Source organism: Mammaliicoccus sp. P-M58, from assembly GCF_022386165.1.
Taxonomy (GTDB): Bacteria; Bacillota; Bacilli; order Staphylococcales; family Staphylococcaceae; genus Mammaliicoccus; species Mammaliicoccus sciuri.
The window spans coordinates 1-115,343 of record NZ_JAJNJI010000006.1 but is presented as its reverse complement, the minus strand read 5'-3'; the positions used below and the strand labels follow the sequence as shown (position 1 = coordinate 115,343).

Sequence of the window (115,343 nt, the reverse complement as noted above, 5' to 3'; positions counted from 1 at the left end):
GATTATCTTGGACAGGTTCAGTTGAAACAATTCCAACAGCACAACCTAAAGTTAAAAAGAATAATATAATGGTACTTAGCAACGGAATCCTGAACCTAGTATCTCTAATCGCTTTAACAACCGTCGTGCCTAACATCACAATAAAAGCTATTAATACTACAACTCCTATAACGCTAAATATAAAACTTTCCATTTTCATTACTCCCTTGATTTATTCACTATCATATTTGTACATATTAGAACATCTCAACTAATATTTCATCTATTTTGTTTCAGTTTTCGAAATAAATCAATATTATGCTAAATTATGAAAGCGTTAACCCAGTTGCTATATAAAGGATAGGGAAGTATTAAATTTTTTTATTGAAAAGTCACTGTTATTCTTTAAAATCAATATCTTCCAACACTTTTTCCACCATCTCGTTTAAACTTATATGTTCTGTTATTATTTTTTCATTTTCTAAACCTAAGTAATCATGAGCAACAAACCACTTGCTCATTTCTTCCTTACCAAATTCAGCATTTTCTTTATTCTTATGTCTTCTTAACGTTTCTTCAAAAGAGATATCATAGTAATACGTAAATACATTTTTCTTGCCTGCAAAATGTTTTCTCAGCATATCACCATACCTATGCTCTTTAAGAATACCTTCAATAATCATATAATCACAATTTTCCAATCCATATCTGATTAAATAATCGATAAGTTCAACTGTCTTATTACCAGGTTTATCATATAACATTTCTCTTCTAATCGTATCTTGAGAAATTAACAAAGTTTGAAATCCTATTCTGTTTTGTAATTCCTTTGCTAAAGATGACTTCCCACTTCCTGAATTCCCTCTAATTATAATAACTTTTGTCATTTTCCACCGCTTCTTCTTGTAATTATTAGTAATATTGGTCTCTTGCTATAATTGATTGATATTAAATTCAGATTTTAGAATACCCATATGAATATCGTTATAGTATTCACCTTTTATAAATGCACTATCACGTTCTTCTCCCTCAATTATAAATCCTACTTTTTCATATGCCTTAATTGCACGAGCATTATATTTCAATACTCTTAAGTAAATTTTATGTAATTTTAAATATTCAAACCCATAATTTACTACAGCAGCTGAAACTTTAGTTCCAATTCCCATAGACCAATATTCCGGATTAAATATCCCTATTGCAAATTTTGCTTTGTTATTTATATCATCAATAACTAATCTAACTTGTCCTATAAATTTATCTTGATATACAATTGCCCATTCGTAGGGTTCATTCTGAATTTCTTTAATTAATAAAGCTGCTTTTTCCTTTGATTTTGAAGTTCTATAATCCATTGTTGATCCATACATCATTAATAGTTCTTTATTAAAAGGAACTGAAAGATAATCATCTATATCTTTTGTTTCTGCATTTCTTAATATTAAATCTTGATTTATATATATTTTATCCATATAATACTCCCTTATTTCCTAAATAGGTATTCACTTAATTTTTGTTTTTTCCCTTCTTTATTCCATTGTTGATATTGTTTGATCATCTTATGAATGTTGCCTTCATAGTAGTTTTCAACTAAATCAACTATTGCTAAAAAGCTTTTCCAGTAATGAAACATGACATATGCATTATCATTACTTTTATAAATTTCATATTTGAATGATTCTAAATTATTTTCATCATATTTTGATTTGTAATAATTAAATAATTCTGTTTCATACTGTACGATTTCTTTAAATTCTTTGTCATTATATAAATAATACCTTGGTAAGAAAGTAACCAATCCTTCTTCAAACCATAAGTCATCTGATGATATGTCAAGATCATCAAATTCTGTTAAAAAGAAGTCGCAATGGTGCGTAATTTCATGACCTAATATGCACAATATTTCTTTTTCTAAATAGTTATTAAATATGTTTTGAGTCGTTTCAGACATGTCACTTTTGATTTGACCATTTAAAAAGGTCTTCCAGCTTTCTTTTTCAATATTCATAAATATACCTTTTTCATTTGTAAACGCTGGTACATTCTTCTTAAATACGTGTGTCATTACATAATCACTTGTCCATATGACGTGTTCTGGCATGTCATTTAATTCGTAATCTTTTTTCAGAATATCAATATAATTTTCAATTTTATCTATAAAATACTTTGCTGTTTTTTGAGTTTCTTCCATATCATTTTGTTCATCCATCATAAAAATAGATTTCATGTGTCTATCCCCTTACAAATATCAATAAATATAGTATTAGTATTCATATTATAACAATATTCATCATCTTTTTATTCAATTGAATTAATTTCTACTTCATACTATGATTTATATTAAGTGATTTACAGGAGGTTATGATGTCTTACTTGAAATCTTTTTTAGAGGATAAACAAATTTATATATATCTTTTATTTATTACGATGGGCGTGAGTTTCGGTCTATTGTTTGACCGTGCTAGCCTTACTTTTGAACCTTTTATCTCTATTTTAATTGCGATTCTATTGTTTAGTATGTTTGCGCAAATTCCTTTTTTATCTTTACGTCAAAAGGTATCAAATTTCAAATTTCTTGTGGCACTTATTATTTCTAATTTTATATTTATTCCTATTCTTGTTTTTCTAATTGTCACAGCATTTCATATTACATCTACACCGCTTCTAATCGGAATTTACTTAGTATTACTGACACCTTGTATTGATTATGTGATTGTTTTTACGAAGTTAGGTCATGGAAATGAAAGCTTTATGTTGATTGCTACACCTATTTTATTTATTCTACAAATCATTTTATTACCGATATATTTTCTAATATTTTTAAACCAGGATTTCTCGGAATACATAGACTTTATACCTTTTATAAAGACTTTTGTATATCTTATTCTAGTACCTTTAATCATAGCTATTTTTATACAAGTTTTAAGTAAAAAGTCCGCTACTATGTCGAACATTTTATCTTTATCAGAATGGTTGCCTGTTCCTTTTATGGGACTCGTATTAATGACGGTTATAGGCTCTCAAATTTCAAAAATATTTAATGATTCACACGTCGTATGGATAGTTGTTCCTGTTTACATTTGTTTTATGATTATTGCGCCTTTTATTGGTTATCTTTCTGGTAAAATCTTTGCTTTACCTTCAGACTTAAAACGCACGATTGCTTTTAGTTCTAGCACAAGAAACGCATTAGTTGTCTTGCCATTAGCTTTATCTCTACCAGACAAATGGTCAACAATTGTAACAACTGTTATCATCACACAAACACTTGTCGAGCTTATTGGTGAACTATTCTATATTAAATTGATACCTAAATTTAAATAAAGAAACACCTCTAAAGTTACAGTAACGCTTGCACTTTAGAGGTGTTTTTAATTATTTCAGTTTCAATACTTGTCCTACACTTATATCATTTGAACTTAAATTATTTAATGATTTAAGTTTAGCTACACTTACGCCGCTTCTTTGAGATATATTATACAACGTATCTCCAGAAACAACAGTATGTGTATCGCCTGTTATATTATCACTTGTTTCATTTAAATCATTATAATGCTTTTGAACGAGACTATAAAATTGATTCATATCGTAGCCCCACTGACTAAAGTAATTGATTGGATCTGTATGATCTGTTCCGCCATAATATTGACTAATGGCATTGTGACTAATAACTGTACCTGTTCCCTCATTATTATCGGCTAATGATGGTTTCAGTCCATTTTGGTGTAACATTTTCGCAGTTAAATATGCTTGATTATTGACCGATTTCGCAAACTGGTCAAATGTACTTGATTGAGCCAATTCTATTTGATAGAAATATGGATTGGCTTTTGCGCCTGCACCCCAAGCTAAATAATCACTAGATGCTGTTTGAACAATTTTACTACTACTTGCATAAGCATGAACAAACGCGCTTTCATAATTGTTATACATGTAATTGATTTCTTCATCTATTGTGCTATCAGGATTAGCTGTTTCATGTATAATCACACCGATAAACTTATCTGATTTATAGTCATACTGCGGTAAGCTATCCATTCTAGAATCTTGTGTAATTGCAGACGGCTTAATATTATTTTTAGCAATATAATTATTAACATCTTGATAAGCTTCATTTGTATGTTGATTGGATTCTGTTTCTGCAGAATTTTCTTCTGCATCTTTATTATGTAATTTGAGATCTTCATCCGTTAGCAAGCCTGTTAATTCTTTCGGGTTCATCTTTTGTGCTTGTTCAAAACTAATCGATTTGCTTGTGTTCTCTGTTTGTTCACTTTGATGTTCTTCTGCATTTACATATCCAACAGATTGAGAAAATAATACACTTGTCGTCAAAATTATTGCTGTTCCAAACTTGTACTTCATAATAATCCCCCTTATATTTTATTTTTATATTGTATTACAAACTATAATTAATTAATATGCCTGAAGAATATTTCGTTATATTAAATATTTATTACAAATTAAAAAAGAACGAGATAAATTGGTTATCTCGTTCTCATTTTATTCTATAACGTTTAAAGCTTTCTTTGGTATTTCACTTTTATCAACTTCTTCAAATGAATCTACATGTGTCCCTTTATGCTTAATTTTTAAATAGTGATTTGTTTTAAGCTCATCTGATGATATAAATTCCACTTTCGTACGTTTTCCATCTTCGTCTACAATATCTTGCTTATATCTTCTAATATTATGTTCTTCAACAGCATCAGGTAGCTTTGTCTTTACATAAGCGTATTTCTCTTTCATAAATGGATTTAATTGATCTGATACACCTTTAATTTCACTTGAGCCAGATGTACTAAATATAACGATTAATAAACAACAACATAAAATAACAAATATAATTAGAAAAACAATACCTTTTAATAAACCTTTCAATGTTATCTCTCCTTTCAAGTAAAATGATAGCATCATATCACTTGAAATAGTCCTAACATTGTTGTCACAACAGGCTTCTAAGCTTACAATTTTGTAAGATTAAGTCTCTCTTATTAAAACACACCTAATATATTTCCAATTAACCCTGCTACTGTTATTAATACACCTACACCCGTTAGAACAGATGTAATAACCGCTTTTCTATTTTTCTTATTGGTTTCATTAATACTTCTTTCAAGGTTGTTCATTGAAATTGTTATTTTGTCTTGAATGATATTTGGCAAATGATCAATCTTATTGTTCAAAGTATCGAAGCGTTCATCAACACGCTTTTCATATTGTTCAAATTCATTTCTTGTAACATATTCTGACATAATGAGCACCTCTCTTTTTATATTTTATAATTAGTAAATTTAGCTTCTAAAAAATGTATTTATCAATTTTAATCTTTCAATTCAACTTTCTTTAAACGAATATACTTATTATTTACATATTTATAAATATAAATCTCATTAACTTGAAATGGTTTAAATATATCTTTCTCATTCAATTCTTTTTCCATGTTCAACAAATTATTTATATTATTTCCAGTACTAATGTCATCTCCATAACTTTGTTTACCAACAGTTAAATGTGGTACATATAAATCTCCTTCAAAATACTTTTGTTGCATTTCCTTTGTAACATTTAATAATTCCACTATTTGTTTATGTAAATCATGAATTTCTAATGAATCAAATGGCACGTATAATACTTCTTTACCAAAATAATCTGTTTGTTTTGGTTTTACAGTAAATTTAGAAGTATGATAAATCAAATTAGTAATATCTTCTATCCAATTTTCATCCATTGTTAAACTACTTTGAGCTTTTAAAGTAATATGTGGTTCTACACCTATTCTATCCATATATTGATGTTGTAAGTTAAGTACCGTACTGTACATAGGTTCAGGTGGTACAATTCCAATAAAATATTTACTCATCATATCCCTCTTTTGTTAGTAAGTTAAAGTATCTATTAATACTAACTTAAATCAGAGCAATTGTTCAAATTCATTTCTCGTAACATATTCTGACATAATGAGCACCTCTCTTTTTATATTTTATAATTTATAAATATAATTGTCAAAAACTGTATTTTAAAATTATGAGCTGAAAAGTAACCATTTTTTATTAGATTATATTGATTGGATACATATTCTTAATAATTCATATAGCTTATTTTCAAAACTGTAAACTTCAAAGAAATATATTTTTTCCAATTTGCATGATAAAATAATTTTAATTATTTTATATAGAAGAGAGGGATAACATGGTTGAAAATCGTGAATTATATATTAGACCTATTAAATTAGAAGATTTAAAGAGTATATGGCAGATGGCTTTTAAGTACTCAAATCCTGAATGGAAGTTATGGGATGCGCCTTATTTTCCTTATCATGCTATGTCGTATGATGATTTTTTGCTCCAAAAGGATGATTGGATCAATGTTCCGAATAGATGGGCTGTAATTTACAACGACAAAGTTATTGGTACAGTTTCTTATTATTGGGAACATGAACCTTCTAAGTGGCTAGAGATGGGTATTTCAATCTATCAATCTGATAATTGGGGTAAAGGCATTGGCACAAATGTCATGCGTATGTGGATTGATCATTTATTCAATACTTTAGATATTGTTCGCGTCGGTTATACGACTTGGTCAGGGAACAAAGGCATGATTAAAATTGGAGAACGTCTTGGTATGACTATGGAAGCTAGAATTAGAAAAGTAAGATATTATAACGGGACTTATTACGACTCTATTAGAATGGGTCTTTTACGGGAAGAATGGCAAGATTTAAAGTCTTAATCTAGTACATAACAATCATAAAATGATAACATATTGTGCTTTTATACAAGTTTATACTTTACAAAATAGAACATATGTTCTTATAATGAAAGTACAATATGACTAGGGTGATTTTTATGTATGACTACAGTTATTGTCTAAATCGGGATATTTTATGTGTGGATTTAAAGAGTTTCTTTGCATCTGTCTCATGTATTGAGAAAGGTTTGAACCCGTTAACGACTAAGCTTGCTGTTGTGGCTGATACGAAGCGTAAAGGTTCTGTTGTCCTGGCAGCTACACCACCTTTAAAAGAAATTGGCATTAAAACAGGTTCTCGTTTATTTGAAATACCTCAACGTAAAGATATCTATGTTATTAATCCGTCTATGAAGAACTATATACAATTATCAACACAAATTAGCAAAATTGCTTTGGATTATGTTGCACCTGAAGATTTTCATCAATATAGTATTGATGAATTCTTTATGGATGTATCAGAGTCTTATCATTTATTTGCACATTCTCCCTTTTCATTAGCGATGCAACTTCAAGAGCGTATATTTAATTATACTCAAATTCGTAGCACGATTGGTATTGGCTCTAATTTATTACTTGCTAAGCTTTCAATGGATATTGACGCTAAGTATACAAGTCTTGGGATATCAGAATGGCGCTATGAAGATGTGCCGTCTAAAGTTTGGACCATTCAACCTTTACGAGACATGTGGGGAATCAATCGACGTACAGAAACTAAGCTTAATAAGAAAGGTATATTTACGATTGGACACTTAGCTAACTATCCTGTGGAATATTTGAAGCGGGACTTTGGCGTTATTGGTGTTGATCTTCATTTGCATGCTAATGGTATTGATGAAAGTGTCATTAGAAATCCTCATCGTATATATGATAAATCTTTAGGTAAGTCGCAAATACTGATGCGTGATTACAGTATGAATGAACTTAAGACCGTATTAAATGAACAAGTAGATGAAGTTTACTTTCGTTCTAGAAAACTCAATTTATACCCTACACGTATTAGCGTGAGTATCGGTTATGCAGACGTTGGAGGTGTGCGGAAACAATTTACAAACAAAACGGGATTTATGAATACTTATGTTATCACACAATTATTATGGGATTATTTATCCCAACGGTTAGAGCCGGACAGACTTTATAGAACAATGGCTATATCATTTGGTAAATTTATTCCGAACCAAATTAAGCAACTATCTTTATTCGATGATCCGTATCAAATTAAGACAGAGACACTCGAAAATCATTTAGATTTTATACGTATGAAATATGGTAAGGATGTTGTTATGCGCGGTTCAAGCTTATTAAATAGTGGTACATTATTAGAAAGAAAAGACTTAATCGCAGGTCATAAAGCTTAATATTTATGGAGTGTACAGTTATGAAACAACTTAATATAAACTGGGAAGCAGATTTTATTGAATATCAAACTTTATTATATAGTGGTGTCGATCCAGAATGGTTCTATGCTTGTATTAGAAATGATGTATTAGTACCAGCATATACAGGACAAGGCAAACAATATTTTTGGACTAAAGATATCCTTCAAGCTCATAAAATAATACCAATATTTTAAAAAACCAACTATTTACTACAATTATTGTTTAATTTTACCAATTTATTTTTAAATAAGTGTTTAACGTATCTTCACTTTGGATATATATATAGAAGTGGAAAAATAGGAGGTAATTATATATGGGCTTTATATTAATGTTAATCGTCGGCGGTTTAATCGGCTGGCTAGCAGGCGTTATTTTAGGTAAAGATATTCCAGGCGGTATTATTGGTAACATTATCGCAGGTATTATCGGTTCAGCAATTGGTGGTAAATTATTAGGAGACATGGGACCAGTAATAGGTGGAATTGCAATTATTCCAGCATTAATCGGTTCAATCATCTTAATCTTAGTACTTTCATTCATTTTAAAAGCAATTAAAAAATAGAAAGTACAATAAATAGAAAGAAGCATATCACTTAATTAATTTCATGATATGCTTCTTTTTTAATACAGATATTTCTAACAAATAAAAGCACCACACAAATTTGTGCAGTGCTTATGTCATATACGAATAAATATTTTCAAAACCACTCTAGGTAAATAGCTTTGTAATTATAAAATACCCGGGGTATACATACTCTAAACATTATTTTAATAATAATCTAAAGAAATTCATGATTCTTTAACGTTTATTAGAACCTTTACTAAACAGCTTTCTTATAAGTCTCATAATTAAAACTGTACCAACATATCTTAAAATACGTTTTACAACGTTTCCCATCCTTATCAGCTCCTCTTACAATATATCATTTACTATTACTTCTTCACTACTTTACCCAATTAAGACTTTCATTACACATATAACAAAAAGATTTCGTAGTCCCAACTCGGCAAAGATGACTAGAGTTGAAAAGCTTAGTACAAGCGTATTTCAATTCAGTCATCTACTGCCAAGATACTACAAGAGACTGAGACATTACATTATGTCCCAGTCTTTTTTATATGGAAAAATCAATATAAACGTGAGGTTCTATGTTGCTTGTTTAATGTGTCTTGCAACATACGGAGGCGCCTATTTATCTTGTTTCGCATGTCTTGATAAATACAGGGTCCTCAACATTGCTTGTCACCCTTCACTTGCAATATTTAGCCCTTATTTCTAAAATATGAAAAAGAGTCTAGAACATTTCTGTCCCAGACTCTTTAATATAAATTATGATTTTGTACTTTCGTTATGCCACCATAATGAATCTTTCGGATTTTCTACAGCATGAACAAATTCTTTTTTCGATGCTACAGTTGGATAAGATCCTTTTAATGATTTTTTAGAAGTATCTTCAAATAATGTTAAGACAACGATAAGGCCAATGACACTCACACCTAGTAAGTAGAATGCAGGTGCTAAATTATTACCTGTCACGTGTACTAACCATGAAGCTACTAATGGTGTTGTACCACCAAATAACGAAACTGAAATATTAAATGTCCATGATAATGTTCTATAACGAATATCTGTATGGAACAATGTTGGTAATGAACCTGGCATTGTACCTTCGTAGACTGACAATACGATACCTAACAATAGTAATCCAAGGAATAAGAAACCAAGTCCACCAATATTTAAGAATTGGAATGAAATGACAGATACTAATATACCTAAGATTAAACCGAAAGATATCACTTTCTTATTACCTATTTTATCACCAAGTCTACCAAATGTAAGTGCGAACGGTACCATAATCAGTAATACAACCGCTGTTATCGGCGTACTAATACGATCACTAATACCAACCGTTTCATCTAAATATGAAGGCATGTAACCTAATAATACATAGTTTGTAATGTTGAAGAAGGCTACAAACACAATACATAATAAGATATCTTTTTTATATTGTTTTATAATTTCAATAACGCTCAGTTGATCTTTTTGATCAGCGATATCATTTTCAAAAATTGGCGTTTCTTCTAAATGCGTTCTCAAGTAAAGACCAATCAATCCAATTGGTGCACTTAAGAAGAATGGAATTCTCCAACCCCAAGAATTCATTTGAGCGTCCGATAGTGTCCAGAATAATACTGTAACAAGGATAGATGCCACAATATAACCAGATAAAGTACCGATTTCTAAACCACTACCTAATCTAATTCTTTTATTATCCGGTGAAGACTCTGCGATATAAACCATCGCACCAGCATATTCCCCACCTACTGAGAAACCTTGTAAAATACGAGCTAGCAATAATAAAATTGGTGCCCAAATTCCGATTTGATCATATGTAGGTAATAGTCCAATAATCAAAGTAGAAATTGCCATCATAATAATTGTAAATGTTAAGACAACTTTTCTACCTAGCTTGTCACCTATTTTACCAAAGACAATGCCGCCCACTGGTCTAAGTAAGAATGCTATCGCAAATGTTGCAAAAGTGAAAATTAATTTTAATTCATCATTTTGAACTGGACTGAAGAAATTCTTACTAATGATAACTGCAAGGTAAGAATATAGAGCAAAGTCAAACCATTCCATTGCATTACCAATACCAGTAGCAAACACACTTTTCTTTGCCATACCGATATCTACGACGTTGATTTTCTTTTTATTAAACTTCAAACGTATACAGCTCCTTTTCATGTTTAAAGAGTATACGCTCACTTTTTTATAGTGTCAACTTAATATTTAAATATAATAATATACACTTTTCATCTAATGGTATACAAATAAAAAATGTCCGCGCTTACATCATAGTAAGCATGGACATTATAAATTTAAACGATTTTTACTTAAGTAAATAGTATATATGACAAATAAATAACAATTGAAACTGTGATTGAGCTTAATAATGTAGAGAATAATACAATATGAGCATGTAGTTCTGGCTCCACATCATATTCAAAAGCAATCGTTGATGTATTTCTTGAAGTTGGAAAGGCACTAGCTATAAATAAAGATTGTGCAATAACGCCATCAATATGGAATAAATAAATTAAACTAAGTGCAATAAGAGGTCCAATTATCAACCTACCAATCAACGATCCCATAATCGCTCTATGCAATAATTTCAATTTAATATGCGCTAATTGAGCACCTAATAAAATTAAAGCAATTGGCGCAAAACTATCTGAAATTTGGTGGATAGGAATTAGAAACACTTGAGATAATTTAATATGCCCTACTTGAAATATAATACCTAAAATCAGTGCATGAAAAACAGGTAACTTCAAAAAAGAAATGACAATATCTTTTAAACTTTTAGTAGTGGAAAGTAAATTATACATGCCATAAGAATAAGTAAGTAGATTTTGGAAAATAAGCACGAAGATTTGTACCGCAACACCAATAGGATTTTGACTAAAGATTAATTGACTGACCGGCAAACCATAGTTCCCAGAATTCATCAAAGAGATACTATTCTTTAAAGCAGCACTTTCACCTTTTTGAAGGTTCAATACTTTAGCAAATAAATTACCAATTAAGATCATAACTAAACTATAAGCTACAATATAGTAAAAAACCTTTAACAGCAAATCCATTTGAATCGTAATATCATAAATATTCGCAAAAACTGCAACAGGCATTAAACAATAAGTAATAAGTGTAGAAAAATGTTTTAAATTAAATGCAAACTTTCTCTGTAATAAAAAACCAACAAAAATTAAAATAAGAAGCGGCAATAACACTTCCGTTAAAATGAAAACAAACATAATATCCTCTTTCTTTCTATATTTCCTTTATATTCAAACTATCATAATTGAATCATAATAAATATGACAAATTTAGTATTTAGAATGATAAGTTTAAGTTATGAATATAGAAATATAGATAACTAAAGCTTAGATGTATTTATTTAAATTTTTCCATTCTATAAATACCTTCATCATCTTGAAATTTGATACCATTCTTGAAATCATAACCATACTTTCTATAGAATTCTACGGCTGTAACAGAGGCTGGAATTTCTATACGTTGTGCGCGTTTATAATAATAGTCATTTTCAAGCGTTTCTATTATGAGCTTACCAATACCTCTTCCTTGATGATCTGGTGATACGAAGATAGTAAACAAGCTACTTTCAGTTTGACTATCCCAATACGGTCCTATTGCACCAGTTGCTATTATTTGATTATTTTCTTCAAATATATAAAAATTTGTAAAACTTGCTCTTTTAATTATTGCTTCAGGTGTCATGCTACTCACAACTTTTTCTATTTCTTCAACTGGTTCGTCTTTTACATTGGTTGTTCTCAATGTGTGAATAATCATTTCACTAACTGCTTTAGCATCTTTTGAATCGAACATTCTAATTTTCATACAATCACCCTTTATATCTCACCAATTTTCTTATATTGAGACAAGTGGTTCACTTGGTTACATTCTAATATTTCTACTTTATCGTCTGATATTTTTAATGATGTAATACCACCGTTTGTAAGTTTAATTTTTCCTGTCCCTGTTTCTCCATTTGAATAATGATATAATATGGCATTGATAAAGGCGCCATGCGATACGACTACTACATTTTGATTTGGATATTTATCATGTATTTCAGCCAATCCTGTTAAAAATCTACGCTCGATACTAGTCCCATCTTCACTATTAGGATATATGCGATCTGGGAAACGTTCGAGTTTTTCAGCAAGCGTCATACCTTCAGCGTCACCAAAAGATAATTCAATAAACGCTTCACTTTCAATCAAATCTACATTCAATTGTTCTTGTACAATTTCAGCAGTTTTTTTAGCTCTTATTAAAGGACTCGTAATAATCAAATCAATTTCTTTATCTTTTAAAGCATCACCACTTTCCTTTGCTTGTAATTCACCATTACGATTCAATGGAATATCTGTTCTACCCTGAGTTCTACCTTCCAAATTCCAATCCGTTTCACCATGTCTTAAAAAATATACATTTGTCATCATTCAAACCTCACATTAAATAATTTAAAACCTATTGTATCACTTATAACGGTACATAACACACTAAATTTCAGTATATATACATTTATAATTGAAAAGAAAGCTTTCGAATTGGACTTAACATTATTGTATAATATTTCCATATATTACAAACATGGTAGCTTCCATCATGGTCAACACCAAACCCCCTTTTTTCGTGAAAATAAGGGGGTTTTTTAGTGTGGTTAATTATCTATTATTTCTAATTCTAATGGATACCGTTTCAACAACAATACTAATTAAAATCATTACGATTAATAGTACAACTAAACTCCAAACATATCCTAATTCCAAATAATTAGTTAAAGTGGTACATCCCCAAATAGCTAAGAAATAGATTAATAACCTTAAGATAAAAAATATAATGTTATTATTCATAATGATCTCCTTTAACTAAGATACATAAAATAAATTTAATTTGCTTCACATGCAAAGTTATCTTTATCTCTATCTAGTTTAGCATTGTATGCTGGATGTGTGCTTGGTACGCCATTTGGATATACTTTTCTAAGTGCAGTACAGTTTGGATAATATTCTGACCCTGCATTTTGAGAAGTATTATTTGGTGTTTGTGTTGTAGCACTTCCTGCTCCATTTGAACTTTGCGTATTACTTGATGATGGTTGTTCAGTTGTAGGTTGTTGTGTACTTGCTTGATTATCTTCAAATGCACTTCCTAAACTCCATATACCTAATTTTTCTTCTTTGGCTTTTTCTTGTGCACTTTCTAATTGATCTAAGTATCTTGTATTAGGTGGATATACATATGCTACTTTAGCTAATCCTTCTCTGACCAATATTTCATTAAGCATTTTACCATCGACATATATGTATGCTAAATAACGTTGATATTTATCTGTTTGTCCACCTACATCAAACTCTACTTCGATTTTATTTGCATTTGTTAACAACTCTTTCGTTCTATCTGATGCTTCTTGACCAAATGGTTGCTTACCTAATCTTGGATGTTTCGTTTCAGGTGTGTCAATTAGTAAAAATCTAAATGATTGTTGACTGCCGTTATAAATAAATTTCGCAGTATCTCCATCAACTGTACCCGCTAACTCAACTGGAATTCTGTCTGTCGTACCTGGTTTGTATGTTTTTTCTTGAGTATCATTTTGACTAGATTTCTCATTATTATTTGAATGTTTCTCGGAATTCTCTACTTTTTCCTTCAGCTTTTTATTTGTCTCTTCTAATTCTTTTTGTTTACTTTTTAATGCCTTATTCTCTTGTTTTACTTTTTCTTTTTCACTACTATCAGTACTTCCACTACTACAACCACTTGCAATGGTTGCTAAAAATAAAATACTTACACATAACAATATAAACTTTTTCATAACACTTACTCCTACTTAAATATTCATTTTACTTATTATACCAAATTCCGAAGATTTTATAATAATATTTTGAAATTTCGCTCGATTTAATTAATTTACCTTAAAATATCAAGGTTATTATATGTATTAACAAGGAATATACAATGGCTATAATCTCAAAAAAATAAAAAACACCTTTACGATGTTTTTAGTCAAATAATCGAAATATGATTCTAAATATCCAGCCTATAGCTCTTGGAATTGTCACGAATATTGCTCTGATAAAATCTCCTATATAAAAGAAGCCTTCTAAAAAATCTCCAAAAGATAATTTGTCAGCTTTATGTTTTTTATTTTCTTTACCCATATGACGCCTCCTATCTTAATTTATAAATGTACTGAAACAAATTCAACTAGATAATTGATACCTTTTATAAATATATAAAATGCATAAGCCATAGTGCCTAAAATAAATAAAGCAGACATTATTTTAATTTTTTCTCCCTTTTCTCTATAAACAATATGGACGATAATAAACATTGTCATTAAAGAAAGATAAGCAAATGCCACTGCTGTTAACGTACCTAACGCATTCCTTTTAGTAGGAAAGTGACTCGTAATCCATGTATCATAAAATGCATCTCTAATCCCGATATGTTCAGTATAAAGATCAAAGCCTATTCCTAGTAATATCAGTAAACCTTCAAAAATAAATGCCATCAACAAAATGAATGCTTTCATTTAATCACCTTTAGTATTTTAATTAATTCTACAATTAATAAATAACATTAGTTATGGATAATAGTAATATACTTATGAAATAAGGGCAACATGCCGAAACACATTGCCCTTTGAATATTTGTATTAATTTTTAGATAAGAATTGATATGTAAAATAAAGTAAGGATTTCACATTAATATCTTAACAGTTTATGATAAAATAATGATATTCAAAAAACATTCATTCTGTTGAATCAGACGGAGGCACAATGTACTTAATATGTGGCATTACACTAATACTTATAAGCATTATCATATTTATCTGGGAAGGCAAAAGTTTCTTCAATATATTTATATTTGCTTTAGGGATTTTATTAACTTTAGGTTCTTTGTTAAACCTCCTTTTAAATTTAATATAAAAAACTAGTCATATGATCATAACAAGTTTTACGTACAAATATAAATCTTCTTCAATAGCACCGCTTCTATATCCACCAATATTCATATAAATACTCTCCTAAGATATCCTTTAAATTCAGCGAAAAATACCACTTAATTATAAAATAGTATAGTTATTTTAATATTTCTTTGTTATATTATTTAAAATAAAACATAACTAAGAGGTGTTGCATATATGGATAATTGGTTAAGTTTCGTAGTTATTACATTAATGATTATTATTATTCCGGGACCAGATTTCTTCATTGTATTAAATAATACTTTAAAAGGAAATGCTAAAAATGGCATTATGGCAGGTTTGGGTATATCAAGTGCCCATGTTTTTTATTCATCTTTAGCAGCATTTGGATTAATTTTCATATTAACTACATCATATTATGTATTTAGTGCTATCAAAATATTAGGTTCTGTTTATATTGCCTATTTAGGTGTAAAGACCATTTTAAATGCTAAAAAGACTTTTAACATTACAACTGAACCAACAGTTCAGTCTAATATTAGTCTGACATCATCATATAAACAAGGATTTTTAAGTACAATTTTTAATCCGAAAGCAATACTATTTTATGTGAGTATATTACCCCAATTTATTACAAAACAAGACGGATCAATGACAATAATCATTCTATCCTCTTTATTTATCATTACAGTATTTGTGTGGTTCTTTATCTGTAGCTTTCTATTTAACTACATAAGACAATTATTTAATAACCATAAATTTAAATCCATCCTCGATTATGCAATAGGCACCGTCTTAATCGGCTTAGCCATTAGTATATTTAAATTGGAGAAATAATTAAAGTCCTGGCTAATTAAGTTAGCTAGGACTTTTTGTTAGACGTAAATATTCATTTTATTATTCAATTACAATAGTATCTAGAGTTGAGGAAGCACTTATAATATTATGTTATTTTCTTTTCATAAGCTTCAATTTTCTGGCGACTCTCGTCTTCTTTATCTAAAGTAATATGTAATTCAAATGTTTTATTCGTTTGTTCATCTATAGAAAGATAAGTCTTTACATCGACCCCTGCAAAAACTTTTCTATACGCATCAATAATCTCCTGATCTGCATCTGTTACTGGCACATTCAGTATCTCAGAATAAGGATAATAAGGTTCGCTATTGAAATAATCTTTTACTAAATCATGTAATACGCTATTACAATAACTTGGTTGGTTACTTTGGAATTCAATATATTGTTCTTTTGGGTCAAATAGTAAATCATATATTTTTTTGCCTTTTAATATGTGATACAATTCATATAAACAATGATTAGTATTGTTTTTTATTTTCTTTACCCGTTCTTCTGACTTCTCTTTATTAACTCCAAAAAAACTAGTATGCTCTCCATCATTTCGAATCATACAAAAATATGGATGAAATTCTTTTCTAAAATCTCCATATAAGCCTGATCCGAAGTTTACTTCATATTCATACAAGTCATAAAACATACAATACCAATCAATATAAAATTCAATATATGCTTTATTTTTCAAAAGTAGCACCTCCTATAGATTACCTCATAATGAGCTATTAATTTATTTCAAACTCGGTCAAAATTAGTAATGATTATTTTTTATGTTTTTTGCGAAATCCTGTTATTCATTATCAGCTGAATCATATTCATATCCATATTTTTCAGCGTCTCGTTTCATAATTTCTTCCTTTTGAGCTTCGGTTGCATTATTCCATTCGTCCTGTCCATTAACCCATTCTTCATGTGCAGCTTGTTCTTCAGCAGTTCTGTATACACCATTATTCTCATAATCGTAAGTTTCTTCTTCATCTTCATTAGCTTGTTCATCATAAATAGATTTTTCTTGTCCACTTTCAACTCTTAACGAACTTTCATATGCAGCTTGTGCTGGCCCTTCGAGTACATTTCCTTGAGGGATAACACCATTTGAAACTGCACTATTGTAAGCAATAATTTTCTGCTCTTCAGTATAATTACCATTCAAAATTTGAACTAATGAATTTCTATCAGTTATATTGTTGTAATCAATTGAGCTAGTTAACTCTTGTTCGTTTGAAGATTCTTGTTCATTAGATGTATTTTCCTCAGTAGACTCTTCTTCTGTTTTAGGTTCTGATTCCTTAGTTGTTTCTTTATCTTTCGAATCGTTCTTTTCTTTATCTTCTTTTGGTCCAGGATCGAATATTGATTCTTCTTTTTTCTCTCCACATGCGCCTAATACTAGTAATGATGATAATAATAAAACAATTAGCTTTTTCATATTTCTCCCCCTAATATAAGTAAAATATCATTAACTTGATTATAATCTAATTACACTTGATTAGTATATATTTTTTATATTTAATTTTGAGCGTAAATATTCTATTTATTCTCCTACACCTTCAACCTATCATTTGAAATAGACAACATAAATGAAATATGTTAATTTATATATAGAAAAGGGTGACACACTTATTGTGTATCACCCAAGAGAGCCCGTTAAAAAGACGGTGGCTGATTTAATAGTGCTAAAATAACCATTAAACTCGTCCAAAGTTAGTGATGGTTATTTTTTATGGTTTTCTTTAATCATGACTAAAGCAATGACAGTAAAGACTATCATTAAAATCTCATAGTCAGACATGTTATTCCTTTCTAGGAGTAACAACTATAACCATAGGCATCACCCCTTTATAAGAGATTAGCCACCATCTATCTAACTTGCTCACTTTTTTATTTTATAAAATTAGCATAATATTGTCTATAAATAAATGCTGCATTAAGCTGTAATCTAGGTACCATAATCAACTACATTTTCAAATACAGTTATAGCTTTTAAAATGTCCTAACTAATCAAATTAGCTAGGACTTTTTTATTAATCATACAAATTCAATTTATTCTTCTACACCATCTTCATCATATTTAGTGACAATGCCATCTTCATCTACTATATATGAACCAGCTAGTTCACCATCTTTAGTGTAAAATGCGAATCCCCAACTTCCGTCATCTCTCTTTTCAGGTTCTCTATACGTATAAGTATCAGTATCTAATGTACTTCCTTCATAGTCTTCTACTATGTCCATTACATTACTACGTGTGACAATATCATATTCATCGTCAGTATCTTCATCATCTGAATCTTCATCTGATATATGATTTTCAATATTATCTATAGCATATTGTGCTTCTTCTTGTGTATATTTATCACCCGCATCAGAAGTTAATTGATCAAATAACTCTTTGTCAGACATAGGCATTATTTCTTGATAGCTTTCAGCACTTTTTAATGCATTTTCTTTATAGTCCGCCTCTAAATTATCAATAGCGTACTGAGCAGCATCTTCAGGATATTGATCACCCGCACTTGAAGTTAGTTGATCATACAAACCAGCTTTTGACATAGGCATTACTTCTTGATAATCTTGTGCGCTTTTTAATGCATTTTTAAATTCTCTACTCACACCGTCATCACTATTATCATTACTTGATGAATCAGATTCATTATCATTATTGTCATTGTTTGATGAATTAGATTCATTATCGTTGTTACTATCTGATAAATCATCATTAGAGTCATTATTATTTTCATCTACAACTTCTGACTTTTTAGAAGTCGTATTCGTATTATTCCCAGTACTTTCAAAATCAACATTACTGAACATCATTGAGCATGCTCCAAAAATTATTGCTAAAATAATGAAAATACCTAAGAAACCGCCACAACCCCATAACCATCTCTTTTTATTTTTCCCTTTATTTTTCTTGTAATTTTGGAATTCTTCCCATTCCCTTTTTTGCATTTCATCCATTCCGCTTTCCTCCATGTATTATATTTTTATATTGAAGAACTAAAAAGCAGTATTCTTTCCCGTTACATATTTCTTTAATAGTTTCATATTATCTATAATAATAACCTATCTTCTCAAAAATGAAAGTACTAAATTTAATTTTTAAATTTTAATATGATTACTCAGTATAAATACATCAGTAATTAAATAACTTACAAGTTTTCTATTCATTTTAATCTTTAATTATTGAAAGTTTATAAAGTGGTTTACAAAATCAAAGAGCTAAGTCAACATGTTAAGTTCTCACAATGGGAAAAATATGACCATAACCATAAAATAGTACGCTTCGCTACAAGTTGGTCAACAACTGAAAATGATATAGCTACATTAATAGAGTACATTTAAATAAAGAGAATCCACAAAAAATTAAATTCCCTATATATTTGCTAATGATTATAATCATTAGTTAAACTAGAAATAGAAAAATATAGGAGTGTTAATATGAAACTTAGAGCACTAGAAGTTAGTGATTTACCATTTGTCCATAAATTGAACAATGAATATTCAATCATGTCTTATTGGTTTGAAGAGCCTTATGAATCTTTAACAGAACTTCAATATTTATTTGATAAGCATTTATTAGACGAATCTGAAAGACGTTTTATCGTAGAAGATGAGAATCAAGTTGTGGGAATAGTAGAATTAGTCGAAATTAATTATATTCATCGTAATTGTGAAATTCAAATAATTATTAAACCAGAATTTAATGGTAAAGGATATGCTAAATTTGCTTTTGAAAAAGCAACAAGCTATGCATTTGATATATTAAACATGCATAAGATCTATTTATATGTTGATACAGATAATGAAAAAGCAGTTCATATATACGAATCTCAAGGTTTCAATATAGAAGGATTACTTAAAGAACAATTTTATACAAAAGGTAAATACAAAGATGCATATATCATGGCATTGTTAAAACATGAATATATTTCGTAGCAATATATGTTTCGTTATAGATAATCATAATGAACAATATGTATAGTAGAAAATTAAAATTTATAATTCTTTTTATCGAAATATTTGTGTTAAATATAATTGTTTGGCCAGAGCCCTCTCAACCATTGCGGTTGAGAGGTTTTTTACTATAGTAAATTTAACTGTAAATTCATCATACTTTAAATAGTTTATAAATATCTACATCTAACATATCTATATTTATTATTGACATAAATGTAAATAAAAGATACTATTTATACTAATCCTTAGTAAACAGATAGGATTAATATAATTAATGATTAACTGGAGGCTATTACATGAATAAAATTATTATATTTGCTTTAGCTGGATTTTTAGCAGAATTAGTAGATGGTTCCCTTGGAATGGGATATGGGGCTTCATCTGCATCAGTGTTACTTACATTTGGAGTTGCTCCTGCTATAGCATCAGCAACAGTCCATTTTGCCGAAATTCTTACGACTGCCGCAGCTGGAACATCACATTTAAAGTTTAAAAATGTCCACAAGCCATCAGTCTTGAAACTTGCTATCCCTGGTTCAATTGCTGCATTTATAGGTGCATTCTTTTTAAGTAATATTAATGGTGATTTCATCAAACCATTTATCTCAATTTTCTTATTATCTTTAGGTATTTATATCATTTACCAATTTCTATTTAAAAATAAACCAGATGAACCAAAAATTACTGGTGTAAAAAAGATATCTAATTTTGTTTTAGTACCACAAGCTGCAGTAGCTGGATTACTTGATTCAATTGGAGGTGGTGGCTGGGGACCCGTAAACACGCCTATGTTATTATCAAGTAAAAAAATAGAACCAAGGTACGTTGTTGGTACAGTTTCAGCAAGTGAATTTTTTGTAACTGTTGCTTCTTCGATAGGTTTTTTAATATTTTTAGATTGGTCATCAATCAATTGGATTTTAGTATTATCCTTAAGCTTAGGTGGCGTAGTAGCTGCTCCTATATCTGCTTGGTTAGTAAAATCTTTACCAGTTAGTGTCCTTGCAATCGGAGTTGGAGGTCTTATAATATTTACAAATGTAAGTTCATTGGCTAGCTTATATATTAATAATTCACATATTATTTGGTCTATTAAAATACTGATTATTCTATCTTGGTTATCATTAGTATTGGTAACATTTTATAAAAGTAAATTTAAAAAATTAAACACAAGTACATAAAAATAAGACAAAAACCCCCTCTCAACCATTGCGGATGAGAGGGGGTTACTGTGGCAATACTATGGCAACAAAAATAAAAAGCCCATAACCACAAGGGTTATAGGCTATATAATGGAGAGGGCGGGAGTTCATTATAACGATAATTAAAATATTTCAAATACGCTTCAAGCATTGATATGACAATGTTTTGATTTCATTACTGATTGTGCTTGACATGTATAAATTGAGAAAAAACATAAAATTTGTGCACTCTAATTTACCAACTACTATCCAATTAATTCATCGAATTCAAGTTTATCTTCAACACATTTATAGAAAACTTCTTCTTCTTCGAGTAATGTTGATTTATATAACTCATATAAAGTATATTCATCCTTCACTTTGGGATTAGCTCCAGAAATCAGTCTAGAATTCTCACTAAATTTATTTAATGTAGCTAAAATTTGATCTCTATTTTTATTCCAAAACCCTTTTGGACGATTATTATCATCTAAATAATAAATTAGATTTTTAATAGTTTTATGAGTTTTAAAAAGTTTTTCTTGATTACGAGTAAGCGTAGGTTTTTTAGCCACTTTTTTTTCTAAATAAACTTTTTCCATTTCTTCAAATATAAATTCATTATCAGGAACTTTCTTTATTTGTTCCTTAAATTTAAAAGGTGTTAAAGTTTTCAAACTATCAATTTTCTTATTCATATTTGGTACAATCATGATAGTCTCATTTTGCAAATTATCACTTATATATAGCTTTGTTTCCTTTGATAAATTATTAATTATTTCTTCTATACAGGCTTGTCTATATATTGTTATATATAAATTTAAATTACTTTTCTTATCCTCCACATCAATGATCGAATAGGTTTCTTCTTTAATCTTTAACAATTCAAAATATCTAGATTGTATAATTGTTTCTTTCATCATTTCATTACTTTGAATCATTTGATTCTTTTGTTCTTCTTGTACTTCCTTTGTTCCTTTGAGTTCTTCTCTTGTCATCTCTAATTCTTTTCTAGTCAGTTTCAAATCTTTATTTTGAAGATATGATGTATAGATCAGCATAGTAAATGCAGCTAATGAAACTACACTTTCATCAAGTAGAGTTTCACCACTTTTATATAAATTATAACCAATACTACCTATTATAACTAAAACTAAAGATACAGCTATAAAACCTAAAAACGATTTTTCATTTACAAAAAATAGTTTAATCTTTTTAAATATATTCATGAATGAACCTTCTTTCAAAAATATTATACTTCAAAAACTGTCACAAAGGCATATTTACTTAAAACAAAGGAAGAATTTACTATACAAGGTCTCGATTCTGTATAAAGTTAATGCTACACTCATCCAAGTCAGTGATGGAGTTAACTTTATTTATTTTTAAGAATGATTATATAGTATTTGAAATGTTCTTTAAGTTATTCAGTGAATAATTATTCATACACATTTAAAAGACACAAACACGTATTATTCAAACAATTTTGACGCTAAAATAATGTTAATAGATCAAAAATTAGACCATGCTTATACAACATAAGTAATAAATAGATACAGGTTTTATATCCAAGTACACCTCATAAATAGTATAATATTTCTGAGGTGAAAATAATTATGTCTATAATTTATGCTATACCAGTTATAACTTCTCTTATTTTAGGAATAACGTATATTATTATTACAACTTCTAGAGATCGATTTTTAAAATACACTGAAGTAAATCTTTATTTTGCTATAGGTAAGCTATTGAATTTTTTTATATATTTAATATTCACATCAATGATTGTTTTCTTAATTTCCATAGAACTTTCTGATCATTATAAAATTGACTTAGATAAAGTTTTAGCAGATAAAACTCAAAGGTATTATTATATTAGCCTAATTTCCATTATTATAGTTATGTTATCAATGGCTTACTTTGCTATCTCAACTATGGATTTAAAAGGAAAATCAGTCTACTATATAAAAAATTACAATAAACAAAATCAAACGTTATATATATTGCAACAACATAATGGTAAATACATATGCACTTTTGATAAAATATCTAATGATCAACGTATAATAATTGATAATTCAAAACTAGATGATTTAGAAATGAATGTTTATTCTGAGAGTACAATTAAAAACCTAGATTTTAGTAATGTATTAAATATATATTCTAAGAAAATAGGTGCATCACTCTTTATATTCTTTATGCTTTTCTTATTTATCATATGTATACTAATAATCGGAGCACTGTTTTTAATTAATTATTCTTTAGAATTTGGTTCTAATACATTGTTATTAATCTCTATTGCAGCTTCAATATTTATAGTTGTATTTTTATTAATGATTTATATCACTAACTTCAAGAAAATCAAATCAAAAACCTCCAGCAATAAAAATTAAATATTAATATGAACACTATCTAATTCAAGATAGTGTTTATTATATTTTGTATACTCAAACATAAAAAAAATAATAAACTAGATTATTTTGGAACTAATATCGGATGAAAAATAGCCCACCTATTTTAGTTGGGACTTTGCATATTCATATAACTTAACAGTCTTGTCAAAGATTAAATTCTCTATTTTTCTTTCATCTCTCCATATAAGTCTAATAGATATTGCGTCACCACCAGTAACTTTTTCTGTTTTTTGTCACACTTATATCTGATTCTATTTATTTTCTAACTATTTTTATAATGATAAATTTTAGTGAACTGTTCATCCATTTATATAAACAATAAATATATAGCTTTGGCTAATGGAAGTATGCCAATTGCATCATTAAAAATGTTCTAATTCTTATTTTGGTTATATTTGTCATTTTTATCAACTCGATTTATAATAAAATGGAAGGGATTAAATCCCAACCAATGTGTTATTATTGAAGCAATGGTTGCAACTCCTAAGCAGTAATTTCGGAAGGTTCTGCTTTTAGTTTCTGCAATCTTTGCTTCTTTTTCTTTCCGTTTTAAACGATTTATATTTTCCCACTTCATTACTACACTTCACATTACAAATGACATTCGTCCTTTATATAAATATTTTAATCTATTTTATTTAAAGTATACATAAAAAACACCCCTATCTAGTCTCACTAGGTAGGGGTATAAATTAACTTAATAACCTATTCACTTCTTTTTGAATCACATTAGGATTATGCCTAAATTTTTAATGTTTATCAACTTATGTTTCACCAGTATGCACTTATCAGCTATAACTTGATATATTACCAGTGGAATTTATTGGTTTAACTACAATGCGAGCATAAAAAAACAAGTATCAAAAAAGTGTCAAGAGAATTATTCTCTTGACACTTTTTTGATACCTGTTAGGTCAAAACCCCGTCATATATGGGGTGGAATATGGAGACGGCGGGAGTTCATTAAAACGATAATTAAAATATTTAAAATACGCTATAATTATTGATATAACAACGTTTTGATTGCATTACTGATTGTGCTTGAAATGTATAAATTGAGAAAAAACATAATATTTGGGGCAACACTTTATTATTTCATTATGACCATTCTTTCACGTCAAAAAACACAGAATATTACTACTTACAAAATAATCCCATCACATAAAGTGACGGGATCAAAAACATCATATTAAGATTTAATTTGTATATGTGGAAAGAGAATCAAATCTATAAATCAAGTCTAACATATTAAATTTTCCATGTAAATCAACTATATAATCTAATAATTAATTGTGATAAATAGCACTTTTAAAACCCTATTATATCAACGTTTCTATTTTTAAAAACATCCATTTACACACACTTTTTCATCTCATTATGACCAAATTATGACCAATAGCCAACTTTCACATTCCCTCTCAATTGTACAAGTTAAGATATTTTATATTTTATAATAATAATTAATAAAACTGTTGATATCTCGAACATCTTTAAAAGTAAATTTCTCCCATGTATTTCTAACTTTATGTATATTTTTAAAAATAATTTCTGTATTTATATCACTTTTTTTATACATTGAATTTAATTTTTCCATATCCACACTTACATTCTTTTCACTACCAGATATGTTTGCTATTACAAATCTCCCATTGTCCTGTTCTTCAAAACGTATATAATTTTGATCACTAAATTCAACTACCGTATCAACTTCTTTTAAACCAATCGATTTTCCTACTAAACTAAATGTTTTATCGTATTCATTTTGCACTATTTTCAATAACGAATCTAAATACACTTTTAAGTTTTCATAATCAAACATGATAAGTGAAAACACTCCTTTTTGTTTTCCACTTTTTATAATCGATTCAAGATTATTTTTTAATCTTGTTAATTTGTTATAAAATACTATTAATGAGTCTATATCTTGCAAATTATTCATTTCAATAATTTCTTTTAAATCATTTGCGATAATAAAATTAAAATCATTTAAAATATCTTTATTGAACTCTAAGTTATTCATTACGCTACTAATTATACGTTCTTTTTTAGCTATTTGAGATGCATTTTCCCCTGATATCTTCGCACCTAAATACGCCCCACCAAATGTAGCAAATATACCAACAAATGATATTGCTAATGTGTATGCCTCTAATTTATTATCTGGATCAATGTTACTTAAAAAAAAACCAAAGAATAGTATAAATGCCACAATACCTAATAATGCAATTATTACAAACTGTATTTTATCTTTCATTCTCTCACCTTTTTATCTTAATAATACAATAATGTCCCGAACAATGCATATACATGGCTTCACTCAAAGCGATTTCTAGGCAAGTTAGCCTATAACTATCCACATAAAAGTATTAACTGTTGTCAGAATCACAATGAGTAAAGAGTTATTTATGATCTAATGTCGTGATTCACGACTATCTTATAAATAATTTCATTAGTAGTGGCATCATATATCTGTATATACATATTTCTAAAATAGGAATGTGTATAATACAATACTATTTTGATGGTGTAATAATTTGCTACTCCATCATCAAACGCACAGAATTTGGGGCGTCCTTTTATAAAGGGATCTGTATTATGACGACACCTTATTATCTGTGGTACTCATTTAGTACTTTAGTTTCTTGACCTGCGTACCCAATATGACAACGCAGGTATAATAAAATGTAACAATTGGTAATGATAGCTTGTTAATAAGTCCATACATGAAAGTAACACGTAGACTATTTAAACTATTCATTGTTATCAAATACTATTAAATGTAACATTGAGTATGGATTGTATTGTAGGAATAGAGTAGAATGATGATTAACATTATTATAAAGGGAGTTCATTATGTTAAACATTTTACAAGCGATTGGTTCAATTGGTACGTTTATTATGGCAATTTTATATTTCATTTCAGTAATGATACAAATAAGACAAATTAAAATTTCTTTTATACCATTTTTGGCTTTTGATCAAATTATTATTGAAAAAACAAATCATTTAAAACTGAAAAATTTAACTGAATCTGATTCTGACTATGTAAACACAGCTTTTAAACTACAAAATTTAGGCGGTGGAACTGCTAAAAATATAGATATAACAGTTTATTTAAATGAAAATGAAGTATTACAAGAAAAACACATTAATGTTTTACCTAGTAATAAATTTTATCTAATGCCTATTAATAAAAAAGCATTTGAAGAATTTGAAGATACAATAGAAAATAATGGTTATACAACTAATATGTATATAAATATAAGATATTATAGCCAAATATCTAAAAAACAAAATAGTATCACTTATAGAGTAAATATTGAAGAGTTTGTTAATTTAGATGATAAAGACTTGTATGAAATGACATTTGAAACTATTAATTCATAAAATTTTTAGAATTATATAAACTTCCAAATTTTTTATTATCAAAGAGGAGAATAAAAGTGATATTTAAATTAGATAAAAAAGACAAAGACACCCTAAATAAACTAGGAGCAATCTGGTTGAATTCCAATATAACCACTCATAATTTTATTGATGCCCAATATTGGCATAATAATTACGAAGATGTCCTTAATGCATTCGAAGAGGCGGAAATAGTTGTATATACGAAAAATGGAAATATTTTAGGTTTTTGTGGTTTAGTTGATAATTATATAGCAGGTATGTTTGTTGATGAGAATGAAAGAAATCAAAATATAGGAACAAACCTATTACAATATCTTCAAAAAGAAAAAGAATACCTATCTCTAAAAGTATATAAAGAGAACAAAAAAGCAGTTAATTTTTATAAGAAAAACCACTTTAAAATTGAAGAGTTAAGTGAAGATGAAACTGGAAACGATGAATATACAATGTATTGGAAAAATAAAAATAAATTCGCTAAGCAAAGATAATTTTAACAATAATAAACAAAATACAAATAAAAAGATTACCGAGTAACATAGTTGGTTATATGTTCTTAAGACCTCTTTCGTCTAATGAAATTATAGTATAAAAAATAGCCACCAATTATTGTAGAATTTACTTATTCGTATAGATGTTTTTTACAAATTTTCTAGTTCTTTTGAAAACTATTCTTGACTTTTTTACAGTTTGATAGCACTTAAGTAAGACTAGATAATCCAATATATAGCTTCCATTAAAAGAGAGAGAAATTCAATCATATGAATTTCTCCCTCAATTTGTAGTTAGCACATTAGTCAAAGAGTATTATTAATTTATTTATTGAATATCAATTATTTTAGATTTTTTGTTAATAGAATTTAGTTTGGGAACTGATACATGTAGTACACCATTCTCAAAATCTGCTTTAATATTGTCCTCATCTCCATTTGGTAAATGATAATACCTACTTATTTGTGATTTTGATCTTTCTGTAAACACAGTGTTCCCATTATTATCTTTTTGTTCATTTTCATTACTTTGTATAACACTTAAGTACAGTGTATTCTCTTCATAAGTTAAATTAATATTTTCTTTATTGATACCAGGTAAATCAATATCAACAATATACTCGCTATTTGTTTCCCTTAAATCCGTTTTTGGAATAGCTGTATTAAAATATTTAAATAGCGAATTAAAATGATCATCAAATATTCTTGATGGTGAAAAGTCAAAAATATTTTTATTAAATGGTGTTAAGTTTGACATATAACTTCACTCCTTATTTAAATTTGTTTTATCATTTTGATAAACTTTAGAAAAATCTAAAAAAGGTAGTTTGTCATTTTCGACGTTTTTAAATATATCATTAGTTTTAATTTTACCATCTTTATATTGATTTATAGTTTCAACAATATCTTTTAAAAACAAGGTCAATCACCACTTATTATCAGTAATCTAATTGACTTAACGCAGTTAACAAATCTTTATCATTTTTTAATGCTTCATTATCAATTGTTCCATCTATTTGTATATATGGTATCAGTTGGTTTATTATAGATACTTTTTCATAATCTTTATGAATATTCTCTATAGCCTTTTGATAATCTTTAGTGATTTTAAGGTTTTTAGCTTTTTGTTTTGCATATGCCTTTTCTAATAAATTATATCGGTGAGATGAAACATGATTTTCTGAATCTGTAACTTCCAACACTGTTGGTGTTATTTGATTACCTAGAGCTTGGTGTCTTGAAAACTCCGTTGGAGACATATGACAAGACTTAGCTATTTGTTTGATTTTTTCATATTCCTTAGTTGTTATTTTAAATGTAATTGCCTTTTGATCGCTTCTAGTCATATACTACTCCACTTCTTAACTTATAATATCGAACAACCACGGAATATGTTTAGAAAAATTAGTGTCATTAATTTTCACACCACCTCCTAAAGTTGTTTGAGTTATCAAATGATAATTATTTGAATTATTTTTTCTCAATATTTTTCGATATATCTATAGCTTTTTTGTATGAATCCCACGTAAGTGGCGAAGAAAATTCAATAAATTTATTATTATTGGATTCTCTAGACAATAAATCAATGCTTTTTAACTCAGTAATTCGAGGTGAATAGTTAATGTAATAAGAAGTTTTTGGTTTATCTTTTAACATAATATCTACCTCCAGTTACTTAAAATTATCATTTGATAACTTTCAATTATTTTATAACATATTTTTTATTGTAATGCAACCATTTTCTAAAACTTTTTTTTAGTTATTCAAATTTTATCATCGCTATATATAACCTTCATATTATCAATGTGCTCACGATTAAATCAGTAATCAAAAACATGCGCATTCGGTATAAATAAAAACTTGATATTTATGGCTTATTAAAAGACTACTTTAATGCAATAAAAACCCCATCACACAAAATGACAGGGCAAGTAATAGATGTTTTAATATGAAAATTAAGCACAATATAAGCGCATATATAGTAATTCTACACTATTGATATTAAAACGAATAAAAACATCCCACTAATGTGAGGTGTGATAGAAACTTTTTTTACAATTGAATTAAATCGGGAGAAGTAACCAAATCTGAAATGGTTATAGTATATTTTTTAAAAATCCATAAGACTTACATTCAAAGCCATTAGATATATAAAACTTATGTGCATTTTCTCTATCTGATCTAATTCCACTATTCAATGTCATTGATTTACAGTTTAACTTATCAGCCAATCTTTCGGATTCTTTTAACAATAATGAACCCGACCCATTATTTCTAAAATTTGAATTGATAACAAAAGCCAATATACGCATGTATTCTCCACTGTTTTCATAGAACATCATCTTACACAAACCACTAAAACCAATAATTTTCTCATCTTCAAACAGTAATACCATATAATAATCTTTGTGATTATAAATCTTGGTTAATCGATGAATAAGTTCTTTACGTGTCGTTGGATACCCCAACTCATTAAATAATTGCAATAAATCATCGATTTGGTTAAAGTCTTTTTCTTCAAATAATCTTGTATATATTGTCATAATGCACCTACTTATTTGTAAAATACCATATGTGGTTTCGTATCTTTATAATAATTCATTCTATTTTCTAGTGTGCCAGTGTGTAACTCTAACTTATGTCCGTCAGGATCAATAAAGTAAATTGATTTTTTATCTCTTACATCTCTAGTACGTCCTTCTAATATATTCACGTTATTTATCTTGAGCCATCGATACCAACTATTATATTCGCTTTCATCTATAGTAAACGCAGTATGTGTGTATGAATATTGAATTTCATTTCGAGGAATGTCTTTTTCTTCATTTAATGCCACCCATAAACCTCCAATATCAAAATATGCAGTTGTTTCCCCACTTAGTAATAAGTCACCGCATAAAATGTCTTTATAAAAATATATAGATTCATTTAAATTACTAACGGAATAACATATATGATTGATAGATCTTATCATAATAATCCTCCTGAATTTTAGAATATTGAATTAGTTGATTATTAAATTTACGACATACTTGAACTCCTATTAAATAATATAACTTAAAGACACCCACAACCTAGTTTCCGAGTATATAGGGTTCTAAAATTTTATATATTAAGAACGACTTATACACATATACAAATTTACATCACAAAATTTTGTATTATTTCTTTAATTTATCCATACCTTTATCAATATACTTTGAATAGTCTTTACCACTTTTCTTTTTATACATATCGTTTGCTTTGTGTAATCCTTTTTCAAGTTGACCGTTTTTAACTAATTTATTAAAAGTGTTTTTAATTTTATTTTTCACAGGTATCTCCTCATGTTTTCTATAAGATTATATCAGTTCGAAATATACCCTATTACACATAAGAATAAACAATTGTGATTAGTATCTCAAATTATAATATATGTCACTCAAAATTCTAACATCTATAGAAATTTTTCTTTGTTAACATTATCACTCCTTATAAGAAAACCTCACGTAGTGTGAGGTAGGTTAGTTATTGTCCGTATTGTTGTTCGTAGTATTCTATTGCTTCTAGCACTTCTTCTTCGTCAGGACCTTCATATGTTCCATTTAAAATTTGTTGTTTCAATTGCATTTCTCCAGATGATAACCCAGTTCCTGTATTATTTCTCCAATCTTGTCCTTCTTGAATGTATGAATTATCACTAGGTATATCTTGTTGTTCTTGTGCCTCTGGGCTTACGCAACCACCTACAGTACAGAATGAGCCGTCTGGTTTGTAGTAACCCATTGCATCTCCTCCACCTTGTGCTTGAACATATTCATTACCTTCATTATCAACTAGACCATTTACATCTTCGCCATTTTTAAATTTTTGAGCCATTTCTTCTTTTGTTGGCGCTTGTTCTTGTGTAGTTTGTTCTGTTGAGTTCACTTCTTCGGTAGTCTGTTGTTCATTAGTTGTTACTTCTTCAGTAGATTGTTCTTCTGTTTTTGGTTCAGATTTTTTAGCAGACTCTTTTTTAGTTTTATCTTTGTCTGATTCTTTCTTTGGTTTATCTTTCTTAACTTCTTTTTTCGTTTCTTTAGTGTCATCCTTAGATGAACTTTCTTCTATTTTCTCTCCACACGCTGATAAAACTAATAAACTTGCGAATAATAAAACTAATAACTTTTTCATTCCACATTCCCCTTTAAATTTTTCAATAAAATATCAATTCTTATATATAATAATAAACCATTGTAAATAATTTTAAAGTGCTAAATTTAGTTTTCGCAAGTTTATATTATTATTAGTTTAAATACATAGCACATTTGTTCCCTGTACTTTTTGAATTGAACACATTCCAAGATTTCAGTTTTAGGATTTTGGTTGTAAAAGTGAATTGGTTGATTAATTCTGATTTCTTTAATGAACGTAGTTAAGAAAATTACCCCTTTAAATTTTATTTTTGATAATCGCTCTACTTTAATATATAACCACAATTGATTACTTTGTCACCTTATTCTAATTGAACTAATTTCTTATCATGTTCTATAAACATGTCAATTACATTACTAATTCTTTTGTACAAAGTTTCACCAGATATTTTCATCGTTTTAAAAATATATTTGTTAGTTTTATTTTCTAATTTTAGAATAATTATCCAATAGTCTTTTAAATCCTCAATCAGTTCGATATGTTCATCAATATAGCTGACTTTTTGTTTCATCTTTTTTAATTCATTTCCTTTATCCAGAGTTATCATATTAAGGAATGAATTACCTTGTACTTGTTTAGATAACAATTCATCTTGCTTAATTGTTTCTTTCATCCAGCTATAATCATTAATCATTTGAAATATTTCATGATGTTCATACATAATAACTCTCCTATCTATACAGTTTGTGCTAATCCCAGCTTAGTAGATCTATTATAATTCAAATTACATGAAACTAATTCCCCATTTTTCACACATACAACTTCCCATAAAGCATTACGAATAGCCTTAAACTGTGCTTTATTCATAGAACTTTTATCCCCAGTTATTTGTGCATTTATAAGCATGTATTGGTATTTAGTTGGAACTTTGTTTAATGCCATTTGTAAGTCTTTGCAATGCATATATGCCTCAATTTTAAGTCTTTCTAGCCTTTCTTTTCTTTCTATAATACTAATTGTTAAATCTTCAATTCTATATGATCCAATTCTTAATTGTCCGATCGTTTCATCTACATATGTTGTCGGCATCGTTAATGTGTACATATCATTTATTTCATCTTCAATTTCATTAATCAATTTTTGATAATAATATGGATTATATTTAGTAAATAACATATTATTTGAAATAAAACACTCCTTCATATTAAACACCATCTCTCATTTAATATTTTAAAATTATAGCACCCACATTTGTAGGTGCTATATTTGAATCTATACCTTTTTAATATCAGACCATGTTATCAAATCTTTTTCTTCTAAATATTCTACAACTTCAAACACTTCAACATCGTAATCCACATTTAATAATAGATTTCCTTTAAAATACGTTCCACCTAATGTAACTGAAAATTTTTCTATACCAGTAAATTGATTACGTCCACCACCTATTAATTTTCCAGCGATACTATTTTTGGCTGCTTCTTCAACTCTCTTTAACACCTCTTGTTCATCAATTTCATGAATAGGGTAATAATAATTCAAATTAAAACAAATATCAGATGTCTCTTTATTTATATATTTATTTGCTTCATCAAAAGCCCGTTGACCATATTCTGAAATAGGAAATACTCTACATTTATAAGTTGTTCTTATTTGTTTACGTTCTTTTTCTGCTTTTATTTTTTCGAATTTATTCATTATTTTTCCCCTCTCCAAATATAACTTTTCCAGTTGGTTTTTTAATACGCTGTGCTGCAAGATAAAAGGATAATTCAGGTTCTAACCAGACAGATTCATCCCAGTCTTTAGGAGCAAATTTAATAAAGAACTTTTTGCCATCTAATATTTCAGGAATATACTGAACGTATAAAACATTATTTGAAACCTTGTTTAATTCATTTTTCTTGTTTACCAATTCTTGATTTAACGTGTTAATTTTTTCTTTTATATTTTTTATATCATCTAATAATTCTGTTTTATACTCTTTTGCATACCTTAATTCTTTTTCATAATTTTCTCTTACTGTTTCCTTCAGCTCATCAGGTATTTCAACATATGCATATTCTTTAACTCGTATAATCTTTTCTAATTCAGATTTTCTTTTTATAAGTTGATCATATTCATCTGACTCTGGACTTTCCAATCTTTCTTCAACTAATTTTAATTCTTCGTATGGAGTTAAAGCAGTTATTAAATCAGTTTCCTGTTTAAATAATAATTCCATCACTTTATTAGTTTGAGTAAAAAATTCTGTTTCTTTATAAACCTTTTCGTCTTCTTTTTTCGTTCTTTTAAAAATATTGATATTCATATTATTACTCCCTTTTCTTTTTAATTTTTTTGTTAAACAATTATATATCCCCCCTAACGTATAGTTTTTATACCTATTTCTTGCCACAGAACACCCAATCACCGTTTTCCGAGAGAAAATTCTGACCCGTTTTGTGAAGGCGGGGGGATAAATTTTATTTTTTATTTTTAGAAAATTCTTTTATAATTTGTTTCACTTGTTCATAATCTTCCAAGGTTTTTGTTCTTTTTTTTATCACATGAGTTAGATATTTCGAACTAACATTATTTATATCTGTTGGAATACTTTTTAATATGTTGTGAGCAATCGTATATTGATAAGTTCGATACTTAGCCATAATTCACACCAAAATATAAGTATTAGATTTGTGATGTCTTATTGGTCTTACATATAATTCATGATCATATCTATCTATGTTCAACATACGATTTTTATTTCTATATTTCACCCAGCATGTACTATCTTCTAGAAGTTTATTCAACTCATTGATAAGGTAACCTATTATAATATCATCACCTCGAAGTTGTATTGTCATGTTGCCTACACTGTTATAGTTTGTCTTAATGTTGTAACCTCTTAACCACATGAATGTAGACTCCATATTTAAACGTGCTTGCAGCTTAGCCTGTCCTACTTTCGAAATACACCAATCACATGTGATGAAGTCAACCTCTAGATACTTATACTTCCCTTGTGTCATTGTGATGTGTACCATAGGTTTGTTGGTACGTTTTAAGACGTTATACTCTACATCATTTATCTTATGCTTCACTAGGCTAAATACCTTAGTGTTTGGTGATGTGTTACTACTATAGTTATGCGTTGATTGTGTCATTGTTATTATCCCCCTTAAGTGTTATCTATCTTTTATCCAATAATAGTCGGTGAAGTGAATTCTTTCTTTTTATCGTCATACTTATATACTTGTCTGTTGTCTATAACTCTGATGTTACCTATATCGTCTGAAACACAATAACGAGCTGTACCATCATTTAAAAGTGCTATACACACAATAGGTGCATATGTCGTTCTAGATATACTACCTAAATATCTAGCATATAAATTTGAAGGTGCGGGCATGATCTGTACAAAACTTCCTTCATCCATATTGTTATTAATTAAATTTGTATTTGTATTCATCTTTAATCCCTCCATTTTTTCATAAAGGTACACACTTTCATTTTGCATTGTGTACTGCGTACACAGTGAGTGTGTACCGTTCTATCCTTACTGCCACGTGCTTTTAAGTGCTATGGTACACAGAGTACACACTAATTTTTAAAAGGTATATATACTATATTGTTATCATGTGAATTCAAGTAACTTTTATACATATATATCATTTATAAAAAACTGTGTACTTTGTGTACTATTTTCTATAAACATTGATATGACGCTACTTATACGGTACACAATTTTGATTTTTTACTGTGTACCTGTTGTGTACTTTGTGTACCTTTTTACGATTCATCATAATATTCATTGTGTGACCGACTAAAATCAAAACCTAATTCTTTAATAATATTTTCATTGATTGCGTAGACCATATACCTTTGCTTTTTGTACTTAACCTGTTTTTGAAGTCTGTCACCATTGTTTATTAAATAATTACGACTATCCCATTCTTTAACGGTTGATGTTAATTCATGTCCTAGTATATTTTTTAGCGTTTCACTTTGAATACCTAACATTGATTTTTTATAAATTCCTTTGAGTTCACCTTTACAATAGTTGTCGTAATCATCACCGATAATATTATTTGTATTAGCTTGCATGTACTCTAATACATCAATTAATAGCTGCTTAGGTTTATCTATACTTTTATTATTTTCTTTCATGCTCTCATATGCTATATTCACTATTTTGTATGGATCGTGTTCAAAGTATTCGATATCGTTTAATATTTCGCCTGCAGTTTGCAATAAAGCAAAGGCACGTCCTAAACGTTGCATAACTTCATTATCTTGTGCTTTTTCAACAAATAGTTTTTCATGACTTCTAAATATTTTTTTATAATTATCTTTATATTTGTTATATTGTTCAATAAATGCCAAACCTAATTGACCATAATTATTTTCTATACCGTCATATATAACTCTTAAATTCACATCTTCATTAAACGGATTTTCTTGTAACGTAATCACTCTAGCACTTATGCCTGCTTTTTCTTGACCATACTCAACGATTGATGTTTCCCCCGTTGAAATTAAAATATTTTGCCATGTCTTTTCTACATCGATACTGTGGATATTCCCACGTCCTTTAGATCGTCCACCACTAAATTGATATACAATATCTGCTAACTGATAATGAGGTGCTTTTCTTGTATCGTCATAAATCAATGGAAAACTATTCATGATTCCAGCTTTACGCTCTAAATTTACTTTTGTTGTATTCCATTCACTAATAAGGTTTTTGGTACCCCATACGCTACTAGCAACCTTTATTGCAGTTGTCTTGCCTGTACTGGTCTTACTTGCCATATCCACTATAAAAGGCTCTACATTAAAATCATGTAGTAGTATCGAGCCTAATGAAGCATATACAAACATCATAGCCATTGGACTGTTCCTGATCTCATTGAAAACAGTATTTGAATATTCTTTTAAAGTACCTTTAGTTTTAAAGGCTTCAGCAAGTCTTTTATAACCTTCTTCATGTATGATAAGTTCCACATCATTATTAATTAAAGGGTGTATAAAATGACCTTTAACATGTCCTAGCCTACTGACAGTTTTATTAGTTGGTAGATTATTTAATCTCATATACATACTGATGAATTGCACTAATTCAGAACGATTATTTGAATCTACATCTAAACCTTTACTTGCTAAATTTATAATGTTTTTAGCATCTGCGATTTCTAACGCCTGCACAGGAAATTTAGTCACTTCATTTGATTTTAAATAACTCATTTCATAACTCACAATTAAACTTTCAATATCTTTAAAACATTTAGAAATGAAAGGTGGCGTAGATGTTATAAGGATTGGTACAATTTGCTTATCATCACCACGTCCTTTTTCTACCATTTTGTATAGCCAACTATTTTCACCAATTTTATAGTTATCTGGTATTTTTCTGCTTTCTTCTTCATTCAATATGATGTCAAAATCGGCGTTAGCACTTTTATATTTTGGATCATATACATTTTTACAATCAGCTATTGCTTTTTCTATACTCATTTGACCGTACGTTTTAGCACCTCTTAACTCGTCCCACTTCTCACGCATTAAGTCTGATGTTCTAAATATTCTATCCATCTGAAAAGCGTTATTTTGTGTGTAAAAAGCCAAATCATTTAGTAATGATAAATCAGCCTGTGATTGTGACTCGAATAAATCTTGCCACCCACCACTCATTAATTTACTTAATCTTTCAGCACCTTTACTTCTGGCCATTAATTGTATTACTTCGTTATCATCAAGATTAGCTGGTGTTATATCATAATTTATGACGTCATTAGTAATGACCTCACGTTTAAAATATCGTTCTACTAATGAATTGATATATGATTGATCGCTTGAAATTTCTCTTGTGATACCGTCATTCACGCCAGTAAAAGTCATGAATCTACCACGATCATAAATTTCTATACTCTCAATTTCGTTTTTATTACCAGATTCATCTGGCAACTTACCTTTAAAATAAGCATGTACACCTGTTCCAGATGGTGATACTTCCCACCATGTCTTTTCCATTACTTCTTTAGCGATATCCGTCAATGGCTCGTATGTTTCACTATCTATGTGGACGTTATCCAAATCTACTACGGTATAATCATCGTCTTTAGTTAGGACGAAGCCCACGCCATCATATTTATCGTATTCATCGAGTTCTTGAATAGACTTATCAAAATTAGACCATGTGTGTGATTTAACTGATGATGCTTTTAATCCAATTAATTGATATGGCACTTTTCCATATTCATCTTTATCTTTTAATTTTTCTGCCCTCCACATAACCCATTGTTCTAGGTGAGCCATTTCTGTTGGTACATTCTCGGTATTTACTTTTAAAATCTTTTCCTTTGTTGTGATTGCCACTATGACACCACCTCACTTCTATGTTAAAATTAGAATACATATAAATTTTTAATTATTTGTTGCCTTTTGTTGATTGCCGTCAACATTAGGCTTTTTTAATTCTTGAACAGTTATATACAGATAAAAAAGCATAGAACCGAAAAGAATGGCGAAGTATATCGCATCAAGTGTGTTTACTCCTTTAACAATCAGTAGCATTCCACTAATAATTATGAACAACATTAGAAAAAATTCTCTCATTTACTCCACCTCTTTCAGCTTATTTATTTCTGAATCTAACTCTGCGATTAAATCATCCATTTCCTTTTTGTAAGTCTGTAGTAAAGTAACTGATTGATTAAGTTTGATACGTTGCTCTAAATAACCACACCCATGTTTCATAACATCAGCTTTTGTTTTTAGTTCTTCAACTTCGAAGTAATCTTCTAATAACCAATAATTCGATTGAATTAAATCTTCCATTTTATTTTGTAGCACGTCCATATGACATTTTAAGTTTTTAATTTCCCACAAGTTATTATTCATTTTATTCAGCCTCCATCTCAATATTTCCAGCTATTCGATCTAATGCCCACTCAAGTATTCCAATCATCTGATCTTTGCGATTCGTTTCGTGCCTTACTTCACCGTTTATGTTAACCACACTACACTCATATAATTCTTTTTTATCTTTTAATACGTTTTTAAATGACACTGTCACATCATCTAATATTTTAAATTCTTCACTCTCACAATCTAATTCACATAAAATGTTTAATAATTTCTCTCTAAAAAGTCTTATTGCATTCTCTATAACCTGTGTTTCATTTAGTCCGGTTTCTGTAATAATGTTATAGCTTAGTGTAATATCCTCACTATGATTAATTACTTTATCGATATTTTTTAATACTTTTGATAATTGTTTTCTTTGTTTAGTTTTCATATTTAAGCCCTCCTATGACCCAATTTTAATTTCATTACTAAATAATTCATCTAGTGTCATACCATATAACTCTGATAAAATCTTGCCTTCTTCGATAGTAAACCCAGCTTTGCCCGATTCCTTCAACTGAAATCTCTGTGGAGATATCCCTAATTTTTTTGCAACAAATGCTTGTGATTGTTTTGCTTCATTTCTAACAATGTAAATATTCCAATTCTTTGTCATGTCAATTCCTCCTTCTTATTTTTTTATTAACTAAACCTTTTATGATTCAAAAGTGTATAAATTCAATTCATTTGAATCATTAAAGTCACTATAACAGATTCCAAAAAATTAAGCAAGTTTTGATTTATATTTAATTCATTTGATTCATATTAAAACTAATGCATTTGATTCGTTTAAATGTTACTATGTATACGAGGTGAAAATAATGTGTAAATTAAACCAAGAAGAAATAATTAATTTAGGCAAGTTTTTGAAAAAGTTAAGGAATAACAAAAAGAAAACAACAAGAGAAGTAGCTGAATTTATGTCATATTCACAAGGTCATATAAGTGGTATTGAGAATGGTAAAAGAGGCACTCCTTCCGAAACATATATTGAAGATGTAATTACATTTTTATCCGATACGTTCGAAGAATATAATTTTAATGTCGATCAATTAAAAGAAGTTACTAATAACAAAATTCAGCTGTTAAAAACTAATGTAAATGAGAAAAGTAAAAATAATTCTATGCTTGGCAGTTTTACTGATAATGGCGAAGCACCTAATATTATGTATATGGAGAACAATTTAGGTTTAAAAGAAAACACTTATTTTAGCATTCCAATTAATGATTTAAATTTTCATTTAAACGATATATCTAATTCCAAATATTATCGCAAACTAAAACTTACAGACATAGATAGAAAACATATAAATGACTATATAAACAACTACCTTATAAATAAAATTCGTATACAATTAGAAAATGTTCAAAGTTTATATAAGCAAAACCTTTTAGATGAAAAGACACATTCTAAATATTCTAAGGAACTTAAAGAGTTAATTAAAAAACTAGAAAATCCTAATGACCTTAAATATTAAAGAGGTGATACTTATTGAATCACGATTTAAAAATTTCACACAACATATATAAAGATGCTAAACGTGGTACTTACTACTTCCGTATCAAATACTATGATGAAACAAATACACGACAAGAAATAAGGCGAAGTGGCTTTTCGCAGCGTAAAGAGGCAGTTAAGAAGTGCAATGAACTATTAGATGAATTAGAGGGAATAGGCAATATTGACACGTTGCCATTTGATGAATTGGTACAAGAATATGCTGATTGGTATTCAGCAAGACGTAAGCAGTCTAGCTATAAGGCACTAATGACACACGTTAATAATCATCTACTACCACACTTCAAGAAAACAGACGTATATCAACTTGATACAAAAGCAATAATGAAATTTCAAAACAAGAAATTAAAAGAGGGACACTCTGGGGAATATTTAAAGAAAATGCATGTATTTCTTGTATCTATTCTTAACCATGCTATGAAGTATCACGGTCTAAAACAAAATGTAGCATCTCTTGTAGGTAATTTTGAGATAGAATCAAACAAACGATTGAACTATTGGACTGTTGAACAATTTAATGAGTTTGTGGAAGTATTACCAACTATTCAACAAAAACTTTTCTTTAAACTGTTATTTTATAGTGGGGCTAGAAAAGGCGAAATAAGGGCTATTACATGGCGTGATATTAACTTTAGTGATAACTATATCCACATAGATAAAACGGACTATCACGGCACTGTAACAACGCCTAAAACTAAAGCAGCGATACGTGATATTTATTTGCCACAACATGCCATGGACGACTTAACAGAATATCAGTCATGGTATAAGAACAATAATATTTATAAAGATGATTATGTATTATTTGGAACGTTCTTTAAGTCATTCAGTGAATCTACCATTGATAGATGGTTTACAACTGCACTTAAAGTACTAGATGACAACTTACCAGAAGAGCAAACATTCCCACGTATTGTTATCCATGAATTAAGGCATAGCCACGCATCACATTTAATTAATCATGGTGCTAATATAATGATAATAGCCCAGAGATTAGGACATGCTGATACAACTGAAGTAATGAATAGATACGGGCATTTATACCCAAGTACACAAAAAGAAATAGTGAAATATTTATGAGGTGAACTAGATGTTTGAAACCGGAAATACTATAATACAAAATTATATACCAACGTCATCATTTACGTGGATTGATTTAATATACTCTATTGGTACTCCACTTGCTACGCTTGGAATCGGTATATTTACTATATACACTACATTTAAGACTTTCAGTCGGACAATGTTAGATAATCTTGATTCAAAATCAGAGTGGAGAAAGACATTATTTTTAATAGCTGGAAAAGAAGAAATAAAAATTGGTGATGTACATCAATTACGTGCAGCTTTAAGATATACAGAAAAAGAGAATCCACAAACTTATTTTGATCGTATGAACGTCATAATGATTAAATATTGCAAGTATCTAATATTCGAATTCAATAAAAGTCAAAATATTTCTCGTTTAACTTTAAATAGTCAGGAATCTATAAGATTATTTGCTAGGTATTTATTAAAAGACCATTGGGAAAAGAATCAAAATAAAAAATTCATTTTCAAAAATAAAGATAATGAATTAAAATTATGTATTTTTACACTAGAAGAATTTAATATATTAAATAAATTCGTTGATTTAGGCAGTAACTGTAAAGAAGAAATTTATATAAAATTAAATGATGAATTAGATAAAAGATTAAAACCTTATCAAAGTAGTAACTCAACACCCTAAAATAAAGGGTGTTTTTTTATGTACTGGGGCAATACTGGGGCAATACTGGGGCAACTAAAATAAAAAGCCCATAACCACAAGGGTTATAGGCTATACAATGGAGACGGCGGGAGTTGAACCCGCGTCCAGAGATCCTGATACAAATGTTTCTACGTGTGTAGTCTAGTCGTTAAGGTTTCGCGTTGTCTCAGGGGACTGACACCCGAAGACAATGCTAGCTTGATTAATCTCTTCTCGTCAGACTTCAAACGGCAGTGACGAGCGTATCCTACTTAAGTTGAATCACGTTAACGGCACATAGGCGATGCGGTTAGGTGATGCAGAGTGCTATTACGCAGCTACTGCTAAATTATCTTGTTTGCCAGTTATTATAACTGTTGTGTTGATGACGAAGACAACCCTCCGACACGCTTCATAAGCTCGGGGACCCCTGTCGAATCCGTAACGTCCCCTCAATAAGAAATATACTTCCTTTTAACAGAAGTATATTTAATCTTAACAATTTTTGATTGATTTTTCAATACAAATTACTTAATATCGTTGTTTCATTGCTCTTTCAACGTCACGTTTTGCTTCTTTTGCTTTTAATGCATGTCGCTTATCATAGTCACGTTTACCTTTAGCTACTCCTAAAAGAACTTTGCAGTAACCATTTTTAATGTAGAGTTTAAGTGGGATTAATGCATACCCTTTTTCTCTTGTAATACCAAAGAGTTTATCGATTTCTTTTCTTTTTAAAAGTAATTTACGGTTTCTCAATGGATCATGATTAAATCGGTTACCTTCTTCATATGGCGCGATATGCATGTTATATACATACATTTCTCCATTAAATACACGCGCATATGAATCTTTTAAGTTTGCACTACCTCGGCGAATGGATTTGATTTCAGTACCTTGAAGTACAATACCCGCTTCAACCGTATCTTCTATTGTGTAATCATGGCTTGCTTTACGATTTTGTGCTAATGGTTTACTTTGAACTTTTGGCACATCCATCACCTACTTTCTATTTTTTCTTTCGTCTTGCTTTGTTTTTCACAGCTTTTGCTTTGTAATAAGGCTTTTTATCTTTCTTACCTTGTTTACCTTGATTGCCGCCTTGTTTACCTTTAGCTCTACCTTTTTTATGCTTATTAGGTTTATCTTGTTCTTTAGCTGTACCACGTTTTTTAGCTTTGATTGTTTTTTCTCTTGCTAAACGTTCTCTATTCTTTTCAGCTATTGGCATACCAACAATTTGAAAATCAATCATACGCTCATCAACGTTAACATTAATTACTTTAACTTCGACTTTGTCACCAATTCTAAATACTTTAGCTTGGCGCTCACCTATAATTGCCATATTACGCTCATCAAAGTTGTAGTAGTCATCTGTTAAGTTAGAGATATGAACCATACCTTCAATTGTGTTCTCTAGCTCTACAAACATACCAAAGTTCGCTACTGAACTGATAATACCTGTAAACACTTCTCCAACGTGTTGAATCATATACTCTGACTTCTTCAAGTCATCTGTATCACGTTCAGCGTCAATTGCTCTACGCTCACGTTTAGAAGTATGGTCAGCGATATCTGGCAACATTTCTTCCCAATGTCTAATTTGTTTACTGTTCATAGATTTTTCAATTAAATATTTACGAATTAATCTATGCACGATCAAGTCAGGATATCTTCTGATTGGCGATGTGAAATGTGTATAGTAATCCGCTGACAAACCAAAGTGACCTAAATTATCTTCGCTATATCTAGCTTGTTGCATACTTCTTAACATTAAAGTAGAAATAACCATTTCTTCTTTCTGTCCAGCAACTTCTTCTACAATTTTCTGTAATGTTGCAGGGTGTATGTCTTCACTTGAACCTTTAACAGCAAGTCCAAAGTTTGAAATAAATTCAAAGAATTGGTTTAATCTTTCTGCTTTTGGATTCTCATGGACACGATAGATAAATGGCACTTCGAGTTTACTAAAGTGTTCAGCAATTGTTTCGTTAGCAGATAACATAAAGCTTTCGATTAATCGCTCTGCATCATTTCTTTCTCTGACTTTAATGTCTGTAGGTATACCATCTTCATCTACCAATACTTGTGCTTCTTTAATATCAAAATCAATTTCCCCACGTCTTTTACGTTTAGCGATTAATTGTTTTGATAGTTGTTGTGCTAAATCAAGCATTGGTGTAATTTCTGAATACTTTTCACGAATTTCTTGATTGTCATTTTCAATAATGGCATTTACATCTGAGTAGGTCATTCTATAATCTGAGTGAATAACACTTTCAAAGATATCATGTCTAATGACTTCACCTTGTTGGTCTATTTCCATTCTACAACTCAATGTTAATCTATCTTCATGAGGATTTAATGAACAAATACCATTACTTAATCTATGCGGAATCATAGGGATTACTCTATCGACAAGATATACACTTGTAGCTCTGTCATAAGCTTCTTTGTCTAACTCACTATTTTCTGTTACATAGTAGCTGACATCAGCAATGCTAACTGTAAGTTCTGTTAAACCATTGTCTAAAGCTTTTACAGAGACAGCGTCATCTAAATCTTTCGCATCTGCACCATCTATCGTGATTGTAAGTTCGTCTCTTAAATCTCTTCTACCTTTAATTTCGTCTGGACTAATTTGATCTGGTACATTTTCAGCTTCTTGAATAACATTATCAGGAAATTCAATATTAATACCATGTTGATATATGATAGATAAAATATCGACACCTGGATCATTCTTATGACCTAGAATCGCTTTAACATGACCTTCTGGATTATGCGTACCATCAGCATATTCTGTAATTTCTACTAGTACTTTGTGACCTTCAATTGCACCAAGATTTTTACCTTTAGGAATAAAGATATCTTGTGTAATACGTTTGTCATCTGGTAATACGAAACCGAAATGTTTCGCTTCTGTATAAGTACCAACGACTTGCGTAATATTACGTGTCGTAATTGCTTTAACTCTACCTTCAATCTTACCTTTATGATCTCCACGAGATGGCACAACTTCTACTAATACTTCATCGCCATCCATCGCTTTATTAATCTGATTAGGTGGGATAAAGATGTCTTCTATTGTGTCATCTTCAGGTCTTAAAAAGGCAAATCCTTTTTTGTGCTGACTCAAAGTACCTTTTACAAGGTCTGATTTGTTATTTTTCTTCTTATATCTATCCGTTTTTGTTCTTTCTAGTTGACCCGTCTGTTCTAAATCAACTAGAACTTTAATTAATTCTTTAAATGAATCAGCATTACTAAGTCCCATTACATCTTGAAATTCACTTACTGTCATAGGACTGTATTCTTTATCATTGATGATTTCTTCAACTTCTTCTCTTAGATTCATAGTGGGCCTCCTTTCTCGTTTATATTATGTGTGTTACTCGGACCAATCTAATGATTCTAAGAATTGATATACGTCTTCAAATACTTGTTCTTTTTCTTGTCCGATTGTTATAACATGACCAGATTCTTCATACCATTTAATATTTTTGTCATCAGAAGATGATTCATTATAAATAATATTAGCTGAATCAGGGTTAATCATTTCATCTAGTTTACCTTGTACAACAAACAATGGATCAAATACTTCGTCTACTTGATTTCTCACACCTTGAATTGTTTCTTGTAAATCTTTCAAAGTATTCGTAGGATGAAAATGTTTCATTTCTTCTTCAATTTGTTCAGGTGTTTTGCCTTCATACTTTTTAAATTCTCTAGCATAATCTAATACACCTTCAAACATCGTGCCTTCAGTTTTTATATACATAGGTGAGCACATAGTTACAATACCTTTTACATCTCTGTTTAAACTTAATTTTAAACTAAAGACGCCACCTAATGATAATCCAGCTACTGCTATTTCATTATATCCTTTTTCTTCTAAAAAATCATATGCATCTAAACAGTCTTTAAACCATACATATGGACTTGATTCCAATATCTCTTCTGGTGGTCTACCATGACCTTCATAATGTGGAGCATATGATGTATACCCTTTTTTCTGTAAGTAACGTCCTAATTGTCTAACATCTGATGAATTACCTGTAAATCCATGTAAAAGTAATACTGCTCTTTTTCCTTCTTCAAAAAAGAAAGGTTTAGGTAATTGAATTCTCATGAATGACCATCCTTTAACATAATCTAGTTCTATTGTATCGTTTTTTTACTTGTATATAAATAAAAAAGTCCGACAATACAGTCGGACCACTACATTTTGAAGTAAGTAATTGCTAACATTAATAAGAAAAATAAAATTGCTAAAATAATTGTAACTCTGTGTAAAATTAAATCTATTCCACGTTGTTTTTGTTTTCCAAATAATTGTTCTGCTCCGCCACTAATTGCACCAGATAAACCAGTACTCTTACCTTCTTGAAGTAATACGACGGTAATCAATGCAATACAAACGATGATTAATAAGACGATTAAAAATGTATGCATGGACTCGGTCCTCCTGTCTATTATAACAGTAGCATTATAGCATATTTACAATATGCACTCAAGTTTTCGTTAATGATACTCAACCGATATACCTAACGATGCTAACATTTCAAAATATGTTGGGCAAGTCTTTGATACACATGAAGGATCTAATAATTTAATCCCATCAACTTTAGTACCCATTAGACTTAATGACATTGCAACACGGTGATCATCATAAGTATCTAATGTTGCTGCCTTTACATCACCCGGTGTGATAGTCCAACCATCTTGATGTTCAGTAACTTCAATACCTAATTTTGTTAAACTTTCTGTTAATGCAGTTACACGATTACATTCATGATGACGTATATGTTCTACACCTGTAATTGTAATTGGACCATCAGCAAATACAGCTAAACTACCAATTGTTAAAGCTTGGTCTGAGCAAGCATTCATATCAATTGTTAAGTTCCCTTTTAATTGTTCAGGACCAGAAATCACAACATAATCAGTACCTTTTTCAACAGTTGCACCCATTTTTTCAAGAATATCGACAACTTCTAAATCAGGTTGATAACTTTCCATATTTAAATGATTAATTTTAATCGTAGACTTATTAAGTGCTGCTAATGCCATGAAATAGCATGCTGTTGATAAGTCAGCTTCTAATGGTAGAGTAGCCGCTTCATACTCACCTTGTTCTACTTTCATATGTGTATAATCATCTGATACATCTACATGTATGCCAAATTGTTTCATCATTTCAATTGTAATATCCACATAGGCGCTTTGAACAATCTTAGTCGTAAGTTCAATTTCAGTTAGTTTGTTAAATAAAGGTGCTGCCATTAATAAACCACTTATAAATTGACTTGATTGATTACCAGCAATTGAAACTTTTCCGCCCGTTTCTGGTGCACCTTTGATTGTCACAGGTAACTGACCTTCCTTTTCAAGATACGTTAGTTTAACACCTAATTGTTTTAACGCATCGTGTAAAGTCTTATGAGGTCTACCAGCAAGTTGTTCAGTTGAAGTAATTGTGATTTCACTTTTCTCTTGAGTACCTAAAATACCTGGTAAGAATCGAGCAGTTGTACCAGCAGAACCAATAAATACTTGTTGTTTCTCAGGCAACTCTGAACGATTAATACCCGTAATATGAAGCTCGTCTCCCACAACTTCAACAGTAGCACCTAGTTGTTTAATTGTTTCCATACACCAGTATGTGTCATCACTCTTTAAGTATCCAGATAATTTAGAAGTACCCTTACTAAAACCAGCCAAAATAAAAGCACGATTTGTCACACTCTTACTACCTGGAATCATGACTTCTTTATTGAATGCTTTTTTAATAGGATGAAGAGATAATTGATCCACACCATCTAAACTAGACCAAGGTGATTTTGCACTTTTTAAATTAATCGTCATTATGATCCTCCTATAAAATTCATTGCCTCTATTATAGAACATTTTCAAATAGAATGAAATGATAAAATATTATTGATTTAAAGCGTTAAAGAATTTATTTGGTGATGTGGGAGATGGGAGGTATATAGTGTGTAGATTTAATTGTGAAGTGTAGGAACTATTGGCTTTATCGGTGAGAGGATACGATTTGGAGGATCTCTTGGCTTAAGTCAGGCGTTAAGCCAAGACTTGGGCTATCTCTTGGCTTTATTCAGGAGTTAAGCTTCGACTTGGATGATTTTTAAGTAATCAAAAGTGCTCATTCCTATATAATCATTTTAAATTTTGAAATGATGTGAGTTTACTGCCTCTTTAACTCACATCTTCAGCAACTTTTCCCAACCACTCCAACCTTCCTCTATCCATTTTCTCTATCAAACTATAACCTGCCTTACCTACCAAAATTTCTATTACAACTATAAAAAGCCCAAAAGATGTGACGACATCTTTTGGGCTTTATGTGAACCATTTTATTTATATGCTCAATTATTTTGATAAGTTATAGAAAGCTTTGATTCCTTCAAATTTACCTGTTTCGAATAATTCGTCTTCGATACGTAATAATTGGTTGTATTTAGCAATACGGTCAGTTCTTGATAATGAACCTGTTTTGATTTGGCCAGCGTTAGTTGCAACTGCGATATCAGAGATTGTAGTATCTTCTGTTTCACCTGAACGGTGTGATACAACTGCAGTGTAACCAGCTTTTTGAGCCATTTCAATTGCTTCGAATGTTTCAGTTAATGTACCGATTTGGTTAACTTTGATTAAGATTGAGTTACCGATACCTTTTTCGATACCTTCAGATAATTTTTCAGTGTTTGTTACGAATAAATCGTCACCTACTAATTGTACGCGGTCGCCGATACGGTCAGTAAGAAGTTTCCAGCCGTCCCAGTCATTTTCATCCATACCATCTTCGATAGTGATGATTGGGTATTTGTTTACTAATTCTTCAAGGAAGTCTACTTGTTCTTCAGAAGAACGTTTAGCACCATTTTCACCTTCGAATTTAGCATAATCATATACGCCGTTTTCGTAGAATTCTGATGCTGCACAGTCGAATCCTAAGAATACATCTTTACCTGGTTCTAAACCAACTGCTTTGATTGCTTCTAAAATTGTTTCAACACCGTCTTCAGTACCTTCAAATTTAGGAGCGAAACCACCTTCGTCACCTACTGCAGTTACTAAACCACGAGATTTTAAGATTTTAGCTAAGTTATGGAAGATTTCTGCTCCCCAACGTAAAGCTTCTTTGAATGATTCAGCACCTACTGGTAAAATCATGAACTCTTGGAATGCGATTGGTGCATCTGAGTGAGAGCCACCGTTAACAATGTTCATCATTGGTACTGGTAATTGAACACCGTTGAATCCACCAAGATATTTGTATAATGGTTGACCTAAGAAGTCAGCTGCAGCACGAGCTACTGCGATAGAAACACCTAAGATAGCATTAGCACCTAATTTAGCTTTGTTTGGTGTACCGTCTAAAGCGATCATTAATTTGTCGATAGAAACTTGTTCTAATACTGAGAATTCACCTTCAATGATTTCAGGTGCAATGATTTCGTTAACGTTTTCTACAGCTTTAAGAACACCTTTACCTAAGTAACGTTCTTTGTCTCCGTCACGTAATTCTACTGCTTCATATTCACCTGTTGAAGCACCTGATGGTACTAAAGCTCTACCAAAAGCACCGCTTTCAGTTAATACTTCTACTTCTACTGTTGGATTACCACGAGAGTCTAATACTTCGCGTGCATAAATATCTGTAATAATTGGCATAATTAAAACTCCTTTATAAATTTATAATTTATTATTTAATTAATGATTCACCAGTCATATCTTCTGGTTTTTCTACTCCAAGTAAATCTATAAGTGTTGGTGCTAAGTCTGCTAAGCGACCTCCACTTCTTACTTCTACCCCTTCTTTTGTCACAATAACAGGAACTGGGTTTGTTGTATGAGTTGTCATAGGTGATTCGTTATCTGTTAACACTTCATCAGAGTTACCATGGTCTGCTGTAATGATAGCTGTACCATTCATTGATAAAATTTTATCAACAACTTCACCTAAACATTCATCCACTGCTTCAATTGCTTTAATTGTTGGTTCAAGCATACCACTATGACCAACCATATCAGGGTTCGCAAAGTTTAAGATAATTAAATCTAAATCACCTTTATCTAACTCACTGATTAAAGCATCTTTTACTTCATATGCACTCATTTCAGGTTTCAAGTCGTATGTTGCGACTTTTGGTGAATCGATTAATACTCTTCTTTCACCTTTAAACTCTGCATGATTACCACCACTCATGAAATAAGTAACATGAGGGAATTTTTCTGTTTCAGCAATTCTTAATTGATTTAAATTATTTTTCTCAGCTACTTCACCGATTGTATTTTTAATATCAACTGGTTTAAAAGCAACTTCGGCAATAACATCATCACTATAGTTTGTAAAAGTAACAAAGAATAAATCATCAAGTTTACGTTTAATTTCAAAACCTTCGAATTTTTCATTTGTATATACTTGACTAAGTTGTGCTGCTCTATCTGGACGGAAGTTAAAGAATATCATAGCGTCATGGCTATTTACGCCAGTGTTTTCCACACCTTTTTCTTCGTCTTTAACGATAAATGGAACAACAAATTCATCTGTTAGACCTTCTTGATAATTAGCTTCTACACCTTCAACTGCAGTTGCATATACAGGTCCAACGCCATTAGACATTGCATCATAAGCTTTCTCTTCACGATCCCAACGTTTATCTCTATCCATAGCGTAATAACGACCAGAAATAGAAGCGAATTGACCAATACCTAGCTCTTTAAATTTATTTTCAGTTTCTTCAATATATTTAAGTGCTGATTTTTGATCAACGTCACGTCCGTCTAAGAATCCGTGAACATAAACTTTTTTAACACCTTGTTTTTTGGCTAATTCTAATAATGCAAATAGATGTTTGTAGTGACTGTGAACACCACCATCTGATAGAAGTCCCATTAAATGTAGCGTTGAATCATTTTTTACAACGTGATCCATTGCTTGTTTAAGTGCCTCAATTTCAAAGAAATCGCCATCTTCAATTGATTTATTGATTCTAGTTAAACTTTGATAAACAATTCTTCCTGCACCAATGTTTAAGTGACCTACTTCAGAGTTACCCATTTGACCTTCTGGTAGACCTACATCTAAACCACATGCTGATAATTCGTTATGTGGATATTTGTTGTAATATCTATCAAAATTTGGTTTGTTGGCTTGTTTTACCGCATTACCATGCTCTTCTTCACGATTAGCAAAACCATCAAGAATGATAAGTGCTGTTGGTTGTTTAGCCATTATTTAGCACCTTCTAATAATGCTACGAATGAATCAACTTTTAATGAAGCGCCGCCAACTAATGCGCCATCGATATCTGATTGAGCCATATATTCTTTAATATTTTCTGGTTTAACACTACCACCGTATTGTACACGTAAAGCATCAGCAGCTTCTTGAGAGAAAGCACCTGCAACAACGTTACGTACGTGTGCACACATTTGGTTAGCATCTTCAGAAGTAGAAGATTTACCAGTACCAATTGCCCAGATAGGTTCATAAGCGATTACTGTCGCTTTAACTTGATCTTCTGTGAAGCCTTTAAGTGCTGCTTCAACTTGACCACCTACTACTGATTCAGCTTTACCTGCTTCTCTTTCTTCTAATGTTTCACCAACACAAATAATTGGTGTCATATTATGAGAAAATACAGCTAATGCTTTTTTATTAACATCTTCGTCAGTTTCGTGGAAGTATTCACGACGTTCAGAATGTCCTAAAACGACATACTTAACACCTAAATCTTCAAGTGCTGCTGGAGATGTTTCACCAGTGAAAGCACCATTATCTTCAAAGTATGCATTTTGCGCACCAATTTGTAAGCCTTGTGCTACGCCTTCTTTAGTTAAGTTAACAAGTGCATCTAATTGTAAAGTTGGTGCACAAATTACTGAATCTACCTCATTAGTATCTGGTAATGCTGGAAATTCATTAACAAAGTCTTTTGCTTCTTGAACTGTTTTATTCATTTTCCAGTTACCTGCGATAATTGGTTTTCTCATGATATATAAACTCCTTTTATGATTATTTTTCAGAAATTGCTTCGATACCTGGTAATGCTTTACCTTCTAGATATTCTAGAGAAGCTCCGCCACCTGTAGAAATGTGTGTAAAATCATCAGCAAATCCTAAGTCCATCGCTGCTGCAGCTGAATCTCCACCACCGATAATTGTTGTAGCATCTTTTAAGTTAGCGATTGCTTTACATACGCCAATTGTACCTTGTGCAAAGTTACTAAATTCGAATACGCCCATTGGACCATTCCAAACAACTGTATTTGAACCTTGTAGAGCTTCACTAAATACTTCAACTGATTTAGGACCGATATCCATTGCTTCTTGATCAGTAGGAATTTCATCAGCAGAAACAACTGTAATTTCAGCGTCATTTGAAAATTCTTTAGCTACTTTACAATCAACCGGTAAAATAATTTTATCGCCAGCACGTTCAAGTAAATCTTTAGCAAAATCTACTTTGTCTTCTTCAAGAAGTGATAAGCCGATTTCTTTACCTTGTGCTTTGAAGAATGTATAAGCCATTCCTCCACCGATGATAACTTTATCAGCAATTGTTAATAAGTTTTCAATAACACCAATTTTATCAGACACTTTCGCGCCACCTAAAATTGCTACTAAAGGACGTTCAGGTTCACTTACAACGCCACCGATAAATTTGATTTCTTTATCCATTAAGAAACCTGATGCTGTTTCAATATTAGATGCAATACCTACGTTAGACGCATGTTCACGGTGTGCTGTACCGAATGCATCATTGATAAATACATCACCTAATGAAGCCCAGTATTTACCTAATTCAGGGTCATTTTTAGATTCTTTTTTACCATCAACATCTTCGAAACGTGTATTTTCAAATACTAATACATCGCCTTCAGATAATCCGTCGATTGCACTTTCTAACGCTTCACCACGAGTTTCTGGTACAAATGTTACTTCTTTATTTAATAATTCACTTAAGCGTTCTGCTACTGGTTTAAGTGACAATCCTTGTTTATCTTCTTCAGTTTTCACTTTACCTAAATGTGAGAATAAAATAACTTTACCGCCTTGTTCGATAATGTATTTTATTGTAGGAAGCGCTTGAACGATTCTGTTATCGTTTGTAATTGCACCATCTTTCATTGGTACATTAAAATCTGCTCTTACAAGTACTTTTTTACCTTTTAATTCTACGTCTTTAACATTCTTCTTTGCCATGACTTGTCTTCCTCCTCTAGATAATAGAAAATACTTTACGATTAAAAATAAGCGGAGAAGCGTTGTGCTCCCCGCTTACTCATAAGCATAACCTATTTAGTTCAATTATTTAAATTATTTGTTAGCTTGAGCTGCTAAATATTCTAAAGTACGAACTAATTGTGAAGTGTAAGACATTTCATTGTCATACCAAGATACAGTTTTAACTAATTGACGATCTCCAACTGTCATAACACGAGTTTGAGTTGCATCGAATAATGAACCGTAAGTGATACCAATGATATCAGAAGATACGATTTCGTCTTCAGTGTAACCGAATGAATCATTTGTAGCATTTTTCATTGCTGCATTGATTTCTTCAACTGAAACTTCTTTGTCTAATACAGCTGTTAATTCTGTTACTGAACCAGTTGCTACTGGAACACGTTGAGCTGATCCATCTAATTTACCTTTTAATTCTGGAATTACTAAACCGATTGCTTTAGCAGCACCAGTTGAGTTAGGTACGATGTTTTGAGCAGCTGCACGAGCACGACGGAAGTCACCTTTAGCATGTGGAGCATCTAAAGTATTTTGGTCACCAGTGTAAGCGTGAATTGTCATCATTAAACCTTCAACGATACCGAATTCATCATTTAATACTTTAGCCATTGGAGCTAAACAGTTAGTTGTACAAGATGCACCTGAAACGATTTCTTCAGATCCGTCTAATTCGTCATGGTTAACGTTATAAACGATAGTTTTTAAGTCACCTGATGCTGGAGCTGAAATTAATACTTTTTTAGCACCTGCTTCGATGTGAGCTGAAGCTTTGTCTTTGTCAGCGAAGAAACCAGTACATTCTAATACTACATCGATATCTAAATCGCCCCATGGTAATTCTTTAGGATTAGGATTTTCGAAAGTTTTGATTTCTCTACCGTTTACGCGGAATCCGCCTTCGATAACTTCTACTTCGTCTTTGAAACGACCTTGTGTTGAATCATATTTTAATAAATGAGCTAACATTGCGTCATCTGTTAAATCGTTGATTGCTACTACTTCGATATTTTCAACTTCTTGTAATCTTCTAAATGCTAAACGACCTATTCTACCAAAACCATTAATTGCTACTTTAGTTGCCATTATGATGGCCTCCTTTTTATTTTTTATTTCAAAAAGGTTAAATAACCTTTTATTCCAAATTGATTATTGCTTTTGCAGCACCTTCGTCGGTAATAAGAATTGTATTCTTAGGGGCAATCTCAAGATAAGCTTTTATCGCTTCTGCTTTAGATGTCCCACCTGCTACTGCAAAAATGTTTGTCTTTGTTGTTAAGTCTTCTAGTTGCAAACCGATTGTCTTAACACGATGTACGACCTCACCTTTGTCATTAAAATAATAACCAAAAGCTTCTCCGACAGCATGATGATGTTTCAATTGACTTAATACTGCTTCAGAAGTCTTCCTTCTTTCCGCCATCTTCAGCGCATCACCAATACCGTGAATTATAAAATCTGAACGACGTATTGCATCTAGCACCTCAATTACTGCAGGTTCTTTCAGCAAAGTTTCGTATGAACTTTCACTCACTTGGTCTGGAACATACAAGACTTTATATGACCCACCTGTACGATTTGCCATACTTGCACAAATTGTATTTGCTTGAAACACAACGTTTTCACCCAAACCACCACGCGCTGGCGTGAACAAAATGTCTTTATCTAATGGATGTAATGACTCACTTACTCTTGCCATTGTTGAACCACCAGTTACTGATACAGAAGCATGATCGTATAATGACTGTTCTAGTAATTCAGCTGTAACATTACCCATTTCTGCTTTAACCATCTCATCTAAATCCGAATTACCTCTCACTATATGAGCTTTGACACCATATCGATTGAAAATTTCTTCTTCGATATGATTAAAACTAGAATAAAGTGTTAAATAATGTGATAAAGAATCAAGCGTTTGCTCGCCTGTTTCAGTCAATTTCATACCAGTTGACCGAACGCTGATTAAATCTTGTTGTTTTAAAATTTCTATTTCAGTTCTCAATACCCGTTCAGTGACATTCATAACATCACTCAACGTTCTTCGACCTATAGGCTGCTTCTTCTCGATTGTCGATAAAATATTAAAGCGTCGATACATCTTGTCAATCAAATCAGGAACTAGTCTATGTTGTACTTTTAGTAAATCTTCCATAAACAAGTCGCCTCCTCAAAGATTAACAGATGGGCAATTTCTAACCTGGGTTAGACGTTTTTTGTCCCATGCGGGTCAAAAAAATAATATCTGTTTACAGTTTTATAATACACCCCTTATATATAGAATGCAAGTTAAAAGCGTTTCCTATTATTTCATTTGATTATATGTCTCTGTCAATGTGATGAAATCGATATTCCCTTCTTGTAAAACTTGCCCATCGTATTCAACAACAGGTATCCTTAACATATATTTTTCAAGTAATGTATCATCTTCTTCAATATTAATAGTATCTATTTTTATTTCTTGATTGAACGATTCTTTAAAAAATTCAATTTGAATCTTAGCATCTTCACATAAACCACAACTTGTCCCAACATAAAATTTAATTGCCATCCAAATCACCCTTTACATAATAAAGCCTCCCCGAGACGAATCGAACGCCCATTTCAAGAACCGGAATCTTGCGTGTTATCCGTTACACTACGGAGAGATAAGTCTTAATAAATACTTTATATCTACTTAATATATTGTCGACATAATAGAATTATCAACCATTAAGGAGTGAAGCAATATGAATACAACTCAAAGGGAGTATTTCATCAGAAAAAGATGTGACTATTTTAATATAGATGTCACACAAATTCACTGCACACAGCTCGTTGATTACGGAAACTATTATATCATTTATGCTAACATTGACAACTCATATCACAAATTCCCAGTGTATAAATCAGCTATTTAAGTTATAATATTCATCAGTAGGTCATATTTTTTGACCATGTTTGACTTTGTAGTGTATGATATGGTCATTAAGATATTCAAAGGAGGATTAACTGATGAATTTAATACCAACAGTTATTGAAACAACAAATCGCGGAGAACGCGCTTATGATATTTATTCACGTTTATTGAAAGACCGCATTATTATGTTAGGGTCAGCAATCGATGACAATGTAGCAAACTCAATCGTTTCACAATTACTATTCTTACAAGCTCAAGATTCTGAGAAAGATATTTACTTATATATCAACTCTCCAGGTGGTAGTGTAACAGCAGGATTTGCTATTTACGATACAATTCAACACATCAAACCTGATGTTCAAACTATTTGTATCGGTATGGCAGCATCTATGGGTTCATTCTTACTAGCAGCTGGTGCTAAAGGTAAACGTTATGCATTACCAAATAGTGAAGTTATGATTCACCAACCACTTGGCGGTGCACAAGGACAAGCTACTGAAATTGAAATTGCAGCTCGTCACATTTTACGTACACGTGAGAAATTAAATAAAATTTTATCTGAAAGAACTGGACAACCAATTGAAAAAATTGAAAAAGACACAGATCGTGATAACTTCTTAACAGCTGAAGAAGCTAAAGAATACGGTTTAATCGATGATGTTATGCATCCAGAAGATATTAAATAATTCAACAATAAAAGAAGCACCTGAGACAGGAATTGTCCCAGGTGCTTCTTTTATTGTTGAATTGTCTCGCCGTTTCTAATTTTATCAGCCATTTCATTTAATTTACGTAATCTATGATTAATACCTGATTTAGAAATTTTACCTGTGCTTACCATTTCACCTAATTCTTTAATTGAAACATCTTGATTATCTATTCTAAGTCTTGCAACTTCTCTTAAGCGATCTGGCAAGTTATCAATACCAATTTCTTTATCGATGAGCTGAATGCTCTCAACTTGTTTCATGGCGGCGCTCACTGTTTTGTTCAAGTTAGCCGTCTCACAATTGACTAATCGATTTACTGAATTTCTCATATCTCTAATAATTCTCACATCTTCAAACTTCAGTAGTGCTTGATAGCCACCAATCAAACTTAAGAAATCGGAAATTTTTTCAGCTTCTTTCAAATAACTGATAAAACCTTTTTTGCGCTCTAATAATTTAGCATTTAAATCATATTGATTCATGAGTGCGGTTAAATCTGCTGAATGTTCTTCATATAATGAAAAGATTTCAAGATGATATGAAGAAGTTTCTGGATTGTTGACAGAACCTCCTGCTAGAAATGCACCTCTTAAATAACTTCTTTTACAACAATCTTTTTGTAAAATATCTTTATCTATCTCATGTTTAAACATGCCATCTTGTAAAATACCAAGTTCATCTAATATTTCTTTAGCTTTTACTTTTATACGACTAATATATATATTATTTTTCTTAAGTTTCATTTTCTTTCTCACTAATAATTCAACTTCAACACCGAAGCATTTTTTTATTAATGAAAATATTCGACGTGCTATCGCTGCGTTTTCAGTTTGTACATTTATAACAAATTGCTGATTAGATATGCTTAAATTACCATTCATTCTAATCAAAGCTGAAAGTTCTGCCTTGGCGCAACAATCATCTACTTCAATTCTTGTTAATTCATTTTTCATTTCTGAAGCAAAGCTCACAGCAGATCATCCTTTCTTAGTTTATACGCACATAAAAATAATGATATGCCAAAAGACATATCATACGTTTTGTATCTATTTCATATTACATGGAATAGCCGGGCGTATCAAGTTTTTAAACTTGAACTTTTTATGTTTTACTTGAAGGTTCTTTAATAACACCAAATAAAATCATCGCCAAACCAATGATTAAAAATGTAATACCAATCTGCTGATTTGCTATTAAACCTATGAGTAAAAATATACAGCCAATAATCACCATTAATATCTGAACTCTTTTCATGACCCATCACCCCAAATTGAAAACCCTTACATTTATATTACTTGATTTCCATAAAAAAATGAAGCAAATAGGACAATCATTCATGCCACATTTGCTTCATGTAATATCATTTTTTAAGTTTGTCTGTTTTCTCTAGACGAAACGATTATTTACCTTTCTTATATTGAATTGTACTGATTTCTCTTAAGGCAATTTCGTAAATGAGTTGTGCCAACACTTTATTGTTATGTCTAATGTATTGATGAGGTGTGATACTCACTAATTCATTATCATGAATACATTGTACACCCATGTCTTTCAACTTCTCACCATCAAATTCAACTTGTTTAGCTTCTTCTTGTTCATATCTTAATAAGATATCTTTATTAAAACGCTCGTTTTGACATATAACAAAGTCAATGAATGATGCACCTACATGGTCATGAATCGCTTTAACATGGTCACTTACTGAATAACCCGTTGTTTCACCTTTTTGAGTCATGAGGTTACATACATATAGTCTTTCCGCTTCAGTATTAACAATTGCATCTTTAACTTTATTCAAAATTAAATTAGGCATAATACTTGTATATAAAGACCCAGGTCCCATAACGATTAAATCTGCTTCTTCAATCGCATCTATTGCTTCTTTCATTGGCTCAATATCTTGTGGTGTCAAAAACACTTTTTCAATTTTCTTTTCTGTCTTAGGAATATTAGATTCACCGACAATGATTTCACCATCTGACATGACTGCATTTAACACGACACTTCTCGTTGTGGATGGGATAACTTGTCCTTTAATATTCAATAACTTACTTAATTCTTTTACAGCATGTCCAAAATCATCCGTAATATTTGTCATGGCTGCTAACAATAAATTTCCGATTGAATGACTGCCAAGTTCTTCTTCTTCAAAACGATATTGGAATAACTTTTCAAGCATTGGTTCAGTATCACTAAGTGCTGCTAATACGTTTCTGATATCGCCAGGAGCAGGTATATCCATCACATCACGAATTTTACCAGTACTACCGCCATCATCTGCTACAGTTACGATGGCTGTAATATCTATTGGATAATCCTTTAACCCTCTTGCTAATACAGAAAGGCCGGTTCCTCCGCCAATTAAGACGACTTTTAATCTTTTCATGTTCTTGGCTTACTTTCAATATGTGCATCGCGATGTGATGTATACACAACATAGTCAAAGTTCTCTTTAATATCTTCCCCTAAACGTTTTGCAAGTGCTACAGATCTATGTTGACCACCTGTACAACCAATTGCAATCGTCAATTGAGATTTCCCTTCTTTCTTATAACCTGGCAACATAAACATTAACAGATCACTAAACTTTTTATAAAATGTATTCGTCTCTTTCCATTTCATAACATATTGATAAACTTCATCGTCGAGACCTGTCATAGGTCTTAACTCTTCAACATAATATGGATTTGGCAAAAATCGTACATCAAAGACTATATCTGCATCAATAGGCATACCATGTTTGAAACCAAAGCTCATCACTCTTACTTGAAATGATGTAGAAGGATCTTCTTCAAATGTTTCTACAAGTTCTTGTTTCAATTCTTTAGGCTTCATCTCAGTCGTATCAATCACAAAGTTACTGATACCTTTAATATCACTTAGTAAAGCTCTTTCTCTTTCAATTGCAGATAATAAACTACCTTCCTCACTTAAAGGATGTGTTCTTCTCGTTTCTTTATATCTAGAAATTAATTTTTTATCACTTGCTTCTAAAAAGATAATGTCTACTAAGACTCTTTTCTCACTTTGTATATAATCTAATTCATCTCTTAAATCTCCAAAGAAATCCTTACCTCTTAAATCGATACCAATTGCAACTTTTGATAAAGAAGGATTACCCTGGTCCATTAAATCAACAAATTTTTGCAATAATATAGGCGGTAAATTATCAACACAAAAATATCCTAAATCTTCTAAAGCTTGTAGTGCGACTGATTTACCCGCACCGGACATTCCTGTAACTACAAGAAGTTCATTTTTTACATTAGTTTTGTCGATAGGTTGCATAACAGTTCTCCTTTAACGATCATATATACTTTTATCTTACATGATTACACCATAAAAAACATTAAATAAATGGCCAATACAAGTGTATCTTTCCCGTAATATTATGGTAGTAATCACTTATGAAATAGAGTTGATTATATTGATGTTACGTTTTCGGGTCGGTAATTTTATTTATCGGCCTGAAAATCTCATTTCTGGACCGATAATCACAATCCGCACCCTACCATCCACATAAAAAAAGAGGCGGGACATGTGTCCTCGCCTCTTCACTACTCAAATTATATTAATTGTTCTTCGTCTTCTAATGATTCGATATATGCTTGTGCATTTTGTGCTGCGATACTTCCGTCACCTGTTGCTGTAACGATTTGACGTAAAGTTTTTTCACGAACATCGCCTGCTGCATATACACCTGGCACTTTAGTTTCCATTTCATCATTTGTTTCGATATAGCCATTTTCATTTAAAATACCTAATGATTCAAATGGTTTAGTTAATGGTTTCATACCGATATAGATGAATACACCGTCAGCTTGGTGTTCTGACTCTGATCCGTCTTCAGTTGAAACTAATGTTACTGATCCTACTTTACCATCTTTTTCATTAATTGTTTTTAATGTAGTGTTCCAAATGAAATCAATTTTATCATTTTTAAATGCACGGTCTTGAATGATTTTTTGAGCTCTTAATTCGTCTCTTCTATGAACAATTGTAACTTTGTCTGCAAATTTAGTTAAGAAAATACCTTCTTCTACAGCTGAATCTCCGCCACCGATTACGTATAAGTTTTTCCCTTTAAAGAATGCACCGTCACATACTGCACAGTAACTTACACCACGTCCGCCTAATTCTTGTTCACCTGGTACACCTATTTTTTTGTATTCTGCACCAGTTGCAATAATTATTGCACGAGCTGTTAATGTTTTGTCACCCATATTTACAACTTTATAAGAACCTTTATCTTCTATTTCTTTAATGTCACCATATTCATATTTAGCACCAAATTTTTGTGCATGTGTAAACATTTTAGTTGATAAGTCTGGACCTGTTATTAAATCAAAGCCAGGGAAGTTTTCTACATCTTCAGTGTTTGCCATTTGTCCACCTGGCATACCTCGTTCTATCATTACAGTTGATAAATTTGCTCTTGAAGCATACACTGCAGCAGTCATTCCTGCTGGTCCTGCCCCAACTATAATTACATCATAATCTACTTGTGTAGTCATTTATAAACTGCCTCCTCTTATTAATTCAGTAGAATTGTACATCATAATCATTACTAATCATAACTATATGCTCAAAATAGCATTGATCGCTTTATTCAAACGATACGTAGTAATATTAAATGTATCTTTAATCTCTTTTTTAGTTATTTTTTTATTTAACATCTTTAAATAAATATAAATGGATGCTGCAACATAATGTTCAACTTGTTCAATCGATTCATTATCTGCAATGAGCATTTCTGCATGTTCAATCCATGATACAAAAATCTCTTTTCCATATTTCTGATATATGGATTGTTCGATAAGCTTCATACCTTTATCAATAAAGCCTAACTTATTTAAGTGTAAATCTTGAAAAGTATACGTTATATATAACCTTTCATAGTCTGGTAAACTTTCTAGAACTTCCCATATTTCATGAGACATAACGAGTTCTCTATGTTTCATATGCCCTAATAAAAATATGCCATATAATCTATATCGATAGTCTTCGTCTTTTAATAAAGGTAATACATGACGATCTAACATATCTTTTAGTTCGTCAATTTTCCAAGGTGGCAATTGACTATGATATTGTACACTATCTTCAAATCTTTGCCAATGTCTTTTCGCTTCATCTAAATAACCTAAATGATAGAAGTTGTAACTTAAGGCGTGGTGTAGTTGTGGCGTAGCAGCTTGTGCTTTTTTTAGAAGAGGCACTAATAATTGATTAGAAGGTTGATGCTTTCCTAAATAGCTTAGTACAACACCCAATTTAAAAGATTCTTCATCGTTAATAGGATGTAATTTACTTAATTGATTCAGATATTGTTCATAACGTTCTATCTGTTGCGTGTTATAAAGCAATAATGTCATATGACATAAAGCGTAAATATCAGAAGGATTATCTTCCAATATCGTTTGCAATAATTCTTCCGCTTCGTCATATTGACTATTGTATAACATAGACATCGCTTTTAAATTCATAATATGCTTATCTTCTTGTAATTTAGCACGTTGTCTATCAATATATTCATTCGCTTCTTGTAACCTACCATGTGAAAATAAGTATTGAAAAATATGTTGAATAACAAATCTTTCCGCTTCTTCTTCCACAATTGTTTGATCATCATACTTTACTTCAAACATTTGAATCATTTCTTCAAAATAATCTTGGTCGTCCTCTTCTGTTACATACCTTAAACCAAATAAAAATGCTTTATTAGGTTCATTCGTCTTTATATACATTTGACTTAAATAAAAATAATAATCCGTTACAAAATTTTCTTTCACAATTTGATTGAACATCAGTTCTTCTGCTTCCGTATTTTTATTCAGCTCTACAAGACATTCAGCATAAGGCGGTATAATAACAAAATCATTAGGTGATAGTTCAAGCGCTTTTTTAAATAAAGACTCGGCATATCCGAAATCTTGTTCTCTCATTTTTTCCATTGCTTTATGATAATAGAAGTCTTTATCAAACTTTACATGTATGACATTTGAATTTTCTCCCAACGACTGACTCACCGCCTTTTTTTAAGTTCCATAGGATTGCCATATGCCATCATATCATCAGGTACATCTTTCGTCACGATTGTACCACTTGCTATAACAGCATTATCACCTATACTCACGCCTGCAAGTAAAGTGGCATTTGCACCAACTAATACATTATCTCCAATGTTTACACGGCCAATTCTATATTCTTCGACTAAATATTCATGACATAGAATGGTTGCATTATATCCTATTACACAGTTTTTACCGATAGTTATAAGTTCAGGATACATAATATCAGGCGTTGCTTTAAATGCAAAAGCTGTCTTTTGTCCAATTTTCATCTTAAGCCCTTTTCTGTATAGAAAATGTTTCCATTTAACACTCGGTAAATATCTACTAATTTCAATGATAATAACATTTTTAAATACTTTTATAAAACGTACTGTTTCATACATTTTCCATAATGGATTCTCACCATCTACTTTTTTAGTCTTTAATGCTCTCACGTAAACACTTCTTTCACATTAGTTATGATAATAACCTTTAACATCTCTGAATTTTTTCGGATTATAACGTACTCTTCTATATATAATACAAGCAATAGAAACAACAATAATTACAATAGAGATAACTTGAGCAATTCTTAAATGTTCAGTAAGCATCAAGCTATCCGTTCTTAAACCTTCTATATAGAATCTACCAATTGAATAATAAATTAAATAAGCAAAGAATGTCTCCCCAATTTTCAATTGAGGTCTAATGAGTAATAAAATGACAAAGCCGATTATATTCCAAATAGATTCATATAAGAATGTTGGTTGATAATAAATACCATCTATTTGCATATGGTTAATGATAAATTCAGGTATATGTAAATTTTCAAGGAAACTACGTGAAACAGGTCCACCGTGAGCTTCTTGATTCATAAAGTTACCCCATCTACCAATCGCTTGTGCCAAAATAATACTTGGCGCAACAATATCAACCATTTGGAAGAATGATAAATTCTTTTTACGACATATGATGAAACCTGTTAAAAAGGCACCAATCAATCCACCATGAATAGCTATACCACCATTCATAATAAGTGGTATCTCTGCTAAATGTTGACTGTAATAATCCCATTCAAACGCTACGTAATAAATACGTGCACAGATAATTGCCATTACGACACACCATATAATTAAATCTATAAGTGATTCTTCTTTTATTCCAACTTTTTTAGCAGTTCTTTGTGCGATAAGATATCCAATTAATATACCTGAAGCTATGATAATACCATACCATCTTATTGCTAGCGGCCCTAATTGTATGGCTACGGGATCAATGCCTAACACTTCCATTATTCATTCTCCTTACGTGCATTTTTCAAAATTTCTGCATTAAGACGATTATTAAACTCTTCAGCAGTATTAATACCCATATTATTTAAACGGTAGTTCATTGCAGCAACTTCAATGATGACTGCTAAGTTTCTACCAGGTCTAACAGGAATTGTCTTTTTAGTTATTTTTGAATCTAATATTTTTAAAGTTTCTTCATTCAATCCAACTCTGTCATATATTTTTTCTTTGTTCCATGTTTCTAAATTGATGTTTAACTTGATTCTTTTCTCCATCAAGATAGATCCCGCACCAAATAAAGTCATAACATTAATAATACCAAGACCTCGTATTTCAAGTAAATGTTCGATGATCTTAGGTGCTTTACCAATTAATTCATTTTTATTGATTTCTTTAATTTCAACATTATCATCAGCAACAAGTCTGTGACCTCGTTTAACAAGTTCTAATGCAGTTTCACTTTTACCGACACCACTATCACCAGTAATTAATACACCTACACCGTAAACATCTACGAGTACGCCATGTAATGATGTTTCAGGTGCTAGTTCACGTTCTAAATATCCGGTTACTTGCCCCATCAATTTAGTCGTTGAAGACTCACTTTTTAAAAGTGGTGTATTGTTTTCATTACAACTTTGAATGAGTTCTTCTGGTGCATCTAATCCTCGTGTGATAATAATAGCTGGTGTTTCAGGTCTACATAATTTAGCCATTCTACCTTTTTTCTCTTCATCAGGCAACAAATTATAAAATGACAACTCAGTTGTGCCTAACACTTGAATTCTATCTGATGAATAATGTGAAAAATACCCAGCCATTTCTAGACCAGGACGTGAAATATCTGTTTCTGTTATTTTACGATGTAAGCCATTTTTCCCAGCAATAACTTCCAAATTAAATTGCTCTATTAATTTACTACTTGATATCATAGGGTTCACCTCTAGGTTAATATATGTTAATTCTAATGAACTTTAACCTTAACTGCAATCATTATCAATATTACAACAGTTTCTTCAAATATAAAAACCCTAGAAACGTTTTATCGTTTCCAGGGCTTAAATTTAAATATCTTTATTTTGGTCATTATTTTTGTTGAAATTTCTAATGATATTTCTTAATGATTCATCTAATTGTTGAATAGGATCTTGACCTGATCCTTCATTATCCTTAAATTGCTTTTCAAATTCAGTTTTACCTGATTTGGCAGTTGTCTTAAATTTATCTAATAAGTCTTCAAATAAATTTTCTACATTTTCTTTAGATTTCTTATCAAAAGGTGATGATGATTTTTGATTATTCGATGTTGCATCAAGTAACTTCACCGCTTCATCAACAGTAATTTTCCCACCTTCAATAAGGTCTAAAATTTTTAATTGTACTTCGTTCATAAATAACCCCTCCTGGTTTATGATCGATCTCGTTCTAAAATTGGTTTTAAATATTTACCAGTATAAGATGCTTCTACTTCAACAATGTCTTCTGGTGTTCCAGTAGCAATTATTTCACCGCCACCATCTCCACCTTCTGGACCTAAATCTATAATATAGTCTGCTGTTTTAATGACATCTAAATTATGTTCAATAATGATAACAGAGTCGCCATTTTCAACGAGTCTATTTAACACACTTAATAAACGTTTAATATCATCTACGTGTAAACCTGTTGTTGGTTCATCAAGTATATATAAAGACTTACCATTAGATCGTCTATGAAGTTCTGAAGCAAGTTTCACACGTTGTGCTTCACCGCCTGATAAAGTTGTTGCAGGTTGACCTAGTTTAACATATCCTAAACCAACATCTACTATTGTTTTTAATTTTCTATTTATCTTAGGTAAACTTTCGAAAAAGTGATAAGCATCTTCTACTGTCATTTCTAATACATCAGAAATACTTTTTCCTTTATAAGTTACTTCTAATGTTTCTCTATTATAACGTTTTCCATCACAAACTTCACATGGTACGTATACATCTGGTAAAAAATGCATTTCAATTTTAATGATGCCGTCACCTTTACAAGCTTCACAACGGCCACCTTTAACATTAAAACTAAATCTTCCTTTTTGATATCCTCTCACTTTTGCCTCATTCGTTTGGCTAAATACATCTCTAATATCATCAAATACGCCTGTATAAGTTGCAGGGTTTGAACGTGGCGTTCTACCAATTGGTGATTGGTCAATATCTATAATTTTTTCAATTTCATTTACACCTTTTATAGATTTATGTTCACCTGGTTTTGTTTTCGTGTTATACAATTGTTTTTGCAAACCTTTGTACAATACTTCATTTACTAATGAACTTTTACCAGAACCTGAAACACCTGTTACACATGTCATAACTGATAATGGGAAGTCTACATCGACATTTTTCAAGTTATTACTTGTCGCACCTTTAACAGATATTTTACGTTTTGTGACTTTTCTTCGTTTAGCCGGTACAAAGACTTTCTCTTTACCGCTTAAGTATTTACCTGTTAAAGATTGTTCATTTGCCATAACTTCTTCTGGTGTTCCACTCGCAACTACTTCACCACCATGTACACCTGCTTTTGGACCTATATCAATTAAATAATCCGCAGCTTTCATCGTATCTTCATCATGTTCAACGACAATTAAAGTATTACCCATATCTCTCATAGATTTCAATGTATCAATTAAGCGATCATTGTCTCTTTGATGTAAACCTATAGAAGGCTCATCGAGCACATATAACACACCAGATAATCTAGAACCAATTTGAGTTGCCAGTCTAATACGTTGTGCTTCACCACCAGATAATGTACCTGATGCTCGATTGAGTGTTAAATATTCTAAACCTACATTATTTAAGAAAGATAATCTTTCATGTATTTCTTTTAAGATGAGCTTCGCAATTTTACGTTCTGTTTCATCTAAATCTAGATTATCAAAATGTTTAATTGCATTATAAATTGAATATCTGACTACTTCACCGATATGTTGGCCATCTACTTTGACAGAAAGTACTTTTTCATTTAAACGATAACCATCACATGTTTCACAAGTTTTTTCTACCATGTATTTTTGCATCACTTCTCTAACGTATTCAGATGGTGAATCATGGTAACGACGTTCAATATTATTCAGCACACCTTCAAAAGCCATCGTTCTCTTTCTTTCTGTTTTAACACCATAATCTTGATTGAATTTAAATTCTATTTCATCATCATGACCTCTTAAGACGATGTTCTTTTCTTTTTTCGTTAATTTATTAAATGGTTTATCCATGTCAATATTAAAATGTTCACAAGCTTGTTTTAATAAAGTTGGATAATAATTAGAACTGATTGGCTGCCATGGTAAAATTGCACCTTCATTTAAACTTAAAGTCTTATCTGGCACAACCAAATCAATATCTACAGTTAGTTTACTTCCTAATCCATCACAAGATGGACAAGCACCAAACGGATTGTTAAATGAGAACATTCTAGGTTCTAATTGATCTACTGAGAAACCACAAATAGGACAAGCATGGTGTTCAGAAAATTTAATTTCAGCACCATCAATAATATCAGCAACTGCATTACCATCAGCTAATTCTAGCGCTGTTTGTAATGAATCAGCTAACCTCGCTTCAATACCTGGTTTAATGACAAGTCTATCAATCACGACATCAATAGAATGATTTTGATTTTTGTTTAAATCTGGAACATCATCTACATCTAAAATATCGCCATCTACTTTTAACCTTGCATAGCCTTTTTTAGCAATGTCTTCGATTAATTTCTTATGTGTACCTTTACGTCCTGAAACGATTGGTGAAAGAATTTGTATTTTTGTTCTTTCTTTTAACTCCATGACTTGATCGACCATTTGTTGAACCGTTTGTGATTTAATTTCAATACCATGGTTTGGACATATTGGTCTTCCAACTCTCGCATATAATAATCTTAAATAATCATATATTTCAGTTACGGTAGCAACAGTTGATCTTGGATTTTTACTTGTTGTCTTTTGATCAATTGATATTGCTGGAGAAAGACCATCAATTAAATCTACATCTGGTTTATCCATCTGTCCTAAAAATTGTCTCGCATATGCACTTAATGATTCTACATATCTTCTTTGACCTTCTGCATATATCGTATCAAATGCTAAAGACGACTTGCCTGAACCAGATAATCCAGTCATAACAACAAGTTGATCTTTAGGTATTTCTATATCTATATCTTTTAAATTATGTGCTCTTGCACCTTTTACGATGATGGATTTGTTTTTCATCTCAGTCACCTTTCTGCTTTTAGTTCAAATAATATATCTCTTAGTTCAGATGCACGCTCGAAATCTAAATCTTTCGCAGCATCTTTCATTTCTTTTTCTATGCGCTCGATTGTCTTTTCTCTTTCTTTTTTCGTAAGTTTCTTAGGCGCTTTTTTAGTATCTTTTTCGGTTACTTCATCCGTTTCTACTGTTGCTGATATGACATCACGTATTTTCTTATTAATTGTTTGTGGTGTTATATTGTGTTCTTCATTGTACGCTTCTTGAGTAGCACGTCTTCTACTTGTTTCATCTAATGCTGTTCTCATAGAATCTGTAATTTTATCAGCATACATAATAACTTTACCTTTATCATTACGTGCAGCTCGACCAATCGTTTGAATCAACGAACGCTCTGATCTCAAGAAACCTTCTTTATCTGCATCTAAAATCGTCACAAGCGAAACTTCTGGGATATCTAAACCTTCTCTTAGTAAGTTAATCCCAACTAATACATCATAAACACCCATTCTTAAGTCTCGAATGATTTCTATTCTTTCTAATGTTTTTATTTCTGAGTGTAAATAATTCACTTTAATGCCCGCTTCTTTTAAATAAGTCGTTAAATCTTCACTCATTTTTTTAGTTAATGTTGTAATTAATACACGTTCATTTCTTTCTATTCTTTCATTAATTTCAGCCATTAAATCATCTATTTGATTTTCACTTGGTCTGACTTCAACAATCGGATCTAACAAACCAGTTGGACGAATAATTTGTTCGACCATTTCATCAGTATGTTCAATTTCATATGGCCCCGGTGTTGCTGAAACATAAACCAACTGTTTCGTTTTTTCTTCAAATTCTTCAAATTTAAGTGGTCTATTATCTAAAGCACTTGGTAGTCTAAAGCCATGTTCTACTAAAACATTTTTTCTCGCTTGGTCACCATTATACATACCTCTAATTTGAGGAAGTGTTACATGAGATTCATCAATCATCACTAACCAATCATCACCAAAGTAATCTAATAAAGTATATGGTGTAGAACCTTTTGGTCGTAACGTTAAATGTACAGAATAGTTCTCAATGCCTGAACAAAAACCCATTTCTCTCATCATTTCTAAATCGTAATTCGTTCTTTGTTCAAGTCGTTGAGCTTCTAAAAGTTTATTTTCTTTTCGAAGTTCTGCCAATCGTTCTTCAAGTTCTTTCTCAATACGCTCAATCGCAACTTTCATTTTTTCTTCACGTGTTACGAAGTGAGATGCGGGATAAAATAGAAAATGTTCTCTTTCAGCAATAACTTCGCCTGTTAAGTAATTCACTTCTCGAATTCTATCGATTTCATCTCCAAAGAACTCCACTCTGACACATAGTTCATCACGTGATGCTGGAAATATTTCTACAACATCTCCTCTAACTCTAAATGTACCACGTCTAAAATCTATATCATTACGTGAATATTGGTTATCAACAAGCTTTCTTAACAGTTCATTACGTTCCATTTCCATACCAACACGTGTACTTACAACTAAGTCTTTATATTCTTCTGGATTACCTAAACCATAAATACAGCTGACACTCGCAATAACGATAACATCATCTCGTTCAAACAATGCACTAGTAGCTGAATGTCGAAGTTTATCAATTTCATCATTTATAGAGGCATCCTTTTCAATAAAAGTATCCGTTTGAGGTACATATGCTTCAGGTTGATAATAATCATAATAACTTACGAAATATTCTACTCTATTCTCAGGAAAGAATTCTTTAAACTCACTATATAGCTGTCCAGCCAACGTTTTATTATGTGCAATGATCAATGTTGGTTTACCGACTTCTTTAATGACATTACTCATCGTAAACGTTTTACCTGTACCTGTCGCACCTAGTAAAGTTTGATGTCTCTTGCCATCATTAATGCCTTTTACAAGAGATTTAATCGCTTCTGGCTGATCACCTTGCGGAGAGTAGTCAGAATGTATTTTAAAAGGAAAATGTTGCATAGGAACCTCCTCATTTTCTGTAATATATATATTTATTTTATCAAAAATTTGTAAAAATGACCAAACATTTGTTCGTTAATTTTAAAATTACATACAAATAAGAGGAAAAATCTAAATGATTATTCCTCTTATCTATCTTGATTCAATTTTATCTATTTTAAGTGTATCAACTATATAAAAGCCAGCTACTAAACTCAATACATCTAACAACATAATGAGCTCATTATTAAAAAAGCCTTTATAAACCGAAACACCAATTATAATACTGGATACAAGTAAACCAATCCATTTATTTTGAGCAATTTGCGTGAAAATAATAACCATTAAACAAGGAAGAAACAAAGCTAGAATCGGCCAAATCATTCAATTCACTAACTCCTTTTTGTTTCACGTTTCTCAAGTATCGTCATTGTTATCTCTCTTAACTCTGAACGTGGTATAAATTTTTCTTGTAACATATCAGGTATAATATGTTGAATAAAATCTTGTACAGATGCTAAATGATCAAATTGCATGATGGTTTCCAATGAACTTTCATAAATTTCGAAGAATAAAGGTTCTGGATTTCTCTTCTGAATTTCACCAAAAGATTCATACAATAAATCAATTTTATCAGCAACACTTAATATTTGCCCTTCTATACTATCATCTTTACCCTCTTGTAGTCTATGTCTATATATATCTTGATATTGCTCAGGAAATTCTTCTGTTATAAATTTATCGATCATCTCTTCTTCAACTTGAGAGAATAATTTTTTAATTTCATAAGATGCATATTTTACAGGTGTCTTAATGTCACCTGTAAATATTTCAGGATAATCATGGTTCAAAGCTTTTTCATAAACAAGTTTCCAGTCTATTTCTTGACCATTTTGTTCTTCTACTGTTGCTAAATATTGCGCTATTTTCGTTACTTTAAAGGAATGAGCTGCGACATTATGGTCTTGATATTTAAATTTACCTGGACATCTTACTAATTTCTCTAAATCAGACAAACTTTTAAAATATTGATGTACCCCCATTAAATTTCCTCCTTAACTTGTGTAACTAAGTTGTTTAGTGTCTTTTCAGATAATTCACCTAAATACACTTTTTTGATTTCGCCATTTTTATCTACAAATAAAGTTGTAGGTATATTATACGATTTGAACTTTTCAAGAAAATCATCTTGCGCAACATAAACATCATAATTCACATTTACATCGTCCATTAATTGTTTAGCTGGTTTTCGTTTATCTTTAACATTTAAACCAACTAATTCGACACCTTTATCCTCGTGCTTTGCATATTTTACAAGTTCAGGCATTTCTCGTTTGCAAGGGTCACACCAAGAGGCAAATAAATTAATAACTGTAATATCATTTTTAGATGTTACCTCTTTTAATTGTTTTGATTTTTCAGATGAAAAAACATTCACAGTTTCATTATTTACATTCATGCCTGTAGCTGGATGACTATTTTGAAACGATTGCTTCCCTTGTTGCTCTTTAAACTGTTCATCCGTTTGAAACTTATTGATATCTAATACTTTATAAACACTGACACTAATAATCAATAACAAAAGTATAACTAATATGATTTTTAACCTTTTTTTCATGTTTTCAAACCTCTACACTAACATTTACGTTTATTATATCAACTATAATGATAAAAAAAAGCAAATAGTTAAAATTCTTAAACGGAATTAACTACTTGCTTATTTATTAAATTTCTATAAAAACTAATGAATATAATTATATGAACCAGCTGCTGATGCTGAAATTGTACGTGAAGATACAACGCCTACACCTTGGTAGTTCATTTCAGAAACTTGAATTGAACCATCTGCATTCACTTTATCTACATAAGCTACATGTCCATATCCACCAGCAGTTGATTGTAAAATTGAACCAGCTGATGGGCTGTTGTTTACTGTATAACCAGCTTGAGCTGCTGCATTAGCCCAGTTGTTAGCATTACCCCAAGTATTACCTAGATCTGGACGTTTACTAAATGCATAGTACGTACATTGACCAGAAGTGTATAAATTACTTCCGCCACCAGAATTTGGTCGGCTGTATGAAACAGGTTCTGTATATTGTGTTGATTGACTGTAATTAAATGTCGGTGCAACATAAGCAACTGAGTCTTCACTATTGTAAACATTACCATATGATGTTTGTTCAAATACGTATCTTAATAATGAATCTTCTTGAGCAGGAGATTCAGGTGCACTAACTGTTAAACTAGTAGGTTCAGCAGTTTGTTCTGAAGTTTCTGCTGCAACCTTTAATTCATCACCCACTAAAATTAATTCTGAAGATAAATTGTTCCATTCTTTTAAGTCTGATACATTAACATCAAATTTTTCAGCTATTTTGTTAAGTGTATCCCCCTCTTGAATTGTATAGATGTTATCTTCTAATATCTTTAATGTTTGTCCTTCTTTAACGTCTACGTCGATATTATTTAAAGATTTAATTTCAGATACTGATGTTCCATATTCTTCTGCAATGTTCTCTAATGATTGTCCTTCTTTAACTTTAATATCAGCTGCATAGGCAGATGAACTTGCTAAAGTTGTTAAAGCAGTTACAGATGCTAATGTAATGAAAGTCTTCTTCATGATGAAATATCCTCCCGAAGTGTATGTATTTACGTTTATATTTTTAATTTATATGATGTTCCTCAATTAATACTGGAAATAATATAGCACAATATCTTTCTCAATATTGTATTGTTACAAATCTGTAATATAAACGTTAACATTCTATAATTTTATAGATAAAAATGTTACTAAAGACTGTCATGTAGACATTTAAAAAGACGATGTTAATTATTTATACACAATTAACATCGTCTTTTTTATTTATCAATATTCAATTAAAATACTTATGTTTTAATAAAGTAAAATTTCCAATTTGTATGCAAAATGAATATAAATGATTATTTTTGTTTAGCTAACCATTTAGCAACTTCTTTTGCATCTTTTTCATCTACAACTTTGCTTGGCATATTCCCCTTACCTTCGTTGATAATTTTTTCAATATCAGACTCAGACATTTTGGCACCGACTTTTTTAAGTGATGGTCCAGATGCACCATCTAAATCTTTACCATGACATCCTACGCAAGAATTGTTTTTAAAGATTTTTTCCCCTTGTGAACTGTATTCTTCTTTGCTGCTATCATCGCTTGATTGTCCACATCCTGCAAATACTAACGATGATAATGCTATTACAGAAATCATGCCCATTTTGATTTTCATGTATAACACTCCATTCATTTTATTATCAACTATATTTTACCATGTAAACCAGCGTCTGACATCATTTTGTTCAATAATTCACAATTTTAATTATCATAAAAGAAGCTAGAATATTTAAAATCATCCTAGCTTCTTGCTTTAAATTATTTTTCATTAATTTGGCTTCTTAAATATGCATCGATAAATGGATCTAAGTCACCATCCATAACTGCATTTGTATTACCTGTTTCTTCATTAGTTCTATGATCTTTAACCATAGCATATGGATGAAATACGTATGAACGTATTTGACTACCCCATCCAATTTCTTTTTGTTCGCCTCTAATTTCATCTAAAGCTGCTGCTTGTTCTTCAAGTTCTTTTTGGTAGAGTTTCGCTTTTAACATTTTCATAGCTTGTTCTCTATTTTTAATTTGTGATCTTTCATTTTGACATGTTACGACGATACCAGTTGGTTGGTGTGTAATACGAACAGCTGAATCAGTCGTGTTGACGTGCTGTCCACCTGCACCAGATGCTCTATAAGTATCGACTGTAATGTCTTCAGAATTAACTTCTATTTCTATTTTTTCATTATTAAATTCAGGTGTTACATCACAAGATACGAATGATGTATGACGTCTTCCTGAAGAATCGAATGGCGAAATACGCACTAATCTATGAACACCTTTTTCAGCTTTTAAATATCCATATGCATTATGACCTTTGATAAGAATTGTGACACTTTTAATGCCCGCTTCATCTCCAGCTTGATAATCTAACGTTTCTACTTTGAATCCTTTTTGTTCTGCGAAACGTTGATACATTCTAAGTAGCATTGAACCCCAATCTTGAGATTCTGTACCACCTGCACCTGGATGCAATTCTAATATAGCGTTATTTTCATCATGTTCACCATTAAGTAGCAGTTTCAATTCAAATTGATCGATGTCTATTTGTAACGCTTTTAAATCTTGCTCAAGCATTTCATGCATATCTTCATCATATTCTTCTTGTAACAATTCAACAGTTGTAAGTAAATCTTCAATCTGTTGATTTAATGTATGAAAATCACCGACTACAGACTTTAATGCATTGTTTTTGTTAATGATGTCTTGTGCTTTATTCTGATCGTCCCAGAATGACGGATCAACCATCATTTCTTCGTATTCTTGAATGTTCGTCTCTTTATTTTCTAAGTCAAAGAGACCCCCTGATATTCATTAATTTTTCATTATTTTTATTTAATGTTTGTCTAATTTCCGTTAATTCCATAAAATTACTCCTTTATGCTTGACCATGACAGTTTTTATATTTCTTACCACTACCACATGGACATGGATCATTTCGGCCAACTTGTTCATCTTTTACGATTGGTTTTGGTTTAACTTTTTCTTTACCATCGTTTGCACTCACATGTTTAGCTTCACCTATTTCAACTTGTTCACGTTCAACTTGTTCGCCACGATCAATTGTTGATTTAAGAATGTATTTACTTACTTCATCTTCTATTTCATTCAACATTGTTTCAAATAAATCCAAACCTTCATTTTGGTACTCTCTAAGTGGATTGATTTGACCATAAGATCTTAAGTGGATACCTGTACGTAATTGATCCATTGTATCAATGTGATCAGTCCATTTACGGTCTATTGTTCTTAACACAATCATACGTTCAAATTCAGACATTTGATCACCAAAGTCTTCTTGTTGAGCATTGTATTGTGTTTTAATTTTTTCTAATACAATTTCTACGATATCTTCATAATCTCTACCACGAATATCATCAACTTTAATTGCACCTTGTGGTAAATATGAATCTTCAATATATTGAACAAGCGCTTCAAAATCAATTTCTTCTTCATTTGTTGCGAAGTGATAGTTCACGCCACGCTCTAATGATGATTTAATCATGTCTTTAACAATGTCTTGTACATCATCTTTTTCGATAATATCATTACGTTCACCGTAAATGATTTCACGTTGTTTTCTAAGTACATCATCGTATTCTAATAAACGTTTACGTGCATCGAAGTTATTACCTTCAACACGTTTTTGAGCAGATTCTACTGCTCTAGAAACCATTTTAGATTCAATTGGTGTATCATCATTCATACCTAATTTACCCATTAAAGATTGCATACGTTCTGATCCGAAACGAACCATCAACTCATCTTGTAATGATAAGTAGAATCTACTTCGACCAACGTCACCTTGACGACCTGAACGTCCTCTTAATTGGTCATCGATACGTCTTGATTCGTGACGTTCTGTACCAATAACAGCTAAACCACCAAGTTCAACAACGCCTTCACCAAGCTTGATATCCGTACCACGACCGGCCATGTTTGTTGCAATGGTTACTGCACCTTTTTGACCTGCATTTAAAATAATTTCTGCTTCACGTTCGTGGTTTTTCGCATTCAATACGTTATGTCTAACGCCTTTTTTCTTTAATAGTTGTGAAATATATTCACTTGTTTCAACGGCAACTGTACCTAATAATACTGGTTGACCTTTCTTGTAGAGCTCGATTACATCTTTAACAACTGCATCAAACTTACCTTTTTGAGATGCAAAAATTAAGTCCGCTTCATCTTTACGTTGTATCGGTCTATTTGTTGGAATTTGTGTAACAGTCATATTGTAAATATTTCTGAACTCTTCTTCTTCCGTCTTAGCCGTACCAGTCATACCTGATAATTTGTTATACATTCTAAAGAAGTTTTGGAACGTAATAGATGCCATTGTTTTAGATTCATTTTGGATCTCGAGTCCTTCTTTTGCTTCAATTGCTTGATGCAAGCCGTCAGAGAATCTTCTACCTGGCATTGTACGACCTGTAAATTGGTCGACAATCATAATTTCTCCATCTTCAACAACGTAATCTTTATCTTTAAACATCGTTCTATTTGCTTTTAATGCAATATTAATATGATGCATTAAATTAACATGTTTCACGTCAAACAGGTTATCAATTTTGAACATACGTTCAGCTTTATCAATACCTTGTTCTGTTAAAGTGATGGCTTTAGTTTTTTCATCATAACTAAAGTCATCTTCACCTTTAAGCATTTTTACAAATACGTTGGCTTGTGTATATAAAGTAGTTGATTTTTCTGCTTCACCAGAAATGATAAGTGGTGTTCTCGCTTCGTCAATTAAAATTGAGTCAACCTCATCAATGATGGCAAAATTAAGAGGTCTCATAACACGGTCTTTTTTATACGTAACCATGTTGTCTCTTAAATAATCAAATCCAAGTTCATTGTTTGTACTATACGTGATGTCCGATGCATATGCTTCACGTTTTTGATCCGTATCCATTGAATTCAAATTAAGTCCAACTGATAAACCTAAGAAATTATATAATTGCGCCATTTCTTCACTTTGTGAACTTGATAGATATTCATTGACTGTAACAACATGAACGCCTCTATCTGTTAACGCATTTAAATAAACTGGCATTGTTGCTGTTAATGTTTTACCTTCACCAGTTTTCATTTCTGAAATATCACCACGATGAATGGCAATACCACCCATTATTTGTACTTTAAATGGTGTCATATTAAATACCCTAGTAGATGCTTCTCTTACGATTGCATATGCTTCAGGTAAAATTTTGTCTAAATATTTTTCTTGCTTTTTATAATCTTCTATTTCTGACAATTCTTTTTTGAATTGTTCTGTTTTCTCTCTTAATTGATCATCTGTTAATTTAGCAATTTCATCTTCTAAATTGATGACTTGGTCTGCTAATTTTCCGAGTGATTTAACAACTCGTTTGTTACCATCAGCTATTTTTGATAAAAAACCCATTTTGTTCTCTCCTTCAACTAGAAAACTAGTAATCTTACAACAATATATCATAACACGTTTATATCTCTTTTTACACTATTTAAGATTACCACCTCTGTACATGAAAAGCTATCAATAGCCAAAGAAACTGGTGCAGAAATTCTGCACCAGTTCGTGTGAATGATTTTTATTGTATTGAAGTTTCAATTAATCCATATTTACCATCTTTACGTTTATAAACGATGCTAGTTTCGTCTGTTTCTGCATCGGTAAAGATGTAAAAATCATGTCCTAGTAAGTTCATTTGTAATACTGCTTCTTCAGAATCCATTGGTTTCAAAGCAAATTGCTTAGAACGAATGATTTCAATTTCATTATCGCTATCATTCTCTTCAACTTCTTCAGGAGCAGCTGAATCTGCACTTACTGCAAAGACATCTTTATCTCGCCCTTTATCGCGATACTTTCTATTAACCTTAGTTTTGTACTTACGTACTTGTCTTTCGAGTTTGTTAGTTATTAAGTCGATTCCAGCATATAAATCTTCATGTCTTTCTTCAGCTCTTAAAGTAACATCTTTCAACGGAATAGTTACTTCAATTTTACTTCTAGAATCCTGATAAGTTTTGATTTTAACGTGGGCTATCGCCTCTGGGACATTAGTAAAATATCTTTCTAGTTTACTTACTTTGTCCTCAATATAATTTCTTATCGGATCAGTCACTGTGATGTTTTCCCCATGAATTTCAAATCTGATCATAAAACACCGACTCCTTTAACGCTCAATTTCTCTTGTGTTTCTTCCTACTTATATTTTATCATTATTTACCGCTCTTGCAAATGTTAAGGCATCTATTTTTCTGATTTTTCTAATAAATAAAAGTTCCGCTAATCGATGCATTGTTAACCCTGTTGTATAAATATCATCTACGAGTAATATTCTCTTATTTTCAAAGTCTATATCTTTATTTATTTTAAATGGATTATGCTGAGATGACCTTTCAATTTTAGTTAATTCTGATTGTTTTTTCCTTTCTTCAGTTTCAAAAACTTGTATATATTTAATTTTATGATTATCCAACACTGTTGTTACATGATCGAATGTACGCTGCTCTAACTTATTAGGATGAATGGGTGCGGGAATAACGTAATCATATCGCTTAAATAATTTAAGTGGTAATTGAAATACTTGATTGAGCGCAACATCTCCATTTAACTTATATTGTTGTATAAGCGCTTTGACAAGACCATCATAGTCATAAAGCGTATAAAGTTGATTAATCAATGGATACTTATTTGAAAGCCACTGGCAATCTAGACAAGTTTCCTCTTCTTCAGACATTATTTTTAAGCATTTTTTGCATCGTCTTGTTTGATGATTAAATGTTAATTGATTTGCACATTGCTCACATATTATAGATTGCTTTGAAAATAGATTTAACAAATCGATTACTTCATTTATATTATTTTGACAAATTAAACATTTATTCAAATTAACCATCCTTTCTCGCGTGCTAAATCATTCATTTCTATAATTTCACGTTTCGCTTGTATCATATTTCGTGTGATACCTTCGTGATAACACAATACCTTGCCAGTCGGACAAGATAATTTTCGACCAACACGTCCTGCAATTTGAATGATGGCACTACTTGTAAACTTCTCTGTATGCACGATGACGACATCTAATTTTTCTAACGTAACGCCTCTTTCTAATATTGTCGTCGTAAACATAATGTCTATTTCATCATTTCTTAAACGCGTCACCTTTTCATGCCTCATCACATCATGACTAGATACATATTCAATTTTTGAAAAGTAACATTGAAACACTTTAAATATTTGTTCCATATAATGAATATTATGAAAGAAGACAAATGTTTTTCTATTTTGTTCTATTTGGGATTTAAGAAACGTAAGTAACTTCTGATTGAGTTTATTTTCTTTAATGATATTAAATTGAAATTCTGGAACTGGTAATGGGTGTTTATGATATCTTGCGGGGAGTTTAATTATTTGATTCTGATTAAAGATAGAAAGAAGTTGTTTGTTAGGTGTTGCAGTTAAATAAATATGACTAGATTTTTCTGAAGAAGCTTTTCGAATAGTATGCATCAGTTGATTATCCATTTCTAACGGAAATGCATCTACTTCGTCAACGATGACCACATTAAAATGTCCATCATAGCGCATAAGTTGATGAACTGTCGATACGACAAATGAACTATTAAACTGCGCGAACTGACCTTCATACATTAAATCAATTTGCTCCTCTTTAAATGCGTTTATCAGTCTTAAGTAAACTTCTTTCACGACATCTACTCTTGGTGAAACAACTGCAACATTCATACCCGATTTTCGAGCTTTTGATATACCTTCAAATATCATTTCTGTCTTCCCTGCTCCTGTCACAGCATGGAGTAATAAATGTTCTTGCTTTAAAATAGCGTCTTTAATTTTAGAGGATGCAAGTTGTTGCTGTTCACTCAATTCAAAATCCAACTGATAATGACATTCTGATGCTTCATGCAAGTTCTCAATGAAATAAATGTCTTTACAACTTTGAACTTTACCAAGTGCAATACAATATCTACAATAGGTTGTTTCTTGCTCGCAATGGTGGCAAAAATACTGATAAAACAATGATTGATCTTTGTTACCACACTGATTACAAATATATTTACCTTGAATAAAAGACACGCCAGGTTTACTGTCTTTAACTTTTTCAGTCGTTACTTCATTTAAATCTCGGCATATTCGTCCGTATAATTTCATTCTAACCTCCATAAAAAAAGCACAAAAAGCCGAAGCTTTTTGTGCTGTAGTTATATTATATACTTAAATCTAATTCGGTCGTTGTGAATCCTAAACCTAATGAACCTTCTCCTAAATGCGTTCCGATTACTGGTCCAAAATAACTCATAATAATTTGTGCATCAGGGAATTGTTCTTCAACTTGCGCTTTCCAGGAAAGTGCAGTTTCTTTATCGTTTCCTTCAATAATAACAATAGATAAGTTTTTAGAACCTTCAACTTCTTGAGCTAATTGTTCTTCAATACGTTTCATTGCTCTTTTCTTTGTTCTCACTTTATCGTAAGGGACAATTTTCGTATCAACGAAGTGTAGTAATGGTTTCACTTGTAACATCGTGCCGACTAATGCTTGTGCACTATTTAAGCGACCACCTTTTTTCAAGTTATTTAAATCATCTACTATAAAATATGCATTTGTATTTTGTTTCATATTCTCTAATTGTTCTAGAATGTTATCAATAACTGTCATACCTTGTTCAATAAGTTGAGCTGCTTTTAAAGCATAGAAACCTTGTACTGAACAAGAGATTTCAGAATCAAATGCATGAACGTTTATACCTTCTACCATATCGTTTAACGTCACAGCTGTTTGATATGTACCACTTATACCACTTGATAAGTGAACTGCAATCACATCTGTATATCCTTCGTCTTTCAAACTCTCAAGTAATTCCACATATTGACCCATAGCTGGTTGAGATGTCGTCGGTAATTGTTTTTCATTTCTCATTCTTTTATAGAAATCTTCTGTACTTATCTCTGACAATTCTTTATAAACTTCATCATCAAATATAACATTTAAGGCAATTGTTCTAATGTTATATTTATCTATATATGCTTGATCTAAATATGCTGTTGAATCTGTTATAACAGCAATCTTCATAAAGTTATCCTCCTTGATTCTCTTCCATACTCATCATATCTAATTCTTGGTTATTTGAAAAGAAGTTTATGAACTAAATTGCTGCCTGTGCCATTTTAGAAAATTTATATGTGCCGTCCTTTTTAACAAGCGTCACAACTTCGTTAAAAGTCTTTTTCTCATCTTTACTACCATTCTTAGGGTGAGCTGTCGTTTCTACATTATAGAATACAACAACTTGATCTTTTTTCTGTTCTAAAAACTTAATATTGGATATTTTTTTATCGAATTTATAACTTTCAAGTGTATCTTTTAACACTTTTTCCTCTTCTTTAACGTCTAGTTGTTTTGAATCTGTGTCGATTGTTTTAATGTAAGCTTCTACATCACCATCATTTAAAGACTTTCTATTTTTTTCAATAGCTTCTTTGACTGCTTTTTCAGTATCTTTATTTACTTGAATCGTATCTTTTGGATTTCCTTTTTCATCTAATAGCACACCTTGACTATCATCCGCTTTGTCCGTCGTTTGCTTTTCTTCATCTTTTGATCCACAAGCTGCTAACACGATAGACAACACTAAGCACAACATCAATAATTTATTCTTCAATTCATACAATCCTTTCCCGACTAATTTCAATAGTATATAATAATCGTAACAGATTACGATGTAAAGGGAGAAGTATTAACATGGCAGAAGGACTAATTACAATCAAATCAGCACATGAAACTGAAATTGTCATTAATAAATCGAGATTTATCGCGAGCATTCATCCTGCAGAAACTGAAGAAGAAGCGAAATCATTCATACAACAAAAGAAAAAAGAACATCATGATGCAACACATAATTGCTCTAGCTATGTTATCGGTCCTACAATGCTTATCCAAAAAGCAAATGATGATGGTGAACCATCAGGAACAGCAGGCGTGCCTATGTTAGAAGTATTAAAAAAACAACAACTCCATAATGTTGTTGTTGTCGTTACAAGATACTTTGGTGGTATTAAATTAGGTGCAGGTGGATTAATACGCGCATATGGAAGTGCAGTCAGCCAAGTTATTAAAGAAGTCGGCAGAATCATTTTATTAGATGCAATACCGTTCGAAGTAACATTAGATTATGATCAAACAGGACGTTTCGAGCACGAATTGCAACAAACTGATTATCAACTTGTAGATACTGCATATACAGACAAAGTAACATACACAATACATGTGATAGCATCAGAAGAAGAACCATTTATAGATTTCTTAAACGAAGTCAACCAAGGTAAGTACGAATTAAACAGACAAGATATCATCGCACTACCATTTCCATATAATAAAGAAGAACGCTAATCGACATTAGCGTTCTTTTTTATACTTTGTTCTTGTTAATAAATTTAATATTGGTCTGTAATTTGCATTCACGAGTCCTGTAAATTCTACGATTAATTCTATTGTTATTAATATCATAATAAACATCATTAATACGCCGTATGGTGGTGATAAATAAAGGATGACACTTGATATGCTGAATAATATGGCAATCATATATATTAATATAACAGTTTGCCTATGTGTATAACCTAAATCTAATAATCTATGGTGTAAATGCGATTTATCTGCTTGAACGATAGATTGACGATTATGTAGTCTACGTATTACTGCGAACAACATATCGATAAATGGTACTGCTAGTATAACCATTGGGAAGAATAGCGATATTAACGTAATGTTCTTAAAGCCTAATAGTGATAACACACCTATAATATAACCTAATAGTAATGCACCACTGTCACCTAAGAAAATTTTAGCAGGATGTGAGTTAAATACTAAGAACCCTAATAACGATCCTATTAACACACTACAAATCATCATGATAAAGATATTCTGCTGTAATATTGCGATAAATCCTATTGTTACTAAAGCGATACATGATATGCCTGAAGCTAATCCATCTAAACCATCTATTAAGTTGATTGCATTCATTACTGCAACAACCCAGAAGATTGTCATTGGAATACTAAAGATTCCAAACTCTATTACAACACCAAATGGTAATGTAATAAAATCTAATGTGACGTGGTTAAAAACGACGATTAAAGATACAGCAATTTGACCTGCTAATTTAACAAGTGGTTTCATATCATATAAATCATCCACTAAACCTATAATATAGATGACAATCGCACCTAATATAATAGGAATTGTTTCATGTTCTACTGGTTTTCCCCACCATAAACCGATGAGAAAAGATATTAAAATGACTGAGCCACCTAATACTGATACGGGTTTAGTATGAACTTTTCTAACGTTTGGCATATCAACTGCACCAATTTTAATAGAAAGAACGATAACTAAAGGTGTTAGTATTAAACTTACAATCATGGTTAGTAATATTAGTTGTAAAGTAAACATTGAGTCACCTTCATTTTGTAATTGCACCGAATTTGATTAAAACATTACTTCTAGAATATCAAAATTTCATTCTACATGCTATAAAAACAATAGTATACCACATTTTTGAAATCAAAGATTTTTGTGTTTAAACTAGCTTTATAAGCAAACATGTGAAAAAAGAAACTTTTTTAACAAAATAACCTGTTATACCGTGACAAAAGCAATCTAATAGATTACAATATCATATGGCTTACTAAATGAAGGATGGTGTTAAATTAAATGATTCAAGCAATTATATTCAATATATCTGTAACTATTGCAGCATTTTATCTATACCATCGAATACAATATAGCGAAACGAGAACTGTGACTTTTTCACAAAATTATATCACCATCTTAATGACAGGTGTTTCAATATTATTAATATCTAATCCTATACAGTATCATGACTATGCATTCTCTTTAAGTTTTATACCTATTCTCTTCTTAGGAAGATTTACTAATTTATTTTATTCTGTTTTAAGTGCCGTAGTTATTGTACTATTTGACATTTTTGTAATGGGTACACCATTTTTAGATGATATCCATTTACTGATTATTGCAATTGTTGTTGGGATGATAGGTCCTTTTCTTAAACAAAGTGATTTCGTGAGTATTCAATTATTGTATTTAATCAGCATTATGATTATTGCGATAACGCTTATCTTTTTAAATCCTGATTCATGGCTCAACGAATGGTTGTTTCTTGTGCCAGTTTCCTTTATCCTAAGTATTATTAGTGCAAGTGTTTATAGAGACATTTGGATCTTGAAAAATTTAATTTCAAGATATGAAAATGAAGAATCCGTTGATTACTTAACAGGTTTAGGAAATGTTAAAGAATTCGATCGTTATTTAAATAAGACGACTGAACAAATAACTGAACAAGACCAATCTATGGCATTATTATTGATTGATATTGATGGATTTAAAGACGTAAATGATGCGTATTCTCATAAGGCTGGAGACGCGGTCTTAAAACAAATGTCGCAATTGTTAATCAACTATTTACCTAAAGATGTTAAAGCTTTTCGTAACGGCGGAGAAGAATTTTCAATTATTCTTGTTGGCGAAACATTAGATAGTGCTATTAAATTAGCGGAAAGTATTAGAGATAGCGTTCAACAATCTACTTTCCATTTACCTAACAAAGAAACAATTAAGCTATCTGTTTCAATTGGTGTAGGCTATTTAAGTGAACAAGATAACAAATCTAAACGTCGCGTATTTAAAGATGCGGATGATATGTTACATGAAGCCAAATTACAAGGTCAAAACAAAGTAATGTTCAATCCAATTATTAAGTTATAAACTGAACATAGAATTGCCTCTAGCAATTCTATGTTTTTTGTTGAATCGTTTTTAATTTGATTATTTACATAAAATTCAATACGAAACTGGAGGTTACTATGGAAGAGATACAAGACTTCACGATTATAGATGAAAATAAAATCATTGATGTTGTCATGACTGCCGGTCGCATACTTTTAGAAAGTGGCGCTGAAACATATCGAGTTGAAGATACAATGGCAAGAATCGCTACAAGTTATGGCTTAGAAAATACACATAGCTTTGTAACATCTACTGCGATTATATTCTCGCTTAATGACAGAACAAATACACGTCTGATTAGAATAGATGAACGTACAACAGATTTAGAGAAAATTTCTTTAACGAATCAAATATCACGTAAGATAGCTAACAATGAACTAACGATAGATGAAGCTAAATCAGAGCTAATCCATTTACATCATGCTTCATTACAATTTCCATTTTGGTTAAAAGTATTAGCTGCAGCGATAGCATCAGCCTGTTTTTTACCAATGTTTGGTGGTAAACAAGCTGAAGTCATCCCTTCATTCATTGCGGGTGGTGTAGGATATTTAACGATGTCCCTTGTCCATAACACGATTAGAATTAAATTCTTCACAGAGTTTATAAGTTCATTAATCATTGCTACAATCGCAACGATTAGTGTGAATTTCTTTATAGGCGTTAATTTAAGCTTAATTACAATCGCTTCTGTTATGCCACTTGTACCAGGTGTCTTGATTACAAATGCAATCAGAGACTTAATGGCAGGACAGTTGCTTGCAGGTATATCTAAAGGTGTAGAAGCGGCACTTACGGCATTTGCTATTGGTGCTGGTGTTGCTATCGTATTATTACTTAGTTAAGGAGGTGCTTTAAATGTTAGATTATATATATCAAATTTTGTTAAGTTTTACCGCAACGTTATTTTTCTCTGTCATTTTTAATGCACCTAAGAGACTATTAATAGCATGTGGTATTGTTGGTGCGATGGGCTGGATGATTTATACCATTTCGTTAGACTTTGGCATCGATAAAGTACAAGCATCATTCTATGGTAGCTTTGCATTAGCGTTAATGAGTCATATTATGAGTCGCTATTATAAGCGTCCAATGATTATCTTTATAGTTGCCGGTATTATACCTCTCGTCCCTGGTGGATTAGCATATGATGCAACTAAAAACTTAGTTATCAACAATTATGATGTTGCAATTAATACAACACTACAAGCGACACTCATTTCTGGTGCAATCGCGTTTGGTATTTTATGTTCTGAAATCATTTTCCAAATCTATGTCAGAACAAAGCATTCTTTTGCTTCTAAGAAACAAAAAAGCGTATAATAAATAACGTAAATAGATGTAAAGGGAGCGAGCAATTTGAAACAACGTCTAATTGATCGATTAACAAGATATGTAAAAGTAGATACACAAGCTGATGCAGCAAGTGAAAGTACACCATCTACTGAAAAGCAATGGGATTTAATCCATATGCTTGAAGAAGAAATTAAAGCATTAAATCTTGAAGTTGACGTAGACGATAAAGGGTATTTAATGGCCACTTTACCGTCAAATACAGATAAGGATGTACCTACTATAGGGTTATTGGCACATATTGATACGTCTCCAGATTACCATGCATCAAATGTTAATCCTGTTATTGTAGAACAATATAACGGAGAAAATATCACATTAGGTAATACAGACAAAGTATTAAGCACGAAGACTTTCCCACAACTTGAAAAAGTAATTGGTCATACATTAATGACAACAGACGGTACAACTTTACTAGGTGCTGATGATAAAGCCGGTGTCGTTGAGATTATGGAAGCGATTATTTACTTATTAGAACATCCTGAAATTAAACACGGCAAGATTAGATTCAGCTTTACCCCAGATGAAGAAATTGGTAGAGGACCACATCATTTCGATGTTGAACGATTTAACGCTGATTTTGCTTATACTTTAGATGGTAGCCTAGAAGGCGAATTACAATACGAAAGCTTTAATGCCGCTTCTGCAGTCGTTGAAGTTAATGGCGTAAACGTACATCCAGGTTCCGCGAAGGATGTAATGGTTAATGCTAATACTTTAGCAATGGCATTTAATGATCAATTGCCTAGTGATGAAGTACCTGAACATACTGAAGGCTATGAGGGCTTCTATCATTTATCTGACATGTCAGGTACTGTAGAGAAAGCAACGCTACAATATATTATTCGTGATCATGATAAAGCACAATTCGAACGTAGAAAAAATCATTTATTAGATATCGAAAAAGTATTAAATCATAAATATGATCAAGAACTGATAACTGTAACAATCAAAGATCAGTATTACAATATGGGTGAAAAAATCAAACCACAACCTGAACTTGTGAACATACCTGAAAAAGTTATTAAATCATTAGGTATGACACCTATTATTGAACCTATTAGAGGTGGTACAGACGGTTCACAACTCTCATTCATGGGATTACCAACACCTAATTTATTTACAGGTGGCGCAAACTTCCACGGACCGTATGAGTATGCTTCCATAGATGTTATGGAAAAAGCTGTATATACGATAGTAGGTATCGTATCAGAATTTGAACAACAGTCGTAAAACAACATATAAGAGCCTGAGACAAATGCAGTGTCTCAGGCTCTTATTTTTATATATTAGCTTTTAATAATCTTAGCGATTGTGTTGTTAAATGTCTTAAAGCTATACCTAATTCTAAATCACTCATTGAATATTGATCTTTATTAAATACTTTATACATAGCTGTTACATCTTGTTCCAAGTATTGATCAAACTTTTCCTCTGTTGCGCATATCGCAATATTGACTTTTTGATATTTGTTACAAAGTTCAGCAATTCTTACAGACGTCGTCTCCAGCAATTGTTGATTAGGTTTCAAACCTTCACCGAATACGATTAAGTCAGCTTGTTCAATCAACTTATCTAAATAAGTAAGCTCATTTACAACATCCCCACCTGTAACAAGTTGTGCGTCCCATAGACAATTAAACAAGGCAGCTAAGCCACTTCCTGAGCCACCACGTTCTTCTTTACCTAATAAGATTCTATGTTGGCTTTTAAATAGTTCACTAATATACCATAAAGCATTATCAATTGATACAGCATCTTCAATAGCAATTTGATTGATTGCTTGCTCTTTCATGATACGACTACTCTTACCATAATACTTCGATTCAAAGTCTGTTATCACTTTGATATTTTTATCTTTTAACCTTTTATCTAAATCATATAAATCAATTGTTCTTATATATTTAATCTGTTTTGCACCTTGGCTAACATCTATAAAACTACCTTCAGCATCAAAGAATTTAGCACCTAATGCTTGTAACATACCAAGCCCACCATCGTAACTTGCGACATCACCGACTGAAATTAATATCTCATTACTGTCTTCATTCAACGCTTCTAAAATCACTTCTCCTAGTCCAAATGAAGACGTTTCAAGTGGTTTAATAATATCCTCACTTGAAGTTAAAACATTACCCGCTTCAATGACAATGATATCTTTCTCTGTTACAACATATGAAGACGACTTTGGTCTCATATATGCGTCATGATGATCCACTGAATATTTAGTGCCAGATTGCCATAATAATACTGAATCTATTACTTCTCTTTGACCATTAAATAATGGGACTTGTACTATATCTGCTTCTTTAAATTGAGACTTTATTGCTTCTTCGACAAATCGATTTGCATGGTAACTAGATAAAATACTATCAAACTCATCCATCGCAACTAATACTCTCATAATTTTCACCTCATGCTTTTTATCTTAATTCATTATACTGTTTTTTACTTCAATTAACAAAAAAACAAACAGTCCAATCAGACTGTTTGCATATGTTTCACTTACTCTTCTGCTTTCGATAAACTTGCGACTGTGATATTTTCATGATCTGCATCCCATTCAGCATTACCATTAACAAAGTAAAATGCTTGTGGTGATTCATGTTTGATTCCAGTTTTATCGGCTATATAATCAGACAATTCTCTTTCTTCTTGAACAATTAAGTAATAACCATCCATATCTCTTTCATATAAGAATTTGTTAAATTGATCATATGCACTTGCTGAAATAGGACAAGTACTGCTATGTTTCATAACAAATACGTTTGGATTATCATTGAGTACTTTTTCAAATTGATCGATGGAAGTTAATTTCACGACCATTTTAATTCACCTCTATCATAATTTAACCAATACAATTGAACACTATATCATTTATCCATTTATATGGCAAATTCTATTTTTAATAATTATCTTTATTATCTTTACCCACAATCTATAATATTAACCACAAGACAATTTTGGTATACTTGTTAATATATATTAAGGAGGTGCGAAATTTGTCAAAAAATACTTCACCCGTACTTATTAAAAGATGGGGTATGATTGATACGATCAATGCATGTTTACTTATTATTTCTGTCTTATTTTTATTTGATTTTAAAAACCAACCTGCATTATCGTATATTCTTGTAATAGCATTTTCTATATGGTTTATTTCACTTATAGGTAAAAATATATATTTATCAAAGCGCAACAAAGACAACCCTAAAGATACAATTGATAAGCAATAAAATAAAACACACCGATTACATAAAACAATGTATTTGGTGTGTTTTACTTATCTAATCTATCTATCGCTTTGTTGTACTTTTCATCTTTACCTAAGTAACTAAATTGAGAACTTACGCCATTTTGTACTTGGACTTTTTGAAGTTTATCTTCTATAAGAATACCTTTTTTACGTTCTTTATAGTAATTAATTAAAGTATAATACACTTCTATTTGAGCTTGTCTCATCTGATTAACACGTTTAGATGAAATATTCGTTTGATTCAGTGATTTAATATTTTTAGAAAATAATGGGATAATATCTTTCTCAATATAGTCCGCTCTATCTTGCACGTTTTGAGTATCATTTAAATATTTAGCTTTCGTACTTAATTCTTCACTATTCTTATCAATAACAGAAACAAGCGCATCATAATCTTCTTTATCATCAGGATTATTTTTAGCTAATTTAGCATTTTTCTCTGCATCAGATTTGTTCTGTTCAAATACATCTGTATAGTCTAATATTTTCTCATTAGATTGGATGGATTGTTTAAATAATGAAATGTACTCATTTAATTCTTCTAATGTTTTTTCTTTCTTTTCTATATTACTCATGTAAATATCATGAGCATCTTGAACCTCATTTGTGCTTACATTTATATTATGAGCTTGCTTACTAAGATCTTTAACTTCAGGTATAATTTGCTTTTCGATTTTATCTTGAAGTTCATTCAATTCTTTACGTTTTTCAACTGTTACTTCAGTACCAATAAGTTGATCTAACTGATTTAATCTTAATTTATCTATATCTTTAAGAATTGAATTCTCTTTTTTATAAATAGGTTTCATTTCCCTTTTATACTTTTGAAGATCTGAATGTAATTCGTTACCACAAGCTGCAATAATTAAAACAAGAACAAATATCATTAAATAAAATAATTTAATTTTCATCATTGCACCCCTGTTTCACTTGTATTATACATAATTTCATGGATAATGAAAATGTTATATAGTATATTCATGCATGGATTTTAGAAAGGAGCTATTATGCTTAAACTTCCACAACCCTTTATTCAATTACAATCATCAGATGATTTTAAACTAAATTTTGAAAGTATTCAACAATTATTAATACATTTGCTTGATACGCCAGTGATAGATGTATTCCATATCGGTGGTACAAAACAAACACAATATGTTACAGAACCTATCGTAGATGTACTTGTTACGGTAAAATCACTTCACGATATTACAAGCCTCGATGAAAAAAGACTCAATTATCACCGCATATATCGATTACATAATGGTTACAATAAAAAAGTCATGATGGCTCAATTCCAAGACATGATAAGCTTAAAACAAATAGCACGTTTACATATTGTTGAACAAAACAATCAAATGTTATATGATTATTTAACTGTAGAGTCACTTTTAACAAATGATACAGATGTCATACAAACATTTGAATCCTTTAAGAAAGCTGCTTTACTTGAAGCAAATAGTATAAAAGATTACGAAGCTCAAAAACAAAAATGGTTTCAACAACTTGTTCAAAAACATAAAAAATAACCCATTCGCTTAAGATGATAAATCTTGATATAATAATGTGAGAGCATAATACAGAAAGGACGTCGTGCGTTGGAGAATCATACAATTTTGGAGGAGCTTTCTAACTTTCTCCCAAAATCCCTTATAAAAGTAAATGAGCCACTTAAAAAATACACTTTCACAAAAACTGGTGGCAATGCAGATTTCTACTTATCACCTACTTCATATACAGAAGTACAAAAGATAATAGAATTTGCTTATAACAATCAAATTCCACTTACATTTTTGGGGAATGGTTCTAATATTATCATCCGTGATGGTGGTATAAGAGGAATTGTTATAAGCTTATTACAATTCGATCAAATAACGGTGAAAAATCAATCCATTACATGTGGAAGCGGTGCAGCAATTATTGATGTTTCGAGACGTGCTAGAGATCACCATTTAACTGGTTTAGAATTTGCCTGTGGTATACCTGGATCTGTCGGTGGCGCAGTATATATGAACGCTGGTGCATATGGCGGTGAAGTCAAAGATTGTATCGACCATATTAAAGCAGTAGATGATACTGGTCAGTTACATATCATTAAAGGTGAAGACTTAGAATTGGACTATCGCACAAGTATAGTTCAACGTAAACACCTAGTCGTACTAGAAGCAACTTTTAAATTACAAGATGGAGATATTACATCTATTCAAGCAACAATGGATGATCTTACACAACGTCGTGAAGATAAACAACCTTTAGAATACCCTTCATGCGGAAGCGTGTTCCAAAGACCACCAAATCACTTCGCAGGTAAACTTATTCAAGACGCTGAATTACAAGGGCATAGAATAGGTGGTGTAGAAGTTTCTACTAAACATGCTGGATTTATCGTTAATGTTGATAACGGAACAGCTACAGACTATGAGAACATCATTAAACACGTTCAAAAAGTCGTTAAAGAGAAATTTGATGTGGAACTCAAAAGAGAAGTTAGAATCATTGGAGAACCTTTAGAATAAGAGAAAAAGCATGGGACATCACGTCCCATGCTTTTCTTATATTATTATTCTAAACCTTTAATAACTTCGTCTACTTGTTTTTCAGTTGTTCTTACGCCACCTGAAGCTAAGTACCATAATTGTGCATCTACGTTAACAACTTTATTGTTCTTAACTGCATCTACATCTTTAATTACGTCATTTGATAATGCTTTCTTAGCAGTTGATTTACCACCGATTGCTTGACCTCTGTCCATAGCATAGATGATTCCAGGGTTTTTCTCATTGATATATTCATAACTTATTGGTTGTCCGTGACTGCTTGCTTTAATGTCTTTATCTACTGGTGTAACACCTAATACATCAAAGATTAAGCTACCAAATCTAGCACCTGGACCGTATGTAGATAATTCACCTTCGTTAACTAATAAGTACATTGCTTTGTCGTCTGATTTTTTAGCTTTATCTTTAGCAGATTTCACTTTTTTATCTAAATCAGCATTTAATTCTTTTGCTTTACTTTCTTTGTCGAAGATTTTACCTAAGTTAGTTGTGTTTTCTTCTACTGATTCTAAGTAATTGTTATCATCTGCACCAATATATAAACGTGCTGCATCTGGTGCTGCTTTTTTCAATTCATCTTGTACTTCAGTTCCAGCTGTACGACCAGAGAATAAGATTAGGTCTGGTTGAACTTCTGCTACTTTATCATAGTTTACTTCTTTAACTGAACCAGTGTTTACAATGTCGTCGCCTTTAAATGCATCTAAGAATTTTGGTAATGATGCGCCACCTTCACCTTTTGGTACACCTTTAACTGCATCTTTAGCACCTAAAGCTTCAATTGTATCTAAAGCACCGTAGTCTAATACAACAACTTTTTTAGGGTTAACAGGTACTTTAACTTTATCTTCTACAGTTTTTGAATCACTGCCATCTTTCTTTTCACCACGAATTTGATATTTCGATTGGATTTCTACTGTTTTAGACTCACTCTTAGTATCACCTTTTGATGATTTTTCTTTACTACTTGAATTACTTCCACATGCTACAAGTACAACTGATAATACTGCAATTAAAATAAAACTGAAAACTTTTTTCATTATCGATGTCTCTCCTTCAAATATTATGATAAATTATGCGTCCAAAACCCTATTGCCCAACAAACTACAAACATCACTCCTTTCAATGTAATATCAATTTTGCTATATAGCTAATGTTTTAATTTCTTCTTCTTCGATGTATTCATCATCAAAATAGACACAAATACGTTGACCATTAATTTCTTGAATTTTAATTTCTAAGTCATAAATGTCACGTAATACATCTTCACAAATAACATCGTTTTTAATACCAGCGATTTCAACTTTCCCCTCTTTGATCGCGATAATTCTATCTGAATAGCATGAAGCAAAATTAATATCATGTATAACGATTACGATTGTCTTGTTCATTTCTTTCACAAGTCTTCTTAAGATTTTCATAATCTGTACAGAATGTTTCATATCTAGATTGTTCAATGGTTCATCTAATAGAATGTATTCTGTATCTTGAGCTATCGTCATCGCGATATAAGCTCTTTGTCTTTGACCACCTGATAGCTCACTTAAATATTTATCTTGAATTTCAGTGAGTCCTAAATAATCTAGCGCTTTATCAATCATATCTTGATCTTCTTTTTTTAATTTACCTTTTGAATACGGAAATCTTCCGAAACTCACGAGTTGTCTTACTGAAATTTTAAGTTCTGTATGATTAGTTTGTTTTAAAATTGCTAGTTTCTTAGCAAGTTCATTGCTTTTCATTGAAGCGATATCTTGATCGTCTATCGTGATTTTACCGTTATCTTTATCAATTAAGCGGCTGACCATCGCTAAGACCGTACTTTTACCTGCCCCGTTTGGACCAATGAATGATGTGATTTTCCCTTTTTCAATTTCTATATCTACTTCATCAACAACTTTATGATGATGATAAGCTTTTGTTAATCCTTCGACTTTAATCATGCTACATTACGCTCCTTTAAAATTAAGAATATAAAGTAAATGCCACCTATAAAGTTAATCATGATGCTAATTTCTGTATTACCTTCAAACAAGTGCTCCACGACCCATTGACCTAAAAATAAGCTGATCCAACTGATAAGTATTGAAGCCGGTAATATGTATTTATGTTCGAATTCTTTGATGAATTCATGTGCTAAATTCACGACAAGTAGACCTAAAAATGTAATGGGTCCAACGAGTGCTGTTGAAATTGTGACAAGTAGTGCAACCATAACCATTAACCATCTCGTCACATTTGTATAATTAACACCAAGATTAATAGCTTGGTCTCTTCCTAAAGACAATACATCTAAGTAGTTCTTTATCTTAAAAGCAATGAATATCATAATTAATAAAACAACGCCTGATATTGTAAGTAAACCTTCATTTATTGCACCAAAGCTTGCGAACATTGCACTTTGTATAGATAAGAATTCTTCAGGATCTATCATCATTTCAATAAAACTAGATAAACTTGAGAAGAATGTTCCAAAAACAATACCTAGTAATAATATGAAGAAGACATTTTGATCTTTAGACCTAAACAATATTTGGAATAAGAATAAACTAAATAGAATCATACCAACCAATGTAATCAAAAAGTTAAGATGATTATTGAGTACGACAGTCGATGTTGAACCAAATAAAAATATTAAAGACGTTTTAATAAACATATAGACTGCATCTAAACCAATGATGGATGGTGTTAAAATTCTATTATTCGTGATTGTTTGGAAAATAACTGTTGAAACTGCAATACTGCCACCTACTAATAGCATTGCAATAACTTTTCTAACACGTCCGGTTAATTGATACGCCAATATATTAGGATTAATGTTATAAAGTAAATAAAGTGCTGCAATTAATAGCGTTAACACAGATAAAAGGATTAATTTATGTATAGGGGTTAATTTATTGAGCATTTCTTGAACGTCCTTTCATCAGCAATACTATAAATATGAAACTACCAATCACACCAATTGTTAAACCAATTGTAATTTCATAAGGGAATATAATTAATCGACCTATTACATCACAAATCATAACAAACAATGCACCAAATACAGCTGTATGCGGCAATGCATTTTTTAAATGATCTCCTCTGAATATTGAAACTAAGTTAGGAATAATTAAACCTAAGAATGGCATCATACCAACTGTTACAACAACAAGTGCCGTAATGATTGAGGCAATAATCAGTCCGATATTGACGACTTTTTGATAATTAAGTCCTAAATTCACACTAAAATCTTTACCCATACCAGCAATCGTAAATTGATTCGCAAATATAAATGCTAAAATCAATAACGGAATACTAATATAAAGAATTTCATATCTACCGCTTGTAATAATTGAGAAATTACCTTGCATAAAATTACCAATACTTTGTACAGCATTTGTACGTAATGCAACAAAAGATGAAAAACTTGACACTATGTTTCCGAGCATAATACCAACTAATGGTATAAAAATAACATCTTTAAATTGAATTCTACGGAGAATTTGCATGAATAGCATTGTTCCAAATAAACTTAATAATGTAGCAAATAATAATTTAAGTAGTATGTTGGCTTCTGGAAAAGCGATAAGAGAAATTAATATACCTAATCTGGCCCAATCCATTGTCCCTGCAGTTGTTGGAGAAACGAATTTATTTCTTGTAAGCTGTTGCATAATCAGTCCACAAATAGCTAACGAGCTACCTGAGATAATAATACTGACTGTTCTTGGAATTCTACTTGATACTAAAATGTTCTTCTGTTCGTCTGTTAAATTTAATATATGTAATGGTTTTACTTCTGAAACACCTATAAATATAGAGAAGAACGTTGCAATTACTAATAAAATAATCAAAACATCTAAACGCATTAAAAACTTTCCCATTTCACACCCTACTTCTTTTTAGTTGATAACGATTATCATTATCTCTATTGTAATGAAGAGTATGGCTAAATGCAATGCCCTTTAAAAAAAAGAGTGATGGAATTAAATTCCACCACTCTTTTATAATTATTTTATATTAATATCTTTATTTGGCATTGTATGTTGATCTCTAGCAGTAACGTGACTTGTTATATTATATTGACCCGCATCTTTAAATTTATATTTTAAAGTATATACCCCATCTTTGTTTTCTTTAACTTTTTTCATTTCTGAAGATTTTTTGTCCCCATCTTTAACGATTTCAAACATCACCTCATCTGCATCTTCCACTTTTTCATCACCAAGTGTCACTTTTGCAGAAAGTTCTACTTCTTCACCTCTTTTAGCTTCTTTAGGTACATCTAAAGCCACTTCTAAAGCTTGAGGTTTATCAGAAGACTTATGCTCTGAATGTTGATGCTCATCCTCTTTCTTGTCATTTCCACATGCAGCTAGAACAGAAATAACTAATACTGTTAATAGCCCTAGTAATATTCTTTTCATGAATATAACCCACCTTTCAATATATTAACTTCATTATAAACAATAAATATCACATAAATTACCATAAATATTGAAAAATATGTTAACTTTTTAATTACACAATAAAAAGAGCCTAGAACAAAATGTATGTCCTAGACTCTTTTAATATTTTACTTTTCATCAAAGATGAAGTCTTCATCTTTAAGTGCTTCTACATTTAATGCAAGTACATAACCGTCACCTTTAACACTGAAGAAGTCATGGTTTTTAGTACTTGTATTTAATGCATTTTCAATGATAGGGTTGAACGCTTTTTCTTCATAATATGGTTCAAATCCTAAATTAGCTAATGCTTTATTCGCATTATATGTTACGTAGTTCATAACATCATTTGTTAATCCTATTTCATCATATAATGTTTTTGTATATTCGTATTCATTTTTGTATAGTAAATCAAGCATACGATACATTTCTCGATCCGCTTTAATTTGCTCATCTTGTGATAATTCATTTTTTAAACTTTGTGCATCTAGTCCTGTAAACACACCATGGATAGATTCATCTAGTAAAATTTTACGGATGATTTCTCCTGAAGTTGTCATACGGCCTTGTCCAGCCAAATATAATGGATAGTAGAAACCAGAGTAGAATAAGAATGTTTCTAAGAACACACTTGATACTCTTGCCATGTATTGATCATAAATGGAAGCTTCTTTACCCCATAATTTATGATAATTACCTACAATCATTTCTGATTTATATTTCAAGTGTGGTTCTTCAACAACCCACTTATCTAATAATTCATTTGTTTCACTAGATGGTAATAGTGTCGTGAATATATGTGAATAACTTTTCGCATGTATTTGTTCCATCATACCCATAAATGAATACACTGCTTTTTTACGTAAGTCTTTCGTATGCATCATGATTAAGGGCATGCCATCATCAGCTTGATGTGTATCTAATCCAGTAAGACCAGCTAACGCCTTTTTAAAAGCATTTCTTTCAGGTTCTGTTAATGTTTCCCAACTTGCTATATCTTTAGATACTTTAAATTCTGACTCAACCCACATTTGCGAGATGTTTTGACGCCAAAACATATTCGTCATATCTTCTTGTGTATTCCAGTTTACTGCCTTCATGTTAGATCTCCTATCTTAATTAATTTGATTAAATTGCGCAACTTGTACATTCTTCAACGCTTAATAATTTATTTCGTGTATAGTAAAGTGATTTTAAGCCTTTATGGTGAGCATATACGTATAATCTTGAAAGTTCACGTGTTGAAATCTCTGAATTTACATATAAAATTGTAGAAATACCTTGGTCCACATGCTCTTGAATCGTTGCAATTAAATCAATTAATTTCATTTGATCTGTATTAAATGCTGATTTGTAATACCACATTGTTTCAGGTGATAAGAATGGCATTGGGTAAAATGTTTCTGCATTACCATATGTTCTTCTTTCAATTTGATCGACAATAGGCATAACAGAACTTGTAGCATTTTGTACATATGAAATACTTTGAGTTGGTGCAATAGCAAGCCTATATGCATGGTATAAACCATTTTCTTTAACAGCTTCTGCTAATGCTTTCCAATCTTCAGCAGTTGGAATATCGAAACCTTCAAATAATGCTGCAACATTATCATATTCAGGTTTAATATCTTGTTGTATATATTTTTCAAAGTATTTACCTGAAGCGTAATCAGATTTATCGAAATCTACATATGTTTCGTGTCTTTCTTTCGCAATTTCCATTGAACGTTCAATAGAATAGTAATTCATCATCATAAAGAAGACATTTGCGAAGTCTTTAGCTTGCTCTGATTCATAACCAATTTTATTTTTAGCTAAGAAACCATGTAAGTTCATAACACCTAAACCTACAGAATGTAATTCATTATTTGCTTTTCTTACACCTGGTGCATTTTTAATGTCTGTATCATCAGATACAACTGTTAAAGCATCCATACCAATATGTACAGAATCACGGAATTTCTTAGATTCCATCACGTTTACAATATTTAATGAACCTAAGTTACAAGAAATATCACGTTTGATTTCATCTTCAGTTCCATAATCGTTAATAATTGACGTTTCTTGTAATTGGAATATTTCTGTACATAAGTTACTCATTTTGATTTGTCCAATATTAGAGTTAGGATGTACTTTATTTGCATTATCTTTAAACATCAAATAAGGATAACCTGATTGTAATTGCGTTTGAGCAATTGTATTTAACATATCACGTGCATCTTTAGCTTTTTTAATGATATTAGGATTTGCTACAAGTTCATCATAATACTCATCTAGATTGATATCATCTAGTGTCACACCATATTCACGTTCAACAGTATGTGGTGCGAACATATAGAAATCTTTACCTTCTTTAGCTAAATCAAAGAATTTAGATGGCACGATTAAACCAGTAGAAATAGTAGATAATCTAATATCTTCATCTGCGTTCACTTTTTTAGTATCTAAGAATTCTAATACATCATAATGGAAGATGTTTAAATATACTGCACCCGCACCAGGTCTTTGACCAAGTTGATCAGCATAACTAAAGCCACCTTCAAGTGATTTAGCAACTGGTAATACCCCTTTAGCGACACCTTTGATGCCTTTAATAGCTTCACCACGTGCACGCAATTTAGATAAGTTGATTGCGACACCGCCACCAATTTTACTTAATTGTTTAGCTGTTGAATCAATAAAGTTAATTGAATTTAAGCTATCATCTACTTCTAATAGGAAACAACTTACTAACTCACCACGTCTAGCTCTACCAGCATTTAAGAATGTTGGTGTTGCAGGTTGAATACGTTGTTCAATCATACCTTCAACAAATTGTTTAGCTTGTTCAACATTACCTTTAGCTAAATATAGAGAAACAATAATAACGTGTTCTTTATATGTTTCAAGGTATTCTGATTTATCATTAGTCTTCAAAGCGTAATCTTTGAAGAACTTACTAGCTGACATGTAACTTGCAAATTGAAAAGGAATTGAATCTGCAAACTGGTTAATCTCTTTTAATGATGCCTCACTATATTCTTTAAATAAGTCATAATAAAAGTCTTGTTCAACTAAAAAGTGTAAACGTTCAATAGGATCATTGAATTGAATTGTTTTTTCTGCTATTTCTTCTAAATATACTTCTAAAGCTTCTTGATCTTTTTCAATATCGAAAAAGCCGTCTTCTCTTCTCTTTGTTACCTTATTGTTTAATTCAATATGATTTTTCTTTTGTTTGTTTATCATTTTCATAGAGATTAACCACCTTTTCCTTAAATTCATCTGCTATTGCTTGGTTACCGTGTAACTCAAATTTCATCAATAAAGGGACATGATATTGATTCGCAATTTCTTCACTAGCTTTCGCGAAATTCTGTCCCCAATTTCTATTTCCACTACCTGCTACTGCTTTAAGATTATGATGATTCACTTTCAAAAAATCTTGTACAGTATCAGGTACTTGGCCAAATCCAATTGTACCTGTAACCATTATAAATGGTTCATTTATTTCATTTGTCTTGTTTGCCTCAGTGAGAGCCATTGTGTCAGACAATCCTGCTCTCTGTATGAAACGTCGTACATTACCAGTTAAAGAGTAATAAATTATCTTCATAAACTTTCACCTACCACATGTAAATGCTTATGCAACTGTATAAATGAAATAAAAAATACAAAAAAATGAACACTTTATTCATTTTTATTTCAAATGCACAAAACACAAGATATAGTGTTACGTTTTATAAGCACATACTATATTATGTGATTCATTATAACACTTTAAATGATTCATAACACTTATAATACCTTATATTTTTTTAAAAAATAGGGTTGACTTTCTTCTTGTTTCGACTAAGTGTTGCTATATCAACATTTGAAAATTGCTTTCATAAAATTTATTTGTCGAAAACAATCACTGAACAAGTCATATACTTTTTAAAGCGAATTATGATAATATATGTTCATTGATAAAAAATAGAAGGTGTTTACATGAATTCCACAGTAAAAGGAATAATTGCAATACTCATTTCTTCGATTGGTTTTAGTTTAATGGCAGTATTCTTCAGATTATCTGGTGACTTACCAGTTTTCCAAAAATCACTTTTCAGAAATCTCATCGCGATGATTGTACCTATTTACTTTGTCATGAAGTATAGAGCACCATTTTTCGGTAAATTAGAAAATCAACCGTTACTCATTTTACGCTCTACACTTGGACTTATTGGTGTATTACTCAATATTTATGCGATTGATCACATGGTATTAAGTGATGCGGATATGTTAATGAAATTAAACCCATTCTGGACTATACTACTTTGTGCGTTATTTTTAAATGAAAAAGCACGCAAGTATCAAGTAATTGCAATGGTTGTAGCGATTCTTGGTGCATTGTTTATAATTAAGCCAACATTTGATTCAGATATGATGCCAGCAGTTATTGGTTTATTATCTGGAATTTTTGCTGCAGGTGCTTATACTGCACTACGACCTTTAGGACAACGTGAAAAATCATATACAACAGTATTTTACTTTTCATTCTTTTCTACGGTTGCATTAATTCCGTTTGTCATATTTACATATGAACCAATGACACTTTCACAAGTCATCATATTATTATTATCAGGTGTCTTTGCAACAGTTGGTCAATTTGGTATTACAATTGCATATAGTTTCGCAGCAGCAAAAGATATTTCAATATTTGTATATGCATCTGTAATATTCAGTGCAATACTCGGTTTCATCTTATTTAAAGAAGTACCAGATTTACTCAGTTACCTAGGATACATTATTATATTCTTAGCAGGCTATTATATGTTCAAGAAAGCCCAAAGAAACCCAAAACCTAAGGAAGCAATTAATAAAGGAGAATCATAATGTCAGAGGGAAGAAACAAAGACGATTTAAAAGATATTACGTTATTAGGGAATCAAAATAATCAATATTATGATCAATACAAACCAGAAGTATTAGAAGTGTTCGACAATAAACATCAAGGTAGAGATTATTTTGTTAAATTCAATTGTCCAGAATTCACTTCACTATGTCCTATTACTGGACAACCTGATTTTGCGACAATTTATATTTCTTATATTCCAAACGTCAAAATGGTAGAATCTAAATCATTAAAATTATACTTATTCAGTTTTAGAAACCATGGTGATTTTCACGAAGATTGTATGAATGTTATCATGAATGATTTAATAGAATTAATGGACCCCCATTATATAGAGGTTTTAGGTAAATTCACACCACGTGGAGGTATTTCTATAGATCCTTATACAAACTACGGAAGACCAGATTCTAAATACGAAAAAATGGCAGAGTATCGTATGATGAACCACGATTTATACCCAGAAAATATAGACAACAGATAATTATCCAATATATAGCCGAGTCTTATTCAACATGACTCGGCTATTAATATAAATAAATTTCACATTTCAAAACATATTACTCACCAAAAAGAAAACGCTTACAATTTTAAAAATTTGTTCACATTTATCTTAAGCCTTGCCACTATTGACGCTAGTATTTTTAATAGTCATTATTGTATGAATATTGTTAATCTTTAACTTGTGTTTATTTTGTGAAAGCATTACAATTTAACATGTGCTAATTTTAAGTACATCTAAAAATGAATACAGTTTATTATGAGGGGAAGTAAAAAATGGGTAACAAACATTATACTAAAGAGGAAATTATCCAAAGTACACCACGTACAGGTTTCTTTGGTCATCCTAAAGGCTTGGCTACACTATTCCTTACCGAATTCTGGGAAAGATTTAGTTATTATGGAATGAAGGCTATTCTTGCCTACTACATTTACTATTCAGTAGCAAAAGGCGGCTTTGGTATTGATCAAGGTCTAGCACTACAAATCGTCTCAATCTACGGTGCACTTGTTTATATGAGTGGTGTTATCGGTGGATGGATTGCTGATAGAATTACTGGTACACGTCATGCATTATTCTACGGTGGAATACTCATCATGATTGGTCACATCTTATTATCATTACCAAATAATTTTACATTGCTATTAATCGCGCTATTGTTCTTAATTATTGGTACAGGATTATTGAAACCAAACATTTCTTCTACAGTAGGTTTATTATATGAAAAGAATGACCCAAGAATGGATTCAGCATTTACTATTTTCTATATGTCAATCAACTTAGGTGCTTTAATTTCACCATTATTAATTGGTTGGTTACAAGTAAACGTAGGCTTCCATGCTGGTTTTGCAGTAGCAGCAGTTGGTATGTTTATCGGTTTAATCATTTATTTCATAACAAACAAGAAATATTTAGGTTTAGCGGGTGTTGAAGTACCTGATCCATTATCATCTTCTGAAAAGAAAAAAATGGTCAAAATTGTTGGTATCACTGTCGTAATTATCGCAATCGTTTGTTTCATCCTTAGTCTATTCGGACAATTAACATTGCCTAATTTCGCAAACTTTATTTCAGTACTTGGTGTTGTTCTACCAATTTACTATTTCGTGAAAATTTCATTAAGTAAAAAGACTGAAGATTATGAACGTACACGTGTATATGCATATATACCATTATTCATTGCAGCAGTAGCATTCTGGATGATTCAAGAGCAAGGTTCTACAGTATTAGCACAATTCGCAGATACTAAGACACAATTAAGCATGGCTAAATTAACAGGTGGCGCAATTGATTTTAATATACCAGCAGCATGGTTCCAATCACTTAACCCATTCTTCATTATTATTTTAGCGCCATTGTTCTCAGTATTATGGGTTAAATTAGGTAAATTCAACCCACCTACTGTTTATAAATTTGCTATAGGTGTATTCTTAGCAGGACTTTCATATATTATTATGGTCGTTCCGTTATCAGACACATCAACTTTAATTAACCCAGTTTGGTTATTCGCAAGTTTCTTATTAGTAACATTAGGTGAACTTTGTATATCACCAATCGCATTATCAACAACGACTAAATTAGCACCAAAAGCATTCACAGCTCAAATGATGAGTGTTTGGTTCTTATCAAACGCTATGGCTCAAGGTTTGAATGCTCAAATGGTAAAAATTTATACAAGTATTAGTTCAAATGATTATTTCTTATACTCAGGTATATTCGCAATCATCATTTCAATCATCTTACTTGTAGCAAGTCCTAAAATTAAAACATTAATGGCCGGCGTAAAATAAGATCTAGCCATTTACCAGGTAAGGGCAACGAAAGTTGCCCTTACCTTTTTAGTATCAGGAAAGTTCTGATTGGTGGGAGTTAGAATGCTGTAACTTCCATTATTTCGAATTCTGTCCCTAATACCAACATCAAGAGCACCGCTTCACTCCTATCACACAACAATACGAGTTACACAATTAACTAATATGTGTAAAAATACTTTTTAATGATATATTAATTATTTTAGAATATTCACAATATTAGAACTTATTAAAATTTTATTGAATTTACTAACATATAGGGTTAAAATGTTCTTTAAACTTACCTGACAATCGGGGGAAGTTTAGAAAGGAAGCGATTTTTTATGGGCAAAATGACGCGAGAGGAAATGGTTGAAACTGTCCCTCAACATGGATTTTTTGGACATCCTCGCGGCCTAGGTATATTGTTCTTTGTAGAATTCTGGGAACGTTTTAGTTATTATGGGATGCGTGCAATTTTACTGTATTATTTATACTTTACTGTCAGCCAAGGCGGACTAGGTTTAGATAAAATTACAGCTCAACAAATTATGGCCATGTATGGTTCATTAATATTTATGACAGGTATATTAGGTGGTTGGGTAGCTGATCGATTACTTGGCTCTCGTAGATCATTAATGTACGGTGCAGTACTTATTATGCTAGGTCATTTAGTGTTATCTTTACCGTTTGGTTTAGGTGCATTTCTTATTTCTATGATATTAATCATTGTAGGTTCGGGACTTATGAAACCTAACATTTCAAATGTTGTAGGTGGTTTATATCATAAGAATGATAATAGATTAGATGCAGGTTTTGTTATCTTTTATATGTCAGTTAATATGGGTGCTTTATTATCACCACTTATTATCGACAAAGTACGTGTAAGCGTTGGTTTCCACCAAGGATTCTCAATCGCAGCTTTCGGTATGCTTTTAGCTTTAGTAGCATACATTCTATTCCAAAAAAGAAGTCTTGGAGAAGTTGAAAATTATCCTTCTAACCCACTCAATCATAAAGAAAAAGTTAAATACGCTAAAATGTTTACATATAGTGCAATAGGTATTGTTATTCTTTTAGCTATTTTATATTTAACAGGTTATCTTACATTTAATTCAATCAGTTTAATCGTTTTAATTATCGGTATCGTTATACCATTTGTATACTGGACAATTATGTATAGAAGCCCTGATATAGATCAAACAGAAAAATCAAGATTACTTGCGTATGTACCATTGTTCTTAGCTTCTGTTTTATTCTGGAGTATTCAAGAACAAGGATCAAACGTACTTGGTGTATTCGCGCAAGAACATACACAATTAGATTTAAATGCATATGGTATTAATTTCGTTATACCAGCAGGTTGGTTCCAATCCATTAACCCAATCTTCATTGTTCTATTTGCACCAGTTATTTCATTCTTGTGGCAAAAATTAGGTAAATACAATCCTTCTACACCACTTAAATTTGTAATTGGCTTAGCATTCGCTGGTATTTCATTTATTGCAATGATGATTGCAATGATGATGCAACAAGCTGAACTGATGAATCCAATTTGGTTAGTATTAAGCTTCTTCCTATGTGTTATTGGGGAATTATGTTTATCACCTACTGGATCAAGTGTTTCCGTTAAACTTGCACCAAAAGCCTTTTCAGCACAAATGCTTAGTCTTTGGTTCTTAACGAATGCAACAGCACAAGGTATTAACGGACAATTAGTTAAACTGATCGAGCCGTTAGGACAACAGAACTACTTTGGCTTAATCGGCGCAATCGCAATTGTCGTTTCACTTATTGTATTATCAATGACGCCAAAAATTAAAAAACTTATGCAAGGCATACATTAAAGTAAAAGACATCAGCTTGGGAAGCTGATGTCTTTTACTTTATTTATATGATTCTGATAAAGATTCTTGTTGTTTATTATATTCCCCGTTTTCACCAAAGAAATATGCTTCTACTTCTTTCCAGTTTTGAACTTTTGGCCATTTATCAATATCAATATTATGATCTGCTGCATACATAATAGAATGATTATTGAAGCTTTCTAGTTGTTTAGGATTATCATCAATTAAATAATCTGTATTGACGATACCTTTATCTCCACAAAATACAAAGTGTTGAGGGTCTAAGAATGGCATATGTTCTCTTAGCCAAGCGTATTTATCAGCAAATGATGTTGGTACGTCCATTGCTGCTGTAACAATATATACGTCATAGTATTCATTTAACTTCTGTACAACTTCCACAGCGTCTGAAAATACTTCTAAGTCTCTAAAAAATCCATCTTCTCTTAAAATACTTGTCAAAATACCTTGATGTTCAGGCATCATATTACGGATTTTAGTACCTTTAAGTTCTTCCATAGTAACATTAGAAGAAGTTTCTTCATTGTAACGTCTTAAAAGTTTTTTTATTGTGTCAGCTAGCACTTCATCCATATCGATACCAATTGTTTGCTTCGTCATTATACCTTCTCCTTTATATATCAATGTCTACTAGTATACCAAAGAACGCAATGCCTTTCCTTTATTACGAACTGTGTGTTTTAAAGAATTTTTCTAATACTTGTAACATCTTATCGTTATGTTCACTAAAGCCCATCGTAATACGTACACCATTTGGGAATGGTCTTGTGATAAAGCCTTCTTTTATTAAATAATCATATAATACTTGAGGTTCGTCTGTATTAACGTATATAAAGTTCGTTTGGCTATCGTAAATATGTTCTTTAAAAGGTGCATTTAAGAATTTCTCAATTTCATGACGATTCTTTGTTGTAATGTCTTTTAAGTATGCTTGATCTTTAATCGCGGCATCTGCTGCAACAGCTGAAAGTGATGTTACATTGAATGGTAATCTGACAATATCTAATTGGTCTAATAATGATTCATTAGCGATTGCATAACCAATACGTTGTGCTGCTAATCCATATGCTTTAGAAAGTGTACGTAAGACAACGACTTGATTATATTTTGAAAGCAATTCTAAGCTATTTAGCATGTCTTCAGCAACAGCAAATTCTATATATGCTTCATCTATTAAAACGATAATATCATCTGGTACTTTTTGAATAAATGCTTCTATTGCATCATGAGGCAAATATGTGCCTGTTGGGTTATTCGGATTACAAATCCAAATCAGTTTCGTTTTATCTGTAATTTGTTCATACATTGCATCTAAATCAAAATATCCATCTTTAATTGGTGTTGTTTTAACTTGAGCACTTTCAATAATGGCGTGATGTCTATACTGTCCAAATGTCATGTCACTTGTTAAAATTTCATCATCTTTTTCAAGAACTGCTCTTGAAATAATCATAATCACTTCATCTAAACCTGAACCAAAGAATATTTGTTCTTTTTTCACATTGAGAAATGTACTTAATGTTTCTTTCACTTCAAATTGTTTCACTTCTGGATAGTAGAATAATTCATCTAAATTAGCTTTGATTGCTTCTTTAACAGTTGGTGAAGGACCATATAAATTCTCATTTGAAGCAAGTTTGACCATGTCTCCATCTATGCCGTATTTTTCTTTTAATTGTCTCGGAGATAACCCCGGTTGGTATGCTTGTAATTCACTTAATTGTTGCTTCATTTTTAGACCTCCAAGTTGAAATATAAAAACGGTAAACCGAAATTTACCGTTTGTTAATTTATTAGTATTATAGACCTAATCATTTTCATAAATCAATGGTATTTAATCAATCAAGTCATTCTTCTGTAAATATTCTTTCGCGACTTGATAAGCATCTTCATCCTTAATTGTCACTCTATAATTCATTGCTTGCATTTCTTCATCAGATATTTTGCCTTTTAGTTTATTCATAGCTTTCACTACATCTGGATGCTCTTTAATTGTTTCTTTTTTCATAAGTGGTGCACCTTGGTATGGTGGGAATAATTTTTTGTCATCTTCCAATACAACCATGCCATATTCTTTAAGCTCAGCATCTGTTGAATATGCATCGATTAAATCAATATCATTACTTTCAAGTGCTTGATATCTTAATTTAGGTTCCATAGTTTTAACATCTTTAAAGTTTAAATCATATTTCTTTTGAATACCTTTGTAACCATCTTCACGGTCATTAAACTCTAAAGTGAAACCAGGTCGAATTTCATCTTCTACCTTACTTAAATCTGAAATAGTTTTAATATTATGTTTTTCAGCATATTCTTTTTTAACTGCTAAAGCATACGTATTATTATATTTCATCGGTTCAAGCAATTGCATATCAAATTTTTTATCAAGACTATTATTAGCTTGATTATATACATCTTGTTCTGTTGTTGATTTCGGTGTTTCTTTCGTTAACTCACCTAGAACTGTACCTGTGAATTCTAAATATCCATCTATTTCGTCAGACTTTAATGCATTAAATAGGAAAGATGTCTTACCCATACCTGCTTTAACTTCTACAGTGTTATCAGTTTCTTCTTCAATTAAAATCTTATACATATTTGTGATAACTTCTGGTTCAGATCCTAATTTACCTGCTAATGTGATTTTATCACCTTTTTGAGCAAATAAAGGTATCGTTACAGATAATAAGAATATGACTAATATTGTTCCAAGAATAATTAAAGACTTCTTGTATGAAATTCTTTCTAAAATTCTTAAAAATACATCAAAGAAAATTGCTAAAATAGCTGCAGGAATTGCCCCAAGTAATATAAGAGATGAATTATTTCTATCAATACCTAATAATATTAAATCCCCTAGACCACCAGCACCTATTAAAGCTGCTAATGTTGCTGTACCAATGATTAATACCATTGCTGTTCGAATACCAGCCATCATAACTGGCATTGCAAGTGGTAACTCAACTTTAGACAATCTTCTACCAGTCTTCATACCTATACCACGTGCCGCTTCAATCAATGAAGGATCTACTTCTTTAATGCCGGTATATGTATTCCTTAATATAGGTAATAACGCGTATATAACAAGTGCAATAATTGCCGGTATTCGCCCTATACCAAATAGCGGAATCATTAAACCTAGTAAAGCAAGAGATGGTATTGTTTGTAATACAGCTGCGATGTTAATAATAACTTCGGCTAACTTTTTAGTCTTTGTCAGTAATATACCTAACGGAACTGCGATTACTACTGCAATTAAAAGCGCAATAAATGATAATTGAATATGTTCAATTAACGTTTCTAAAAGTTGCCCTTTACGGCTTGAAAGTGTTTCGATTAAGGCATTCATGAAGAAACACCTCTATTCTTTTCAGCTAAATAACTAAACACATATTGTCTTGTCACTATATGGCTAGGTGATGCATTTTCTGAATCCATCACAATCGCTTCGTGCTCTGCTAATAATCCATATATGTCGTCAATCGTTTGTTCTGGTGAAACTTTAGGATATTGATCAATAGAATGCGTATTTACTTCTGAAATTGGTTGCGCAATATCTCCTAACTTCACTTGCTTTAATACATGCGCATCCACATTACCAATAAATGATTTTACGAAATCATTCTTAGGGCGATGAATAAAGTCTTCTGTCGTTCCAATTTGTTCCACATGTCCTTGATTCAATAAACAAATACGGTCTCCCATTTTCATCGCTTCTTCAATATCATGTGTTACAAAGACGATTGTTTTTTTAATTTGTGATTGAAGTTCGAGTAAATCATCTTGTAAATTCTTCCTGCTAATTGGATCTAGTGCACTAAATGGTTCATCCATTAAGACAACTGGCGGATCGGAAGCTAGTGCACGAATAACGCCAATACGTTGTTGTTGTCCTCCAGATAACTCACTTGGATATCTATCTCGATATGTTTCAGGATCTAAACCGACCATAGTTAGCAATTCATCTACTCTATTCGCAATATCTTTCTTTTTCCACTTCTTCATCTCTGGTACTTGTGCGATATTTTCTTTAATCGTCATATGCGGAAAAAGTGCTATTTGTTGGAGCACATACCCAATGTCCCATCGCATTTCCGCAACATCATATTCACTTATTGGTTTATCGTTAAAATATATAAATCCTTCTGATAAAGGTATTAACCTGTTGATCATTTTAAGTGTTGTAGTCTTTCCACACCCAGAAGGTCCTATAAGTACAAAAAATTCACCTTCATTAATATTAAAACTTACATTATCTACTGCTTTCTTATCCCCGTATATCTTTGAAACAGCTTCAAACTTAATCATTAATAGACACCACATTCCTCTTTTTTATCAGTACTAGAATTTCCTTTATATTATTTACCCTAATTCCACAATAAAATGCCTATTCTTTCTTAAATGGGTTGTTTATAATTTTTAATGGTTTCAATAAATATCGGACAATAGTGTTTCAATTTATAACTTCCAATACCATCGATTAAAATCATTTCTTTTTTAGATTCAGGTAATCGTTTAGCAAATTGCTCTAAAATTTGGTCAGAGAATATAGAAAGCGGTGAAACTTCTAATTCTTTACTTAAATCTTTTCTAACTTCTATTAATCGATTAAACAATGATCTATCAACATCTGTAATCGTTTGAATATCAACGATTTCTTTCGGTTTAGATTTAAATGGTGTTGTCATAATTTCAACTTTTCCACGCAATACATCCATCGCTTCTTGGTCAACACTTAATATTTCTTTATGTTCATTTAAATAGCCTTTATAACGCAATTCATCTAGTAAATGATGACATTCATTCGTCGTATAGTCTTTTAATATGCCATAAGTACTCAGTTCATCATATCCTAAAGACGTTATTTGAGGTGTTTGTTCTCCTCTTAATACTTGTATAATCATATTACGTTTTTCTTTTTGCTTTAATCTTGCAATACAACTTAATATTTTTTGCGCTTCAGTTGTCATGTTATATGATTTTTCTGATTGTAAACAACTAGAGCATCTGCCACACTCTTCTAATTTTTCATCAGGATTAAAATAATGAATCATCATCGCTTCTAAACATTTAGTCGTCTTCGTATATTGAATCATTTGTCGAAGCTTTTCACCTTGCTTTTCTTTGTATTCATCATCTGCAGAACTTGAAGAAATGAAGAATTTTTGAAGGTCTATATCACGGTCTGAGAATAATAAGATACATTCACTGTCTAACTGATCACGACCAGCTCGACCAGCCTCTTGATAATATGATTCGATATCTTGAGGCATATTATAATGAATCACGTATCTAACATTTGATTTATCGATTCCCATACCAAAAGCATTTGTTGCAATTGCTAATTTGATATCATCTTCAATAAATTTACGTTGTGCACGTTCTCGTTCATCTTTTGGTAGCCCTGCATGATACATCACATTTTTAATCTCTAAATCATCAAATGTTTCACTTAATTGTTCAACTTGTTTTCTAGTAGAACAATAAATAATACCTGATTGATTAATATTTTTCTTCACATAATCTTTAACAAAATTAAGTCTCTGATATGTATTGTTCACTTTAAAAGTTAAGTTCTCACGTTTAATAGACGTTTCAACAATATCACTTTCAGCAATTCCTAATTTTTGAGAGATATCTTCTTGTACTTCTTTAGTGGCTGTTGCTGTTAATGCCACCAATCTAAAATGATGAGGCAAGCTCATAACATGTGTAATCACTTCTTGATAACTTGGTCTAAAATCATGTCCCCACTTCGAAATACAATGTGCTTCATCAAATGCGATGAGCTTTACATTACATTTATTCAACATTTGTATAAATTGTGGTTGATTAAATCTTTCAGGTGCAATATATAGAAATTTCAACTGTCCTGAGACAAGTTCATTCTCTACTCTTTTTTTCTCTTTAGCTGTTAAAGTACTGTTTAAAAATTCAGCTTTGATTCCCATCGATCTCAAGCTATCAACTTGGTCTTTCATTAATGAAATCAATGGACTAATCACAATCGTTAATCCATCTAAATATAGACCCGGTACTTGATAACAAATCGATTTACCGCCACCTGTTGGCATAACACCTAAAGTGGGACGATGATCAATAACTTTATCAATAATTTCTTTCTGTCCATCTCTAAATTGTTGATATCCGAAATACTCTTTTAAAATATTTTGCATCTATATATACACCTCTATACGCTTATAATCTGTCTGATAAGGATGACCAACGCATATAATCTTCTTCATATTGCGTTTCAATTGATGTCTTTTCATTTGCGAGATCATTTAATTTTTCATAATTTGTAGCATGTTCAACCATTTCTTGGTCGATTTCTTCTAATCTTGTTTCTATATATTCAATATTTTTCTCAAGTTGTTCTAGTTCACGCTTTTCTTTGAACGATAATCTAGCAGAAGTCTTAGGTTTCGTTTCTGTTTTTTGAACTTCTTTATGTTGTTGTGTTGCTTTTTTCTCAATCTCTCTTTTATATTCTAAATAATCTTCAAATGTACCTAACATAGGTTCGATTTGTTTATCATGGATATACCAATATTTATTGGCCACTTTATTTAAGAAATATCTATCATGACTTACCGTTATAACCGTTCCACCGAATTCATTAATATATGCTTCTAATATTGTTAAAGTTTCAGTATCTAAATCGTTTGTTGGCTCATCAAGAATTAATACATTCGGTTCGTGAACTAATAGTTTTAATAAATATAAACGTTTTTGTTCTCCACCTGATAATTTATTAATTTGCGTGCCATGCGTTTGACTTGGGAATAGAAATCTTTCTAACAACTGCGTAACAGATACAACTGTGCCATCTTTTTCTTTAGCAACTTCACTTTCTTCTCTTAAATAATCAATCATTCTCTTATCTGAAGTTAAACTTTCGTCTTGCTGTTTAAAATAAGCAATTTTCACAGTTTGACCTGTAATAAGATTACCTTCAAATGTTTGATCTAAGCCACTAATAATATTGAGTAATGTCGTTTTACCTGCGCCGTTTTCTCCAACAATACCAATTCTATCGCCTTTTTGAATAATCGTTGTAAAGTGTTCAAATAATTTTCTATCTCCAACAGATTTAGAAATATCGTCTAACTCAAATACTTGTTTACCGAGACGAGCATGCGCTAAATTCAAACTTGCTTCACCTTGTGTTTTTCTATTTGATAAATCTTCTTCTAACGTATTAAATCGTTGTATTCTTGCTTGTTGTTTCGTTGATCTAGCTTTAGCACCTTGTCTCATCCAATGCAATTCTTGTTTATACAGCGCTTTCTTTTTAACATGTTGTTGTGCTTCAATCTCTTCTTTTTCAGCTCTTGCTTCAATATACGCTTCATAATTACCTGGATAACTTGTAAGTTTACCATTTGAAAGTTCAACAATTCTTGTAGAAACTTGATTTAAAAAATGACGATCATGTGTAACAAACATGATTGTGTGGGGATATTGTTTAATATAGTTAACGAGCCATTCAATTCCTTCAATGTCTAAATGGTTTGTCGGTTCATCTAATAATAATAAATCTGGTTTACGTATTAATTCTTTTGCTAATGCAACTCTTTTTTTCTGTCCACCACTTAATGTAGCTATTTTTTTAAGATAGTCATTTATACCTAGTTTTGATAGAATAGTTTTAACGTCTGCACTGTAATCCCATGCATTTAATCGATCCATATCAGATTGATATTTCATCATAAGATCTAAATCTTTAGATTCACCCGTCTGTTGATATTGATTTAAAGCATTTTCGTATTTAGAAATCACTTTCGTCATTTCAGTTTCGTTATTCAATACTTCATCGATTACAGTTAAAGATTCATCAAGTTCAGGCTTTTGGCTTGCATATGCAATTTGATATTGGTTAGGATAAGATGTCTTCGCATCATAATCATCATCAATATTTGCAATAACTTTAAGCAAAGTACTTTTCCCTGTTCCATTGATTCCAACTAAACCAATGCGTTCTTTGTAAGAAATGGATAAATCTAAATCATCAAAAATAATTTTGTCACCATATTGCTTATTAAGTTTTTCAATTTTATATGCTTCCATGAATTAACATCCTTTAGTATTCTCAGTTTTCAATTAATATATTATACACTTTTTTTTACACAAAAGATATGAAGGAGCAAAAACTATGCAACAGATTTTTACAGAACTACCACCATACTTGCAAGCATTATTCGCAGGTATCATCACATGGCTGTTAACAGCATTCGGTGCATCGTTTGTTTACTTGTTCAAAAATATAGACACAAAGGTTATCAATACAATGCAAGGTTTCGCTGCAGGTGTCATGATTGCAGCTAGTTTTTGGTCTTTATTACAACCTTCTATAGAACAAAGTTCACATTCAGCAATGCCTTGGCTTCCAGCCGCAATCGGCTTTCTTTTAGGCGGATTGTTTATTAGACTACTAGACTTTGTCATACCCCATGCACACCAAAATGCAGTTGATAAAAGTCAGCGAGTAGAAGGACCTGACACTAAATTAGGCAAAAACACTTTGCTATTTTTAGCCATCACATTGCATAACATTCCAGAAGGTATGGCCATCGGTGTTGCTTTCGGTGGTGTTGCAACTGGAAACGAAGGTGCAACATTATTAGGCGCACTCGGATTAGCAATAGGTATCGGTATACAAAACATTCCAGAAGGCGCAGCACTCTCTATGCCAATCCGTGCTTCAGGTTTATCAAGATGGAAGTCATTTAACTATGGTCAAGCATCAGCTTTAGTTGAACCTGTATTCGCAATGCTAGGCGCATTACTAGTTGTCATTGCGACACCTGTATTACCTTATGCATTAGCATTCGCAGCCGGCGCAATGATATTTGTCGTTGTAGAAGAACTCATCCCCGAATCACAGTCAGGTAACAACACTGACTTAGCAACATTAGGATTAATGGGAGGATTCACAATAATGATGATATTAGATGTCGCTTTAGGATAGATAGAATACAAATCCCAATCGTGAGGACGATTGGGATTTTTTCATTGATTAATGTGTTGAGGGTTGGGGGTATGGGCATTGTGGAGATTGCGTGAATTAGAGATGTCGATGATTTTTGGGAATGTCTATGTTGGGAATGTCATGGCTTAACTTGGAGTTAAGCTACGACTTAGGCTATCTCTTGGCTTTATTAGGTAATTAATCTACGACTTGGATGATCTCTTGGCTTTATTAGAAAGTTAAGCTACGACATGGATGTTTTTTAATTAATCAAAAGTGTTCATTTCTATAAAATCATTTGAAATTTTTGAAAAGATGTGAGTTTATTACAACTTTAACTCACATCTTTTCCAATCTCGTGAGTTTATTTCCTCTTTAACTCACATCTTCAGCAATCTCGTGAGTTTACCACCTCTTTAACTCACATCTTGACCTATCTCGTGAGTTTACTGCCTCTTTAACTCACATCTTCTTCAATCTCGTGAGTTTACCACCACTTTAACTCACATCTTCTTCAATCTCGTGAGTTTATTACCTCTTTAACTCACGTCTTTCCCAATCTCGTGAGTTTACCACCTCTTTAACTCACATCTTGACCTATCTCGTGAGTTTACTGCCTCTTTAACTCACATCTTCTTCAATCTCGT

General features: G+C 31.2%; 123 protein-coding genes, 1 other RNA gene and 1 pseudogene (1 of these 125 running past the window's edge). 29 read left to right on the top strand and 96 right to left on the bottom strand.

The genetic code is table 11. The features are described from left to right. The 4 genes from LQ694_RS08345 to LQ694_RS08330 all read right to left on the bottom strand — a co-directional run. Positions 1-193: the start of an NADH-quinone oxidoreductase subunit J gene (locus tag LQ694_RS08345; RefSeq protein WP_218696790.1), read on the bottom strand. The gene continues 359 nt to the left of window position 1, outside the view; the window shows 193 of its 552 coding nt (coding positions 1-193); the start codon lies at positions 191-193; its stop codon lies off the left edge, out of view. Positions 194-377: 184 nt separating this feature from the next. Further along, positions 378-866: an AAA family ATPase gene (locus LQ694_RS08340; protein ID WP_070369004.1), complete on the bottom strand. Its 489-nt coding sequence runs from the start codon at positions 864-866 to the stop codon at positions 378-380. A gap of 45 nt (positions 867-911) precedes the next feature. Further along, a complete protein-coding gene (locus LQ694_RS08335) occupies positions 912-1,451 on the bottom strand; it encodes a GNAT family N-acetyltransferase (protein ID WP_065381018.1) in 540 nt (179 codons plus the stop codon). A gap of 11 nt (positions 1,452-1,462) precedes the next feature. Beyond that, positions 1,463-2,206: a hypothetical protein gene (locus LQ694_RS08330; protein WP_070369005.1), complete on the bottom strand. Its 744-nt coding sequence runs from the start codon at positions 2,204-2,206 to the stop codon at positions 1,463-1,465. Positions 2,207-2,343: 137 nt separating this feature from the next. Between LQ694_RS08330 and LQ694_RS08325 the strand changes: the two genes are divergently transcribed. Beyond that, positions 2,344-3,303 (top strand): arsenic resistance protein, encoded by a 960-nt coding sequence (locus LQ694_RS08325; protein ID WP_218696791.1) that lies wholly within the window; start codon positions 2,344-2,346, stop codon positions 3,301-3,303. Positions 3,304-3,354: 51 nt separating this feature from the next. On the opposite strand, the gene LQ694_RS08320 is transcribed toward LQ694_RS08325, so the two are convergent. The 4 genes from LQ694_RS08320 to LQ694_RS08305 form a co-directional block, all read right to left on the bottom strand. Beyond that, on the bottom strand, positions 3,355-4,344 hold the full coding sequence (locus tag LQ694_RS08320) for a LysM peptidoglycan-binding domain-containing protein (RefSeq protein WP_058612637.1): 990 nt from the start codon (positions 4,342-4,344) through the stop codon (positions 3,355-3,357). A gap of 138 nt (positions 4,345-4,482) precedes the next feature. After that, positions 4,483-4,860, bottom strand: a complete 378-nt coding sequence (locus LQ694_RS08315; protein WP_058612636.1) for a YxeA family protein — start codon at positions 4,858-4,860, stop codon at positions 4,483-4,485. 113 nt (positions 4,861-4,973) lie between these two features. Beyond that, complete coding sequence (locus tag LQ694_RS08310; protein WP_179926177.1) at positions 4,974-5,234, bottom strand: hypothetical protein; 261 nt, start codon at positions 5,232-5,234, stop codon at positions 4,974-4,976. A gap of 68 nt (positions 5,235-5,302) precedes the next feature. Beyond that, positions 5,303-5,842, bottom strand: coding sequence for a 2'-5' RNA ligase family protein (locus tag LQ694_RS08305; RefSeq protein WP_196968123.1), 540 nt, complete (start codon positions 5,840-5,842; stop codon positions 5,303-5,305). A 329-nt stretch (positions 5,843-6,171) separates the two neighbouring features. On the opposite strand from LQ694_RS08305, the gene LQ694_RS08300 reads away from it, so the two are divergent. The 4 genes from LQ694_RS08300 to LQ694_RS08285 all read left to right on the top strand — a co-directional run bounded on the left by LQ694_RS08300 (position 6,172) and on the right by LQ694_RS08285 (position 8,670). Beyond that, entirely contained in the window at positions 6,172-6,711 is a 540-nt protein-coding gene (locus LQ694_RS08300; RefSeq protein ID WP_196968122.1) for a GNAT family N-acetyltransferase, read from the top strand. A 116-nt stretch (positions 6,712-6,827) separates the two neighbouring features. Continuing rightward, positions 6,828-8,087: a Y-family DNA polymerase gene (locus LQ694_RS08295; RefSeq protein ID WP_196968121.1), complete on the top strand. Its 1,260-nt coding sequence runs from the start codon at positions 6,828-6,830 to the stop codon at positions 8,085-8,087. Between the two features lie 20 nt (positions 8,088-8,107). After that, the gene (locus tag LQ694_RS08290; protein WP_049319767.1) at positions 8,108-8,302 is read left to right on the top strand and encodes a hypothetical protein; all 195 of its coding nucleotides are present in this window, start codon (positions 8,108-8,110) and stop codon (positions 8,300-8,302) included. Between the two features lie 119 nt (positions 8,303-8,421). Next, positions 8,422-8,670: a GlsB/YeaQ/YmgE family stress response membrane protein gene (locus LQ694_RS08285; protein ID WP_025904335.1), complete on the top strand. Its 249-nt coding sequence runs from the start codon at positions 8,422-8,424 to the stop codon at positions 8,668-8,670. 768 nt (positions 8,671-9,438) lie between these two features. On the opposite strand, the gene LQ694_RS08280 is transcribed toward LQ694_RS08285, so the two are convergent. The 8 genes from LQ694_RS08280 to LQ694_RS08245 form a co-directional block, all read right to left on the bottom strand. Further along, a complete protein-coding gene (locus LQ694_RS08280) occupies positions 9,439-10,836 on the bottom strand; it encodes an MFS transporter (RefSeq protein ID WP_196968120.1) in 1,398 nt (465 codons plus the stop codon). Between the two features lie 170 nt (positions 10,837-11,006). After that, complete coding sequence (locus LQ694_RS08275; protein ID WP_096791126.1) at positions 11,007-11,927, bottom strand: AEC family transporter; 921 nt, start codon at positions 11,925-11,927, stop codon at positions 11,007-11,009. Positions 11,928-12,066: 139 nt separating this feature from the next. Continuing rightward, the gene (locus LQ694_RS08270) at positions 12,067-12,534 is read right to left on the bottom strand and encodes a GNAT family N-acetyltransferase (protein WP_096791125.1); all 468 of its coding nucleotides are present in this window, start codon (positions 12,532-12,534) and stop codon (positions 12,067-12,069) included. 11 nt (positions 12,535-12,545) lie between these two features. Continuing rightward, complete coding sequence (locus LQ694_RS08265; RefSeq protein WP_096791124.1) at positions 12,546-13,139, bottom strand: histidine phosphatase family protein; 594 nt, start codon at positions 13,137-13,139, stop codon at positions 12,546-12,548. A 228-nt stretch (positions 13,140-13,367) separates the two neighbouring features. Beyond that, positions 13,368-13,556, bottom strand: a complete 189-nt coding sequence (locus tag LQ694_RS08260; protein ID WP_070372998.1) for a hypothetical protein — start codon at positions 13,554-13,556, stop codon at positions 13,368-13,370. Between the two features lie 35 nt (positions 13,557-13,591). Continuing rightward, entirely contained in the window at positions 13,592-14,521 is a 930-nt protein-coding gene (locus LQ694_RS08255) for a thermonuclease family protein (RefSeq protein ID WP_196968119.1), read from the bottom strand. A 187-nt stretch (positions 14,522-14,708) separates the two neighbouring features. Continuing rightward, positions 14,709-14,867, bottom strand: coding sequence for a hypothetical protein (locus LQ694_RS08250; RefSeq protein WP_158006033.1), 159 nt, complete (start codon positions 14,865-14,867; stop codon positions 14,709-14,711). 20 nt (positions 14,868-14,887) lie between these two features. After that, positions 14,888-15,241: a hypothetical protein gene (locus LQ694_RS08245; protein ID WP_058612138.1), complete on the bottom strand. Its 354-nt coding sequence runs from the start codon at positions 15,239-15,241 to the stop codon at positions 14,888-14,890. A gap of 612 nt (positions 15,242-15,853) precedes the next feature. Here LQ694_RS08245 and LQ694_RS08240 point away from each other — a divergent pair. Further along, positions 15,854-16,474, top strand: a complete 621-nt coding sequence (locus LQ694_RS08240; protein WP_196968118.1) for a LysE family translocator — start codon at positions 15,854-15,856, stop codon at positions 16,472-16,474. Positions 16,475-16,580: 106 nt separating this feature from the next. Here LQ694_RS08240 and LQ694_RS08235 read toward each other — a convergent pair whose 3' ends face one another. The 3 genes from LQ694_RS08235 to LQ694_RS08225 all read right to left on the bottom strand — a co-directional run bounded on the left by LQ694_RS08235 (position 16,581) and on the right by LQ694_RS08225 (position 19,450). After that, the gene (locus tag LQ694_RS08235; RefSeq protein WP_196968117.1) at positions 16,581-17,177 is read right to left on the bottom strand and encodes a hypothetical protein; all 597 of its coding nucleotides are present in this window, start codon (positions 17,175-17,177) and stop codon (positions 16,581-16,583) included. Between the two features lie 102 nt (positions 17,178-17,279). Beyond that, entirely contained in the window at positions 17,280-17,918 is a 639-nt protein-coding gene (locus LQ694_RS08230) for a hypothetical protein (RefSeq protein WP_218696793.1), read from the bottom strand. Between the two features lie 614 nt (positions 17,919-18,532). Further along, on the bottom strand, positions 18,533-19,450 hold the full coding sequence (locus LQ694_RS08225; RefSeq protein WP_239771987.1) for an Ltp family lipoprotein: 918 nt from the start codon (positions 19,448-19,450) through the stop codon (positions 18,533-18,535). Positions 19,451-19,699: 249 nt separating this feature from the next. Between LQ694_RS08225 and LQ694_RS08220 the strand changes: the two are divergent. From LQ694_RS08220 to LQ694_RS08210, 3 genes and pseudogenes are all read left to right on the top strand, one after another. Further along, positions 19,700-19,834, top strand: a pseudogene (locus LQ694_RS08220) (low specificity L-threonine aldolase); the annotation flags it as partial. A gap of 96 nt (positions 19,835-19,930) precedes the next feature. Beyond that, positions 19,931-20,428 (top strand): GNAT family N-acetyltransferase, encoded by a 498-nt coding sequence (locus LQ694_RS08215; protein WP_048539890.1) that lies wholly within the window; start codon positions 19,931-19,933, stop codon positions 20,426-20,428. A gap of 317 nt (positions 20,429-20,745) precedes the next feature. After that, positions 20,746-21,630, top strand: a complete 885-nt coding sequence (locus LQ694_RS08210) for a sulfite exporter TauE/SafE family protein (RefSeq protein ID WP_239771985.1) — start codon at positions 20,746-20,748, stop codon at positions 21,628-21,630. A gap of 266 nt (positions 21,631-21,896) precedes the next feature. Here LQ694_RS08210 and LQ694_RS08205 read toward each other — a convergent pair whose 3' ends face one another. After that, the gene (locus tag LQ694_RS08205; protein ID WP_218696795.1) at positions 21,897-22,859 is read right to left on the bottom strand and encodes a DUF202 domain-containing protein; all 963 of its coding nucleotides are present in this window, start codon (positions 22,857-22,859) and stop codon (positions 21,897-21,899) included. A 387-nt stretch (positions 22,860-23,246) separates the two neighbouring features. Between LQ694_RS08205 and LQ694_RS08200 the strand changes: the two genes are divergently transcribed. Next, positions 23,247-24,023, top strand: a complete 777-nt coding sequence (locus tag LQ694_RS08200) for a hypothetical protein (RefSeq protein ID WP_218696796.1) — start codon at positions 23,247-23,249, stop codon at positions 24,021-24,023. Positions 24,024-24,417: 394 nt separating this feature from the next. Here the strand turns inward: LQ694_RS08200 and LQ694_RS08195 are convergent, their stop codons facing one another. Both LQ694_RS08195 and LQ694_RS08190 read right to left on the bottom strand, forming a co-directional pair. After that, positions 24,418-24,621: a hypothetical protein gene (locus tag LQ694_RS08195; protein WP_239771983.1), complete on the bottom strand. Its 204-nt coding sequence runs from the start codon at positions 24,619-24,621 to the stop codon at positions 24,418-24,420. 864 nt (positions 24,622-25,485) lie between these two features. Further along, positions 25,486-26,298 carry a hypothetical protein gene (locus tag LQ694_RS08190; protein ID WP_239771981.1) on the bottom strand — a complete coding sequence of 271 codons (813 nt, stop codon included), beginning with the start codon at positions 26,296-26,298 and terminating at the stop codon, positions 25,486-25,488. 599 nt (positions 26,299-26,897) lie between these two features. Between LQ694_RS08190 and LQ694_RS08185 the strand changes: the two genes are divergently transcribed. Further along, entirely contained in the window at positions 26,898-27,431 is a 534-nt protein-coding gene (locus tag LQ694_RS08185) for a hypothetical protein (protein ID WP_218696801.1), read from the top strand. A gap of 56 nt (positions 27,432-27,487) precedes the next feature. Next, positions 27,488-27,940, top strand: coding sequence for a GNAT family N-acetyltransferase (locus tag LQ694_RS08180; protein WP_107566212.1), 453 nt, complete (start codon positions 27,488-27,490; stop codon positions 27,938-27,940). A 328-nt stretch (positions 27,941-28,268) separates the two neighbouring features. On the opposite strand, the gene LQ694_RS08175 is transcribed toward LQ694_RS08180, so the two are convergent. The 19 genes from LQ694_RS08175 to LQ694_RS08085 form a co-directional block, all read right to left on the bottom strand. Continuing rightward, positions 28,269-28,697 carry an Hsp20/alpha crystallin family protein gene (locus LQ694_RS08175; RefSeq protein ID WP_218696802.1) on the bottom strand — a complete coding sequence of 143 codons (429 nt, stop codon included), beginning with the start codon at positions 28,695-28,697 and terminating at the stop codon, positions 28,269-28,271. A 181-nt stretch (positions 28,698-28,878) separates the two neighbouring features. Next, positions 28,879-29,286: a plasmid mobilization protein gene (locus LQ694_RS08170; protein ID WP_119651358.1), complete on the bottom strand. Its 408-nt coding sequence runs from the start codon at positions 29,284-29,286 to the stop codon at positions 28,879-28,881. A 124-nt stretch (positions 29,287-29,410) separates the two neighbouring features. Next, positions 29,411-29,596: a hypothetical protein gene (locus LQ694_RS08165; RefSeq protein WP_016998735.1), complete on the bottom strand. Its 186-nt coding sequence runs from the start codon at positions 29,594-29,596 to the stop codon at positions 29,411-29,413. 440 nt (positions 29,597-30,036) lie between these two features. Further along, entirely contained in the window at positions 30,037-30,483 is a 447-nt protein-coding gene (locus tag LQ694_RS08160) for a GNAT family N-acetyltransferase (RefSeq protein WP_239771979.1), read from the bottom strand. Positions 30,484-30,494: 11 nt separating this feature from the next. Beyond that, positions 30,495-30,914 (bottom strand): FosB/FosD family fosfomycin resistance bacillithiol transferase, encoded by a 420-nt coding sequence (fosB, locus tag LQ694_RS08155; RefSeq protein WP_239771977.1) that lies wholly within the window; start codon positions 30,912-30,914, stop codon positions 30,495-30,497. Between the two features lie 187 nt (positions 30,915-31,101). Next, positions 31,102-31,254, bottom strand: a complete 153-nt coding sequence (locus tag LQ694_RS08150) for an Rv0909 family putative TA system antitoxin (RefSeq protein ID WP_218696805.1) — start codon at positions 31,252-31,254, stop codon at positions 31,102-31,104. A gap of 193 nt (positions 31,255-31,447) precedes the next feature. Further along, on the bottom strand, positions 31,448-32,095 hold the full coding sequence (locus LQ694_RS08145) for a hypothetical protein (protein ID WP_218697485.1): 648 nt from the start codon (positions 32,093-32,095) through the stop codon (positions 31,448-31,450). 322 nt (positions 32,096-32,417) lie between these two features. Then, the gene (locus LQ694_RS08140; RefSeq protein WP_218696806.1) at positions 32,418-32,777 is read right to left on the bottom strand and encodes a hypothetical protein; all 360 of its coding nucleotides are present in this window, start codon (positions 32,775-32,777) and stop codon (positions 32,418-32,420) included. 14 nt (positions 32,778-32,791) lie between these two features. Further along, positions 32,792-33,259 (bottom strand): hypothetical protein, encoded by a 468-nt coding sequence (locus LQ694_RS08135; RefSeq protein WP_218696807.1) that lies wholly within the window; start codon positions 33,257-33,259, stop codon positions 32,792-32,794. Between the two features lie 69 nt (positions 33,260-33,328). Then, positions 33,329-33,754 (bottom strand): hypothetical protein, encoded by a 426-nt coding sequence (locus tag LQ694_RS08130; RefSeq protein WP_218696808.1) that lies wholly within the window; start codon positions 33,752-33,754, stop codon positions 33,329-33,331. Then, entirely contained in the window at positions 33,747-34,367 is a 621-nt protein-coding gene (locus LQ694_RS08125) for a hypothetical protein (RefSeq protein ID WP_218696809.1), read from the bottom strand. Before LQ694_RS08125 ends, LQ694_RS08130 begins: the two co-directional genes overlap by 8 nt. 154 nt (positions 34,368-34,521) lie before the next feature. Further along, positions 34,522-34,704, bottom strand: a complete 183-nt coding sequence (locus LQ694_RS08120) for a hypothetical protein (RefSeq protein ID WP_025906366.1) — start codon at positions 34,702-34,704, stop codon at positions 34,522-34,524. A gap of 3 nt (positions 34,705-34,707) precedes the next feature. Further along, entirely contained in the window at positions 34,708-35,202 is a 495-nt protein-coding gene (locus LQ694_RS08115) for an acetolactate synthase small subunit (RefSeq protein ID WP_239771975.1), read from the bottom strand. Positions 35,203-35,234: 32 nt separating this feature from the next. Further along, entirely contained in the window at positions 35,235-35,507 is a 273-nt protein-coding gene (locus LQ694_RS08110; protein ID WP_218696811.1) for a hypothetical protein, read from the bottom strand. Between the two features lie 320 nt (positions 35,508-35,827). Then, complete coding sequence (locus LQ694_RS08105; protein WP_239771972.1) at positions 35,828-38,413, bottom strand: phage NrS-1 polymerase family protein; 2,586 nt, start codon at positions 38,411-38,413, stop codon at positions 35,828-35,830. Between the two features lie 48 nt (positions 38,414-38,461). Next, on the bottom strand, positions 38,462-38,653 hold the full coding sequence (locus tag LQ694_RS08100) for a hypothetical protein (RefSeq protein ID WP_218696813.1): 192 nt from the start codon (positions 38,651-38,653) through the stop codon (positions 38,462-38,464). Next, positions 38,654-38,938 (bottom strand): type II toxin-antitoxin system toxin TscT, encoded by a 285-nt coding sequence (locus LQ694_RS08095; RefSeq protein ID WP_218696814.1) that lies wholly within the window; start codon positions 38,936-38,938, stop codon positions 38,654-38,656. It abuts the gene before it with no gap. Position 38,939: 1 nt separating this feature from the next. Continuing rightward, positions 38,940-39,335 carry a pathogenicity island protein gene (locus LQ694_RS08090; RefSeq protein WP_218696815.1) on the bottom strand — a complete coding sequence of 132 codons (396 nt, stop codon included), beginning with the start codon at positions 39,333-39,335 and terminating at the stop codon, positions 38,940-38,942. Between the two features lie 12 nt (positions 39,336-39,347). Continuing rightward, complete coding sequence (locus LQ694_RS08085) at positions 39,348-39,560, bottom strand: helix-turn-helix transcriptional regulator (protein ID WP_218696816.1); 213 nt, start codon at positions 39,558-39,560, stop codon at positions 39,348-39,350. A gap of 205 nt (positions 39,561-39,765) precedes the next feature. Here LQ694_RS08085 and LQ694_RS08080 point away from each other — a divergent pair, with 205 nt between their 5' ends. Genes LQ694_RS08080 through LQ694_RS08070 form a run of 3 tightly spaced genes read left to right on the top strand, consistent with a single transcriptional unit; the run spans position 39,766 to position 42,192 of the window. Next, positions 39,766-40,422: a helix-turn-helix domain-containing protein gene (locus LQ694_RS08080; RefSeq protein ID WP_218696817.1), complete on the top strand. Its 657-nt coding sequence runs from the start codon at positions 39,766-39,768 to the stop codon at positions 40,420-40,422. 14 nt (positions 40,423-40,436) lie between these two features. Further along, positions 40,437-41,543 carry a tyrosine-type recombinase/integrase gene (locus LQ694_RS08075; protein WP_218696818.1) on the top strand — a complete coding sequence of 369 codons (1,107 nt, stop codon included), beginning with the start codon at positions 40,437-40,439 and terminating at the stop codon, positions 41,541-41,543. Between the two features lie 10 nt (positions 41,544-41,553). Next, entirely contained in the window at positions 41,554-42,192 is a 639-nt protein-coding gene (locus LQ694_RS08070; RefSeq protein WP_070657679.1) for a hypothetical protein, read from the top strand. A 95-nt stretch (positions 42,193-42,287) separates the two neighbouring features. Here the strand turns inward: LQ694_RS08070 and ssrA are convergent. From ssrA to LQ694_RS08005, 13 genes are all read right to left on the bottom strand, one after another. After that, positions 42,288-42,644: a transfer-messenger RNA gene (gene ssrA / locus LQ694_RS08065) on the bottom strand. 79 nt (positions 42,645-42,723) lie between these two features. Beyond that, positions 42,724-43,191, bottom strand: a complete 468-nt coding sequence (gene smpB / locus LQ694_RS08060) for an SsrA-binding protein SmpB (RefSeq protein WP_037560253.1) — start codon at positions 43,189-43,191, stop codon at positions 42,724-42,726. A 10-nt stretch (positions 43,192-43,201) separates the two neighbouring features. Beyond that, a complete protein-coding gene (rnr, locus tag LQ694_RS08055) occupies positions 43,202-45,550 on the bottom strand; it encodes a ribonuclease R (protein WP_218696887.1) in 2,349 nt (782 codons plus the stop codon). A 33-nt stretch (positions 45,551-45,583) separates the two neighbouring features. After that, positions 45,584-46,324 carry an alpha/beta hydrolase gene (locus LQ694_RS08050; protein WP_058612153.1) on the bottom strand — a complete coding sequence of 247 codons (741 nt, stop codon included), beginning with the start codon at positions 46,322-46,324 and terminating at the stop codon, positions 45,584-45,586. Between the two features lie 89 nt (positions 46,325-46,413). After that, on the bottom strand, positions 46,414-46,647 hold the full coding sequence (gene secG / locus LQ694_RS08045) for a preprotein translocase subunit SecG (RefSeq protein WP_025906376.1): 234 nt from the start codon (positions 46,645-46,647) through the stop codon (positions 46,414-46,416). A gap of 69 nt (positions 46,648-46,716) precedes the next feature. Next, a complete protein-coding gene (gene aroA / locus LQ694_RS08040) occupies positions 46,717-48,060 on the bottom strand; it encodes a 3-phosphoshikimate 1-carboxyvinyltransferase (RefSeq protein ID WP_096791119.1) in 1,344 nt (447 codons plus the stop codon). 525 nt (positions 48,061-48,585) lie between these two features. Then, on the bottom strand, positions 48,586-49,890 hold the full coding sequence (gene eno, locus LQ694_RS08035; protein WP_049319748.1) for a surface-displayed alpha-enolase: 1,305 nt from the start codon (positions 49,888-49,890) through the stop codon (positions 48,586-48,588). 31 nt (positions 49,891-49,921) lie between these two features. Next, complete coding sequence (gene gpmI, locus LQ694_RS08030) at positions 49,922-51,454, bottom strand: 2,3-bisphosphoglycerate-independent phosphoglycerate mutase (protein ID WP_049319747.1); 1,533 nt, start codon at positions 51,452-51,454, stop codon at positions 49,922-49,924. Further along, positions 51,454-52,215, bottom strand: a complete 762-nt coding sequence (gene tpiA, locus LQ694_RS08025) for a triose-phosphate isomerase (RefSeq protein ID WP_218696888.1) — start codon at positions 52,213-52,215, stop codon at positions 51,454-51,456. The genes gpmI and tpiA overlap by 1 nt, the downstream gene beginning before the upstream one ends. A gap of 22 nt (positions 52,216-52,237) precedes the next feature. Beyond that, positions 52,238-53,428, bottom strand: coding sequence for a phosphoglycerate kinase (locus LQ694_RS08020; protein ID WP_025904546.1), 1,191 nt, complete (start codon positions 53,426-53,428; stop codon positions 52,238-52,240). A gap of 114 nt (positions 53,429-53,542) precedes the next feature. Next, complete coding sequence (gap, locus tag LQ694_RS08015; protein WP_025904545.1) at positions 53,543-54,553, bottom strand: type I glyceraldehyde-3-phosphate dehydrogenase; 1,011 nt, start codon at positions 54,551-54,553, stop codon at positions 53,543-53,545. Positions 54,554-54,602: 49 nt separating this feature from the next. Continuing rightward, positions 54,603-55,619 (bottom strand): sugar-binding transcriptional regulator, encoded by a 1,017-nt coding sequence (locus LQ694_RS08010; RefSeq protein ID WP_048539903.1) that lies wholly within the window; start codon positions 55,617-55,619, stop codon positions 54,603-54,605. A 150-nt stretch (positions 55,620-55,769) separates the two neighbouring features. After that, positions 55,770-56,015: a glutaredoxin family protein gene (locus LQ694_RS08005; protein ID WP_218696889.1), complete on the bottom strand. Its 246-nt coding sequence runs from the start codon at positions 56,013-56,015 to the stop codon at positions 55,770-55,772. 443 nt (positions 56,016-56,458) lie between these two features. On the opposite strand from LQ694_RS08005, the gene clpP reads away from it, so the two are divergent. Then, a complete protein-coding gene (gene clpP, locus LQ694_RS08000) occupies positions 56,459-57,049 on the top strand; it encodes an ATP-dependent Clp endopeptidase proteolytic subunit ClpP (RefSeq protein WP_025904542.1) in 591 nt (196 codons plus the stop codon). Positions 57,050-57,099: 50 nt separating this feature from the next. On the opposite strand, the gene whiA is transcribed toward clpP, so the two are convergent. The 24 genes from whiA to LQ694_RS07880 all read right to left on the bottom strand — a co-directional run bounded on the left by whiA (position 57,100) and on the right by LQ694_RS07880 (position 81,955). Further along, complete coding sequence (whiA, locus tag LQ694_RS07995; protein ID WP_049319745.1) at positions 57,100-58,044, bottom strand: DNA-binding protein WhiA; 945 nt, start codon at positions 58,042-58,044, stop codon at positions 57,100-57,102. A gap of 130 nt (positions 58,045-58,174) precedes the next feature. Beyond that, positions 58,175-58,327 carry a hypothetical protein gene (locus tag LQ694_RS07990; RefSeq protein WP_162841914.1) on the bottom strand — a complete coding sequence of 51 codons (153 nt, stop codon included), beginning with the start codon at positions 58,325-58,327 and terminating at the stop codon, positions 58,175-58,177. Between the two features lie 145 nt (positions 58,328-58,472). Then, positions 58,473-59,459 (bottom strand): gluconeogenesis factor YvcK family protein, encoded by a 987-nt coding sequence (locus LQ694_RS07985; protein WP_218696890.1) that lies wholly within the window; start codon positions 59,457-59,459, stop codon positions 58,473-58,475. Further along, positions 59,456-60,361 carry an RNase adapter RapZ gene (gene rapZ / locus LQ694_RS07980; protein WP_058612014.1) on the bottom strand — a complete coding sequence of 302 codons (906 nt, stop codon included), beginning with the start codon at positions 60,359-60,361 and terminating at the stop codon, positions 59,456-59,458. Before rapZ ends, LQ694_RS07985 begins: the two co-directional genes overlap by 4 nt. A 278-nt stretch (positions 60,362-60,639) precedes the next feature. After that, positions 60,640-61,587: a thioredoxin-disulfide reductase gene (gene trxB, locus LQ694_RS07975; protein WP_048539908.1), complete on the bottom strand. Its 948-nt coding sequence runs from the start codon at positions 61,585-61,587 to the stop codon at positions 60,640-60,642. Between the two features lie 63 nt (positions 61,588-61,650). Then, a complete protein-coding gene (locus tag LQ694_RS07970; protein WP_159314718.1) occupies positions 61,651-63,087 on the bottom strand; it encodes a tetratricopeptide repeat protein in 1,437 nt (478 codons plus the stop codon). Between the two features lie 8 nt (positions 63,088-63,095). Then, positions 63,096-63,578, bottom strand: coding sequence for an acyltransferase (locus LQ694_RS07965; protein WP_049319742.1), 483 nt, complete (start codon positions 63,576-63,578; stop codon positions 63,096-63,098). A gap of 18 nt (positions 63,579-63,596) precedes the next feature. Continuing rightward, positions 63,597-64,415 carry a prolipoprotein diacylglyceryl transferase gene (lgt, locus tag LQ694_RS07960; RefSeq protein WP_049319741.1) on the bottom strand — a complete coding sequence of 273 codons (819 nt, stop codon included), beginning with the start codon at positions 64,413-64,415 and terminating at the stop codon, positions 63,597-63,599. Further along, a complete protein-coding gene (hprK, locus tag LQ694_RS07955; RefSeq protein WP_058612018.1) occupies positions 64,415-65,347 on the bottom strand; it encodes an HPr(Ser) kinase/phosphatase in 933 nt (310 codons plus the stop codon). Before hprK ends, lgt begins: the two co-directional genes overlap by 1 nt. 132 nt (positions 65,348-65,479) lie before the next feature. Beyond that, the gene (locus tag LQ694_RS07950; protein WP_048539913.1) at positions 65,480-65,806 is read right to left on the bottom strand and encodes an SHOCT-like domain-containing protein; all 327 of its coding nucleotides are present in this window, start codon (positions 65,804-65,806) and stop codon (positions 65,480-65,482) included. A 17-nt stretch (positions 65,807-65,823) separates the two neighbouring features. Further along, positions 65,824-68,658, bottom strand: a complete 2,835-nt coding sequence (gene uvrA / locus LQ694_RS07945) for an excinuclease ABC subunit UvrA (protein ID WP_196968053.1) — start codon at positions 68,656-68,658, stop codon at positions 65,824-65,826. Positions 68,659-68,663: 5 nt separating this feature from the next. Continuing rightward, positions 68,664-70,646 carry an excinuclease ABC subunit UvrB gene (uvrB, locus tag LQ694_RS07940; RefSeq protein WP_048539915.1) on the bottom strand — a complete coding sequence of 661 codons (1,983 nt, stop codon included), beginning with the start codon at positions 70,644-70,646 and terminating at the stop codon, positions 68,664-68,666. Positions 70,647-70,778: 132 nt separating this feature from the next. After that, a complete protein-coding gene (locus LQ694_RS07935; RefSeq protein WP_025904530.1) occupies positions 70,779-71,009 on the bottom strand; it encodes a DUF2198 family protein in 231 nt (76 codons plus the stop codon). A gap of 8 nt (positions 71,010-71,017) precedes the next feature. Continuing rightward, positions 71,018-71,668, bottom strand: coding sequence for an HD domain-containing protein (locus tag LQ694_RS07930; protein WP_025904529.1), 651 nt, complete (start codon positions 71,666-71,668; stop codon positions 71,018-71,020). Further along, complete coding sequence (locus LQ694_RS07925; protein WP_065380999.1) at positions 71,668-72,243, bottom strand: TlpA family protein disulfide reductase; 576 nt, start codon at positions 72,241-72,243, stop codon at positions 71,668-71,670. The genes LQ694_RS07930 and LQ694_RS07925 overlap by 1 nt, the downstream gene beginning before the upstream one ends. Before the next feature lie 123 nt (positions 72,244-72,366). Then, positions 72,367-73,251: a LysM peptidoglycan-binding domain-containing protein gene (locus LQ694_RS07920; RefSeq protein WP_058612022.1), complete on the bottom strand. Its 885-nt coding sequence runs from the start codon at positions 73,249-73,251 to the stop codon at positions 72,367-72,369. 320 nt (positions 73,252-73,571) lie between these two features. After that, the gene (gene cccB, locus LQ694_RS07915) at positions 73,572-73,892 is read right to left on the bottom strand and encodes a cytochrome c551 (RefSeq protein WP_049319735.1); all 321 of its coding nucleotides are present in this window, start codon (positions 73,890-73,892) and stop codon (positions 73,572-73,574) included. Between the two features lie 143 nt (positions 73,893-74,035). Beyond that, positions 74,036-75,146, bottom strand: a protein-coding gene (prfB, locus tag LQ694_RS07910) for a peptide chain release factor 2 (protein WP_101494410.1) whose coding sequence is annotated in 2 segments (ribosomal slippage) — positions 74,036-75,073 and positions 75,075-75,146 — 1,110 coding nt in all. Because the reading frame shifts where the segments join, the coding sequence is not laid out codon by codon here. Between the two features lie 12 nt (positions 75,147-75,158). Beyond that, positions 75,159-77,690, bottom strand: coding sequence for a preprotein translocase subunit SecA (secA, locus tag LQ694_RS07905; protein ID WP_096791111.1), 2,532 nt, complete (start codon positions 77,688-77,690; stop codon positions 75,159-75,161). 166 nt (positions 77,691-77,856) lie between these two features. Further along, the gene (gene hpf, locus LQ694_RS07900) at positions 77,857-78,429 is read right to left on the bottom strand and encodes a ribosome hibernation-promoting factor, HPF/YfiA family (RefSeq protein WP_025904523.1); all 573 of its coding nucleotides are present in this window, start codon (positions 78,427-78,429) and stop codon (positions 77,857-77,859) included. 48 nt (positions 78,430-78,477) lie between these two features. Then, the gene (locus tag LQ694_RS07895) at positions 78,478-79,161 is read right to left on the bottom strand and encodes a ComF family protein (protein WP_058612024.1); all 684 of its coding nucleotides are present in this window, start codon (positions 79,159-79,161) and stop codon (positions 78,478-78,480) included. Continuing rightward, positions 79,158-80,444, bottom strand: a complete 1,287-nt coding sequence (locus tag LQ694_RS07890) for a DEAD/DEAH box helicase family protein (protein WP_065380997.1) — start codon at positions 80,442-80,444, stop codon at positions 79,158-79,160. Before LQ694_RS07890 ends, LQ694_RS07895 begins: the two co-directional genes overlap by 4 nt. Positions 80,445-80,499: 55 nt before the next feature. After that, a complete protein-coding gene (gene fakB1, locus LQ694_RS07885) occupies positions 80,500-81,366 on the bottom strand; it encodes a fatty acid kinase binding subunit FakB1 (protein ID WP_048539922.1) in 867 nt (288 codons plus the stop codon). A gap of 73 nt (positions 81,367-81,439) precedes the next feature. Then, positions 81,440-81,955, bottom strand: a complete 516-nt coding sequence (locus LQ694_RS07880; protein WP_196968051.1) for a hypothetical protein — start codon at positions 81,953-81,955, stop codon at positions 81,440-81,442. 80 nt (positions 81,956-82,035) lie between these two features. Here LQ694_RS07880 and LQ694_RS07875 point away from each other — a divergent pair, with 80 nt between their 5' ends. Then, positions 82,036-82,683, top strand: coding sequence for a YigZ family protein (locus tag LQ694_RS07875; protein ID WP_135015595.1), 648 nt, complete (start codon positions 82,036-82,038; stop codon positions 82,681-82,683). Between the two features lie 6 nt (positions 82,684-82,689). Here the strand turns inward: LQ694_RS07875 and LQ694_RS07870 are convergent, their stop codons facing one another. Next, on the bottom strand, positions 82,690-83,745 hold the full coding sequence (locus LQ694_RS07870) for a glycosyltransferase family 4 protein (protein WP_025905431.1): 1,056 nt from the start codon (positions 83,743-83,745) through the stop codon (positions 82,690-82,692). Positions 83,746-84,006: 261 nt separating this feature from the next. Here LQ694_RS07870 and gdpS point away from each other — a divergent pair, with 261 nt between their 5' ends. The 4 genes from gdpS (at position 84,007) to pepT (ending at position 87,684) form a co-directional block, all read left to right on the top strand. Then, positions 84,007-85,077 carry a GGDEF domain-containing protein GdpS gene (gdpS, locus tag LQ694_RS07865; RefSeq protein ID WP_048539925.1) on the top strand — a complete coding sequence of 357 codons (1,071 nt, stop codon included), beginning with the start codon at positions 84,007-84,009 and terminating at the stop codon, positions 85,075-85,077. A gap of 98 nt (positions 85,078-85,175) precedes the next feature. Continuing rightward, positions 85,176-85,943, top strand: coding sequence for a threonine/serine exporter family protein (locus LQ694_RS07860; RefSeq protein WP_037588735.1), 768 nt, complete (start codon positions 85,176-85,178; stop codon positions 85,941-85,943). A 13-nt stretch (positions 85,944-85,956) separates the two neighbouring features. Then, on the top strand, positions 85,957-86,421 hold the full coding sequence (locus LQ694_RS07855; protein ID WP_048539926.1) for a threonine/serine exporter family protein: 465 nt from the start codon (positions 85,957-85,959) through the stop codon (positions 86,419-86,421). A 36-nt stretch (positions 86,422-86,457) separates the two neighbouring features. Beyond that, positions 86,458-87,684 carry a peptidase T gene (gene pepT, locus LQ694_RS07850; protein WP_196968049.1) on the top strand — a complete coding sequence of 409 codons (1,227 nt, stop codon included), beginning with the start codon at positions 86,458-86,460 and terminating at the stop codon, positions 87,682-87,684. A 49-nt stretch (positions 87,685-87,733) separates the two neighbouring features. On the opposite strand, the gene LQ694_RS07845 is transcribed toward pepT, so the two are convergent. Both LQ694_RS07845 and ytxJ read right to left on the bottom strand, forming a co-directional pair. Beyond that, a complete protein-coding gene (locus LQ694_RS07845; RefSeq protein WP_196968048.1) occupies positions 87,734-88,855 on the bottom strand; it encodes a glycerate kinase in 1,122 nt (373 codons plus the stop codon). A 101-nt stretch (positions 88,856-88,956) separates the two neighbouring features. Continuing rightward, positions 88,957-89,277, bottom strand: coding sequence for a bacillithiol system redox-active protein YtxJ (gene ytxJ, locus LQ694_RS07840; RefSeq protein WP_025905425.1), 321 nt, complete (start codon positions 89,275-89,277; stop codon positions 88,957-88,959). Positions 89,278-89,453: 176 nt separating this feature from the next. Here ytxJ and LQ694_RS07835 point away from each other — a divergent pair, with 176 nt between their 5' ends. Further along, positions 89,454-89,687: a hypothetical protein gene (locus tag LQ694_RS07835; protein WP_048539929.1), complete on the top strand. Its 234-nt coding sequence runs from the start codon at positions 89,454-89,456 to the stop codon at positions 89,685-89,687. A gap of 43 nt (positions 89,688-89,730) precedes the next feature. Here LQ694_RS07835 and LQ694_RS07830 read toward each other — a convergent pair whose 3' ends face one another. Beyond that, positions 89,731-90,618, bottom strand: coding sequence for an EMYY motif lipoprotein (locus tag LQ694_RS07830; RefSeq protein ID WP_048539930.1), 888 nt, complete (start codon positions 90,616-90,618; stop codon positions 89,731-89,733). Positions 90,619-90,714: 96 nt separating this feature from the next. Between LQ694_RS07830 and LQ694_RS07825 the strand changes: the two genes are divergently transcribed. Then, the gene (locus LQ694_RS07825) at positions 90,715-91,236 is read left to right on the top strand and encodes a GrpB family protein (protein WP_058591620.1); all 522 of its coding nucleotides are present in this window, start codon (positions 90,715-90,717) and stop codon (positions 91,234-91,236) included. Between the two features lie 69 nt (positions 91,237-91,305). Next, entirely contained in the window at positions 91,306-92,223 is a 918-nt protein-coding gene (gene murB, locus LQ694_RS07820) for a UDP-N-acetylmuramate dehydrogenase (protein ID WP_058612029.1), read from the top strand. Between the two features lie 44 nt (positions 92,224-92,267). On the opposite strand, the gene LQ694_RS07815 is transcribed toward murB, so the two are convergent. The 8 genes from LQ694_RS07815 to nrdI all read right to left on the bottom strand — a co-directional run bounded on the left by LQ694_RS07815 (position 92,268) and on the right by nrdI (position 100,290). After that, positions 92,268-93,305 carry a ferrated catecholamine ABC transporter substrate-binding lipoprotein SstD gene (locus LQ694_RS07815; RefSeq protein WP_058612030.1) on the bottom strand — a complete coding sequence of 346 codons (1,038 nt, stop codon included), beginning with the start codon at positions 93,303-93,305 and terminating at the stop codon, positions 92,268-92,270. Positions 93,306-93,407: 102 nt separating this feature from the next. After that, on the bottom strand, positions 93,408-94,208 hold the full coding sequence (locus LQ694_RS07810) for an iron ABC transporter ATP-binding protein (RefSeq protein ID WP_058591622.1): 801 nt from the start codon (positions 94,206-94,208) through the stop codon (positions 93,408-93,410). After that, positions 94,205-95,170 carry an iron chelate uptake ABC transporter family permease subunit gene (locus LQ694_RS07805; RefSeq protein WP_065380990.1) on the bottom strand — a complete coding sequence of 322 codons (966 nt, stop codon included), beginning with the start codon at positions 95,168-95,170 and terminating at the stop codon, positions 94,205-94,207. The genes LQ694_RS07810 and LQ694_RS07805 overlap by 4 nt, the downstream gene beginning before the upstream one ends. After that, positions 95,160-96,131, bottom strand: a complete 972-nt coding sequence (locus LQ694_RS07800) for an ABC transporter permease (protein ID WP_025905417.1) — start codon at positions 96,129-96,131, stop codon at positions 95,160-95,162. Before LQ694_RS07800 ends, LQ694_RS07805 begins: the two co-directional genes overlap by 11 nt. A 126-nt stretch (positions 96,132-96,257) precedes the next feature. Next, complete coding sequence (locus LQ694_RS07795) at positions 96,258-96,674, bottom strand: FixH family protein (protein WP_196968047.1); 417 nt, start codon at positions 96,672-96,674, stop codon at positions 96,258-96,260. Between the two features lie 149 nt (positions 96,675-96,823). Further along, positions 96,824-97,795 carry a class 1b ribonucleoside-diphosphate reductase subunit beta gene (gene nrdF, locus LQ694_RS07790; protein ID WP_048539937.1) on the bottom strand — a complete coding sequence of 324 codons (972 nt, stop codon included), beginning with the start codon at positions 97,793-97,795 and terminating at the stop codon, positions 96,824-96,826. Between the two features lie 28 nt (positions 97,796-97,823). After that, the gene (nrdE, locus tag LQ694_RS07785) at positions 97,824-99,929 is read right to left on the bottom strand and encodes a class 1b ribonucleoside-diphosphate reductase subunit alpha (protein WP_058612033.1); all 2,106 of its coding nucleotides are present in this window, start codon (positions 99,927-99,929) and stop codon (positions 97,824-97,826) included. After that, positions 99,892-100,290 (bottom strand): class Ib ribonucleoside-diphosphate reductase assembly flavoprotein NrdI, encoded by a 399-nt coding sequence (gene nrdI, locus LQ694_RS07780; RefSeq protein ID WP_025905413.1) that lies wholly within the window; start codon positions 100,288-100,290, stop codon positions 99,892-99,894. Before nrdI ends, nrdE begins: the two co-directional genes overlap by 38 nt. A 374-nt stretch (positions 100,291-100,664) precedes the next feature. On the opposite strand from nrdI, the gene LQ694_RS07775 reads away from it, so the two are divergent. The 4 genes from LQ694_RS07775 to LQ694_RS07760 all read left to right on the top strand — a co-directional run bounded on the left by LQ694_RS07775 (position 100,665) and on the right by LQ694_RS07760 (position 105,704). Beyond that, on the top strand, positions 100,665-101,549 hold the full coding sequence (locus tag LQ694_RS07775; RefSeq protein WP_048539939.1) for a DMT family transporter: 885 nt from the start codon (positions 100,665-100,667) through the stop codon (positions 101,547-101,549). Continuing rightward, positions 101,549-102,049, top strand: coding sequence for a preQ(1) synthase (gene queF / locus LQ694_RS07770; protein ID WP_048539940.1), 501 nt, complete (start codon positions 101,549-101,551; stop codon positions 102,047-102,049). The genes LQ694_RS07775 and queF overlap by 1 nt, the downstream gene beginning before the upstream one ends. 293 nt (positions 102,050-102,342) lie before the next feature. Then, positions 102,343-103,857 (top strand): peptide MFS transporter, encoded by a 1,515-nt coding sequence (locus LQ694_RS07765; protein WP_048539941.1) that lies wholly within the window; start codon positions 102,343-102,345, stop codon positions 103,855-103,857. 344 nt (positions 103,858-104,201) lie between these two features. Then, positions 104,202-105,704 carry a peptide MFS transporter gene (locus LQ694_RS07760; RefSeq protein ID WP_048539942.1) on the top strand — a complete coding sequence of 501 codons (1,503 nt, stop codon included), beginning with the start codon at positions 104,202-104,204 and terminating at the stop codon, positions 105,702-105,704. Positions 105,705-105,743: 39 nt separating this feature from the next. Here LQ694_RS07760 and LQ694_RS07755 read toward each other — a convergent pair whose 3' ends face one another. The 6 genes from LQ694_RS07755 to LQ694_RS07730 all read right to left on the bottom strand — a co-directional run bounded on the left by LQ694_RS07755 (position 105,744) and on the right by LQ694_RS07730 (position 113,795). Beyond that, positions 105,744-106,325 carry a 5' nucleotidase, NT5C type gene (locus LQ694_RS07755; protein WP_196968044.1) on the bottom strand — a complete coding sequence of 194 codons (582 nt, stop codon included), beginning with the start codon at positions 106,323-106,325 and terminating at the stop codon, positions 105,744-105,746. A 64-nt stretch (positions 106,326-106,389) separates the two neighbouring features. Then, positions 106,390-107,457 carry a histidinol-phosphate transaminase gene (gene hisC / locus LQ694_RS07750; protein WP_218696893.1) on the bottom strand — a complete coding sequence of 356 codons (1,068 nt, stop codon included), beginning with the start codon at positions 107,455-107,457 and terminating at the stop codon, positions 106,390-106,392. Positions 107,458-107,559: 102 nt separating this feature from the next. After that, complete coding sequence (locus LQ694_RS07745; protein WP_065380987.1) at positions 107,560-109,074, bottom strand: ABC transporter permease/substrate-binding protein; 1,515 nt, start codon at positions 109,072-109,074, stop codon at positions 107,560-107,562. After that, positions 109,071-110,033, bottom strand: a complete 963-nt coding sequence (locus LQ694_RS07740; protein ID WP_048539946.1) for an ABC transporter ATP-binding protein — start codon at positions 110,031-110,033, stop codon at positions 109,071-109,073. The genes LQ694_RS07745 and LQ694_RS07740 overlap by 4 nt, the downstream gene beginning before the upstream one ends. Before the next feature lie 89 nt (positions 110,034-110,122). Beyond that, on the bottom strand, positions 110,123-111,901 hold the full coding sequence (gene recQ, locus LQ694_RS07735) for a DNA helicase RecQ (RefSeq protein ID WP_218696894.1): 1,779 nt from the start codon (positions 111,899-111,901) through the stop codon (positions 110,123-110,125). A gap of 22 nt (positions 111,902-111,923) precedes the next feature. Further along, complete coding sequence (locus tag LQ694_RS07730; RefSeq protein WP_239771970.1) at positions 111,924-113,795, bottom strand: ABC-F family ATP-binding cassette domain-containing protein; 1,872 nt, start codon at positions 113,793-113,795, stop codon at positions 111,924-111,926. 85 nt (positions 113,796-113,880) lie between these two features. Between LQ694_RS07730 and LQ694_RS07725 the strand changes: the two genes are divergently transcribed. Beyond that, positions 113,881-114,696: a ZIP family metal transporter gene (locus tag LQ694_RS07725; protein ID WP_037588700.1), complete on the top strand. Its 816-nt coding sequence runs from the start codon at positions 113,881-113,883 to the stop codon at positions 114,694-114,696. Positions 114,697-115,343 lie beyond the last annotated feature (647 nt).

Coding starts and splice junctions, on each gene's coding strand:
- LQ694_RS08340 (WP_070369004.1), bottom strand. CDS start 866: ATGACAAAAGTTATTATAATTAGAGGGAATTCAGGAAGTGGGAAGTCA.
- LQ694_RS08335 (WP_065381018.1), bottom strand. CDS start 1,451: ATGGATAAAATATATATAAATCAAGATTTAATATTAAGAAATGCAGAA.
- LQ694_RS08330 (WP_070369005.1), bottom strand. CDS start 2,206: ATGAAATCTATTTTTATGATGGATGAACAAAATGATATGGAAGAAACT.
- LQ694_RS08325 (WP_218696791.1), top strand. CDS start 2,344: ATGTCTTACTTGAAATCTTTTTTAGAGGATAAACAAATTTATATATAT.
- LQ694_RS08320 (WP_058612637.1), bottom strand. CDS start 4,344: ATGAAGTACAAGTTTGGAACAGCAATAATTTTGACGACAAGTGTATTA.
- LQ694_RS08310 (WP_179926177.1), bottom strand. CDS start 5,234: ATGTCAGAATATGTTACAAGAAATGAATTTGAACAATATGAAAAGCGT.
- LQ694_RS08305 (WP_196968123.1), bottom strand. CDS start 5,842: ATGAGTAAATATTTTATTGGAATTGTACCACCTGAACCTATGTACAGT.
- LQ694_RS08300 (WP_196968122.1), top strand. CDS start 6,172: ATGGTTGAAAATCGTGAATTATATATTAGACCTATTAAATTAGAAGAT.
- LQ694_RS08295 (WP_196968121.1), top strand. CDS start 6,828: ATGTATGACTACAGTTATTGTCTAAATCGGGATATTTTATGTGTGGAT.
- LQ694_RS08290 (WP_049319767.1), top strand. CDS start 8,108: ATGAAACAACTTAATATAAACTGGGAAGCAGATTTTATTGAATATCAA.
- LQ694_RS08285 (WP_025904335.1), top strand. CDS start 8,422: ATGGGCTTTATATTAATGTTAATCGTCGGCGGTTTAATCGGCTGGCTA.
- LQ694_RS08275 (WP_096791126.1), bottom strand. CDS start 11,927: ATGTTTGTTTTCATTTTAACGGAAGTGTTATTGCCGCTTCTTATTTTA.
- LQ694_RS08270 (WP_096791125.1), bottom strand. CDS start 12,534: ATGAAAATTAGAATGTTCGATTCAAAAGATGCTAAAGCAGTTAGTGAA.
- LQ694_RS08265 (WP_096791124.1), bottom strand. CDS start 13,139: ATGACAAATGTATATTTTTTAAGACATGGTGAAACGGATTGGAATTTG.
- LQ694_RS08260 (WP_070372998.1), bottom strand. CDS start 13,556: ATGAATAATAACATTATATTTTTTATCTTAAGGTTATTAATCTATTTC.
- LQ694_RS08255 (WP_196968119.1), bottom strand. CDS start 14,521: ATGAAAAAGTTTATATTGTTATGTGTAAGTATTTTATTTTTAGCAACC.
- LQ694_RS08250 (WP_158006033.1), bottom strand. CDS start 14,867: ATGGGTAAAGAAAATAAAAAACATAAAGCTGACAAATTATCTTTTGGA.
- LQ694_RS08245 (WP_058612138.1), bottom strand. CDS start 15,241: ATGAAAGCATTCATTTTGTTGATGGCATTTATTTTTGAAGGTTTACTG.
- LQ694_RS08240 (WP_196968118.1), top strand. CDS start 15,854: ATGGATAATTGGTTAAGTTTCGTAGTTATTACATTAATGATTATTATT.
- LQ694_RS08230 (WP_218696793.1), bottom strand. CDS start 17,918: ATGAAAAAGCTAATTGTTTTATTATTATCATCATTACTAGTATTAGGC.
- LQ694_RS08225 (WP_239771987.1), bottom strand. CDS start 19,450: ATGGATGAAATGCAAAAAAGGGAATGGGAAGAATTCCAAAATTACAAG.
- LQ694_RS08215 (WP_048539890.1), top strand. CDS start 19,931: ATGAAACTTAGAGCACTAGAAGTTAGTGATTTACCATTTGTCCATAAA.
- LQ694_RS08210 (WP_239771985.1), top strand. CDS start 20,746: ATGAATAAAATTATTATATTTGCTTTAGCTGGATTTTTAGCAGAATTA.
- LQ694_RS08205 (WP_218696795.1), bottom strand. CDS start 22,859: ATGAATATATTTAAAAAGATTAAACTATTTTTTGTAAATGAAAAATCG.
- LQ694_RS08200 (WP_218696796.1), top strand. CDS start 23,247: ATGTCTATAATTTATGCTATACCAGTTATAACTTCTCTTATTTTAGGA.
- LQ694_RS08195 (WP_239771983.1), bottom strand. CDS start 24,621: ATGAAGTGGGAAAATATAAATCGTTTAAAACGGAAAGAAAAAGAAGCA.
- LQ694_RS08190 (WP_239771981.1), bottom strand. CDS start 26,298: ATGAAAGATAAAATACAGTTTGTAATAATTGCATTATTAGGTATTGTG.
- LQ694_RS08185 (WP_218696801.1), top strand. CDS start 26,898: ATGTTAAACATTTTACAAGCGATTGGTTCAATTGGTACGTTTATTATG.
- LQ694_RS08175 (WP_218696802.1), bottom strand. CDS start 28,697: ATGTCAAACTTAACACCATTTAATAAAAATATTTTTGACTTTTCACCA.
- LQ694_RS08170 (WP_119651358.1), bottom strand. CDS start 29,286: ATGACTAGAAGCGATCAAAAGGCAATTACATTTAAAATAACAACTAAG.
- LQ694_RS08165 (WP_016998735.1), bottom strand. CDS start 29,596: ATGTTAAAAGATAAACCAAAAACTTCTTATTACATTAACTATTCACCT.
- LQ694_RS08160 (WP_239771979.1), bottom strand. CDS start 30,483: ATGACAATATATACAAGATTATTTGAAGAAAAAGACTTTAACCAAATC.
- fosB (WP_239771977.1), bottom strand. CDS start 30,914: ATGATAAGATCTATCAATCATATATGTTATTCCGTTAGTAATTTAAAT.
- LQ694_RS08145 (WP_218697485.1), bottom strand. CDS start 32,095: ATGAAAAAGTTATTAGTTTTATTATTCGCAAGTTTATTAGTTTTATCA.
- LQ694_RS08140 (WP_218696806.1), bottom strand. CDS start 32,777: ATGTATGAACATCATGAAATATTTCAAATGATTAATGATTATAGCTGG.
- LQ694_RS08135 (WP_218696807.1), bottom strand. CDS start 33,259: ATGAAGGAGTGTTTTATTTCAAATAATATGTTATTTACTAAATATAAT.
- LQ694_RS08130 (WP_218696808.1), bottom strand. CDS start 33,754: ATGAATAAATTCGAAAAAATAAAAGCAGAAAAAGAACGTAAACAAATA.
- LQ694_RS08125 (WP_218696809.1), bottom strand. CDS start 34,367: ATGAATATCAATATTTTTAAAAGAACGAAAAAAGAAGACGAAAAGGTT.
- LQ694_RS08120 (WP_025906366.1), bottom strand. CDS start 34,704: ATGGCTAAGTATCGAACTTATCAATATACGATTGCTCACAACATATTA.
- LQ694_RS08115 (WP_239771975.1), bottom strand. CDS start 35,202: ATGACACAATCAACGCATAACTATAGTAGTAACACATCACCAAACACT.
- LQ694_RS08110 (WP_218696811.1), bottom strand. CDS start 35,507: ATGAATACAAATACAAATTTAATTAATAACAATATGGATGAAGGAAGT.
- LQ694_RS08100 (WP_218696813.1), bottom strand. CDS start 38,653: ATGAGAGAATTTTTTCTAATGTTGTTCATAATTATTAGTGGAATGCTA.
- LQ694_RS08095 (WP_218696814.1), bottom strand. CDS start 38,938: ATGAATAATAACTTGTGGGAAATTAAAAACTTAAAATGTCATATGGAC.
- LQ694_RS08090 (WP_218696815.1), bottom strand. CDS start 39,335: ATGAAAACTAAACAAAGAAAACAATTATCAAAAGTATTAAAAAATATC.
- LQ694_RS08085 (WP_218696816.1), bottom strand. CDS start 39,560: ATGACAAAGAATTGGAATATTTACATTGTTAGAAATGAAGCAAAACAA.
- LQ694_RS08080 (WP_218696817.1), top strand. CDS start 39,766: ATGTGTAAATTAAACCAAGAAGAAATAATTAATTTAGGCAAGTTTTTG.
- LQ694_RS08070 (WP_070657679.1), top strand. CDS start 41,554: ATGTTTGAAACCGGAAATACTATAATACAAAATTATATACCAACGTCA.
- smpB (WP_037560253.1), bottom strand. CDS start 43,191: ATGGATGTGCCAAAAGTTCAAAGTAAACCATTAGCACAAAATCGTAAA.
- rnr (WP_218696887.1), bottom strand. CDS start 45,550: ATGAATCTAAGAGAAGAAGTTGAAGAAATCATCAATGATAAAGAATAC.
- LQ694_RS08050 (WP_058612153.1), bottom strand. CDS start 46,324: ATGAGAATTCAATTACCTAAACCTTTCTTTTTTGAAGAAGGAAAAAGA.
- secG (WP_025906376.1), bottom strand. CDS start 46,647: ATGCATACATTTTTAATCGTCTTATTAATCATCGTTTGTATTGCATTG.
- aroA (WP_096791119.1), bottom strand. CDS start 48,060: ATGACGATTAATTTAAAAAGTGCAAAATCACCTTGGTCTAGTTTAGAT.
- eno (WP_049319748.1), bottom strand. CDS start 49,890: ATGCCAATTATTACAGATATTTATGCACGCGAAGTATTAGACTCTCGT.
- gpmI (WP_049319747.1), bottom strand. CDS start 51,454: ATGGCTAAACAACCAACAGCACTTATCATTCTTGATGGTTTTGCTAAT.
- tpiA (WP_218696888.1), bottom strand. CDS start 52,215: ATGAGAAAACCAATTATCGCAGGTAACTGGAAAATGAATAAAACAGTT.
- LQ694_RS08020 (WP_025904546.1), bottom strand. CDS start 53,428: ATGGCAAAGAAGAATGTTAAAGACGTAGAATTAAAAGGTAAAAAAGTA.
- gap (WP_025904545.1), bottom strand. CDS start 54,553: ATGGCAACTAAAGTAGCAATTAATGGTTTTGGTAGAATAGGTCGTTTA.
- LQ694_RS08010 (WP_048539903.1), bottom strand. CDS start 55,619: ATGGAAGATTTACTAAAAGTACAACATAGACTAGTTCCTGATTTGATT.
- LQ694_RS08005 (WP_218696889.1), bottom strand. CDS start 56,015: ATGGCAATTAAATTTTATGTTGGGACAAGTTGTGGTTTATGTGAAGAT.
- clpP (WP_025904542.1), top strand. CDS start 56,459: ATGAATTTAATACCAACAGTTATTGAAACAACAAATCGCGGAGAACGC.
- LQ694_RS07990 (WP_162841914.1), bottom strand. CDS start 58,327: ATGAAAAGAGTTCAGATATTAATGGTGATTATTGGCTGTATATTTTTA.
- LQ694_RS07985 (WP_218696890.1), bottom strand. CDS start 59,459: ATGAAAAGATTAAAAGTCGTCTTAATTGGCGGAGGAACCGGCCTTTCT.
- rapZ (WP_058612014.1), bottom strand. CDS start 60,361: ATGCAACCTATCGACAAAACTAATGTAAAAAATGAACTTCTTGTAGTT.
- trxB (WP_048539908.1), bottom strand. CDS start 61,587: ATGACTACACAAGTAGATTATGATGTAATTATAGTTGGGGCAGGACCA.
- lgt (WP_049319741.1), bottom strand. CDS start 64,415: ATGGAAGTGTTAGGCATTGATCCCGTAGCCATACAATTAGGGCCGCTA.
- hprK (WP_058612018.1), bottom strand. CDS start 65,347: ATGATATCAAGTAGTAAATTAATAGAGCAATTTAATTTGGAAGTTATT.
- LQ694_RS07950 (WP_048539913.1), bottom strand. CDS start 65,806: ATGAACGAAGTACAATTAAAAATTTTAGACCTTATTGAAGGTGGGAAA.
- uvrA (WP_196968053.1), bottom strand. CDS start 68,658: ATGAAAAACAAATCCATCATCGTAAAAGGTGCAAGAGCACATAATTTA.
- uvrB (WP_048539915.1), bottom strand. CDS start 70,646: ATGCAACATTTTCCTTTTAAAATACATTCTGACTACTCTCCGCAAGGT.
- LQ694_RS07935 (WP_025904530.1), bottom strand. CDS start 71,009: ATGATTTGGCCGATTCTAGCTTTGTTTCTTCCTTGTTTAATGGTTATT.
- LQ694_RS07930 (WP_025904529.1), bottom strand. CDS start 71,668: ATGGGGGTACATCAATATTTTAAAAGTTTGTCTGATTTAGAGAAATTA.
- LQ694_RS07925 (WP_065380999.1), bottom strand. CDS start 72,243: ATGAAAAAAAGGTTAAAAATCATATTAGTTATACTTTTGTTATTGATT.
- LQ694_RS07920 (WP_058612022.1), bottom strand. CDS start 73,251: ATGAAGAAGACTTTCATTACATTAGCATCTGTAACTGCTTTAACAACT.
- cccB (WP_049319735.1), bottom strand. CDS start 73,892: ATGAAAATCAAAATGGGCATGATTTCTGTAATAGCATTATCATCGTTA.
- secA (WP_096791111.1), bottom strand. CDS start 77,690: ATGGGTTTTTTATCAAAAATAGCTGATGGTAACAAACGAGTTGTTAAA.
- hpf (WP_025904523.1), bottom strand. CDS start 78,429: ATGATCAGATTTGAAATTCATGGGGAAAACATCACAGTGACTGATCCG.
- LQ694_RS07890 (WP_065380997.1), bottom strand. CDS start 80,444: ATGAAATTATACGGACGAATATGCCGAGATTTAAATGAAGTAACGACT.
- fakB1 (WP_048539922.1), bottom strand. CDS start 81,366: ATGAAGATTGCTGTTATAACAGATTCAACAGCATATTTAGATCAAGCA.
- LQ694_RS07875 (WP_135015595.1), top strand. CDS start 82,036: ATGGCAGAAGGACTAATTACAATCAAATCAGCACATGAAACTGAAATT.
- LQ694_RS07870 (WP_025905431.1), bottom strand. CDS start 83,745: ATGTTTACTTTACAACTAATATTACTAACCATGATTGTAAGTTTAATA.
- gdpS (WP_048539925.1), top strand. CDS start 84,007: ATGATTCAAGCAATTATATTCAATATATCTGTAACTATTGCAGCATTT.
- LQ694_RS07860 (WP_037588735.1), top strand. CDS start 85,176: ATGGAAGAGATACAAGACTTCACGATTATAGATGAAAATAAAATCATT.
- LQ694_RS07855 (WP_048539926.1), top strand. CDS start 85,957: ATGTTAGATTATATATATCAAATTTTGTTAAGTTTTACCGCAACGTTA.
- LQ694_RS07845 (WP_196968048.1), bottom strand. CDS start 88,855: ATGAGAGTATTAGTTGCGATGGATGAGTTTGATAGTATTTTATCTAGT.
- ytxJ (WP_025905425.1), bottom strand. CDS start 89,277: ATGGTCGTGAAATTAACTTCCATCGATCAATTTGAAAAAGTACTCAAT.
- LQ694_RS07830 (WP_048539930.1), bottom strand. CDS start 90,618: ATGAAAATTAAATTATTTTATTTAATGATATTTGTTCTTGTTTTAATT.
- LQ694_RS07825 (WP_058591620.1), top strand. CDS start 90,715: ATGCTTAAACTTCCACAACCCTTTATTCAATTACAATCATCAGATGAT.
- LQ694_RS07815 (WP_058612030.1), bottom strand. CDS start 93,305: ATGAAAAAAGTTTTCAGTTTTATTTTAATTGCAGTATTATCAGTTGTA.
- LQ694_RS07810 (WP_058591622.1), bottom strand. CDS start 94,208: ATGATTAAAGTCGAAGGATTAACAAAAGCTTATCATCATCATAAAGTT.
- LQ694_RS07805 (WP_065380990.1), bottom strand. CDS start 95,170: ATGCTCAATAAATTAACCCCTATACATAAATTAATCCTTTTATCTGTG.
- LQ694_RS07800 (WP_025905417.1), bottom strand. CDS start 96,131: ATGGGAAAGTTTTTAATGCGTTTAGATGTTTTGATTATTTTATTAGTA.
- LQ694_RS07795 (WP_196968047.1), bottom strand. CDS start 96,674: ATGAAAAGAATATTACTAGGGCTATTAACAGTATTAGTTATTTCTGTT.
- nrdF (WP_048539937.1), bottom strand. CDS start 97,795: ATGAAGGCAGTAAACTGGAATACACAAGAAGATATGACGAATATGTTT.
- nrdE (WP_058612033.1), bottom strand. CDS start 99,929: ATGAAAATGATAAACAAACAAAAGAAAAATCATATTGAATTAAACAAT.
- nrdI (WP_025905413.1), bottom strand. CDS start 100,290: ATGAAGATAATTTATTACTCTTTAACTGGTAATGTACGACGTTTCATA.
- LQ694_RS07775 (WP_048539939.1), top strand. CDS start 100,665: ATGAATTCCACAGTAAAAGGAATAATTGCAATACTCATTTCTTCGATT.
- queF (WP_048539940.1), top strand. CDS start 101,549: ATGTCAGAGGGAAGAAACAAAGACGATTTAAAAGATATTACGTTATTA.
- LQ694_RS07765 (WP_048539941.1), top strand. CDS start 102,343: ATGGGTAACAAACATTATACTAAAGAGGAAATTATCCAAAGTACACCA.
- LQ694_RS07760 (WP_048539942.1), top strand. CDS start 104,202: ATGGGCAAAATGACGCGAGAGGAAATGGTTGAAACTGTCCCTCAACAT.
- LQ694_RS07755 (WP_196968044.1), bottom strand. CDS start 106,325: ATGACGAAGCAAACAATTGGTATCGATATGGATGAAGTGCTAGCTGAC.
- hisC (WP_218696893.1), bottom strand. CDS start 107,457: ATGAAGCAACAATTAAGTGAATTACAAGCATACCAACCGGGGTTATCT.
- LQ694_RS07745 (WP_065380987.1), bottom strand. CDS start 109,074: ATGAATGCCTTAATCGAAACACTTTCAAGCCGTAAAGGGCAACTTTTA.
- LQ694_RS07740 (WP_048539946.1), bottom strand. CDS start 110,033: ATGATTAAGTTTGAAGCTGTTTCAAAGATATACGGGGATAAGAAAGCA.
- recQ (WP_218696894.1), bottom strand. CDS start 111,901: ATGCAAAATATTTTAAAAGAGTATTTCGGATATCAACAATTTAGAGAT.
- LQ694_RS07730 (WP_239771970.1), bottom strand. CDS start 113,795: ATGGAAGCATATAAAATTGAAAAACTTAATAAGCAATATGGTGACAAA.
- LQ694_RS07725 (WP_037588700.1), top strand. CDS start 113,881: ATGCAACAGATTTTTACAGAACTACCACCATACTTGCAAGCATTATTC.